Source organism: Acidovorax sp. 94, from assembly GCF_003634645.1.
GTDB classification, from domain to species: Bacteria; Pseudomonadota; Gammaproteobacteria; order Burkholderiales; family Burkholderiaceae_C; genus Acidovorax; species Acidovorax facilis.
On record NZ_RBJA01000001.1, the window covers coordinates 731,185 to 839,678 of the forward strand.

Below are 108,494 nucleotides of genomic sequence, written 5' to 3' on the forward strand. Positions count from 1 at the left end.
TACCCGCGCCCAGGCCGACGCAGACAGCGTGCTGGTGGGCGGTGGCGCCAGTGTGTCGGACATGAAGAGCGTGCGCCGTTTCAGCGAAGTCTGGTCCAAGATTGCTGCGGAACAACAGGTGGCCCAGGCCTTCACGCGTGGGCCGGAAAACGCGGGGCCGTTGAATGCGCACCGCCTCATGCTGCGCTCCCTGGCCTTGATGCGGTCCCTGTCGCCGGACTACCTGCGGCATTTTTTATCGCAGATGGACAGCCTGCTGTGGCTAGAGCAGGCCGCTGCAAAGCCAGCCAGGGCACCCCTCAAGCCAGGTCGTGTGGCTCGCTCCTCCAAGCACTGAGTGCGCAGGCTGCGACTGGGGAAGCCGGGTGCGCAGTTTTCAGACGCCGTGGTCGTCGGGCTGCACGGTGCGGATCGCTGTTTCCTCCAGCGCCTGGTCCATCAGCACAGTGACTTCTGCCGCCGGCACCATGGGCCGGAAAGCACTCACGTGGGAGCGCCCGATGTTGCCCAACGGCAGCCGTGCCAGCAGGTGCCCCAGGGGCACCAGGGCCAGCCGCAGCAGCTGGCCGGTGGCCTCGCGCGCATCTCCCAGTGCGAGGGCGTAGCGCAGCATGGCGGTGTGTGACCGCCAGTGCAGGGGCAATGAGGACTGCCCCAGCACGTGGGCGGCCTCCAGCCAACGCCAGCGCTGGGCGGGGGGCGCGTCAGGCTGGCGTGCAAAGCTGGCCAGCAGGTGGTTGAACGCGGCGCGCCTGTGTAGCGCGGTGGGGGCGGAGCCCCCGGCGACATGCTGCGCGGCCAGTTGGCGCCAGCGCCTTTGGCGGTGCCGGTAAAACACCTGGGCAAACAGGGCGCTCAGCGGTGTCATCAGCCAGGGCAGGTGGCGCGCAACCACCTCGATGTCATCGGTGTACAGCGTGCGGCCATCGGGCAGGGGCTGCAGGGTGATGCGGTGGTCCCAGCGGCGCATGAGCACGCCTTCTCCGTTGTCGCGCAGCGTGGGCCAGCCGCCCCTTTGTGCAGCCGGCTCGATGGAGATGCGCACGGTTTGCGGGCCCATGGGCAAAACGCCCAGCAACCGCATGTGCAGCGCCAGCTCGCCGGGAGCCCAGTGCGTGGGCCATTCCGTGCCCCGTGCGGGGTGAAACTGGATGAGCGGCGCGGTGATGTGGCGGAACACAGCGGTGCTTTGCAGCTGCGCAGCCACCCATTCAGGCGGGGCGCTCAACGGAGTCGATAGGCGCACGCGCATGGATCAGTGCCCTTGCGGTTGTGGCTGTGCGGTGGTGCTGGCCAGCTCTTGCCGCGCGTGGCGTATCACGCTCCAGCCGCCGCTGATGGCCAGGCCTGCCATGATGGCCGCCACCGCCAGATCGGGCCAGGCGGTGCCGGTGCCCAACACGCCCAGGGCAGCGCCCATCACCGCCAGGTTGCCCAGCGCATCGTTGCGGGTGCACAGCCACACGCCGCGCATGTTGGCGTCGCCCTCCCGGTAGGCATAGAGCAGGGCGGCCACGCCCAGGTTGGCCGCCAGCGCCAGCAGGCCCACGCTGCCCATGGTGAAGGGCTCGGGCGGTGTGCCTTGCCACGCACCCCAGGCCACGCGCCCAATCACGAACACGCCAAACGCCAGCATGCTGGCCCCCTTGACCAGGGCGGCGCGGGCGCGCCAAGTGAGGGCCATGGCCAGCACCCACAGCGACAGGCCGTAGTTGGCGGCATCCCCCAGAAAATCGATGGCATCGGCCAGCAGCGATGCCGAACCCGACTGGGTACCCGCCCCCAGCTCCACCACAAACATGGCAGCGTTGACGACAAGCGCTATCCACAAGATGCGGCGGTAGCGCGGGTCGGCGGCGGCAGGGCCAGTGGCGCAATGGTCGTCGTGGCAGTGGGCAGACATGGGGGTTCTCCGTGCAGTTTTGAAAGCGATGGCATGATTGGAAACCTTGAAGTCACTTGAAGGTCAAGCCATGGATCAGAACGCTGTGCAGTTTCGCATTGGCGAGGCCGCCCTGCAGTCCGGGGTGGCTGCCGCCAACATCCGCTACTACGAGAAGGAGGGGCTGTTGCCCCCCGGCGTGCGGGGCGACAACAGCTACCGCCTGTACAGCGGCGCGGACGTGCACCAGCTGCGCTTCATCCGCCTTTGCCGGGCCATGGACATGTCTCTGCATGAAGTGCGCACCCTGTTGGCACTGGACTGGAGCCGCAAAGAAGACTGTGACGCTGCACGCGACACGCTGGATGACCATCTGCAGCATGTGCGTGCCCGCCTGGCAGAGCTGCAGACCCTGGAGGCCGACCTGCTCGCGCTGCGCAACCGCTGCGATGGGACGGATGCCCACTGTCACATCATCGAAGCCCTGCACGCGCGTGCGGATGCGCCGCCCGCTGTGCCGTTCGCCACCGCTGCGGCAAAGCGGCATGTGTAGCCCGGTCTGCCGTGGGCGCTTGCAAGCACCAGCTTCCACAAGGATGTGAGTAGCTGTTTCTTTTGTGTTTGAAAATGCTATAAAAATAATAGCTGTTTTCGCTTGTCTATCAAGCGCTAGATGCCAAAAACATCGAAAAATTTCTATGGCAGTCCACCGTCAACGCTCTCTGTGAGTGCCCCGCTATGATCCGACCATGATTTCGCGCTTGCCCGGCCTCTCCCTGCCCGAACGTGTGTGGAACACCGCGCGGCGCTGGGCGGTCGCCTGGTGGCGCATCTTGTATCTGGGAGCGGTGGTGCTGGTGCTGGTGTTGTCGCCGTCCAGCTATGGCAAGGGCACGCGCAGGGCGCTGGCACGCCACCTGTATCTCGACACCGCCCCGGTGCTGCTCGGCTTTACGGTGCTGGCTGCCCTGATCAGCCTGGTGCTCACGCGCATCGTGGTGGTCACGGCGCTCAGCTATGGCCTGTCGCGCTATGCGCTGGAGATGGTGATCCGCGTGCTGGTGCTGGAGCTGATCCCGCTCACGGCGGCGCTGTTCGTCGCCATGCGCTGCACCATCCCCAATGGCTCGCAGATCACGCGGCTGCGGCAAACCGGACGGTTCGACGCGCTGCGCGCCCACGGCTCGGACCCGGTGCGCATCGAGCTTCTGCCGCGCGTGATCGCTGGAGTGTTCGCCTGCATCACGCTCGCCGCGCTCAGCTGTGTGGTGGCCCTGGTGCTGGCGTACCTGGGGGTGTATGGTTTCAACTTGGCGGGGCTGCCCAGCTACACCCGCATGTTTGGCCAGGTGTTCACGCCCAGCGTGACGATGGTGTTCGCGCTCAAGACCGTGTTCTTCAGCCTGGCCGTAGCGCTGATCCCCATGGCGGCAGGCCTGTACGACACGGGCGACCGTACCCAGCCCGATTCGGAACTGGGCGGCCTGGCCCGCATGTTTGCCGTGCTGCTGATGATCGAGGTGGCCTCGCTCATGGGCAACTACTACTGACCGATGTCTGCTGACACCCGACTACACCATCCCTTTACGGCGACCCACCTTCCGGCACCATGAACGACGAGAACCACAACGCCCGCCAAACGCCGCCCCCAGGGCCAGCCCCGGCTTCTCCTGCCACCGACGTGGCGCCCGTGGAAACCCTGCGCCCGGTGGCTTACCTGGAGATCAAGGCGGCGGCGTTGCTGCTGTTCACGGTGGCCCTCATCGTCGGGTCGGGCCTGTACCTGCTGTATGCGCGTGGTGCGTTCGAGCCCACGCAGACCCTGGTGTTGACTGCCGACGACTCTGAAGGCGTGGTGGTGGGCATGGACATGACGTTCTCGGGTTTCCCCATTGGCCGCGTGCGCCGTATCGAACTGGCCGAAACCGGCAACGCCCGCATCATCGTGGACGTGCCCCGCAAGGACGCGCACTGGCTGCGTGAATCCAGCGTGTTCACCCTGGTGCGGGGCATTGTGGGTGGCACCAATATCCGCGCCTACACCGGCATGCTGAACGACAAGCTCCTGCCCGATGGTGCCGTGCGCCCCGTGCTGCGTGGCGACGCCACCGCCGAAATCCCGCAGCTCATGGCCTCGGCGCGCGAACTGCTGTCTAACCTCAATGCGCTCACGGCGCAGGACGCTGCCCTGGGCAGCAGCCTGACCAATGTGCAGGCGCTCACCGAACGCCTCAACGGCCCTGGCGGCATGCTCGGAGTGCTGATGGGCAATGAGACCGACGGGAAGAAAATTGTTGCCACGCTAGACCGCACCAATGCCCTGCTGGCGCGCCTGGATGGCATGGCGGCGCGGGCTGACAAACAGGTATTTGGTGCCGAAGGCAGCAAGGAAGCGCTGGTACCTGAGGTGCGCGCCACCGTGGCCCAGCTCAATGGCTTGTTGGCCGACACCCGCACCAGCCTGAAAAAGGTGGATGCGGTGCTGGTGGAGGCCCAGGCCATTGGCGCCAATGCCCGCGAAGCCACCACCGACCTGGGGGCCCTGCGCGCCGAGGTGGAAAGCAATCTGCGCAAGGTAGAAAGCCTGGTCAACGAAATCAACCGCAAATGGCCTTTTGCGCGGGATACGGAACTCAAGCTGCCATGAAGCCCTTTTCAGTTTCTGCATTCCCTTCGAAGCCCATGCACCTGGCCAGGCCACTGCGGGTGTCATTGCTGGGAGCTGTGGTCGTTGCGGCGGCCTTGTTGTCCGCATGCTCCAGCAAACCTCCCGTGCCCGACTGGCAGATGAACGCTCAAGGCTCAGCCCAGAAGGCCCTCGAAGCCTATCTGTCGGGCAACCCCCGCGTCGAGCAGCTCGAATGGGACCGCGCCCGGGCTGAAGTGGCCCGCACGGGGCGCCCAGACCTGCTGGCCCGTCTGGAACTGATGCGCTGCGCTGCGCAGGTCGCCAGCTTGGTACCTGGCCCCTGCGAGCGCTTTGAACCACTGCGCGCCGACGCCGCCGCGCCCGAGCGCGCTTATGCCGACTATCTGGGGGGGCGAGTACAGCCCCAGGACGTGGGCTTGCTGCCCGAAGCGCAGCGCAAGGTAGCTGCATTGGGCGATGCATCTGCATTGCCCGCTTTGGAAGACCCGCTGTCGCGTCTCGTGGCGGCTGGGGTGCTGTTTCAGTCGGGGCGCGCCAGCCCGGCGGTGATCGCTATCGCTGCTGACACAGCCTCTGCCCAGGGCTGGCGCAGACCGTTGATGGCCTGGCTCAATGTGCAGGTGCAACGCGCTGAAGCTGCGGGCGACCAACAAGCCACTGCTGCGCTGCGTCGGCGCATTGCCATCGTGGAGCAGGGTGCACCGCAGCGCTGAGGCGCGAACGGCTACCGCAGGCGTGCCTGCAATTGCGTTTCGATGTGTTCCCGCTCCAGCGCAAACTGCTGAGCGGTGATCTCATTGGCTTCGTATTTGCGGGCGGTGGATAAAAGCAGCACCGTGTTTTCCAGGCGCGTGTCTTGTTGCAACGAGGGCGGCAGGGCGGTCAGGCGGTCAAAACTCTGCTTGTAGAGTTCGCTCCAGCTCAGCGCCCCGGCCTGGGCTTGGGCGCGCGCACCGTCATGCCAGCGCGCGAATTCTTCGAGGGAGCCATCCCTCGGGCTGGTGCATCCCCCCATCGCCACCAGCAGCGCTGTCGCCGCCACAGGCCACGCGAAGAAGCGAGCAGAAAAAAGGCTTGCAGAGATTCGAAAACGTGTGGTCACGATCGTCCTCCATTCTGGATTGCCACCGAAAATCCCGGTGCGCAGCGCCAGATGGTACTCCGATGCTATGCTTTTTGCTACCCATGGCGAGTAGGCGTGCTAAACCACTCCACCTCATGCACAAGTTCACTCAAACAGACTGGAGGGAAAGATCTGGTCCAGCCCACTGGGCAAAAGCGGCATCGAATCCACCGACTGCACGGTCACATCGGGCGTCAACAACGATGCCGCCGCCAGTACCGCAAGCACAACCGTGCCGGCAAACGCAGCGAGGGCGCGGGTTCCGGGTGTCAAGGGGTGGCGCTTCATGGCGGATCCTTTGTCAAAAAGGTGGGAGTCCCAATGAGCTCCCGGGTCAGCCTCAATGGCTGGTGGAGAGGATTTCAGCAAAACGCGCGGTCAGCGTCTGTCAGACAAGTGCGACATCCGCAGATGCCCCCGGTTTGTTGCCTTTGGTTGCAAGTCATTCAGAAGCTTGGTTGTGCTCAGATGTTCCGTAGAGCGAGCATGCCATGACACTAGGAGTCCAGCGTGGTCCTTGTCCCACCGCGCTGCACCTGGCAGGAGTCCAAAGACGGAAGCCAATCGGCCGAAGCCGGCGCTGGCGCAGAGCGCATGGGCGCGAACTTGAATGGGTGACGGGGGTAGGTTGTTGCCAGCGCTGCCCGCCCCTGCGGCGAAATGGCAAGAACCTCTGCTTTTTGCTCCTTGGCACGCACATCAGTAACCTGCACCTCTACGAGCTGAGCAGCCGCCAGCACCCGAAGCTTGTCAACGTCGCAGGGCTTCTCGATCATCATGGGCAGCTTGCTCTGTGCAAGGACGAACAGTAGCTCCATGGGCATAGGTGCACTCCTTTTGGGTGGAGTCATTTATTGTGAATAGTGCGCCGCGGCGTGACAACCAATCACACGTTTTGCAACAAATCGGCGGGTTTGGTCCCACCGCTCCCGGCATTTCGCGAGGCGGGAAGGAGGCGCTGAAAGCGCTCCGTGTCACTTGAGAGGCCGAAACGAAAAAAGCGCCCCGAAGGACGCTTTTTGATTTTTGGCGGAGAGGGCGGGATTCGAACCCGCGGTGGGTATTAGCCCACACACGCTTTCCAGGCGTGCGACTTAAACCGCTCATCCACCTCTCCGAAGCCCTCGATTATAGCCATAGGAAAAGGGATATCTGGGCTGACGGTAGCCGTTGCCTCGAAAAAAGCTTTGCTTGCGCTCAGGCCGCTTTCTGTGAAGCTTGCACCATCTTCATCGCCGACCCGATCAGCGCAGACACCTCCGTCATGTTGCTCGGCACGATAAGTGTGGTGTTGGAGTCTGCTGCCACCTGGCTGTAGGCTTCCACGGCCTTCTCGGCCACCTTGAGCTGTACAGCCTGTTCGCCACCGGGTTGGCGGATGGCCGAGGCCACACGCTCGATTGCCTGGGCGTTGGCTTCGGCCACGGCCTTGATCGATTCTGCCTCGCCTTGGGCCTTGTTGATGACGGCCTGCTTTTCGCCCTCGGATCGGGCGATGAAGGCCTCGCGTTCGCCGGTGGCGATGTTGATCTGTTCCTGGCGGCGGCCTTCAGATGCGGCGATCAACGCGCGTTTTTCGCGTTCTGCAGTGATCTGGGCCTGCATGGCGTGCAGGATTTCCTTGGGTGGTGTCAGGTCCTTGATTTCATAGCGCAGCACTTTCACGCCCCAGTTGAGGGCAGCTTCGTCGATGGCCTGTACGACCTGGGCGTTGATGATGTCGCGCTCTTCAAAGGTTTTGTCCAGCTCCAGCTTGCCGATGACCGAGCGCAGCGAGGTCTGCGCCAGTTGCGTCACGGCCATGATGTAGTTGCTGGAGCCGTAGCTGGCGCGCATAGGGTCGGTCACCTGAAAGTACAGGATGCCGTCCACTTGAAGCTGGGTGTTGTCGCGCGTGATGCAAACCTGGCTGGGCACGTCGAGCGGGATTTCCTTGAGGCTGTGTTTGTAGGCGACCTTGTCGACAAAAGGTACCAGGAAGTTCAGTCCCGGTGTGAGCGTGCCCGCGTACTTGCCCAGGCGCTCCTTGACCCAGGCATTTTGCTGGGGCACGACCTTGACGGACCGCGCGATGAAAATGACGGCAATGATGAGAATGACGATGGCAATTTCCATGAGGAGCCTCTTTTTCGTTGTTGATTTGTGAAGGTGAGCGACAGCGGGATTTTTAGAGAGGGTCTACCAGCAGGCGATTGCCCACCAGTTCAGCAACCCGGTGCATGCCCGTGGAGGGGGTGACTCCGGGACGGTGGATGGCTGTCCAGGTGGCACCCCGGTACTTCACGGTGGTGGTGCCATCAGCGTTCCAGCCCTCGATGAGAATGGTTTCGCCCACGTCCATGTTCACACTGCGATCCGCACGGGCAGAGGGATCTCCGGGCCGTTTTTTCTTGAGGTAGTACCAGCCCACCACTGCGCCCCCGCCCACAACAGCCGCTGCCACGATCTGCGCGGTAGTTGGCAACCCCAGATGGGCCGCCAGGGCCGCTGCCACCAGGCCAATGGCCACCATGAGCAGATAGAACGTACCGGTGAGCAGCTCTGCAACGACCACAGCCCCCGCTGCGAGCCACCAGATGGTGGATTCCTCCATAGCCAACTCCTTGTTGTGGTTGTGTTTAGTGCACCACATTCTGGGACAAAAGGGTTGCAGTTCAAAGGCGCGTCAAGGTTATTCCTTACACTTCGCGCCTATTTCGTTTTTTGGCCGGGCAGGGCACGGTTGCACGGAGGCTGCGCATGAAGTTTCGCTTTCCCATCATCATCATCGATGAAGACTATCGTTCCGAGAACACCTCGGGCCTCGGTATCCGCGCGCTGGCGCAGGCTATCGAGTCCGAGGGGTTCGAGGTGGTTGGCGTCACCAGCTATGGTGACCTGTCGCAGTTTGCCCAGCAGCAAAGCCGCGCCAGCGCTTTCATTTTGTCCATCGACGATGAGGAATTTACGGTGGGTGAGGGCCTGGACCCCATCGTGCTGAGCCTGCGCAACTTCATCGGTGAAGTGCGGCGCAAGAACACCGAAGTGCCCATCTATGTGCACGGCGAGACCAAGACCAGCCGCCACCTGCCCAACGACATCCTGCGCGAGCTGCATGGCTTCATCCACATGTTCGAGGACACCCCCGAATTTGTGGCGCGCCACATCATCCGCGAGGCCAAGAGCTATCTCGAAAGCGTACAGCCTCCATTCTTCAAGGCACTGCTCGACTACGCTGAAGACGGCTCGTACAGCTGGCACTGCCCCGGCCACTCCGGCGGCGTGGCGTTCCTGAAGAGCCCTGTGGGCCAGATGTACCACCAGTTCTACGGCGAGAACATGCTGCGCGCCGACGTGTGCAATGCGGTGGAAGAGCTGGGCCAGCTGCTGGACCACAACGGTGCCATTGGTGAATCGGAGCGCAACGCCGCGCGTATCTTCAATGCCGACCACTGCTTCTTCGTGACCAACGGCACGTCCACATCGAACAAGATGGTGTGGCACCACACGGTGGCGCCGGGCGACGTGGTGGTGGTGGACCGCAACTGCCACAAGTCCATCCTGCACAGCATCATCATGACCGGGGCGATCCCCGTGTTCATGAAGCCCACGCGCAACCATTTCGGCATCATCGGCCCTATCCCGCAAAGCGAGTTCGAGCCAGCGGCCATTCAGGCCAAGATCAAGGCCAACCCGCTGCTCAAGGGCGTGGATGCGAAAAAGGTCAAGCCGCGCGTGCTCACGCTTACGCAGTCCACCTATGACGGCGTGCTCTACAACACCGAGACCATCAAGAGCATGCTCGACGGCTACGTGGACAACCTGCACTTTGACGAGGCCTGGCTGCCACACGCGGCCTTCCACCCGTTTTATGGCAGCTACCACGCCATGGGCAAGAAGCGCACGCGCCCCAAGCATTCCGTGACGTACGCGACGCAGTCCATCCACAAGCTGCTGGCCGGCATCAGCCAGGCTAGCCATGTGCTGGTGCAGGATTCGCAGACCACCAAGCTGGATCGCCACCTCTTCAACGAGGCCTACCTGATGCACACCAGCACCAGCCCGCAGTACAGCATCATCGCCAGCTGCGACGTGGCCGCCGCCATGATGGAGCCTCCTGGCGGTACGGCCCTGGTGGAGGAAAGCTTGCTCGAAGCGCTGGACTTTCGCCGTGCCATGCGCCAGGTGGAGCACGACTTTGGCAAGAACGACTGGTGGTTCAAGGTTTGGGGCCCTGAAAAGCTCGTGGACGAAGGCCTGGGCCGCGCCGAGGACTGGATCATCCGCAGCGATGGCAAGGGCAAGAAGAACGCCAGCAAGTGGCACGGCTTCGGCCAGCTGGCCGACGGCTTCAACATGCTGGACCCGATCAAGTCCACCATCGTCACACCGGGCCTGAACCTGGACGGCAAGTTCGACAAGACCGGCATTCCCGCCTCCATCGTTACCAAGTACCTGGCCGAGCACGGCGTGGTGGTCGAGAAGACCGGCCTGTACAGCTTCTTCATCATGTTCACCATCGGCATCACCAAGGGCCGCTGGAACACGCTGCTGACGGCGCTGCAGCAGTTCAAGGACGACTACGAGAAGAACCAGCCCATGTGGCGCATCCTTCCCGAGTTCTGCCAGCAGCACAAACGTTACGAGCGCATGGGCCTGAAGGACCTGTGCCAGCACGTGCATGAGATGTACGCCAAGTACGACATCGCGCGCCTGACGACCGAGATGTACCTGTCGGACCTGACGCCCGCCATGAAGCCCTCGGACGCCTACGCGCACATCGCCCACCGCCAGACCGAGCGCGTGGAGATCGACCACCTGGAAGGCCGCATCACCGTGGGCCTGGTCACGCCCTACCCACCGGGCATTCCGCTCTTGATTCCTGGCGAGGTATTCAACAAGAAGATCGTGGACTACCTTAAGTTCGCCCGCGAGTTTGCCAAGCTGTGCCCGGGCTTTGAGACCGACATCCACGGCCTGGTGGAAGTGGAAGACGAAAACGGCCAGGTGCGCTACTACGCCGACTGCGTGGCAGAGCAAGGCAAGACCGGCAAGAACCCCAAGCCGCTGGCGACCGCCCAGAACCTGGTGCAGGTGGGCGACGACGGCCCGTACGGACGCAACGTGTAAGCACGTCTTCGCGCTGGTGTGTGGGTGCACCAGCGTCTCGAAAATCGCTCCCCCGGCATGGCTGGCGGAGCGATTTTTTTGTGCATTTGAATCCGCTGTTGTGGTGCTGCCGTATTGACTGTCAGCCGCGTGGTTTTCATGCGGTGACGACTGTCTTCACACACCTCTCAGGAGATTCTCATGACCCTTCGATTCAACGCCCGCCTCGCCACCATCGCCTTCACCGCAGCCATGGCCGCTGCCGCAATGCCTGCCATGGCGCAGGTCATGGTGGGCGGTGCGCCCATGCTGGCCAGCAAGGACATCATCGACAACGCTGTGAACTCCAAGGACCACACCACGCTGGTGGCCGCTGTGAAGGCTGCGGGCCTGGTCGAAACGCTCAAGGGCCCCGGTCCCTTCACCGTGTTTGCGCCCACCAATGCGGCATTTGCCGCATTGCCCGCCGGCACGGTGGACACGCTGCTCAAGCCCGAGAGCAAGCCCACCCTGACCAAGGTGCTCACCTACCACGTGGTCGCGGGAAAGTACGACGCTGCTGCGTTGTCCAAGATGATTGCAGACGGCAAAGGCATGGCCAGCCTCAAGACGGTGGCGGGCGGTACGCTCACGGCCAAGGCCAGCGGCAATGCTGTCATGGTGACGGACGAAAAGGGCGGTACGGCGACGGTGACGATTGCCGACGTGTACCAGTCCAACGGAGTGATCCACGTGGTGGACAAGGTCCTGTTGCCTAACTGATTGAGCAACGGATGGGAGGGGCTGCCCGTCCGCTGTGCATGGCCGCCGCATCGCAGGGCCGGGATCGGCCAGGGGTTGCTGTGGCCCCGTCAGCGGACCGGCGGCATATCGTCCCGCACACGCACAAAACTCGCGAAGCGCGGCAGGCCCCCGTCATGGGTACCGCGAAACCGGTACGTCACCCAGCTGCCCACAGGTGGCGGGTCAGCCCGCTGCGCATCGCTGAAACCCGCCCCCAGCCGGAAACGCTGGCCCGAAGGCATTTCCACCAGCAGGGCTCCCATGCGACCGGCGTGGCGGCCCTTGCCAGGCAGGTGGGCGACCACGCGCGCTTCCGTGTCTTCGTGGGTCTTGACCTTGACCAGATCGTCGCTGCGGCCAGACTGGTAGAGCGAGCTGCCCCGGTGCAGCATCAGGCCTTCGCCGCCCGCCCGCACCGTGCGTTGCAACAGGGCCTGCAGGGCAGCATCGTTTTCGATGCGCTTTTGGGGCACCGCCTGGACCCAAGGCTGGTTGATCTGCATCACCAAGGCATTGAGCGACCGCAGCCGTTCGTCAAACATGCCGCCGTGCCGGGGCAGGTCAAACACCATGAAGCGCATCTGGCGCCAGGCCGCCTCATGAGGCTGCTGTTGGCGCGTGGTGGATTGGGCGTGCGCAAAGCGCCCGCGTCCGGCCCACAGCTCTCCGTCCATGGGAGTGGTGGGCCACCCGGCGGTGAACCAGGCGGGGGCCATCACCGTTTCGCCGCCCCGCGTGCGCAGCGTGTGGCCGTCCCAGTAGCCCCGCACACCGTCGTATTTTTCGCTGACCCAATAGTCGGCCAGCGGCATGCCGGGCCGGTACACATTGGCCAGCAACAGGGCAGGGGCGTCTGCTGCGTGCGTGGGCAGCGCAGTGAAACTCAGCCACGCCAGCCAGTGCCTGCGGAGCATTTGCTATTAAATGTATAGCTATCAGCGCTTTTTCAATAAGCGCTAGGCCCTGTTTTGATCTAAATTTTCGATGGCAATCAGACCTGGTCTGCGCTCAGGCCCGCCGTCTGGCTGAAGCCTCCGTCCACGTAGGTGATCTCGGCCGTCATGCCCGAGGCCAGGTCCGACAGCAGGAAGGCTGCCACATTGCCCACGTCTTCGATCGTCACGTTGCGGCGCAGGGGCGATGCATCGGCCACGCGGCTCAGCAGTTTGCCAAAGTCCTTGATGCCGCTGGCGGCCAAGGTCTTGATGGGGCCGGCGCTGATGCCGTTGGCGCGGATGCTGCGGCCGTCTTCGGTGCGGCCCACGGCCTCGGCCAGGTAGCGCACGCTGGCTTCCAGGCTGGCCTTGGCAAGGCCCATGGTGTTGTAGTTGGGGATGGAGCGCAGCGCGCCCAGGTAGCTCAGCGTCAGCAGCGACGACTTGTCGTTCAGGTAGGGAAGGGCGGCCTTGGCCATGGCGGGAAAGCTGTAGGCGCTGATGTCGTGGGCGATGCGGAAACCCTCGCGCGAAAGGCCTTCGAGGAAATTACCGGCAATCGCCTCACGGGGGGCGAAGCCGATGCTGTGCACAAAGCCGTCGAATTGGGGCCAGGTCTGCGACAGCTCGGCAAACATGCGCTCGATCTGCTCGTCGCTGCCCACGTCACAGTCAAAGATCAGCTTGGAGTCGAACTCGGCCGCAAAGTCGGTGATGCGGTCCTTGAAGCGCTCGCCCACGTAGCTGAACGCCAGTTCGGCGCCCTGTGCGTGGCAGGCCTTGGCAATGCCGTAGGCGATGGAGCGGTTGGACAAAACACCCGTGATGAGCAGCTTCTTGCCGGTCAGAAAACCCATGTTCAATCTCCTTTTGGAATGGCGAAATGTCGGCGGGCGGCCTGGCGCATGTGGGTATGCGCGATCTGCAGCGGGGCCCGGCGAACGTAGTGCAGAATTGTCGCATGCGGTTTTGGCTGACTTTTTTGCTGATGGGGTGTGCGGTTCCTGCATGGGCTGCACATGGGTATGCCCTGTGGGGCGAGCCGCGTTATCCCGCCGGGTTTGCGCATTTTGCGTATGTGAACCCAGATGCGCCGAAAGGCGGCGAGCTGCGGCTGGTCAGCAACCTGCGGGTTTCCACCTTCGACAAATACAACCCGTTCACCATCAAGGGCAACGCGCCAGCATATTTGTCGTCGCTGATGTTCGATTCGCTGCTCGCCGGTTCGATGGACGAAACCGCCACCGGTTATGGTCTGCTGGCCGAAGATGTGGAAGTTGCCCCCGATGGTTTGTCCGCCACCTTCCGCCTGCGGCCGGAGGCGCGTTTTCACAACGGCAAGCCCGTGCTGGCGCAGGATGTGAAGCACAGCTACGACACGCTGGTGGGCCCCTTCACATCCCCTGCCTACAAGACGCTGCTGATCGAGGTGGCGGGCGTGGATGTGATCAACGACCGCACCGTGCGTTACCGCTTCAAGCTGCCCAATCGCGAGCTGCCCCTCACCGTCGGCGGCCTGCCGGTGTTCAGCCGCGACTGGGGCGTCGAGAACGGCAAGGCCAAGCCGTTTGACCAGGTGGTGATGGATATTCCCATCGGCAGTGGCCCCTACAAAATCGGCCCGGTGCGTTTTGGCAAGGACATCACCTATGTGCGCGACCCGCAGTACTGGGCGCGCGACCTGAACGTGCGCAAGGGCACGGCCAATTTCGACAACATCCTTGTCAAGATCTACAAGGACAACACCGCGCGGCTGGAGGCCCTCAAGGCGGGCGAGTTTGACCTCATGCGGTTTTTCAGCGCGGGCGACTGGGCCCGACGTGTTACGGGCAAGAAGTTCGATACGGGTGAACTCGTCAAGGGCGAGTTTGTGCACAAGCTCCCCTCGGGTTTTCAGAGCTATGTGCTCAACACCCGCCGGCCTTTGCTGCAGGATGCGCGCGTGCGCGAGGCCCTGGGCCTGGCCATGGACTACGAGTGGATGAACCGCCAGATGTTCTATGGCGCTTACCAGCGGGTGAACGGCCTGTTTGGCAACACGGCGTGCGAAACCAAGGGTAGTCCCTCGCCCGAGGAGCTTGCGCTGATGGAGCCCTACCGCAAGGACATTCCGGCTGCCGCGTTTGGCCCGATGACGGTGCCCCCGCGCACGGATGGCGATTCCTCACTGCGGGCCAACCTGCGGCGGGCGCAGGCTTTGCTCAAGGAAGCGGGCTGGGAGGTGCGCGACGGTGCCCTGCGCAACGCCAAGGGCGAGGCCATGGTGCTCGAATACATGGACAGCAATGAAGGCGGCGTGCGCACCATCACCCCCTGGATGCGCAATCTCGAAAAGATTGGTGTCACCTTGCGATTTCGGTCAGTGGACTTTGCGCTGTACCAGCAGCGTCTGCAGAAGTTCGACTTCGACATTACCTCGATTGCCTACCAGGGCACCAACAACCCGGGCCAGGAGTTTGCCGACATGTTTGGCAGCCAGGCGGCCGACGTGGAGGATTCCGGCAACTTTGCGGGCGTCAAGAACCCTGCGGTGGACGCGATGATCAAGGCCATGACCTCTGCCAAGACCGAGGCGCAACTGCTTCCCGCCTGCCACGCCCTGGAGCGCATCATTGCGCACAGCCACTACCTCATTCCGCAGTGGACGGCGGGCACACACCGCATGGCCTACAACGCCTGGCGGCTGGCACGGCCGGCCACGGTGCCGCCTTACGCCAGCGGCGAAGGGTGGGTCATCGACACGTGGTGGGCGCGTATTCCTCCCCAGACCGCGCCAGACAAGAAATAGCCATAAGACCGCTCACCCATGTTTGCCTACATTCTCAAACGTGTCTTGCTCATGCTGCCCACGCTGCTGGGCGTGCTCTTGCTGACCTTTGTGGTGATCCAGTTCGTGCCGGGCGGCCCGGTGGAGCAGTACATGGCCGAGGCCAAGGCCGGTGTGGGCGGTGGCGGCGCCGAGGGGGGCGGCCTGAGCTACCGGGGCGCGCAGGGCGTTGACCCCAAACGGCTGGAGCAGATCAAGGCGCTGTACGGCTTTGACAAACCTGCCCATGAGCGCTTCCTGCAGATGCTGGGACAGTTCGCGAGGTTTGATCTGGGCAAGAGCTTTTTCCAGAACAAGGATGTGTGGCAACTGGTGAAGGAGAAACTGCCGGTTTCCATCAGCCTGGGCCTGTGGACATTTTTCATCAGCTACCTCGTCGCCGTGCCATTGGGCGTGGCCAAGGCGGTGCGCGCCGGGTCACGCTTTGATCTGGTAACCACGCTGCTCATTTTGGTGGGCTATGCCATTCCCGGCTTTGTGCTGGGCGTGGCGCTGCTGGTCATTTTTGGTGGGCAATTGCAATGGTTTCCATTGCGCGGGCTTACTTCAGCCAACTGGGATGAAATGACATGGGGCGCGCGCATCGTGGACTATCTGTGGCACATCACGCTGCCCGGCACGGCCATGGTGCTGGGCAGTTTTGCTGTGACGGCCATGCTGACCAAGAACGCGTTCCTCGAAGAAATCCGAAAGCAGTATGTGCTCACCGCCCGCGCCAAGGGCTTGAGCGAGCGGCAGGTGCTGTGGAAGCATGTGTTCCGCAATGCCCTTATTCCCATCGTCACTGGCTTCCCGGCTGCGTTCATCGGTGCTTTTTTTGCGGGCTCGCTGCTCATCGAAACCCTGTTCTCGCTGGATGGGCTGGGCTTGCTCAGCTATGAGAGTGTGATCCGTCGCGACTACCCGGTGGTGCTGGGCACTTTGTATCTGTTCACACTGATCGGGCTGGTGACCAAGCTGGTGAGCGACCTGTGCTACGTGTGGGTGGACCCGCGCGTCAAATTCGATTGACTGCGATTTTGAGGCGTGAAGATTTGAACATGCGAGACGATTGCATCAACCATTCACCACTGCAAGAGGACGTTCTGTGGAAGGTTTTTCCGTTGTGCGACTCCAGTCAGAAATTTCGCGCTAAATGCAAGAAGCTGGCCCCGCAGCTTGTGGCCTTGGATGAGCAGGTATTTGCTGCCGCCATTGCACGCTGGGTGGTTGTATTAAGTCAATTGAAGCACCCAGAGTTTGCCAAATTCGTCATGCAGGAAGGATTGTGTAGCAACGATCTGGAGTTTCTTAACCTGCGCTGCGCCGTTACTCTCAGGGGGCAGAAGTTTTATGACGCTGTTCGCAGCGGCCAATGGAATTTGGCAACGGAATGCCAACCGGATGTGAGTGTGTGGATTGGGTTGTCCGAGATGGTGCTTGGCGTCCTTTGGGCAGCGTCGTATCAGAGAACGGGCGATGTTTCGCTGTTTGATCGACTGCTCTCAGACGACGACTACCTGAGCTTGTTAGTCACTGACTTCTTCACTCCACCTGGTGGCCCGTTGATTGAGTTCGGGCCCGATGAATGGTTGCAACAACTAACAATTGGATGTACCCCTGAAAGAACTACCGCGCTGCTGCACAGGCTTGAGCAATCCATGCGCGATGTAGAGGGATTGCCGTTGCAAATGCCTTCCTGCTCAACACGTGCCCAACACGCAGTGGTTCCACAACTGGGCTGTGTGCGCCATGGTTCCATCATGATCGACCCCCACGGCGAGAAGCGTTGGGTTTATTCAGCAGCCATGCGCAGCACCGGAGAGGTTGAAATCATGACGTTCAGAAGACAGGGGCGTAGCAATGTTGTGCTCACCGCTGCTGGTAAATGGCAATTGGTGTCCGCATGACTGCATCAACTAATGGGCATCCAGACAGGAACGCCGGTTCCGTTTCGCTCTCCCCCTCCCGCCGCGCCTGGCTGCGCTTCAAGCGCAACCGCCTGGGGTATTGGAGCCTGCTTATCTTCTGCGCCCTGGTGCTGGTGAGCCTGTGTGCCGAGCTGGTCAGCAACGACAAGCCGCTCATCGTGCGCTATGAGGGGCAGACCTACTTTCCCATGCTCAAGGACTACTCCGAAAAGACCTTCGGGGGAGACTTCGAAACCCCCACCGATTACCTCGATCCCTTCATCAAGGAGCGCATCACCGCAGGCAGCAACTGGGCGCTGTACACCTTGAACCCCTACGGCCCCAACACGCTGAACTACTTTGCCAAATCGCCCAACCCGTCGGCCCCCACGGCCGACAACTGGCTGGGGACGGATGACCGGGGGCGTGACCTGCTGGCGCAGCTGCTGTACGGATTTCGTGTGAGTGTGCTGTTTGGTCTGGCACTCACCATCACCGGCGTACTGCTGGGCATGCTCACCGGGGCCATCCAGGGGTTCTTTGGCGGCAAGACCGACCTGGCGTTTCAGCGCTTCATCGAGATATGGGGCTCCATGCCCGAGCTGTATCTGCTCATCATCTTCAGCGCCGTGTTCGCGCCCAGCATTGCGCTGCTGCTCATCCTGCTGTCGCTGTTTGGCTGGATGGGCTTGTCCGACTATGTGCGCGCCGAGTTCCTGCGCAACCGCCAGCTTGACTATGTGAAGGCTGCCCGGGCTTTGGGGGTGAGCAACAGCCAGATCATCTGGCGCCACATCCTGCCCAACAGCCTGACGCCCGTGGTCACCTTTTTGCCCTTCCGCATGAGTGGCGCCATCCTGGCGCTGACCTCGCTCGACTTCCTGGGCCTGGGGGTGCCGCCCGGCACGCCGTCGCTCGGTGAACTGCTGAACCAAGGCAAGAACAGCATTGACGCGTGGTGGATTTCGCTGTCTACCTTTGCGGTGCTGGTCACCACCCTGTTGCTGCTGACCTTCATGGGCGATGCGCTGCGCGATGCCCTGGACCCCCGAAAGGCCGACCAGTGACCCCTACGGCCATGACCCCTTTGTTGCAGGTTCAGGACCTTCACGTTCGCTTTGGCCCCAAAGAAGTGGTGCGGGGCGTCAACTTCAGCATTGCCGCAGGCGAAAAGCTTGCGCTGGTAGGCGAGTCCGGTTCCGGCAAGACCATCACCGCCTTAAGCCTGCTGCGCCTGGCGGGCAATGCCGCTATCACCGGGCAGGCAACGCTGCAAGGGCGGGGCGACCTGCTGGCGCTGACCGAACGCGAGATGCGCGGCGTGCGTGGTGGCGACATCGCCATGGTGTTCCAGGAGCCCATGACCGCGCTCAACCCGCTGATGACCATCGGCCTGCAGATTGCCGAAATCCTGCAGCTCAAAAAAGGCCTGACCGGCGCCCAGTGCGCGCAGGCTGCCATCGAGCTGCTGGCCCAGACCGGCATCCCCGAGCCTGCACGCCGGGCCAACAGCTTCCCACACCAACTCTCAGGCGGCCAGCGCCAGCGCGCGATGATTGCCATGGCCCTGGCCAGCAGCCCGAAGCTGCTGCTGGCCGACGAGCCCACTACCGCGCTGGATGTGACCTTGCGCGGCCAGATCCTGGACTTGCTGAGTGATCTGCAGCGCCAGACGGGCATGGCCGTGCTGCTCATCACGCACGACCTGAACCTGGTGCGCCGCTTTGCCGACCGCGTGGCCGTGATGGAGCAGGGCGTGCTGGTAGAGCAGGGCCCCGTCGCCGAGGTGTTTGGTGCACCCCAGCACGCCTACACGCGCCGCCTGATTGCCAGCCAACCCCGCCGCGATGTGGTCGAGTCCGATCCGCCCGCAGGCACTGCCCCGGTGGTGAAAACGCAGGATCTGCGCGTGGTCTACCCCACGCCGCTGCCCGGCATCAAGGGCTGGTTCAAAAAGGGCGAGTTTGTGGCTGTGCAGGGCGCCACGCTGCAGTTGCTGCCGGGCCAAACACTGGGGGTGGTGGGCGAGTCCGGCTCGGGCAAGTCCACGCTGGCGCAGGCCATCCTGGGGCTGTTGCCTTACGCCGGCCAGTTGCAGGTCGGGGGTCAGGCGTGGCAGCAACCAGCCATGCGCAATACCCCCGCCAACCAGCAGCTGCGCCGCCGCGTGCAGGTGGTATTTCAAGACCCGTTTTCGTCGCTGTCCCCGCGCCTCACGGTCGAAGAGATCGTGGGCGAGGGCCTGAAGGTGCACGAGCCCACACTGACCGTGGCCCAGCGCCGCATGCGCGTCGAGGCCGCGCTGGAAGAGGTGGGACTGGCCGAAGCACAGTACCCCCGTCTGCTGGAGCGTTATCCGCATGAATTTTCAGGCGGCCAGCGCCAGCGCCTGGCCATCGCCCGGGCTCTCATCGTGCAGCCGCAGGTGCTGGTGCTGGACGAGCCCACCAGCGCCCTGGACGTGACCATCCAGCAGCAGGTGTTGGGCTTGCTCCAGCGGCTGCAAAAAGAAAAGGGCCTGAGCTACCTGCTCATCACCCATGACGTTGATGTGATCCGCGCCATGGCGCACGACGTGGTGGTGATGAAGGACGGCGCGGTGTTGGAAGGTGGCAGCGTGAACGACGTGCTGGATGCACCACAACACCCTTACACCCAGCGCCTGGTGGCGGCGGCCACCGTGCCGGGTATCGGCTGATATTTGAATAGAAATGGCATCAAGGGACCCTCTGCACGAATCACCGCGCCGCGTGCATCTGCGGGCTCGGGCGGTCTGCCGCGTTGCAAATACTCGCAATAGCTGCGGCTATCGCTGCGTTTTGCGCCTTGCAGCCCCTCCCGATCCGCAGCGCACACTTGCCGCTCGATTCGTGCAGAGGATCCCTGGCGCTTATTAGGTAAGCGTGAATGGCTATCAAAAATATAGCTATTTGCGCTTGCTGGTGTTGAAGCTTTTCAGGTCATCACGGCCCGCTTGGCGTGTTGCTCGCTGGCGGCAGGCATCCACAGAATCTTGCGCACATCCACACCCATCGTCTGTGCCCGCTCCATGAGGTGCTCGCGCACATGCCAGGGCAGGGTGGGCGCGCGTGACAAGATCCACAGGTAATCGGTGCTGGAGCCCACCACCATGGCCCACTGGTAGTTTTCATCGAGCGCCACCACGTTGTAGCCGCCATAGAACGGCCCGAAGAACGACACCTTCAGGGCCGCCCGCGTGGGCTCGTCCACAAAGCGCGCCGTGCCCTCGGCCTGCTTCCACGCCTTGCGCACGGGGTCGTAGCCTCGGTTGACCACCTTGATCGTGTCGTCGGCGTTGCGGCTGTAGGTGGCGCTGGTCTGGGTCAGGCCGCGCTCAAAGGCGTGGTCGATGCGTGCCACCTCGTGCCAGTGGCCTGCGTAGCGGTCTGCGTCAAACCCCGTAACGGGCTGAATGCCCTCGGGCGCGCGGGGCGTGGAGCAGGCCGTGAGCGCCAGCAACGCCATCATTGCGGCAGCGCCGATGACCAGCGGCCAGGGCGAATGGGCACGGGGTGGGGTGTGAATGCGCATGGGGCTTGCTCCTGCTGGGGTTGCTGCCGGGGCTGCCGTTGCACCTGACGTCACCTTATGGCACCTGACGGAATGTGCACTGCGCAGCGGCTGTTCGTGCGATCCACTGTAGGCACTGCGAGGGGGCCTGTGTGTAGGCGCGCGCTGGCAGCGGCTGTCGGCAGGATGTGCATCGGTGTGGTGGCGCTGCCGTCGTTCCGTACCTATCCAGGCCACCATTCTGGAGCGCTGTCGGAGATGGAGTTGATGGCATTTGCCGCGGCGCACTTCTCGCAATGCGTCCCCCTGAGTGGCCGCATTCAGACAAGAGTGTTGATGGCTTCCACTAGGCCAGGGGTACGACGGCCTTCCGGTACCGGCGCTGCTTTCGTGTTTGCATCCCTGCTTGCCTGGGTCTGCTGGTGCCGGGCGGCCTGTTCTTCCTGGCTCAGTCGTGTTATGGCGGCAATCTGTTGCTGCACCATCTGAGCCCGCAAACCAGAGTCCGGCATGCGGGGGGCGGCGATAGACGCTTTTGACACCGGGACTTATTTGGCGGCAGCCTTGGCAGCCTGCGCCTTCTGCGTCTTGGTGTAGACCTCCATCACCGTCGCGAAGTCGCGCTCGAAATTGATGGGCAAAAAGGTGTCATTGCCTGGCAGCAGCTGGCGCAGCTTGGGCGAAAAGCTGTAGCTGTACGAGCACTTCTTCACGCGGGCCTGCAGCTCGGGCGATACGTCCTTGCCCAGCGTCCAGGTCTCGGTCATGAAGGGCGGGCTCTCCCACAGCGTGCGGATGCTGGAGCCCTTCACATCGCCCTTGACCACCATGCGTTGGTACAAATCGCTGGCCACGGCTGCGGCGGGGTAGAAACCGTGCATCACGCCTGTGACCGAGCGCTCGTGGCCGTTGGAAAACACCACCTCGTAGTTCTGGTCCGGCACCAGCCCGATGGCCGGGAACAGCGCGCGCGGCGCCAGGTTGCCGGAGTTGGAGGTGGGTGTGGAGTGGGCAATCTTCTTGCCCACCAGGTCCTGCGGCTTGGTGAAAGGGCTGTCCACGCGCGAGATCAGGATCAGTGTGTAGGAATTGCGTTTGCCGCTGGCCTTGTTGCCGGGCACACCAAACGGGGCAGGCTGGCCAGCGCCCACCAATTGGGGCACCAGGCCGGGGTTGACCTGCGCCAGCTGTGCCTTGCCGCTGAGGAGGCTGTCGATCAGCTCCTTTTCGCCCAGCACATCGATGTTGGTGCTCTTCTCCAGCGATTCGCCTTGCAGATTCTGCAGATCAATGTTGCCGCAGCGCGCCAGGTGGTTGAAGTAGTCCCCCCACAGCAGCATGGTTTCGCTTTTGGCATAGGTCTTGGGCATGGCCACCACCAGTTTCTCGCGTGGGCTGCCTGCAAAGCTCGTGGCGGCCGGGGTGGCTGCGGTGGCGCGGGCAGGCGCGGCCCGGTCGGTCTGCGCAGCTACCGGGCCCAGCATCAGCGCGGTGCCAGACAGCAGTGCAAAAAAGCGGGTATCGAATCGCATCGTTGTTTTCCCTCCAATTGTGGTGAAAGCGCGCTCCGCGCGCGGGTCGGCCAGTATGCATGAACGTTTTGTGACAATCAGCGCCTTGGCGACCCGTGCCGGTGGACGTTTTGTCAACCTCGCACCGCCCCGGCATGGACAAGCCCGCAGGGGACATGCGCGGGCCTGGCCCACACAATTCCAATCCATCGCTATGCCTACCGCTGTGAACAGCGTTTCCCATGTCGCAAAACACCCTGACCTTGCAACTGTTTTTCGAAGATCCGATCAAGCTGAAGCTCGCACAGCTCACGTACCAATACCTGTGCTCAGACAACACGGAACAGGCCCAACGCTGGGCGGACAAGCTGGGGGCCGCCAACTTGGAGTCCCTGTGGGATGCGCAATGGTTCAATGCGTCGGCATCTGCCGCTTCCACGCACCTTCTGCTCCAGTTCGACACGGGTACGAGCGACCCACCACCGCTGCGCCAGCTCGAAGCCCTGTTTGACCAGGGCCTGCGGGCTGCAGTGCTGGAGATCTTCTACGACCAGGTGGGGGAAACCGAGCGCATGCACTTCGACCGGGGCCAGTGGGTGTCGCGCAAGGCATTCATGGACGCCAACCCGCAGTGGCGCGCAGTGGTAGAGCCTGCGCAGCATGGTGGCGAAGGCCAGGGCAACAGCGGCGAGGAGGGTGGTGAGGCCGATGACCCCTATGCCTGCTCCAAAGACCCGGCCAAGCCCCTTGCCGTGGCCAAGCTGCGCCAGCAGGAAGAAAAGCGCATGCGCGAGGCCCGGGAGGCGGCCGAGGCCTTCGTGGAAATGGCGCAAGCCATGGGCAAGAGCGGAAAATCGCCCATGCAGGGACTCATTGCCGTGCTGCTGCTGCGCGCCGGGCTCAAGGGGCTGGTGCATGCGGTGGCATTCACGGTGGTCACCGTGTTGCTGTTCAAAGGCTTTTGGCTGTGGATGGGCCTGGGGCTGGTTCTGGCCGTGGCGCTGCCGCTGTACTACATGGCAACCGAACACAAGGAGCTGCGCGGGGACGACGGAGACGATGACGCCGACCAGCCTGGCGACGATGGCCCCGCCACGGTGATGGCACCCCAGTAAAAGAATCTCCGGAGAACAACAACATGCTGACGCAAATCGAATGGTGGGGTGGGGTGATCTTTGTGCTGGGGGCGCTGACCTACCGCATGGTCATGGGGGCGCTGGAAAGGCCTGTGGGCGGCATTCCCTGGTACCGGCTCATGATGCACGTGTTCTTTCTGGCCCCGGCCGCGCTGCTGGCGGGCTATTTCTATCCGCTCACGCAGCCCGCGCTGCAATACGGCTACCTGGCGCTGCTGGCTATCTCGCTGCTGGTGGTGGCAGTGATGCTGGTGCAGGAGATGACCGGCGATTCGGGCGAGGGCCAAGAAGAGGGGCGCAGCAAGGAGCCCTTGAAGGAGGGCGCGACAGCCAAGGCCGACGATACCGACGAGTACGAAGAGCCCGGCTGGCTGATGTCGGTGGTCGGCGCCATGGTGCTGTACAGCCCGGTACTCACGGCCTGTGGCCTCGCCAGCTACAAGGCCTGGCCCATGGTGCAGCGCCTGGCGTAGTGCTCCGCACTGCGCAGTGGGATGGCGGTGGTCTGGCAAGGCTGACAATGCCTGCCCACCGTCCCCATGTTTTTCGCTGCCCTTGGTTTTGGCTCGGTGTACCAGCCTTCGTTAGTCCACAACTCCATGTCCCCTGATTCCTTTGCCGATCTTCTGTCGGTCTACATGCGCCGCATCCGCGCCAGCGCCTCCGGCGTGGCCACCGAGATCGGCCTGAGCCGTGAGGCGGTGAACAACTGGCGCAACGGCATCTCGGTGCCCAACCCGCGCTCGCGCGACAAGCTGGTGGCCTGCACCCGCTACCTGCGCCTGACCGAGAGCGAGGCCAACCGCCTGCTCAGCGCAGCTGGGTTTGCACCAGAATTTCCCCTGCAGGCCGAATCCACCGGCGCGCAGCCGTTTGCCGCGTTCCAGGACAAGGTGTTTGCGCAACTGGCCCAGGCGGTGCCATACCCCATCTCGCTGCTGCTGTCGCCCGCGCACTGGGGCCAGCCGCCGTTCCGGCACGAGCTGCTGCAGCGAGCCCGCGCGCAGTACGGCGAAGGCTCGGTGCTGCACATCCAGCCGCCCTACAGCGTGAGCACCGTGCCCGCCGAATACTTCGCCGCCATCGGCCGCCAATGTGGCCTGGGCGATGTGGCGTCGGACTACGAGTTTGAATCCGCGCTGGAGCGCCGCCTGCTGGCGGGTGAGCGCATCTTCTGCCTGGTCAGCCGCTTTGAGCAGGGAACGCCCGCACTGCGCGAAACCCTGGCGGGCATCTTGCGCAGCCTGAGCGAGATGCACAGCGGCCGCCTGCACCTGCTGCTGTGCGGCGGCGAGGCGCTGGCCGACCTCAAATACCGCAGTGGCGATCTCTCCCTGCTCAACATTGCGCAGGTCCACCACTGGCCCGACCCGTCGCTGGACGACCTCACGCAACTGGCCCGCCACCGCTGGCCCGAGCACACCTGGACCGAGCCCGTGGTGGCCGACTTGCAGGCGCTCAGCGGCGGCCATCCCGCGTTGTTTGAAGAAGGGTTGCAGTGGCTGGTAGACCAAGGGGTGGGTGATGGTCATGCATCGTCTGCTGCGTTGCGCACCCACCTGACCAGCAGCCCACGCCTGTGGCAAACCTTTTTGCCGCTGGCCCAGACACCCGCCACGCGCACGCGCTTGCAGCAGCTGCTGCAGGCCGACGATCTAGGCCGCGCGCGGCCCTATCTGCAGGACGACGAACTGCGCAGCCTGTTCTGGGGCAACCTCATCCACGTGCGCGGCACGGGCGATGCGGCGCGGCTGCACTGGCGCTGCGCCACCATCCGCGATGCAGGCTTGATGGTGCTGGACGCATGCTCGAACGCTTGAGCCCCTTTTTCTCCAGGGCCGTGGTGCGTGCCGTGGTCATTGCGGTGGTCACGCTGTTCGTGGCCAGTGCGCTGTTCACGCCCCAGCTCAATCCGGTTACGCGGGGCTCGTTCCTGGCGTCGGTCAATGTAGGCCCGGTGTGGGGCGAGCTGGTGCAGTGGCGCGTCGCCATGATCGAGGCGCGCAACGAGCTGGATGGCTGGCCCAAGGACATCCACCAATACGCGCCGCCCATTGCCAACCCGCAGCTGCGCGTAACGTCCCCGCGCCCCAACGTGCTGCAGGCCGACATCGCCCACAACCCCGAGCTGGGCAAACTGGCAGGCACGCAGGTGGTGGTGGAGCTGAAACCTGGCACCCACACCTGGACGTGCCGCCCCGGCAACCCGCCCATTCCACCCGGCTATCTGCCCATCAACTGCCTGGAAGGCAGCACCGACGACTTTGAGCCCGCCAAACCTCCCACCCATACCGCCGATGCAGATCCGTTTGCCTGGCTGCGCTCGCTCATCCTGTGGTGCGGCGTGATCTTTGCCGTGGGCGCCGTGGTGTGGGTGGTCCGCCACCCCATGATTGGCGCGGGCCAACTGCGCCCCGCGCGCCTGCGCCGCACCCCGCTGGCGCGGCTGCCTCAGATCGACCGGCTGCTGCGCTGGCTGCGGCGGCTGGAACCCACGCTGCTGGCTGCCGACATTCGTATGGTGGACTGGCGCCGCGCCGTGGCCTGCGCCCAGCCCACGGGCGGCGAGCGCGCCCCGGCATTGGCCCGCGCGCTGGCCGAGCGCGTGTCGGCCCGCTGCCAGCCCAGCACGGATTGGGCGCTGCCCGGCCAGGTGTTCGAGTGGCAGTTTCCGCCCGACCTGCCCGTGTCGCTGGACCGTTGTTTGGTGTTTGTGCCCACCCCCGGCATAGACGAAGCCACCGTGCTGCGCCAGCTGCGTGCCACGCAGATGGGCAGCGATGTGCTGCTCATTCTGAGCGAGCACAGCGTGGATACCCCCTGGCCGCTGCTGCGCGCCCATGCCGACGACCGCGCCAATCTGCATGTGATGGTGGACAGCGCCAGCCAGACCGAATGGCTGATCGGCGGCGACGCCCTGCAAGTGCTGCTGCGCCAACTGGCCGCGCAGCTGCGCATCACCCGCATCTCGCCCTACCAGACGCGCGGCGGTGTCACACGTGAAGGCGCCTTCTTTGGCCGCGCGCAACTGCTGGCCCGCGTCATCAACCGTGAGCCCGCCAACTACCTGGTGGTGGGTGGGCGCCAGCTCGGCAAAAGCAGTCTGCTCAAGGCCGTGCAGCGCCGCATGGCAGGCCACCCGCACACTGTGTGCCATTACGTCTCGCTGCGCGACCACCGCCTGGCGCCACGCATGGCGCTGCAGTTTGGCCTGCCCGCCGACACACCGCTCGAAGCCATCGTGGACCACCTGCAGGCGCAGTACCAGGGCAAGCGCCTGGTGCTGCTCATCGACGAGGCCGACCTGTTCTTCCGCGACGAATCGGCCAACGGCTACGTGCAGCTGTCCACCCTGCGCGCGCTCAGCGAAGAGGGCCGCTGCTGGTTCATGCTCGCGGGCTTCTGGGACCTGTACGCCACCGCCGTGCTCGACTACCAAAGCCCGCTGCGCAACTTTGGCGAGGTGCTGACCATCGGCGGCCTGGAGCGCGCCGCTTGCCGTGAACTGGCCACCGAACCACTGCGCAAGCTGCGCCTGGGCTTTGACAACGAAAAACTGGTGGATCGCCTCATCGACGCCAGCGGCCAGCGTGCCAACCTGGTGGCCATCCTGTGCCAGGAATGCCTGGAGGCGCTGTTGCCCGGCGAACGTGTCATCGAAGCCCGCCACCTCACCCAGGCCCTGGCCTCGCAAGCCGTGCAAGACGCCTTGGCCGGCTGGGGCCGCCTGAGCCACGACGAAGCCGCCTGCCGCCTCGACCGCATCGTGGTCTACCACACAGCCCAGGCCGGGCAGACCAGCCTGGTCACCCTGGCCCAACTGCTGCAAAGCCACGGCATCGCGGGCGACGCGCAGGCCCTGCGCCAGTCACTGGCACGCCTGCAGCTGGCCTACGTGCTGCGCAAACATGAGGCAGGCGAATACCGCTTTGCCATCCCGCTGCTGCAGGACCAGTTCGAGCCGACTGAGGTGGAGTTGCTGCTGCACCAGGAGCTGGCGGTGCTCGGTCGCGGGTGAGCATGAAGCCTAGGAAGCCTCTGCACGAATCACCGCGCCGTGTGCATCTGCGGATCGGGCGGTCTGCGTCGCAAGCAAATGTTCGCAATAGCTACGGCTATTGCTGCGCTTTGCGCCTGGCAGCCCATCCCTATGCGCAGCGCACCAGTGCCGCTCGATTCCTGCAGAGGCTCCTGGGGTAGTTTCCGCTGGCGGGTTGAACCCCAGCGGCAGCCCCTACACTGCGGCCATCTGATCCCCCCCAGGCCGCGAGGGCTTGGACTTCTACAGGAGGTTTGGACAATGCCCATCCAGCTCGATCACCTGATGGTGCCCGCCCGCGACAAGCTGGCCGCCGCCCGGCTGCTGGCCGAACTGCTCGGAGTGCCCTGGTCCAAAACCGGCGTGGGGCCGTTTTTCCCTGTGTTCGTGAACGATGGTTTCACCATCGACTTCGACGAATGGCCCGAGCCCATTCCGCGCATCCACTACTGCTTTCGCGTGAGCGATGCGGAGTTCAACGCCATCCTCGCGCGCATCCAGGCGGCGGGCATCCCGTACCGCAGCGCGGTGCACGGCCCCGTGGACAGCCAGGTGGACACAGCGCACGGTGGCCGCATCGTGTACTGGAACGAGCCCGATGGGCACCAGTGGGAGATGCTGACCGTGAGCTATGCGCGCGCAGCCGCCACCTAGGCGGCTGGATTTCAAGCAAATTTGGCCGCCAGCGCTTGTTGCATAAGCGCTGATAGCTATCAAATTTGTACTTTTGCCGCCTGTGAATCATGGCCGCTGCGCCATCACCTGCGCATACAGCGCCTGCGCCGCCACAGACAGGCTCTCGTCCCGCCGCCGTACCAGATAGATCTGTCGCGTCAGCCCCGGCAGCGACAACGGCCGCGTGACCAGCCCCGGCTGGTCAAAGTGGAACAGCGTGAGCGCGGGCACCACGCTGATGCCCAGCCCGGCGCGCACCATGCCCATCACGGTGGCGAGCTGCTCCACCTCCATCAGCGTGTGCATGGCCTGTGGGTGCAGGGCGGCCTCCAGGTACTGGCGCACGCTGCTGGTGCGCGCGAGGTGGATGAAGGGCCAGGCGGCCAGATCCTGCGCGGTGATGGCCTTGCGGCGGCGGGCCAGCGGGTGGTCGGCCGGGCACACCAGGTAGAAGTTGTCGCTGCAGAACGGCTCGGCCTGCAACGCGGGCGTGTCGGCGCGGATGGCGGCCAGCGCAAAGTCGGCATGGCCGCTGGCCACGCGGTCGATGCAGGGCTCGGACAGCACATCGGCAATGTCGATCTCGATGCCCGGGTGCGCCGCGCGGTACTGTGCCAGCACACCCGGCAGCCAGCCTGCCGCCAGTGACGGCAGCAGCGCCACGGCCACGCGCCCGCGCTGCAGCGTGGCGGCGTCGCGCACGGCCGAAAGCGCGCTGGTGATCTCGATGCGGATGCGGCGGGCCGACTCCAGAAAATTCTTCCCCTCGGGCGTCAGGTCCACATGCCGCGTGCTGCGGTCGAACAGGCGCAGGCCCAGGTCGTCCTCAAGCGCGCGGATAAGGGCGCTGAACGCGGGCTGCGACAAATGGCACAACGTGGCGGCGCGCGTGAAGCTGCGCTGCTCGGCCAACACAAGGAAGGCGTCGAGCTGGCGACTGGAAAGGTGGGCGGCGCTCATGCGGGGTGGGTGTGATTCATCTGTTTTTCAGATGGATTCATCGTAACAATCGATTTCACAGAAGGCCGCCATGTTCCTACATTCACGGACAGGAGACAACGGATTGATGCCGAACGACCAAAAAACCAACCTGCTGGTGGGCTGCGCCGCCGGCTTCTCGGGCGACCGCACCGACGCGGCCCTGCCCGTGGTGCAGGCGCTCATCGCCAGCGGCCAGCCTGCGGTGCTCATCTTCGAGACGCTGGCCGAGCGCACGCTGGCACTGGCCCAGCTGGCGCGCCGAGCCGACCCCGATGCAGGTTATGAACCCCTGCTGGTGGACCTGCTGCGCCCCGTGCTGGCGCTGTGCCTGGCGCACGGCGTGCGCATCGTCAGCAACTTTGGCGCGGCCAACCCGCACGGCGCGGCGCGGCGCATCGACGCGCTAGCGTCCGAGCTGGGCTTGGCCCGCCCGCGCATTGCCGTGCTGCAAGGCGACGACCTGAGCGGCCCCGAACACCGCGCGCTGCTGCAGGGCGCAATGGGCAGCGCCATGCCCACCGAGCCCGTCGTCAGCGCCAACGCCTACATCGGCGCGCAGGCCATTGCCGATGCGCTGCGCGCTGGCGCCGACATCGTGGTCTGCGGCCGCGTGGCCGATCCGTCGCTGGTGCTGGGCCCTGCGCTGGCGCACTACGGGTGGGCGCTGGACGACTGGGACCGGCTGGCCCGCGCCACCATGGCCGGGCATCTGCTGGAATGCGGTGCACAGGTGTCGGGCGGCTACTTTGCCGACCCCGGCTACAAGGATGTGGCGGGCCTGGCGCAACTGGGCTACCCCATTGCCGAGATCGACGCCGACGGCCACTGCACCATCACCAAGCCCCCGGGTACTGGTGGCTGCATCACCGAACGCACGGTGAAGGAACAGTTGCTGTACGAGCTGCACGACCCGGCGGCGTACCTCACGCCCGACGTGGTGGCCGACATCACCACCGCCCGCGTGACCACGGTGGGCGCTGACGCGGTGCGGCTGGAGGGCGTGCAGGGCCATGCACGGCCCGCCACGCTCAAGGTCAATGTGTGTTTTGAATCGGGCTGGTTTGCCGAGGGCGAAATCTCCTACGCCGGCCCTCGCGCCGAGGCTCGTGCCCGGCTGGCGGGCGAGGTGCTGCGCGAGCGCTTGCAGGGCCTGGGCCCGCTGCGCATCGACCTGATTGGCGTGACCAGCATCTTTGGCGACGACACCAGCCGCTGGCTGGATGCATCCGCCCACGGCAACGACGAAGCCGGCAATGCCCCCCGTGATGTGCGCCTGCGCGTGGCCCTGCAGCACCGCGACCACGCCAGCGCCCAGCGCCTGGTGCGCGAGGTGACCGCGCTGTACACCTGCGGCCCCGCAGGGGGCGGCGGCGTGCGCACGGCGATGCGACCGCGCCTTGGCACCGTGTCGTGCCTGGTGCCGCGCGAGGCCGTGTCCGTTTACTTCGAGATGGTGGATTGAGGACTCAAGCCATGACCACTACAAACCTTACCGTCATTGTTCCCTTGTATCGCCTGGCCCACAGCCGCACCGGCGACAAAGGCAACCGCTCCAACATCAGCGTCATCGCCTGGCACCCCGCGCTGTGGGATGTGCTGGTCGATCAAGTCACCGAGACCGCCGTGGCACAGCAGTTTGTGCAGCGCCGCCCGCGCCAGGTCACGCGCTACCTGCTGCCCCAGCTGCAGGCCATGAACCTCGTGCTGGACGACGTGCTCGACGGCGGCGTGAACGACTCGCTCAACCTCGATAGCCACGGCAAGGCGCTGAGCTACCTGCTGCTCGATATGCCTATCACCGTGCCCGCCGATCTGGGGCCGCACTTTGGCGGCCCCACGGCCTAGGCCTTCCATTTCGCTTTTCCATCCATACCAACACCAGGAGACAACATGACCCATTCATCCCCCCGCCGCGCTCTGCTCGCCACCGCCGCAGTGCTGGCACTCGGCGCATTGCACGCCCCCGCTGCGCTGGCCCAGGCGGCCGGCGCCTACCCCGCCAAGGCCATCACCTTTGTCGTGCCCTTCGCCGCAGGCAGCGCCACCGACCAACTGGCCCGCGCGCTGGGCCAGTCCATCACCAACGACACCAAGCAGCCCGTGGTCATCGACAACAAGGCGGGCGCCAGCGGCATGATCGCCGCGTCGGCCGTGGCCAAGTCGGCGGCCGATGGGTACAGCGTGCTCATCACCACCAACACCACACATGCCGCCAACGAGCACCTGTACAAAAAGCTCTCGTACGACCCAGTGAAGGACTTTGCCCCGGTCACCGGCCTGGGCAAGGGTGGCCAGGTGCTCGTGGTCAACGCCAGCGCGCCGTACAAGAACGTGGGCGAGCTGCTGGCCTTTGCCAAGAAGAACCCCGGCAAGCTCAGCTTCGGCAGCGGCAGCTCATCGAGCCGCATGGCGGGCGAGATGCTCAAGCAGCTGGCAAGCGTGGACATCCTGCATGTGCCTTACAAGAGCAACCCGCTGGCCATCACCGACCTGCTGGGCGGGCAGATCGATTTGATGATCACTGACACCTCCACAGGCGTGCCGCAGGTCAAGGCGGGCAAGCTGCGTGCGCTGGGCTACTCCACGCAAAAGCGCAGCACCCAGCTGCCCGACGTGCCCACGCTGGACGAAGCGGGCGTGAAGGGCTACGACATGGGCTACTGGTTTGCGGCCTATGTGCCAGCAGGCACGCCCGCGCCCGTGGTGGCGCGCCTCAACGAGCTGCTGACCGCCGCCACCAAGAGCGCAGCGGCCAAGAGCTTTTTCGAGAACGCGGGCTCCGAAGCCTGGACCACCACGCCCGATGAACTGGCCAAGTTCCAGGCCGGCGAAACCCAGAAGTGGGGCAAGGTGATCAAGGCAGCGGGGATTGAGGCGGAGTAAATAGAAGGCTTGGTAGCGGCGGGGGGTAACACGCGCTGCGCCGGGTCTTCACTCCCTCTCCCCTCGCGGGAGAGGGCGGGGGAGAGGGGGCTCTTCTTCCGAGCGCCGCGCCCCATGCTCCCCCTCTCCCCAACCCTCTCCCACCAGGGGAGAGGGAGTGTCAGCGCGCCTTCAAAGTGTTGCGAGAATCAAGCCAAATCGGCCTCTACCGCTTGATGGGTAAGCGCTAGAAGCTATCAAATTGATAGTTCTCTGGTAAGGTGGCTATCCTCTCACCACGGCACCCCCGCAAACCGCGCCACCAAAAAATCCAGCAGCGTCCGCACCGCAGGCGACAAGTGCCGGCGCGACGGGTACAGCGCATAGATCGTCATCACCGGTAAGTCCCACCCTGGCAGCACAGCCTGCAGCTCGCCACGGTGCAGGTAGGGGTTGACCAGATACGTCGGCTGCATCGCAATGCCACCGCCCGCCAGCGCGGCGCGCATCAGCGTGGTGGCCTCGTTGGCGCTGAAATGGCCGCTCACGCCCACACGCTCCACCACCTCGCCGCGCGTCAGCTGCCACACGCTTTTGCCAAAGTTGGCGTAGCTCAGGCACCGGTGCTGCGCCAGGTCGGCGGGTTGCTGCGGCACGCCGTGCGCGGTCAAGTAAGCGGGCGAGGCCACCAGCACCGAATCACACCGCACCAGTGGCCGGCCGATGAGCAGCGGGTCGGGCTCGGCGCTGATGCGGATGGCCAGGTCGATGCGCTTTTCCACCAGGTTCAACGAGCCTTCGCTCGCGTCCAGGTCAATCTTGAGCTGCGGGTGTTGCGCCAGAAAGTCCGCAATCGCCGCACCCATCTGCGCAAACGCAAACGACACGCTGCAGGTCAGCCGCAGCTGCCCGCGCAATGCGCCTTCGGTGGTGGTGGCGGTTTCTTCTTCCAGGTCTTGCGACAGCGCCAGCATCTGCTGGCAGCGGCGCAGCGCGTGTTCGCCCGCGTCGGTCAGCGTCACGCTGCGGGTGGTGCGCTGCAAGAGCCGCGCCTGCAGCCACTGCTCCATCTCGCCCACATAGCGCGTGACCATGGCACGCGACATATCGAGCTTGTCGGCCGTGGCGCTGAAGCTGCCGCTGGTGGCGACTTCGGCAAACACATGCATGGCTGTCAGGCGGTCCATAAGGGGCTATTTGATCGATTGGTGAAACAAATATGCGCGAATTATCGGGTTTATTGGATCGATTTGCGCAAATAAACTTCATTCCGTCATCTGCACCACCGCTCAACACACCGGAGAAACCACCATGTTCCGCACCACCCTCATCGCCACCACCCTCGCCGTTGCCTTCACCGGCGCCCAGGCCGCCCAGCCCCTGCAAGTCAAGGTCTACAACGCCGACGGCAACAGCTTCAACGTCAACTCCACGCTGGTCTATGGCGAGAAGGAAGCCATGGTCATCGACGCCGGCTTTACCCGTGCCGACGCGCTGCGCATTGCCGCCAACGTGCTCGACACGGGCAAAGAGCTGAAGACCATCTACGTGAGCCAGGCCGACCCCGACTACTACTTTGGCGTCGAGACGCTGAAAGAAATCTTCCCCAAGGCCGACGTGGTGACCACGCCCGCCGTGCTGGAGAAGATCAACGCCAAGCTGGCTGGCAAGCTCGCCTTCTGGGGCCCCAAGATGGGTGCCAATGCACCGCGCACGCCCGTGCTGCCCAAGGCGATTGCTGGCAACACGCTGAGCGTGGACGGCCAGACCGTGGAGATCCGTGGCACCACCGGCCTGCTGGCGCACCGCCCGTATGCGTGGATTCCATCCATCAAGGCCGTGGTGGGCACCATCGGCGTGTTTGGCACCAACACCCATGTGTGGACGGCCGACACACAAACGGTGGCCGAGCGCAGCGCCTGGGTGGCCCAGCTCGACGAAATGGCCGCCCTGCAGCCCACCGTGGTGGTGCCCGGCCACATGCCCGCCGGTGGCGCGCTGGATGCCGCCAACATCAGCTACACCAAGGGCTACCTGCAAGCGTTTGAGAAGAACGCCGCCGCCACCAAGACCAGCGCCGAACTCATCGACGCGATGAAGAAGGCCTACCCCGCAGCGCCCATGGGCCTGTCGCTGGACATCGGTGCCAAGGTCAACAAGGGCGAGATGAAGTGGTGAGATGACGTGCTGAAAGCTGTCAAAGCAAGTTGTTGAAAGAAAGGAACCAGATCGTGACCACGCACCCGCTCCAACAAGTCCTGCAGCACCTGCACGCCGGGCGCTGGAGCGCGGCGCACGATCTGGTGCAGCACGATGGCTCCATGCTCGCAGCCTGGCTGCACGGCATCCTGCACCTGCAGGAAGGTGATTTGGAGGATGCCGAAAACTGGTACGACCGCGCCGCCCGCCATTTCCGCAGCCGGGGCACGCTGGCCGAAGAGATTGCGGCGTTTGAAGCCGCACTGATTGCGTCCGAAACATCAGACCCTCAAGAAAGAACCTGACCCATGCCCAACGTCACCGTGACCTACTTGTTTGACCCCTTGTGCGGCTGGTGCTATGCCGCCGCGCCCGCGCTCAAGTTCCTGCAAGCGCAGAAGGGTGTCGAGGTGGTGCTGGCCCCCACCGGTCTGTTTGCAGGCGCAGGCGCACGGCCCATGGACGCGCAGTTTGCCGCCTATGCTTGGTCCAACGACCAGCGCATCCAGCAGCTCACAGGCCAGCCCTTCACGCAGGCCTACCGCGATCAAATTCTGGGTGCTGTGTCCGGTCGCTTTGATTCAGGCCCTGCCACCCTCGCGCTGACTGCCGTGGTGCAGACCGCGCCTGCGCATGAACTGGGAGCCTTGCACGCACTGCAGCACGCACGCTATGTGGAAGGCCGCGACACCGCAGAACCGGAGGTGCTGGCGGACCTGTTGCGGGCTTTGGGCCTGGCCGATGCCGCCGCATTGACGCTGGCACCCGACGCCGCACTGCACAGCGTGGTGGCCGAGCGCGTAGCCCGCGCCCAGGCCACGCTGCGTGCCGTGGGTGCCCGGGGCGTGCCGCAATTGGTGGTGAAGGGGCAGGGCGGTGCGCTGCGGTTGATCGGAGGCGATGCGCTGCTGGGGCCGCGCGAGAAACTGGTAGAGCACATCCTGGCGGCCTGAGGCCCTGAACCCAAGGAGGCAGCGCTCAGGCCTTGGGCAGGAGTTCGCCCCGTCGGCCCAAGGTCCGCACCATCTGCTCATACATCGCATCCACGGCCGGTGAGCGCAGCGACACCTTGCTGCGCAGCACCGCCACGTTCATCGAAGCCAGCGGCGGCAGGTCAAACTCCGCCGGCAGGTTCTGCAAGATTTGCAAATGGGCCGGGGCGCTGCACCGCGTGAGCACCGCCACCGCCAAACCGCTCTCCACAGCAGCCAGCTGGCCCGCCAGGCTGGAGCTGTGGTAAACGATGCGGTAGGCCCGCCGCCGCGTGCCTAGCGCGGCCAGGGTGGCCTGCCGCGCCATGCTGGCCGATTCATACACCGCAATCGGCAGCGGATCGCGCCGCCAGGCCTCGAACTGGGCAGCCCCCACCCACACCAGCGGCTCGTCGAACAAGAAGCGCCCGCGTTGCGGCTTGTCTTGCGAGACCAGCGCCAGGTCCAGCTCGCCCTTCACCACACGCGGGATCAGCGACGTGGACTGCTCGCACGTCAGCTCAATCTCCACCCCCTGGTAGCGGTGCGAAAAGCTGCGCAGCACTGGCGTGAGGTAAGCCGACGCATAGTCGTCGGGCACCCCCAGCCGCACCCGGCCCGCCAGCTTGGGGCCAAACAATGCGGCATGTGCCTCAGCCTGCAAATCGAGCACGCGGCGCGCATACGACAGCAGTTCGGCGCCCGCAGGCGTCACCTCCAGGTGGCGCGGTCCGCGCAGCAGCACCGGGCGGCCCAGCGCGGCCTCCAGCTTCTTGATCTGCATGCTCACGGCCGACTGTGAGCGGTGCACCAGCGGCGCCGCGCCCGAGAGCGAGCCTGCATCCACCACGGCCACAAAGGCACGCAGCCAGTCGATTTGAAAGTCTGGGTAGTTCATGGGGGCCTTTATCGGTCGGAGCAGTGACGACAGTGGTGGGGCTCTCGGTGGGTTGGTAAATTCGTTTATCGAATGGTAGCTGTTCGATTTATCCGTTTTACAGGATGCCTGTAAAGCGTGAGCATCGGCGGCATGAACCACTCCAAAGCCAGCACCGTCGCATCGCCATCCCTGGCCACCGCACCGCAGCCCGTCAATGCCAATGCCCTCACCCGCGAGCGCGACGGCCAGTGGCTGCTCATCGCCGGTGGCGTGCTGCTGGGCACCATCGGCGTGTTTGTGGAAGAGGCGGGCCAGCACCCGCTGGTCACGGTGTGGTTCCGCTGCGCATTCGGTGCACTGGCGCTGCTGGCCTGGTGCCTGGCCACGGGGCGGGGACAGCAACTTTTTCTGTACGGCCGTGCCCGCTGGGTGGCCTGCGCTACGGGCGTGCTCATGGTGCTCAACTGGGCGCTGTTCTTTGCAGCCATCCCACGCACATCGATTGCCGTGGCCACCGTGATCTTTCACATCCAGCCCATCTGGGTCATCGTGTTTGGCGCGCTGTTCTTGCGCGAGGCCGTGTCGCCCACGCAGTGGCTGGCCACACTGGCCGCGCTGGGCGGGCTGGTGCTGACCACGGGCTTGCTCGACGGCACCGCAGCCGCCGCAGCGGCCAGCAGCACCGGCGGCGGCAGCTATGTGGCTGGCGTGCTGATGTGCCTGGGCGGTTCGCTCTGCTATGCGGGCGTGACGCTGCTCGCCAACACGCAGAAAACCATCAGCCCCTTTGCCATGGCGCTGTGGCAGTGCCTGGTGGGCGCGGTGGCGCTGGCGTGGGCGCCCTTTGTGCTGGGCTGGCCGCAGCAGGGCGCCGCGTGGGGCTGGCTGCTGGGCCTGGGCGTGCTGCACACCGGCCTGGCGTATGTGGTGCTGTTTGCCGGCATGTCGCGCCTGGGGCTGGGGCGCATTGCGGTGCTGCAGTTTGTGTACCCGCTCACGGCGGTGCTGGTGGACTGGGTGGTGTATGGCCGCACGCTCAGCCCCATCCAACTGGGCGGCGTGGGGCTGATGGCTGTGGCGCTGTGGACGATTCGGCGGCCCCGTTCGATGGGGGTGGGTACTCCGGGCCCCACCACCGCAAGCCGCTGATCAGGCCCGCCCCCCGCTCAATGTGTGAAATGCGCCCATTGCTTGTGAAGAATTTCGCTGTAATTTCCTGTAATCGCCAAACCGCTTTGGTGGCGCCACCATGGGCTCACTTCATCAACACGTGATGAAGCCGAGGGCGCCGAAAATCGTCACAGAGTAGGCATGAAGGGGAACTTGGCAATGAAAAAATTCATGACTGCGGTCTGCGTGTTGCTGCTGTGCGGCACAGCCTTTGCGAGGCCGACCTATGTATTCCAGCCTCAGTGGAATCAACCCAACAACAACGATGTGAACAACGGCGCCACCGGGCAGCCCTACATCCAGACTCAGATTGAGGCGTTCCTCAACAATGCGAAGGACCGCCGTTCCAGCGCACCCCTGGCCAGCCAGATTCTGGACTCGTGTGGTGTGGTCGAGGTCGAAAAAGGCTGCCATCAGGCCACGGATCCGCACATCACTATTTGGGTGGATAACCGGGTCAAATCCAACCAGGTCAAAGCGTGCCAGAAGCTCAACCCAGGCACTGCCGTGCACGCGAACGGCTGTTGACGGCACCACAACTTACCCCCGCCGGGAACGTCGTGCTGGATGGGGGTAGATAGCGCAAATCCGTTCGGGCTGCGCCTGTCAATGGCCCACCAGGTGATTGGGCAGGCTCAGCGTGAACGGCCCGTTGTGCTCGCAGGCCGTAGAGGAACGCCTCCGCAGAAATTATGCCAAAAAAGCTATCCAGCGCTTGATGGATAAGCGCTTCAAGCTATCAAATCAGTAGTATTCTGGTGGTGTGCACTACGGCGATTCCGTCAGTTGCACCACCACCGACCGATGATCCGAACCCAAGTCCGGCCCGAGGTCAAAACGCACCTCCCGCCAGCCCGTTCAAGCGAGCACAGGGTCCGGCGGCAGCACCGACAACCTTTCCCACGCGCTGGGCCAGTTGGCCACCATGCCCTTGGCGCGGCGCAGGAGAGCATCCAAGGCTACCAAGACCAAAATCGACGCGGTATGGGGTGTGCCCGCTGCCTCTATGTGCGTGCAGGGTGCGCGCGCCGCCATCACACGCCGCCATCACATGCGGAACTGACGGCACTGGCCTACAGCTGCCCGCAAATCGGGCCGCCCATACTGCGTTGATGAAAACGCACCTCTGCTCCCACCGCTTCACCCAGGGGCCGCTGGCGTTGGCCCTGGCAGGGTCCATGGCTCTGGCCCTGGCCCAGCCGGCCACCCCTGGCCCCGGCCTGGGTCCGAACCCGCAATTGCCCGCACCGGAAAAGAGTGGCCTGGTGCCCACCTTCAACATCGCACCTGCACAGGGTTGGCCGCAGGGCACCCAGCCGCAGGCCCCTGCGGGGTTCAAGGTCACGGCGCTGGCGCGTGGGCTGGACCATCCCCGCTGGGTCTACACCCTGCCCAATGGCGACGTGCTGGTGGCGGAAAGCAACAAGCCACCGCCTGCAGAGGGCGCCAAAAACGTGCACTCCGACGGCCTGCGTGGCCTGGCCATGGGCCTGGTGATGAAACGCGCTGGTGCTGGCACGCCCAGCGCCAACCGCATCACGCTGCTGCGCGATACGGACGGTGACGGCGTGGCGGATGTGCGCACCGCCTTTATGCAAAACCTGCTCTCACCCTTTGGCATGGCGTTGGTGGGCACCCAGCTCTTCATTGCCACGGCCGACGGTGTGGTGAAGGTGCCTTACGAAACCGGGCAGACCTCGGTCAACACGGCACCCGTCAGGGTCACCGATCTGCCCGCCGGGGCCAACCACCACTGGACCAAGAACATCATCGCCAGCCCCGATGGCCGCAAGCTGTATGCCACCGTGGGCTCCAACAGCAATGTGGGTGACAACGGCATGGCGGCGGAAGAGGGCCGCGCCGCCATCTGGGAGGTGGACGTGGAGACTGGCAGCAAGCGGCTGTTTGCCACCGGCCTGCGCAACCCCAACGGCCTGGGCTGGGAGCCGCAGAGCAAGCTGCTCTGGACGGTGGTGAACGAACGCGACGAGTTGGGCAACGAGCTGGTGCCCGACTACCTCACCTCGGTGAAGGACGGCGCCTTTTACGGCTGGCCCTGGAGCTACTGGGGCCAGCATGTGGACACCCGTGTCAACCCGCCCAACCCCGACATGGTGGCCAAGGCCATCGCCCCCGACTTTGGCCTGGGCTCACACGTTGCGCCGCTGGGCCTGGCGTTCTCCGACGCCCGCATGCCCGGCGCCTACGCCAGCGGCGCGTTCATCGGCCAGCACGGCTCGTGGAACCGCAAGGAGCTGACGGGCTACAACGTGGTTTTCGTGCCCTTTGCCGACGGGCGCCCCTCGGGGCCTCCCCAGCCGTTTCTGATGGGCTTCTTGAGCAAGGACGGCGACGCCTATGGCCGCCCGGTGGGCGTGGCGCTGGACGGCAAGGGCGCGTTGCTGGTGGCCGACGACGTGGGCAACGTGGTCTGGCGCGTGGTGCGGTCCGAATGACGTCTGCGTAGGTGCTCGGCCCTTCGTTGCGGTGGTTCGCATGACCGTCACGGGGCCACAGCAGACTATCCTGCGGCTTGCGGGGCTTGGCCCCTGTGCCCGCCACGCGACGCTCCGTAAAGCCCCGTTCAGAAATTCCGCAACCAGGAATCGGCACCCATGTCTTTTGCAGCCACCCATTGGCCCCACGCCGCCCAAGTTAACAGGGTTGCCCGCATCCTGGCCAGTTGTGTGTGCGTGGTGGCGCACGCCCATGCCCATGCGCAAGATGTTCCGGCCGATCCCGCCCAGTCACTGCCCACCACGCCCCCCACACTTGAAGCCCAGCAGGTCACCGGCAGCGCGCAGGCGCAGCGCCAGTTTGACAGTGCCGCCAGCCACAGCAGCGTGGCCGTGGATGCCTTCACGGCCCCCACGCCATTGGTGAACCTGTCAGAGCTGCTGGCTGGGCAGGCTGGCGTGGTGGCCACAGACCGCGGCAACTACGCGCAGGATCTGCAGATCGCGGTGCGGGGCTTTGGCTCCCGCGCCACCTTTGGTGTGCGGGGTGTGCGGATTCTGGTGGATGGCATCCCCGCCACCATGCCCGACGGCCAGGGCCAGGCGGCCACCGCGCACCTGCCGTCGGCCAGCCAGGTCGAAGTGTTGCGCGGCCCGCTCGCGCAGCTGTATGGCAACGCGGCAGGGGGCGTGGTGCAGGTCACCGCCCGCGATCCCCGGCCCGGCGGTGGCGCCCAGGCGGGGGTGGCGCTGGGCTCGTTCGGCCAGCGGCTGGTGGACGCATCCATGGACTTTGGCGACCAGCGCCTGGGCGGGCTGGTGGGCGTGTCGCACTTCGAAACCGAGGGCTGGCGCGGCCACAGCGCCGCGCGGCGCACGCACCTCAACGCCAAGCTGCAGGCCCAGCCCGACAGCCGCACGCGCATCACGGCCCTGGTCAACCTGTACGACCAGCCCCAGGCGCAAGACCCACTGGGCCTCACGCGCGCGCAATTCGATGGCGACCCGCGCCAGGCCAGCGCCCTGGCCACCACCTTCAACACCCGCAAGTCGGTGGGCCAGAACCAGCTGGGCCTGGTGCTGGAGCGCCAGCTCAGTGACACCGACAGCGTGCGGCTGCGCGCCTATGGCGGTGGGCGCCAGCTCACGCAGTACCTGTCGTTCAGCGGTGCGGCGGCCAACAGCGCAGGCGGGGTGGTGGACCTGGACCGCAGCTACCACGGCGCGGCCGCCACCTGGACGCGGGCCGTGCGCCTGCCCTCGGGCCTGCCCCTGACCTGGACGGTGGGGGCAGAGGCGAATCGCCTGTCTGAACACCGCCAGGGGTTTGTGAACAACGCGGGCACCAGCGGTGCGCTGCGGCGCGACGAGCAAGACAGTGCCGCCAACACCGATGTGTATGCCCAGGTCGACGCCTGGCTCTCCCCGCGCTGGCGCGCCATCGCAGGGCTGCGCGCCAGCCAGGTGCGCGTGCAGGTGGATGACCGCTACATCACCCCCGCCAACCCCGACGACAGTGGCGCGCGCAACTGGCGCCACACCAGCCCCGCGTTGGGTCTGGTGTGGGCCGCCACCGACCAGCTCAACCTGTACGCCAACGCAGGCCAGGGCTTTGAAACCCCCACGCTGGCCGAGATGGCCTACAGCACCGGCAACACCGGCCCCAATTTCGGACTGGCTGCCGCCCGCAGCCGCCAGTGGGAGGTGGGCGCCAAGTGGCAAGGCACCCACCAGCAGCTGGAGCTGGCATGGTTCGACACCCGCAGCCAGGGCGAGATCGTGCCCGTGGCCACGGTCAACGGCCGCTCGGTGTTCCAGAACGTGGACAACGTGCGGCGCCGGGGGCTTGAAGTGGGTTGGCGTGCACAGTGGGGCACCTGGGCCCCGCGCGCCAGCTACACCTACCTGGATGCCCACTTTGGCAGCGCCTACGCCGGGGCAGGAGGCGCCAACGTCGCCGCAGGCAACCAGTTGCCGGGCACAGCGCGGCACGCTGCGCAACTTGCCATCGACTACGCGCCCACCACACGCTGGCAACTGGGTGCCACGGCGAACGTGTCGGGGCCGGTGTTTGCCAACGATGTCAACAGCGAGCGGGCCGCCGGTTTTGCCGTGCTGGGCCTGCACGCGGCCTACGGCTGGGGCGGCCAACAAGCAGGTCCAGGTGCAGGTGCAGGCACGGCGCGCTGGCAGCTCTGGGCCCGGCTCGACAACGTGTTCAACCGCCACCACGCGGCCACCCTCATCGTGAACGACGCCAATGGCCGCTACTTCGAGCCCGCCGCGGGCAGGCGCCTCATGGTGGGGCTGCGCGCGCAGTTCATGTAGTCGAGGTGGTCTGGCCCCGGGGCACTTCCATCGCCACGGAAGGGCCTGCGTGCAAGCACAGCTGCAACCACGGCCTACCGCTCCGCCATCGGCACAAACACCACGGTGCGTTCCGCGCACTCCACATCGCCGGGCGGTTGCCACAGGTCGCTGGCCAGCTCAAAGATGTGCGGCGGCACCACCATCGAAAACGTCTCTCCCTGTTCGGCATTGCGCCGCAACACGCGCTCGCGGCGCACGTCGCGCGGAGCATCGAGCACATACACCACCATGGTGTCGGCCCACGGCCCCATGCGGGCATAGAAGGCGTCGCGCTGGTGCTGCTGGATCAGGCCTACCTCCAGCACCACATCGCTGCCCGCGTTCAGCACGGCCTCGGCGGATTTCCAGATCTGCGTGAGGCAGCGCAGGGCGCGGGGCACGTACCAGGCCATCACGTCGGCCGTATCGGGCCGGTCTGGCGAAAACAGCGTGGCCATCCAGTCGTCCAGGTTCAGCGGCACGGCGCGGTGCTGCTGCACCAGGTGGCGCACAAAGGTGGACTTGCCCGCTCCCACCGGGCCGATGACCAGGTGGATGCGTGGGGCGGTGTGGGTTGAAGCGGTGTGCATGAGAAAAAGGCTCCAGAAATGCAAAAAGCCCTCTCTGCAAGCAGGGAGAGCTTTCCATAGGGCGGACGAAAAAAAACCCTCAACGGTGGTGGAGGGCTTTGCGGTCGCTCCGATCCCAAGGACCAGATGCGAGGTTGGCAGTGTAGGTGGCTGGCGCGGGCTGCGTCAACCCACGGGCCATGTGGGTGCGACGAATCCCAGCCTGCCCTCAGGGCGCTTTGGCTGGCGCGATGTGCCGCTGAAAGAACGCCAGCACCTGGGCATTGAAAGTCTGGTGAAAAGCCACCCGGTCAAACCCTGCTGCATCGCGGCAGATGCCGGGCACTGCCTCGGCCAGCGCTGGTGAGCAGGGCGCCAGAAAGGCGAAGTGCCCGGCGTTGGCCGCCAGCTGCCAGTCGGGCGCGCTGGGCAGACCCTGGCGCACCGTCTCCACGCTTTGCAGTGTGACGCCATCACCACCCAGGGCCGAGGCCCACAGCTGGATGGGGGTTCTGACGTGCCCCAAGCCCTTGGCATCGAAGACGCTCAACGGGTCGACGATGACTGCAGCCCGAATGCGCGGGTCCGGCGCAGGAGTGGCGGGGATTTCTTTGCGCCGGATCTCGCCGCACAAGGGCCGGGTGGATAGCGGCGAGCACAGGTCTTGCCGTGACGTCCAGTCCGGCACGGCGCCGATGGCCACCAGGCCCGTGTAGCCGCCGCGTGAAAAGCCAAAGAAACCGACCTTGCCCGCGTCCAGCTGCGCGCGCTGGGGCCAGGCGCCCAGCATGTAATCCGTGAGCCGCTTCATGTCCACCGGCCGCGTGGCAAAGGCCGACAGGTGGCCCTGGCGGCTCAGGTCCTGAAAGTTGTCGCCCGGGTGGCTGATGGCGGCTACCACATAGCCTGCATCGGCCAGCGTGGCCGCCGTGTCGTGGTGCCCCAGGGCCGATCCGCCCGCGCCATGCGACACCACCACCAGCGGCAGGCCCTGGCCAGCTACGGGGCAGTCCCGCGTGCCTTGCAGCACCAGCGGCGCCAGGTCAATGCGGCCCGGCGGTGCGCTGCAGGGCGACCACACGGCGCCGCGCAGCGCGGGCCCGTCCTTGTCTGCAGGCACCTCGATAAAGGCAAAGCCTGCAGCGTGGGCCAGGGTGGCGGCGCAGCACAGCGCTGCGGGCAAAAGGGAACGAAAGAGCCAGCGAAAACGGGTCATAGGGGTGTGGTGGGTCGGATGGGAATCAGCAGGTCGGTGCGCAGGTCTGCCTGCGCGGCGTTGCGGGGGGAGTTGAGGTAGTGCTCCAGCGTGGGGCGGTCGTCCGGCTCATAGCCGCTGGCCGGGAGCCAGCGTGTGTGGATGGCCGCCAGTGCCGCGTTGATGCGCGTATAGGGGCCGGTGAGCGTGTGGCGTGCGTACAGCCCTGCGGGGATGTCCAGCCGTTCCAGTCCGCCATCTGCCACTGAGAGAGGCTCTGGCAGCACCACGGCCGCGTAGTAGCGAAAGCTGCCGCCCTCCACGTCCTGCGGGTCTCCGCACGATGCGCCCAGCCGGTGGACAGCGCGCTGCCCGCACTGCAGGTACAGCCGCCGCTGCGTGTGGGGGATGGTGGATGGCGGCCCCTGGTGGCGCAACGCATGCAGGCGTTGCGCCGGGCGCTCAACGATCTGCACGGCCAGCGTTTGCTCGGCCTTTGCATGCGCGTTTGCGTGCGCGTTTGCGGCGCCTGAATCAAGGATGAGGCGGTGCATGTCCCGCTGGAACGCCCGTGGCGATTGCCCGGTGAACTGGCTGAACGCGCGGGTGAAGGCCTGCGGGCTGTCGTAGCCCACCTCCAGCGCCACCTGCGTGATGCTCTGCCCGCCTTGCTCCAGCATCCGCGTGGCCAAGGCCAGGCGCACGCGGCGCACCGTGGCGGCCACGGTTTCGCCCGCAATGCTGCTGTAGACGCGGTGGAAGTGAAATGGGGAAAAATGGGCAATGGCGGCCAGGTCCTCCAGCCGATGCGCTGCCAGCGGGTGCGCCACGATGTGGGCGACCACGCGGGCCACGCGGTCGCGGTAGTGCTGATCGGCGCTCTGGTCCAGGCTCATGGCCGCAGAGTTTGCCGCAGCTTGCGCGCCGGTACTTAGCCGATCTTGCTACTTTGTGGCCTGGTGCCGCGGCAGCGCTGCACTACTTGGAGCGGCTGACAAAAATCAGCGAAGCGGTTCTGGCTAGGCGCTGCGTCGCAGGCAGTACGAGCAGTACGACAAGACGCGGCAACAACGCCAGAAGAGTTTTGTTAGCTGCTCTTATTGCCCAAACACCATCGCCTGGTGTGCCCCCACGCCCGCTAGCACGCCTTCGGCCGAGGCCAACGTGGCGTTGTGGCGCATCAGCGTCAGGTCGCCTGCGGCATACACGCCGGGCACGGTGGTCATCTTGTTCGCATCGGTGCGGAGGTAAGGGCCCATGGGCCCATCGTCGAACGCGCAGCCCAGTTGTTCGGCCAGCGGGCTGGCAGGGCGCGTGGTGGCGGCCACATACAGCGCAGCCAGCGGCACCACGCGCGCGTCACCGCTGCCGGTGGCCTGCAGGCGCACGGCCTGCAGCGCCTGGCCCAGGCCCTCCAGCGCGGCGATGGGCGCGGGCTCGATGGTTATGCCTAGGGCCAGCAGCCGCTCGCGCTCGGCGCTCTCCAGCGTGGTGTCGCCATTCAGAAAGAGGGTGGTCGGGCCCCAGTCGGCAATCAGCTGCGCGTGCATGGCCGAGCCTGCCGAGTGGTACAGCACGCCCAGCCGCTGGCCTGCAAATTCATAGCCGTGGCAATACGGGCAGTGCAAAACCGATGCGCCCCAGCGCTCGCGCAGGCCTGCAATGTCCGGCAAACCGTCTTGCACGCCAAACGCCAGAACCAGCTTGTGGGCCTCCAGGGTTGCGCCATCGTCCAGCATCACTTCAAACCCGTTCTCGGGTGACCCCGCCCGTTGCTGCGCCGTGGCCGACACCACCGTGCCCTGCACAAAAACCACCGTGGGGTAGGCCGCCAGCTTGCGCCGCGCCTGCTCGATCATCGCCAGCGGCGGCTCGCCGTCTTGCCCGAAGAAGCCGTGCGACGCGGCCGCAAACCGGTTGCGCGGCTGGCCTGCATCCACCACACACACCCGCCGCCGGGCACGCGCCAGCTGCATTGCGGCCGACAGGCCGGCAAAGCTGCCGCCTATCACGATCACCTCATACGCCTGGGTTTTTGCCATTGCTGCCGTCGCCATGCTCCATCTCCTTGTGACCGTGGCACCCAGCCACCATGCGTTCATGAAACTCGGCCGACAGCTGCGCCAGCGTTACCTCGCCCAGCCGCGCCAGCAGCGCCTCTTCGGCCGCCTGGTAGGCGTCGGTCAGCGCGCGGTTCACCGCCTGCTCGACGATGCAGCCGGGGCTCTCCACGCGGTTGCCCACGGCCAACAGCGTGGGCGCGCCCAGCGCCTCGTAGATGTCGCGCAGCGTGATGTCGGTGAGCGGGCACGACAGCACCCACCCGCCGCCATGCCCCTTCGCCGAGGTGACAAAGCCCGCATACCGCAGCCCCGCCATCAGGCGGCGCACCACCACGGGGTTGGTCTGCATGGCCCGCGCCATGGCCTCAGATGTAGCAGGCCCCTCCATCTCTGCCATGTGCAGCAGCGCGTGGAGAACATTGGAAAGTCGGCTATCTCGTTTCATGCAACATTTAAAGTTGCGTGATGCTAGCATGCAACCAGAAACAGTGCTGGCGCACGAACAGGAAGCTACTGAATTGATAGCTGCTAGCGCTTGATGAATAAGCGCTAGAGGCCAATTTGGCTTAATTTCTGACAGACGTTGCCCGCCCTAACCATTCGGGTTGAGCTTGCCGAAACCCTGCGCTGACCTGGCAAACCCGTTGGACAAACTCATCGCAACAGCGCAGTACCCACCGCGCGCACCACACACCATGACCCATCCCACCGCGTCCCCCTTCACCGACCCCACTGCCGTCGCCCGCTACGCCGATGGCCCCCGCCGCAACGTGCCTGGCTACGACAGCCTGCTGCGCATGTCCCGTATCCTGCTGGCCGAGCGCGTGCCCGCCGATGGTCGCGTGCTGGTGGTGGGCGCAGGCGGCGGGCTGGAGCTGGAAGACATGGCGCGGGCGCACCCCGGCTGGAGCTTTGACGGCGTGGACCCGAGCCAGCCCATGCTGGACCTGGCCGCGCAGCGGTTGCAAAGCGCGGGCGTGCCCGGCGACCGCGTGGCGCTGCACCACGGCTATGTGCAGAGCGCACCGGCCGGGCCGTTCGATGGCGCTACGTGCCTGCTGACTTTTCACTTTGTGCCGCGCGAGCAGCGGGTGCCCATGCTGGCGGAGATCCGGCGGCGTTTGAAGCCCGGTGCACCGCTGGTGGTTGCGCATCTGAGCGTGGCGGATGGCGCAGGTGCTGGCGGCGAGGGCGGGGCAGGGGAGCGCGATCTGTGGCTGTCACGCTACGCCGCGTTTCAGGTGGCGTCCGGTGTGCCGCCGGAGCACGCGGCCAAGGCGCGGGACAAGGTGGCTGCAGAGCTGGCGGTGCTGACGCCGCAGGAAGACGAGGCGATCCTTCGCGAGGCCGGATTCAGCGATGTGCAGATGTTTTACATGGGCTTTGCATTCAGGGGCTGGGTGGCATCGGCCTGCTAGCAGGCAACGAAAGCGGGCCAGTTCATTGAACCCGCATGTCCGCAACTTGCTCCCTGTCAGGCTGTCTTGCGGCTGGGGGCGGCAGCCCCCGGCCAGCTAGCCGTAGGGCATAAAAGAACTTCAACGCACAGGCGCCAGCGCCCACCGGTCCTTCGACGCCTTCACCAGAAAATCAATCACCGCCTTCACCCTGGCCGCATTGCGCCGGCCCGGTGACGACACCGCGTACAGCGTGTGCACGGTGCGGGACGCAAAAGGTGCAAGCACCTCCACCAACCGGCCTTGCGCCACATCGGCCGCCGCGAGCGGGCAGGACAGCATGCCGATCCCCGCGCCGCCCACCAGCGCGTGGTGCACCAGGGCCGAACTGCTGGCGGCCAGGCGCGAGCGCACGGTCACCTCCAGCGGCTTGCCTTGTGCGTTGCGAAACGCCCAGGTCACTGCGGGCCCCTGCGCGGTGTGCGTCACGGTGTGGTGTTGCTGCAAGTCGCTAGGCTTGGCAGGCGTGCCGTGCTGTTCCAAGTATCCAGGGGCCGCGTACAGGCGCCGCTCGAACCGGCCCAGTTCGCGCGCCACCACCAGGTCGCTGTGGCCCACGGTGGTGCGCAGCGCCACGTCGATGCCCTCCGTCACCAGGTCGGCCACGCGGTCGTCGGCCAGCAGCTCCACCCGCAGCGCGGGGTAGCGCGCCTGCAGGTCCGCCAGGTGGGGCAGCACCAGCGCTTCGCAGATCTCCTGGCTGGAGGCCAGGCGCAAGGTGCCCGCCACGCGGCTGCGCTGGTCCGACAGCGAAGCCCCAATGTCCTCCAGCTGCGCCAGCAAGGCACGCGCTTCCTGCGCCAGCTCTGCGCCCTCGGGCGTGGCCGACAGGCCGTGTGTGGACCGGCGCAGCAAGCGCACGCCGTAGCCGGCCTCCAGCCGGTCCACACCACGCGCCACCACCGACACCGCCACATCCATCTCGCGCGCCGCTGCAGAAAACGAGCGCAGATCGAGCGACCGCACCAGCCACCGCAGGTCGGCCGGGTCGGGGAGGAAGGAGCGAGGTTCTTGTTTCATCGTGCGCGCCTTTGCGTGCGGAGCAAAAGCCATTATCCCCACGGGCGGTTTCCGTGGCGGGGCGCAATTTCTACAGTGAAGGCTCGTTCAACCCCATGAGTTTTTACAGGAGCCCTCCATGCCCATCCTCAACGTCAAAGTGTCTGCCCAACGCACACCCGAGCTGTCTGCCCGCATTGCAGAAACCCTGCTGGACCTGACCACCCGCGTGCTCGGCAAACGGCGCGACCTCACCGCCGTGGTCATCACCTTTGTGGACCCGGCCGACTGGTACGTCGCCGGCCGTTCGCTGGTCGACCTGAAACAGTCGAGCTTCTACTTCGACGTCAAGGTGGTGGACGAAACCAACACCAAGGCCGAGAAGGCGCGCTACATCGCCGAGGCGTTCGCAGCCTTTGAAGGCCTGCTGGGCGCGCTGCACCCCGAGAGCTACGTCTACGTGCAGGACGTTCGCGCCACCGCGTACGGCTTTGGCGGCCGCACGCAGGAATACCGTCACCAGCATCCCGAGCAATAAGCAAGCAATCAATCAAGCAGTCCATCAACCAATAGCTACCCAGGAGCACCGACATGACGATGACGACAACGAACAACCACCTTGCCGATGTGATCGTGACCCAGACGCTGGAGCGCGCGGGCCTGGCGGATTGGATTCCCGAAGGCGAAGGCAAGTGGTCTCTGCCCATTCAGTTCCTGCCCGACGATGCGGGTTGGGTGGAACTGATGCGCCTGTCGCCCGGCACGCGGCTGGGCCTGCACCGCCACACGGGCGAAGTGCACGCCCTGACGCTGGCAGGCGAGCGCCGCCTGAACGACGGCCGCGTGGTGCGGCCGGGCGACTACATCCACGAGCCCGCCGGCAATGTGGACTGGTGGGAGGCGACAGGTACCGAAGAGCTGCTGGTGCATGTGGTGGTGAAGGGTAGTGTGGAATACCTGGGGCCGCATCACGCGGTGCTGCAGCGGATCACGACGACGGACCGCCGGGCGGATTACCAACGTTGGTGCGAAGCGGTCGGTGTGGTGCCGCGCGATCTTCGCTAGGGAGCCCAGCCGGGCGGGGCATTCTGTACAGCGCAGGCTGAAGCGCGCCGCGATATTTAAGCGGCCGGAAGCGAGATAAAGGCTTAGGGCTGGCTCTTTCATGCGGCGAAAGGAAATTGCACAGTCTAAGCCTCTGCAGCGAGCGGCCGGGGCACAAACGCGGGCTCCCACGTAGCAAGCGCAGCGTCTTGGGGCTCCTGGGGCCGGGCGCCAGCGTCCAGGCTGGCAAGCACAAGCCCGAACAGTCGCAGGCCCATGGGGGCCAGGGTGTTGCGCCAAAGGATTTCGGGGGTGTCACCGGGCCTGATCCAGCACCATTCCTGCGCCGCTATCGGCCCCGTGTCGGCCCCATCGTCCAGCCAGTAGGCCGTCCCCCCTGTGATGTGGTCTCCCATGTGGACGGCCCACCGAACGGCGTCCCGCCCCCTGTGGCGTGGCAGCAGGCTGGGGTGATAGCCCAGCGCACCATACCGCGCCCTTGCGCGTGCCTCAGCCGTGACAAATACGTGGGCATGGGCGCACAGGATCAGGTCGATGCCAGGGGGCACCCACTCACCGGTCAGGCGCCGGGCCACTTGGCAGACCGGGATGCCCTCGGCCGTGGCCAGGGCCGCCAGGCGGTCATCGGTGCGGGGCGCACTGACGGCCACTACTTCGTCACCGCGCGCCAGGCACAGGCGCAGAACTTCGGCGGCAAGCCACTTTTGGCCCACGATCATCACGCGCATGGCTGTTCCCCAAGATAGCGGAAGCCCTGAACGGCGCGGAAGTGTCCGCCATAGCCCGCTCCCGTGGAAGTGGTGCCGTTGCGTTCGGCCGAACTCCGCATGCTGGCCAGACTGCGCGTCTTGCTTTGACCAGTCAAAACCGCCGAAACCTGCGTCCAACGGGCGGAGCGCCGCAACGCGCTGGCCAGACCCGGATGACTGGTGTGGAACAGCGTGAGCATTGGGCGGCTGTAGCGGTTCTCCCCCAAGCGCCAGCGTTCGCACACCGCGTCAAGAAACCGCAGGCCCACGCCCGCGCCTTGCCATTCGGGCATGACGACCAGGCGGCAGGCCCGCGCCTCGGTGCGGCTGCGGGTGCTCACGGCCACATGGGCCACGAGCTGGCCGTTCACCGTGGCCACGTAGTTAGTGGCGGCGATCATCTGCGGCAGCTTCAGGTAGTGATGCGGCTCAAAGGCTGGCCAATGCTCCCAGCCGCACTGCCACAGGTCGACGTCGATGCGCGGCCGTCGCCGAAGCCACCCCCGTTGAAACTGCCCCGTGGCCGTGTCAAACACCCAATCGGGCTGTACCCAGTCGAGGATGTCATAGTGGCAGCTCAGGAGCACCACTTGCCCGCTGGTGCGACGCCAGGCCTTGGCGAAGGCCCCGGCCCCGATGCGCGCGATCTGGCGGTCCACCACGCTGGAGAACTCATCCAGCACGGCCTGGCCGGGCGCCTCGGCGATCAACCTGGCCAGATTGGCCCGGAACTGTTCGCCGTTGGACAGTACGCCATACGGTCGCAGCCAGGTGGGAACACTGCCCAGGCCCACACTGGAGAGCGCGGCCGTCACATCATCGAAACCGCCGCCCGGTGTGATGGCGTCAATGATGGGCAGGCCCTCGGGCCAGGCGGGGGCGTAGACCGCGCCTTGGCCCCAAAGGGCTCGGCCCATGCTGGTCTTGCCGCTGCCACTGGGGCCGACGATGACGCCAATTTGCCAAGGCGCACTGTCCAGATCAAGGTCTGCCTCAATCTGGAAGTTTGCCCCGCTTTCCACGTTGAAAAGTGATTTGACGCGGGCGGCGCGGTAGCTGCTGAATTCGTCGCAGCGGTGGTGGACGGCGACCTTCATACGCACACCACCTTGGGCTTCATGCCCAGTTTGACCAGCCGGGCATAGATGCGCCGTTGCTGGTCCTCGTCCTTGCACGGCACGACCAGGCCGAACTGGGGCTTGTATTTGAAGCCGTTTTCACCTTGCCGACGCGCTGTCTGCGGTGGCTTTTCTGTTGGCATGTTTGCCATTGAGCGTCCCTTCGGGATTCGACGCTCGGTGGCGCTCTGGTTCGGGGCTCTTGGCCCTCAGGTGATTCAGCGCCCCGCAGCGGGGGCACTTGATGACGAGCTGGGCAAAGACGCCCTCGCCCAATTTCTTGCGGCACGCGCCGCACCTGATTTCTTCCATTTGCAAGCCTGTTTCTCTGTATGAAAACTCTGATAGGCTCGGCCGCACTCTGTACAGGGTGGCGGGCCTTGCCTGGCTTGCAGGTCATCTCTGCATGTTGGGGTCCTGGCCAGGTGTTAGCGCACTTGACCAGGTCGCCCGTCTTTTTTGTCCGCTACACCTCCCCCGAAGAGTCGGCGAGGGTCGGGGCCGGGCCTTCAATGGCGCCGTCACGCACAAACACCCGTGCCCCCACTGTTGTTTCCCCACGCACCTGCAGACGCCCTCCACCTGGCAGCGTGACGGTGGCTACGCCCGAGGTGATGGAGGTCACCGTCCCCACCAGCAAAAGCCTGGGCGGCAGCAGTCCCAGGAAGTCGAGGTACGCGTTACTCATGGGTTTCCACCCGGATGACCTGGCGCAGGGTCGGCCGATTCCAGTTCAGGCCAACCCCTCGGACGATGCCCATCACCTCTTCGTCGCCCTGGTAGCGGATGAACTTGCCCGGCATGATCACGCCCGTCTCCGGCCGCACCTGCATGCTCAGGGAGATCAGCGCCTGGCTCCCGGTGTCGCTCAGCACGGCCCGCGCGCGCTGGCGCTGGGCTTCCGCATGGGTGATGAGCGCATGGGTGACCTGTGGAGCCTCCTTGTCGCCCGCCGTCCCGGCCCGCTTCCAGGGGCCGAACACGCCCGCTGCAATGCCACCCAGGTGCACCTGGTTGTAGATGGGCTTGTCGACGTAGTCCGTGGAGACCACCTCGGCGGCCGTGCGCGGGATCACAAAATCCGGAGTGACGCTGCCCCAATCCCAGGGCGCGGACGGGTATCGCGGCAGGATGCGCAGCACTGCGTCGGTGTTGTGCGGCTGCACATACCCACCCGCAGCGGTGGCGATGTCGTTGACGGCGTTGATGTAGGTGCCCTGGAAGGTCCAGGCGCCACCTGGCACGAACCAATCCGTCAGGCCCCAATCCACATCCCAGCCCATGGGCACACCGTTGATCGTGAGCACCTCGGCCGCGAGCTGCTGAGCGGTTCGATTGGCGGCGTTCCCAAAGTTCATGACGGGCGCATAGGGCTCATCCAGGATCGCCGCCTTGCCCCGGCCTGAGACAGTGAAGCGCAGCTCGGGCAGAAACCTCTCGTCCTTGGCCCGGTTCTCCAGCAGTAGCCTGAACGCCACGCCATTGACCATCACGGCCAGCTCGGCCGGCCGCCCGGAGCTGTCGCGGCCGAGGTGGTTGCGGGCACTCTCATGCAGCGAAGCCTCCCAGTTCCACGTCCAGGAGCCTTCGTCCAGCGACATCGTGAATCCCAGGGCGTGCAAGACCGCGCCGGTATCTACCCGGTGCAGCGTGACAGTGTTGAAAGCCATGTAAACCCTCCTGCGTTGAACGACCACCGTGCCCGGTTGAGGCGGCGGTGTGTGTCGCTCACAAACAAAAACCAGCGGCATCCCAATGCCCGCCTCTTCCGTAAAGACCAGCCGCACGGGTAGCGAAGGCACATAACAAGGATCTGGCGCCGGTGGGGCTACTGGGCGCACCCAGCGGCCGGTCGGCGGACGCATTGCCTGCTGATACCGGACCCGCAGGTACATGCGGACAGGGTCGCCATCGGACTCCGCCTCGGTGAACCCGGCGCGGACCGGCACGCCCTGCTGATACCGGGACTGGAGCCAGGCCCTCGGGGCGCGTGAGGCCTGTTGATACCGAATGGCAACGGGCCAAGTGCGAACACGCTCGGCCTCCTGGTACTGGGCCCGAACCCTGGTGCTCAAGCGCTCAGCCTGCTGCCACGCCATTCGCAGCGGCCAGGTGTCCGAAGCGATGGCCTCCAGGTAGTTCACGGCCAGCCAGGCATGCACTGAGCTGTCCCCACTGGACCAAGCGACCGCCAGGCTGCGCACCACCGCCTCGGCCTCTTGCCAGCGCGCCCTGCAGCTCACGCGCAGCGGCACAGCGCTTTGCCAAGCTACGATCAATTCCGATGCCACCGGGTCACCCTCCGACCAGCCGCTGCTCAGCGAGGCCACGATGGGGCGCGGTGTGTTGCTCTCATAGTGGGCATTGACGGTGCCGCCCAGGCGGGTGATATGCGCCTGCAGGGTGACCGTGACATCGGGCGGCGGCGGGACGTCGTCGTCCACTTCCCCGAACACCAGGCGCAGCGGGAATCCGTCCGCCAGCGATGGCGCTGAGAAGATGAGGCGAATCGGCTCCATCGTCAGCTCAGGGCCGTGGTGCCCAGTTTGAGACGGCCGCCAGCCAAAAGGCGAGTTCCAGTCAACCCGGGAACCTTGAAAGGCCCCGTGCCCGCTTCGTCGGTGACCGCTCCGCTACCCAGCAGCTTGTTCTCATAGCTGTACCAGACAGCCGATACCGCAAAGCCGGTGGCCAAGATCAAATCACCCAGCGGGTCCGCTTGAGCCAGCACGAGCTGCTCGTCCACGATCTCACCACAGGGCGACGCCAGCACCAGCACGGCCAGCGTGACGTTGCTCGCGCTCAAGTAATGCAGGCGCGACGCGGCACCTCGCGCCAGCAAGCCTTCCAACATTGCCACGGCCCCATCCGGCGCCATCACCAGCTCGCTCATTCAACAAACTCCGGGTGGCCCTGCGGCTTAATGCGGTCGGCGATCACTGCCCGCATGCCAGTTTCTGGGTAGATGGCCGTCACCGTGTACGTGAAGTTCTCGTCGACAAACTCAAACGCGCCCACCCCAGTTGGGCTCCAAACCTGGCGGATCACCTTGCCGTCAATGTCGCGCTCGAGCCGGACCGTTGCGGCTTGCGGCAGGTAGGTCTTTGGGTCGGTACGCGGCAGCACTTCCCTCACCACCTCAAACGGTATGCGGCCTATGCCGGGGCAGATCAGCAAATCCTTGGTCTGCAGCGGCTTGTGAGGGTTGCTTGGCAAGGGGCGAAGAATGCCGGTCTTGGTGGCCGAGACGAAGCGCCCAAGGCCATAGCACTGGTGCTCGATGTACTCCGGGCTTGGGCCGGTGCCCGTGGTCACATCCCCGCCATGGAGTTGCAGCGCAGTGGGCCAGCGCGCAATCGTGGTCCTTGCCCCCACGACGATGCCATCCACGTTCTGTGGCGTGGGGAAGGTCCAGGTAAGGACTACCGACTCACCACCCGACGCCCAATAGCAGCCGGTGCCGGTGTTGTCGTCTTTCAGATTCGCCAGCGCCCCGCTTGGCGCGGCACTGGCCGTCAGTGTTGCGGCGGCGTCGACGCGGGTGGTGCCGTTGTAGAGATGGAACTCCGAAATCTCCAGGGTAGCTGGAGTGGCGGCAGTCAACGCCAGAGCGCGCCAATACTTGTGGGCGGCCATGGCTTATCTCCAGGGGCCGGTGATATCAATAAACACCGCTTTCAGACTTGAGTTTGCGTTCACCCCCGTTGAGCAGAACGTCGAGACAAACGACCGCCCATCCGGCATGTCCAGAATTGCGTGCGCATCGATGAGCCTTTCAGCACTGGGGCATGGCCCAAATTGCACACCAGGGAACGATGCTCGCGGGAACGATGTGACGGTGTCGTGGTACAGAACACGGCCCATGGGTATCGCCCCAGTGATGGGGTTGGGAAGATCGGGGAGGACGCCCAGGTTGAGGTCGCAGTTGGTTGCACCACGCACGGCGGTTCCGGCGCCTGACACCCCGCGTGGAACTGCAACCATATAGTCAGGAGACATGTAGTCCCACATGTAGGTGCCCCCCCCGTTAACCGCCCAGTTGGTGTCTACACCGCCAGCAATCACAGTTGCAAACGGGTCACCGCCCGGGCTCTCGGGAACCAGGTCACCGAAGACCAATGCCTGATGAGCCCGCGCGTTCCCGCTGTAGTAGTTGAAAGACGACTGCACACAGAGGTAGAACGTGCGGCCGTCCGATGCAAAAAGGTACGGCGCATTGCCGGTGCCTGCCGGGTCTTCATCCTTGCCCCAGTAATAGCCGCCGTTGAGCTGCGCGGCGCTCGGGAACAGGCCCGTGCCTGTGGAGATCGCCGTCATGTTTTCGTAGCCCACGGCGCGCGCATAGTTCGCTGTGGTGTCGTTGATGCGAAGGTACTGGCCGTGCGCGGCCGGGTGGGCCGACTTGTAGGCGGCGAGGTTCGTGCCAGAGAAAGGCTTGTTGAACCCGGCCGGTGCCATCTTGACCGTGATGGCGCCCGTGGCGGTGCCGTCCGCAGCCGCCGTTGCCCACTTGATGACGTTGGGCGCCACGGCTGTCACTTTCTGTTCACCGTTTAAAGCCGTGAGGGCGCCGGTCACGCCATCCACCAGCACCACGGCATGCTTTGCTGCCGCGTGGTCGGTCGGAAACGTCGCCGTGGCCACGCCACCCGCTACGACAACGCTGGAGGCGGTTTGCAGGCCCCAGCCATTGACCAGCAGGGCGTCCAGCAGGGCAATCAACGCACCGGCCGTGCGGGGCAGTGTGGGCGCGCCAGGCATGCTGCTGCGCGCCCATTTGACAGATGTATCTACAGGTGATGCCATGGTGTTGTGCCTTGATCAGGGACGCTGCGTGTCGCCGCGTGCGTGGACAGAAAACTCATAGTCAATGCCCGAGTCCGGGCCTTGTTGAATGACCCGCACGAAGGGCACTGATGCCAAAGCGCCTTCGGTGTTGGGCCGCAGCACGTTGCCTGCCACCCAGCCTGCCCCCCAGCCCGCTGCGGGGATCGTCAGGTATGGCACACCCGTGTTTGGGTTGATGGGCGAGCAATCGACGGCGATGCTCCCCGTGCCGATCTCGCCGAACTCCTCGCTGATGATCCGAAACGAGGTGCTGGATGTGAACCAAAAGGCCAGCCGCTGGGTCGATGCCCCGGCATTGGTGACCACAATAGGGAAGTCCCGGTCGTTGTAAGTGCCTGTGGCGGGCGGTCCCTCCGGTTCATCCTTCCAGGTCACCCCGTCCCAGGTGAACTGGTCAAACAGCAGCGAGACGCGGGCGTACATGTCGCCGATCAACAGCGCGCTGCTTATGTAGGTGCCCTCCACGGGGTAGTCATGGGTGAGCTGCTGCTGAAACCGGATGTGCCCGCTCACCTGGGCGTCGGCGACCACACCGGCGTCCTCGATGCGATGCTCCACGGTGACAGGCTGGCTGTATCCGGTCACATTGTTGAACTCGACCATGCCTGTCTCAAGGTCTGCCGTGAAGCCGGTATGAATCGCCACACCGTCATGCCCCAGCACGCGAACGCGAGACAGGCGGACCCGGCCACAGTCAATCACGGTGCCGTTGGAGACGACGGCCGGGGGCACCTTTTTGGTGTTGCCGATCACTGCGACGCGACCCGGAGCATGCACGGGCACCCGGCCGTCGCTTGGCAGGCGCACCGAGTTGATCCCCACGATGCCCGCGTCAAGAGGGATATAGGTGTACGCCACCGCGTTGTAGCGCAGCGTGCTTGCCTGCACCACATCCAGGTTCACCACACCCACACCCGGAATCTGCATGTGCGAAAGATCCACAGTGCCCAGCGCATTCGGCACGGGACTGCAGAACACCAGCTCGCAGACGCCGTATTCAAAATTGATGGTGCCCTTGACCCGCGCCCCGTCGATCTTCCCATTGACTCCGGCAGTGACGTTGATGGGCGTTCCATCGTCCATGGTCCCCACGATGGAGAAGCTGCCAGGCCGTATCGGCGCCGTGGTCGTCCTAAACAGCACCCGCATGTTCGCGGACAGGTCGCCATTGCCCGAGGACGGTGGTGCCTGGATAGCGCGCCAGTCGGTCACCACGTTGGCGGCGGCTGTGGCCCAGGTGTTGAGCTGCACCACACCCAGCGCAGCACTCACGGCACCCACTGGCACACCGGCGCCGGTCGCGGGGTTGATATCGGTGAGCAGTACGCCCGTATTGGCACCGACATAGCGCTGCCCGTTGAGTGCGAACGACACGCCCTGCAGGTTGAATCCCTCGGCCAGGTTCGACACGCGGGTCATGAAGCGGTCGATAGTGACGCTCATAGGCTCGGCAACCGGTGCCCCCACCGTGAACGTGAAAACTCCTGGCGGCTGCGGAGAATAGACACTCGCACCCACCCAGCCGACCGCATACCCTCCGCCCACGGCATACGGCCCGGAGTTCTCGTGGTTCTGCATCAGCTGCGCCCGTGCCCCGACCGAAGCCGCGAGCTGATTGGCATCGACGCCCGCCATGTTGACCGTCACTGCACCGGTGCTGTTGTTGATCGTGCCGCAAGCCTGGCCATCCTGCAGCACCAGGCCGCCAGCGCCGTTGTCGCGCACGCTCGCGCGGTAGTGGCGGGTCGGCTCTGACATGAGGAACATGTCGCCCGGCAGGCCAGACAGTGACGCCGTCACCGATATCCACAACGAGAAGTGCACACTGCCAGGCACGGTGTTGGGAGTGATCGCGCAGGAGATGGACGCGCTGCTGCCGGTCCACGTCACATCGGCCAGGGTGCTCGCCGCTGCCGAACTCTGATTGATGGACACCACGGCCCCCACCGGGGGCAGTACGTTGGGAGCCAACAGGATCAGGCCGCGCTGATAGTCCACCACGCCCGATGCATCGCCCGTCAGAAACCCATTGCCATCATCAGACGCGGTGTAGGTGGGGCCACTCGGGGTGTGCTTCCACGTCAGCGTCGTGAGGCCAGGAGACAGCACCCGGCTACCCGGTGCCTCCGACACCTGGCCGCTGGTGTTGATCGGCACATAGAGCTTTCCAGCCATGCGCAGCGCCGTATTGGGCACAGGGGGTGCAGCCGTTTCCTCGGCCCACTGCAGGATGATGGCGCTGCCGACATCGGGCAGAAAGCCCAGGGATGCCAGCAGCGTGCCCGTGGTCCGGTTGAGGTTACCCACGCCATAGGAAGAGTCCAGGCCGCGCAGCGCGCCCGATCCGTCCTCGCGCAGCATGTACCACCGGCCCGAGTGCATGTAATGCAGCACCAGGCTGCGCCGAGCGGGAGGTATCAGCGTCACCACGTAGTTCAGCGAGCGGTTCGCCATCGTGACGGGGGTGCCAATGGAGCGCTGCGCCGCTTGGGGCATCGCCGCTGGCGTCGCAGTGATGGTGTGCACCCCGCCACCCGAGCCGAACACGTCGACCGAAAGGCTGGCGATCCCGTTGTCGTAGTCGATGGCCCCCACCTCGGCGCCGGACTGCAGCAAGCGCCCGCCCTTGTCGGTGATCACTACACCATCGCGTTCAATCGTGACGCTGCCGGGCAGTTGGCTGCCACCGATGTAAAGCGACTGGGTGGTGGTCCAGATCGTCGTGATCGTCTGCACCACCGGCCCACCGGCTGCGACCAGGGCATAGGCCATCCCATTGGTCGAGGCATCGGCAATCGGGGTCTCCACCTGTGCGCTGGGCACTATGGGCTGGTGGATGGTGGTCGCGCGCACGGTGTATTCACCAATGCTTGCGGGCTCCGCCAGGGGCACGGTGCCATAGAAGCGGGCCGCGTCCGCCACCACCGCTTCGTTCAGCCCAGTGCGTGCACGCAGATCATCCACCGAAGGGTCGATGCGCTGTGCATCAAAGCCGGGAAAGTCGGCTTCAAGACGCTCACTGATGCCAAGGGCAACGATGTTGCGGACGAAGTCGCCCTGGCCGTCGGTGAAGACGCGCACCAGGTTCGACACCGAGGTGATCGCCACGAACTGTTCCACCTCGCCTGGCTGGCCGAATAGCTTTCGCAGGACAAGACGGTCGCCGATGTTTGGCAGCGGAACGCCTTCTCTCTGGCAGATTGAGATATTGGTTTGCCCCTGCAGCATGTCGCCGAAGAGGTAGGCGGGGTAGCTGGAGCCCCCCGCAAGGTAGCTCTCGATGCGCTTCTTGATGTCATCGCGCTTCGCAAAAAGGTCATCCACTTCCACCATCACGATGGACACGCGCGGATCGTTCGGCGGCTCCGCAATGATCACGTTCGTGCCAAGAAAGACGGCGGTGTCAGGCGTCGTGACGCCGAGCACCGTCTGGCGGATGTTCACCCGCCCGAGAGTGCGGTCCAGTTCGCTGATGCCGGGAAAGACGGCGTGCTTGGCCGCGTCAGGAATGACAACACCAGAGGGACCACCGGCCCCTTCGGGTGCGTCGCTCATGTTTCGGGATGCGAAGAATTTAACGTCGCCGGATGCGATGGGCATAGTCAGACTTTCAGGAAACGGAAGGTGGGGAGGTAGAGCAGCTCGCCGGTGATCTCGCCGTCGATCAGCTTCCAAATGGGGCGGGCCGTGAAGCCGCCCTGGGCGTGGTCAAAGATGACCTGGTGCGCGACACCTCGCAGCACCAAGACCAGCTCAATGTTTTTAAGAGCCGCCCACGCTTTGAGGCGGTCGCACTGCGCGCGCTCGGTCCAGGCCTGGCTGGACTCGCCATCAAGGGTGATGGGCTGGCCTGCCAGCTTCTCGGCCTGGTCAACCATCAGCGCGCCCTCGGTGCTGTAGCCCGTGGCTTGATCGATGGGGCTCCAGTCGTATTCATCGGTCCACTGAAGGCGATCACTGAGCGTCTCCGTGACGCCGTCGTAGGTGAGGGTGATGGTGCTCATGGGGTCTACCGGTTTGCCGTGCGTTTAGCTGCGGCCAGCCGCCTGAGCAGGTCCGTGCCCCTTTGCTGGCTCGCCGAGTCGGGGAACTCGAACTGGGCGCTGCCAAGGCCGGGAATCGTGACGTTGCTGATGAAGGTCGGGCCATCTGGGCTGACGCCGACACCGTTGCCGCCGCCCCCAGAGCCCGAACCGCTGCTGTCGCCCAGGCCCTGATAGCCTGGTGCGATTCCGGCGTTGTCGCTACTGCCACCTGGAGAGCGAACGCCCGAAGAGCGGGGTCCTCTGTCAGAGCCACTATCACTTGGGGAGCCAGACGGGCTGTCTGAGCTGGATTCGCCCTTTTCTTTGGCCTTGCGCTCTCGCTCGCGTTCCTTCTCCCGGGCCACACGCTTGGCCTCAATTTCGCGCTCTACACGCTCCAGTTCGGCTGCGATGTTTCTTTGCTCCAGAAGACTTTGAGCGGATCGAGGCCCCCCGTAGTTCTTCTGGTAGGCCTGCAACTGCAAGCGCAACTCCCATGCCTTGCGTGTTTCTGGGTCGTTTAGTGCTTCTTCTCCGTACCGCTGGACGATCTGTTGATTGATGTCCGTTTCGTTCACTGCGGCATACCGGATATCTCGGGATTTCTGCTGCCCTTCGGCAATATGGCGCTCGCGCTCAGCCATGCGCCGGAAGTTCGCGGCTGCCAAGTGCTGCCCGGCTGCCTCTGCCTCTTGCGCCTTTCTCTCGTACTCATCGCTCTGTGGGGTGCCAGGTGCCCCTTCACCCAAACCACCGCCACCGCTACCCCCGCCACCGCCACCGCTGGGAGTGTTTCGCAGCCGTTGCATGGAGCGGCCTGCACCGTCTGCCGCGCCCGCTTGCCGCCCCAGCGCCCTGGTGACATCGTCGATGCCCTTCACTGCGCTCCCAGCATCCCTACCCAGCTGGATGTGCACATCGGCCAGGTCTTTCATCTTCTTGGCCGTCACTTCCGCGATTTCGGCCTCCTTGACCTTGACCTCGGCAGACTTTTGAGCAGCATCCATCTCTAGCCGCTTGGCCCCGACCAGCTGACCGTTGGCTTCAAGCTCTGCGCGCTTCGCTGCCACGGTTGCGAGTGCCGACTGAGCCTCTGCGCGCTTGGCCTGGGCCGTGAGTTGCAGTAGCTGGATCTCCAGCTTGCGAATCTCATTTGCGGCGCGCATCGCCCCCACTTCATCGCCCTTGGCCCTTGCCACCTCAAAGATGGCCCGTTGCTGCGCGATGGCAAGCTGTACCCCGGCTTGCTCCAGGCTGAGGGCAGCTTGCTGTGCGTTGGCCTTGGACTGGATAGCCTTCACTTGGTCCGAGACGGCATCACGGTAGAGCAGCGCGGCGCGGCCCGCTTCGTTTTCTGCGTCTTTGAGCGCTGCGGTGGTTGCCAGGCCTGCCTCTTTCGCTGCCCTCACGCGCTCCAGGGCAGCCTGGGCCTTTTCATAGGCCTCCCGCAGTTCGTCCACCCGGCCACTGTTGTCCTGCACCGCCTCGGCCTCGGCGCGTGCCTGCACTGCCACCATGCGGCTGGCGCCTGCCTGGGCCACGGCCTTATCGGTTTCCTGCTGGCGCAGGGCGATCGCCTTTTCCAGCTCGGCCATTTGCTTGGACTTGGCCTCGTCTGCCAGCCCGCGCTGCGCGACTTCATCCTGCAGCGCTTTCAGCTCGGCCTGCATGGTGGCCAGCTCTTGCAGCTTGAGGGCTGCGAGCCGCTCCAGCTCGGCCGCACTGGCAGCAGCCGCTGCCGCCTGGGCCTGGCGCTGCTCGGTCTCGGTGCCAAAGGCGGCGGCCAGCGCCACGGCGGCTTTGCCCTCTGCATCTCGCGCGATCACGCTCTTTTCCTGGGCGGTGATTTGTTCAACGATGGACTCGCGCACGATGCGATAGCCGTTTTGCAGCTTCACGAAGTCGCTGGCACCGGCCAGGGCGGCGGCGCTCATCGCACCGGTCTTGTTGGCCAGCTCTTGCTGGGCCAGGGCGGTGATGATTGCCTGGTCGCCGCTGTTCTTCAGGGAGTTGCGCAGGGTTTCGTTGTGCTGCGCTGCTTTCAGAATCTTGTCGTTGGCTTCCTTCTCAATGTCCGCGAAAGCTTGTTTCAAGCCCGAAAAGTCCCAGTTCGCAATAGCCGCCAGGACTACCCCAATACTCTTTCCAGCCGCAACAAGGCTTACGTCCAAGCCCACGATGGCGCCTTGCGCAATCTCAGCTGCAACCTTGAGGGCAGACAAGCCGCCCGCATCCCCAATATTCGCCGCCATGTCGGTGACGGCGTTCTTGATATTGGTGATCTCCTGAGTCAGCGTCTGAGCGGCTGGAGCGCTTCCATACAGCTCATTCAGGCCCTTGGTCAGGGCCGGGAAGATATCGCTGGCTGCGATCTTGCCCTCTTCGACCAGCTTCATGAGCTCGGCGGTCGTGATGCCCATGCCCTTGGCAGCGGCGTTCAACGCACCCGGGAGCGCCTCTCCGAGCTGGCCGCGCAGCTCTTCACTCTGGACGGTGCCCTTGCTGGCCATCTGAGCCAGTGCCTGCAAAGCGTTGCTCGTCTCAGCACTGGATTTGCCCGCTTTCCCCATGGCCGTAGCCACGGCCTCGAACACTTGGCGGGTAGGCTCGCCCTCTACCGCAGTGCCCTTCGTAGCCGCCGAAAGGCTCAGGAACGCACGCCCCACCTCGTTGACGTCCGCACCAATGCGCGATGCCACGGTGCGAACAAACTCCAGCTCTTTACCTGCCTTGGTTGCATCGCCCGTCACAGCGGTCAACCCGCTGCGCAACTGCTCCATCTGGGCAGCTGCAGTGACCAGTTCGCGGAACGAAAAGGCGACGCCCAATGCGCCCGCCATCTGCCCCAGCAGGCCGGTGAGGTTCGTGACGCGCGCGCTGAGCTGGTCTGTAGCGCCCGCGCTGTTGCGTTTGGCGGTACCCAGTGCCCCGGCGCGTTGCGCGGCCTGGTCTGCTGCTGCCGCCTCTACCCGCAGGGCTTTGGCGTGGTTCTCTGCCGCCTGCAGCTCCTTGGCCTGGGCAGCAGTCAGCGGCCCAATGGCGGCCAATTCCTCACGGCGTGCGGCCGTGGCTTGCTGGATAGCGGTGGCCTCGGCCCGCTTGAGGCGGGCTACCAGGTTGAGCTGATCGGCTTCAATCTGGGCCAGCGCATTCTGGGCGCGGGTGGCTGCTGTCTCATCGCCCTTTGCCTGGGCGGAGCGCAGCCGGGCTTCCTGGTCGGCCTGGCTGGCTGCCAAGTGCTGGCGCTGCAGCTCGATCTCGGACTGTTCAACCTGCAGCCCGGCTTTGATGGCCTTTGTCTTGTCGTCTACCGCTTTGGTCAGGTCCGCAATTTCATCCCCGGCCCCGCTCGCAGCGGTGCCAAGCTTCTGTACGCTGGCACCAGCGGTGGTGGATGCGGCACCCAGGTCTGTCGTGGCGTCCTCTACGGTGCCCAGCGTCTTGCCGAATTTGTCCAGCCCTTCGTCCCTGACGCGGACTGTGTAGTCGAGCTGGTTTTCGTTAGACATGTGAAGGTACGGGATTTAGGAAGAAGAAGGGCCGCGCGCCGCCAGGTCGTGCGGCGGGCGGCCCGGGTGCGCCGTGGTGTGCGATCAGCCCATGCGAGTGCGGTAGTAGCGGCTGATGCCCGTGCCTGTCTTGGTCGGGTCCAGCAGCACCGTGCCTTCAACGTCCAGGGCGTTGAAGCCCTTGCCAATGAGCGTGAGGCTCTTGGTAACGCCCTGGCTGGCGCGGAAAATGTTGGTCACAGCCGGGTTGCCGCCATCTGCCTCATTCAAGCCGCCAAAGAGCAGATCAAGTTCCGGCGCCTTGGTGGTCAGAGCCTCAATTGCTGCGTAGGCGCCATAGCTGTAGCTGGCCCACAGCAGATCAGAGTTAGCAACTCCTACGGCCTCTGGCAGCAGCAAAACGCCCTCAGGCCGCACTTCAAAGTTGCCAGCCATCGCTACCGGTGTGGCGGCGCCAGCAGTCGCACCCTTCTTCAGAACAAAGGCGGTCGGGCTGATGTGGGTCAGCGGGAGCAAGCCGCCCAGAGTGGCGACATAAGGCTCGTCGGCCACATCACCGGCGTCGATGGACTCCACCGTGCCCAGAACAGCACGAGCGAGGTTGACGACATTCAGATCGGCGATCTTCGCCTTCATCTTCACTTCCTTGACGCGGCGCACCTCGGCGTGAGTGCCGCCGCCAAGCCGCGTCATGTCCTCTTGGGTCTGCACGTCCTCGGAGTGCTCCAGGCTCAGCTCAAGAACGTTGCCCACAGGCATATGAAGCGCCGTTGATCCGTAGGCGCGCGCGTAGAGTTGCCCCACAGTCATGCTGGGCTTGTAGATCTGCTTGATGACTTCGATGGCCATGGTGGCTCCTATAAAAAATGATTCAGCCTTGAAAAACCGACTCGACCAGGAAGGCGAGCGGCAGATACATAAACCCACCGCTGTGGCCAGCGCCGGGCGCAGGTGCCAGGCGCATCGGTCCCGCCACGTTTGGTGGGCGAAACCCCATCAGCGCCGCGCCAGCAAGGGCTGCCAGCTCCCCAGCTTCTGACCGCGCGGCTTCACCGCTCTTGATCGTGCGCACGTTCTTGACTGCCGACACAACAAGCCAGGTGTGATCCAAACGCGCCGACTTGCCGTCAAAACGCGACTCCAGCACCCGAAAGCCATTCCAGATCACATGCACCGCAGGGGTTGGCTGCAGCTCTTCCTTGATGCCTGCCAAGTCGGATTTGGTCAGTACATGCACTGCTGGTTTGCGGTCGGCAAACGCATCCTTTAGCCGGGCCACGATGTGCGCCTCGGGCTCCATAAAGTTGTTGGGATGAGGTGCCAGCGGTGCGGCTACGGTGGCCATCAGTACCGCCCCCAGTCGAACGCGCTGCTCGGCGCGCGGGTGACCATGTGCCCAGCGGGTTGCGCCACCTCGGTGTCGGTGCCCCCGAGGCTCACAACTCCCTTGTTCAGGTCTGCCAGGTACTGGTCAGCCCAAGCCGCACCGCGTCGCAGCTCCTCGGGCACCGACGAGCCGTAAAGGCGCTTGAGCGCGATAGCAGCCACGGCGGCAGGCAAGCTGCTGCCCTGCACCATGTCCACAGGCAAAGGCATCTGCGCCCGGTAGCGCGGGAACAGGTACGTGTCGGCATGCTTGCTGGCACGCTCCAGGGCGTCTTGCAGCCGGGCCAGTGCTGTTGTGGCCACCGTCACATCGTCCGCTGGCCAAGCGCTGGTGTCGCCCCCGGCGGCAGCAACCGCCAGCAGTGCGCTGTCGAGCACGGCCTCAGGGGCGCCGCGCTGGGCCAGCTCGCGCCAGCCATCAGTGGCAGCGTTAGCCAGGTCGGTCAATGTGGCGTAGGCAGACACAACGGCACCAGTCAGCGCAGCACGCGGATGAAGTCGCCAGCAGCGGCCGCAGCGTCTCGGGCGCGGCCACTGGCTACACCTGCAGCGAGCGTGATGGCGCGGCCTGTGGCGTCGCTTTGCACCTGCGCTCCCACCGCCACTGCCGCACCTGCTTCCACCAACATTTCGCCATGGGTGGCCACGCTGGCCTGCTCGCCGATGTCGAAGTTGGACACAGGCACGCCGAGCGTTGCGTCAGCTGCGGCGGCGGTTGCGCCAGCAAAGTTAGCGAAGCGAAAGCGCGCCAGGGCGCTGGTGGCCAACACAGTGGTGGCCATCAAGATTTTTTCAGTCTTCATGGTTGCTTATTCCTCGGGAGTTGCGGGAATCAGCGTGACCAGGTTGCCAAGGCGATCAGCCTGGGCCTGGGTGAGCTGGACCTCGTAGCCGACACCGTAGAAGGTGCCGTTGTGCCGGATGGGCACCGAGCCCACGCCGTAGCTGTGCGTGGCCTTCGGATCTGGCCGAGCGGTAGGCGCTGCTGGCGCTACGAGCGCTTGCGCCGTAGATGCACCTTCTGCGGTCCCTGCTGTGTCAGCCGCGCCGGTCTGGTTTTTCGTCTCCAGGCCCGTCGCGGCGCCCGTCGAGGCCAGCGCATCAGTGGCAGCGGTAATGGTTGGCTTCTGCTCTTGTGCTGGCGCACCAGCCTTAGCATTGGTGGCGCCCTTCGATTGAGGTGTTGCCTTCGCCATGATCAAGCCGCTCCCGTCACCACGTAGCCAGCCTCGGCACCCAGCATGTAGGGGCGGAAGATGTCTGTGTTGCGGATGATTTCCAGCTTGCCGTCTTCGGAGCGGGTGTCCACCACCGGGTTGCCCTTCTTGCGAAGGGTGTAGCCAAAGCTGGGCTCGTAGGCCGACCGCACGGGGGCATCGCCAGCCACAGAGGGCGCGGCCGTGGGTACGTAGGCCAGCACCAGGTTGCCACCCCACAGATCGGTGACCACGCCCGCATCGGTGGTGTAGATGCCTTTACCCACGACGATGTTTTCGATCTCGAAGATCTCGCGCAGGTCCGCCAGTTGCACCAGGCGCGATCGCGTGTCGCTCAGAATGGCCTTGAGTGCCGGGTGGCGCTTCATGACGCGCCAGGCCGAGTACCCGATGACCATGGTGTTCGGCTCTTTCACGATCTTGTTGCGCACGGCGGCTTTGGCGTCGTCCACCACACCTTCCGGGTCGCTCAAAGGGTCGCTGAAGACATCGCTACCAGACAGCGCAACCTTATTGCCCACCGGATAGTTGGCAGGGTTTTGCGTCATGCCGGCCACCATGGCCTCATGGCGCAGACGAATGCCCTCCACCACACGATTGGTTGCGTGGGCCTGCAGCGGAAACGCGGACTCGGCGTCTTCGCGGTAGTCGATGGGGAATTCCAGATCGTGCTCTTCCAGGCTGATGTCGATGCTATCGACGTCATCTGGATTGATCCGGTTGGACTTGGCGCGCAGCGCACGCTCAGTGGCGTAGACCTTGAAGGCGTCTTTGCCGAAACGCGGAATCTTGCCGCCTTCCTTGTCCACGGTCACAAAAGGCAGCAGCTGGTCGCCCACAAAAGCGGCGTTGCTGTAGCCAATGGCCAGCGCGCTCAGGACCGGGTCCACCACGCGCAATTTGCTCAAACGTCCCATGAATGTTTCTCCTAGAGTTATGGGGTCGATTTACTTGGCGCGCATCACTGCGTGGGCCGCTGTGGCGTAGTCCACCTTGTGGTCCTTCGCATAGGCTCGGATGCGCTTGTCTTGTGCAACGCGCTCAGGGTCCGCGCCTTCGGCGAACTCCACCGGTGTTTCATCGGTGGCAGCGGCGCCTGCAGCGCGTTCGCGCGAAGCCTGTTCGCCAAACTCCACCTGCTTGGGCAGCGCCCGCACAAAGTCGCGGAACGACTCATGCAAGGGCTTCTTGGCATCGCCTTCGCCGAACTCGACGTCGGGTGTGGCCTGCAGTTGGGCGCCAATGGCGGCCACTTGGCCCGTCAGCGCGACCGGGATGCGGGCTTCGGCCGCCATTGACTCGGCGAACGCCACGTTGTCGGCCAGTACGGAAGCGTTCTTGCGTTCGGCGTCAGCGGCTTTGAGCGCGGCAATCTCACGATCCTTGTCTTCGTTTTCCTTGCGCAGACGCGCGGCTTCTTCTTCAGTCACTGCGGACTCCTTTGGTGGTTGAGGGGTTGCGGCTGGCGCAGCTGGGGCGCGTTCGGAAAACGCTGCCGGTGCGCCTGCAGCGCTGCGGGCTTCGTTGATGTTTTCAGCGGCGCCCAGCTCCAGTGCGCGCACGTCGTAGTTGGGAAGCGCCTTGTCGGCCTCTTCCAGGCCGAACTTGCTCACCATCCAGTCGCGCAAGTTGCGCCAGAGGTTGGCGGAGGTCATGGCGTCCCACTCGCCAAAGGCCACGCCTTCTTGGAAGCACACGCAGCCGTCGTCGCTCTCGGCAAACTCGGGATCGTCCAAGCCCTTCACGCCGGGTGGCTGCGCACCCAGAAAGCCGATGTGGCGCAGATACCAAACGCCGGGCACAGGGTTGTTGGCGTCTGTGGGGCGGTAGAACTTGGCCGACACGGTGCCGTAGCTGCCAGCGCGCACGCTCTCGGCAAACTCGGGGTCAACCTTGTCGGCAGCAGCAAAGAGGCCGCGTTCGGTAGCAGACAAGGCAACGGTCCAACCCTTGGCGGGGTGGTCAACCTTGGGGTGCCCCACCACCAGTGGAGCCTTGGATTTCTTGGGGTCGTAGGCCCGGGCAGTGGCCTGCAGGTCAGCCTGACTGAACTCAATGACTTCGCCCGCAGCAGTGGTCCACTGGCCGGGTTTGAAGATGTGCAGAGGCTTGGGAGCTGGGGCGGCGGCTTGAGGCATGGACCGCACTGTCGCGCGGCCTGCCCCTGGTGGCTAAATCAAGCGCTTGAACGTTTTCTGCGCCCGCGCCTCGCGCGCGTGAGGGGCTTGGGTTATTCCAGGATCAGGCGGCCCTGGCGGCGGCTGATGTCGTCTTGGTGCATGGCGTCCATGATCTGGCGCACGCGGGTCGGAGTGAGATGGTACTCACGGGCCAGCTCGTTGTAGTTGCGGCCATTGAAGCGCTCGTACATCTCACGGTCTCTGAGACTCGCACGGTACCGCAGGCCCTTGCCCAGGTAGAAGTTTCGCCCGCCTTCCTCCGCGCTGAGCCGCTCCGTCTGGCGCAGGGCGAGCGTGGCCAGCTTGTGCTGACGTTCGGGCGTGGGAGCAACTTCTTCATCCTCCACCAGCTGCACAAACAGCCACTCCGCCACCGTGCGCAGGTTCTCGGGGTAGCCCGCGTCGAGCTGCTGATGCAGTGGTGCGAGTTGCGCAGCGTCCAGCATCACGCCCCCCTGTGCTGCCACGCCTTGAGCGCTTCGATCAGCGTGTCGAGCTGGGCCGCATTGGCAAACGCCAGTGCACTCACATGCACCGTGCGGGCCACCCAGGCGTTGAGGGCGGCGGGGCTGGTGTCGTGGACAAGGCCGTCGCGGTGCAGCTGGTGCCACAGCGCCCACACCTTGCGCTCTCGGGGGCTTGCTTCGGCTTTGGCCTGAGCGAACGTGCGGCCGGTCGTGCGGCGGCGCAGCGGTTTTGCCACGCCCGAACGTTCGGCCAGGTTCTGCATGTGGTCGCGCACGGCCTGGCGCTCCTTGTCCGTCAGGTCCTTGCTGCTCGTCTTTTGGGTCAGGCTCTTGAGCAGCGCGCGGTAGTCGTCGTCCGAGAGCCGCAGCTTGGACTTGATAACGTGGATGGCTGCGATGTGGTTTGCCATGGCGATCAGCCCAAGAGCAGCGGGCTAAGCCACCAGTTCCAGAGCCCGAGCAAGCTGCAGGCAAGGAACACCCATTGCTGCACATGCAGCGGCCACTGGCGTTGCCAGGCGCTCACCGTGAGCCAGCCCACATTGCTGACCAGGAACGCGCCGAACCCCCAACCAGGGTACGCAGGCATTGCCAACAGCAAGGCGCCGAGCATCCCGAAGAACGCGGCCAGGGTAGAGAGATAGAAGGCGGGGATTTTCATGGTTGGGCTTGTGCAGGTTGTATTGCGGGTGCGGCGGCTGGTTGCATCTCTGCAAGCGGCACCAGGGGTATGCGTTCTGCGGGCAGCTCCAGCGTCTGCGCAATCAACCCCCCTTCAGTGGACCGCGCCACCGCCAGCATTTGCCCTGTGCGCGCTGCCAGGCGGGGCGCTGTGAAATCCTGCCCTGCGTGTCGCACTGTGCCGCCTGGGCGCACGCGGCGGATGAACCAGGACGACGCGACGATGCTGCGGCGGCCCTTGTAGCGGCTCCAGGCCTGCATGATCTTGCGCGGGTCGCTGGGCCAATAGCCATGGCGAAGCCGGTGCACTGTGCCGTGTGCCATGCCCAGGGCGCGCGTTGCGGCGCCCAGCGGGCTCTCACGCAAAAAATGCAGCAAATCGGGCGGAGCGCAATCCGGCCCATACAAGCGCTTGGAACCCTCAGCGCTAGCGCTGGTACCAACCGGCATGTTTGAGGGGCTGCAACCCGCTCCCAATCGATCCACAGAGGCAAGGCAATCCATCATTGCCCCCCCGTTTCGCCGCCAAGCGCTTCGGCCACGTCAGGGATCAGCTTCACCAGCTCGCCCGTGGCAATGGCCACATCAGCATCAAACCCACCGTCGTCGGCCTTCGTGCCTTCGAAAACGGTGTCGAGGAACTGCACCTTGCGCAACTGCAGCTCGCTGGTGAGCACAAACGACACGCGGTCATCCCAGGTCAGCGCCAGGCGTGTGGGCAGCTTGCCCGCGTCGATGTGTGCTTGCACCTCCTCAATGTCCAGCGGGTGGCGGGCATAGCGCACCACGGCCTTGGACTCGTCGGCACTCTTGAGCTCGCACTCGCGGTCCACCGTGAAGCCCACGGGCGGCTCTTGTTCCTTGAGCCAGTGGGCCATGGCTGCCTGGGGGCTGGTCTGGGTGTGGAGCAATGACACCGACAAACCGGGCAGCGCTTCGACCAGCAGGGTGACCACCTCATCCGCACGGCCCTGGCTGGAAGTGTCCAGCACCAGCAGGCGCGCGGCCGGGTCAATCCACACCCACATAGAGGCCTGCTTGGTCAGGGCCATGGGCAGCAGGTCCAAGCGGGTTTCATCCTTCAGCTCCTTGGTTTCCTTCTTGCCTGGCTTGCGGCCGGTTTCCTGCTCAATGCGTGCGGCCTTCTCCTTGACCTTGCGGGCCAGGGCGCTGCCTGGCAGCACCTTGGTTTCGGCCATGAACCGCAGCATCCATTGCCCGCCCACGGCCTCAGCCAGTGCGCCATGCGCCTCGCCACGAGGCGGAACCCAGCCCGCCGACTTCTCTTGTGTGGCGCCGCACTCGGCAAAGGGCGCCTTGGCAAGCGCTTGCTCGACCTGGTCAAGGGTTGCGGACCACTGCGGGGCGATGCGATAGATGATGAGGTTTGCGAACATGTCTTGCTCCAGGTGAAAAAGAACCGGTGTTGTCGGACACCGGAAACCGGGTATCGCCGCGCCAGCCCCTTGCGGGGAGGAGGTGCCGTGTTGATGGGTATGAGCATCAGCACGGTGGCACTCGATACCTGCGGCAGTTGCGGCCCGTGGAGAGGCCGTGGCACACACCGCTTGCCACACCGGCCTACGCGCCCCAAGGCGGCCGGCTGCGCGTGTGGATTTCAAGGGGTGCCAGCTCTGGCAGGCAAGTGCTGGCTGCAAATTGCCATGGCCGTCACCTTGAACCCGTAGCGCGTGCACTCCATGCCGGCGTTGTCATATGGCGGCATGCGGTCCACATACACCTGCTGGCTGTGCTGGCAGGTGCGACAGCCGGGGCGCTGCACTGCGTTCAGGAAGTTGACGGCCATCTTGCGTGATTGGATCGTGCCCATGCTCACACCTCGGCAGTTGCCTCGAATGGCGTCACGATGAAGTCTTCAACCCCGGTCACGATGCTGATGCCCGCGATGCCGCGCACGGCCTCGGGTTCATTCAGCATGGCCTCCTTGTTGGGCTCGTTCTTCACTCGCACAAAGCGGCCCAACCCCATGCGCAGCAGCGTGTCGAGCACGGTGTCAACACCACGGATGGAGACACTGGGCGGGCGCTGGCGCCAGCTCACCTCGCCGGTGACCAGGTTGGCGGTCTTGCCCAATTTGTCGGCCTCGCCGCAAAGCTCCACGCGGTGAGCTTCGCACCAGGCCTGCACACCGGCTTGCAAGGCTTCTATGCGCTGTGTCAGGTCGGCCAGCGCTGGCTGGTGCTTTTGGGTGATGGCGGCGATGGCATCGTTCATGGCGGCGCGCTCGCGCTCGAACTCGCGTTGCAGGTCGCCGATGGTGCGGATGGATTCGGCGCAGTCGTTCTTACTTTGCGGCACTGCGGCCATGGTTTTTGATTTGATGCGGGTTGCCATGGTGTTTTCCTGTTGAGGTGGATGGAGGATCGGTCAGCAGCGGTAGCCCACGCTGGGGCAAGCGCGGAAGTCCATGGCGCCAGCGCGCAGCGCTGGGCCGCGTGCGGGGACGTAGCTGCCGGACATCACGTTGACGCGGCGCGGCTGGGCCAAAGGCGCTTCGAGCGTGGCCTCCTGCGCGGCCAGTTCGGCGCGCTGGGCGTCGGTCAGTGCGCTGAAGCGGCGACCGTCGCCGTAGCCCTCGGTCACCAGCCGGCCTTCGGCGGCCAGATACGCGAGGCGCTTGCGCAGGGCCAGCAATGCGCTGGCGCTGGCCCGCTGGCCGGGGTACACATCTACAAACACCTCGGCCAGGCTGAGTGGGCGAGCGGCGTTGGCCAGGTGGCCCACGATGAAGTCGTTGAGTGCGCGGCGGGTGAGGATGTCGTTCATGGCGTGGTGCCTTTCTTTTTTGCGATTTGCTCGCGCATGGCGCGAACCAAAGGAGACGGCCCAGCGGGAGCCGGTGCGGCACGCGCTGGCCGGGGTTCGGGGTTGAGCGCAGGTGCCTGCACCAGATCGGCCACACTGGCCGGGCCGTTGACGGTGGCGGCGCGGGGTCCGGTGCGCAGCTCTTGCTCGCGCTGCTGCTCGGCTTGGCCTTCGAACCTGTCGGCCATGCCCGCCAGGATGGCGTACAGGTAGCCGTGGCCCTTCATGGGCAGCTCCAGGCGACCCGCGTCACGCTGGGCAAGCATCTGGTCGATGGCCTGCGCCCAGGCGCTCAGCGGGGCGGCCCAATCGCGGCCCTTCCAGGTGATGGCGCCGCGCTCGATGTCTGGCAGCATCGTTTTGATGATGCGCAGGGACTTATCTGTACCGAGCTTGTGCTTGGGGGGCTTGGCCAGCGCGGCGTATTGCGCCAGACGGTCCCCCAAGGGTGAGCAGCTGGCGGTCAGGCGCTCAAAGGTTTTGCGGCTTTCTTCGCTCTTGAACAGCACGGCCAGGTCGAACTCGGCACCGCAGACGGGGCAGGACAGGTCAGCGCTCACAGCGGCCAGCCTTTCGCCTGCAATACCCCAGCGGCAAAGCCGATCAGCCCCGCCACGGCCAGGCACGCGGCAATGTCCAGCACCAGGCGCTGCCAGCCAGCCAGGCGCTTGCGGCGGTGCGGGCCGCTTTCGATTGCGCCGGGTGCAAAGTAGTAGCCGCCGGGCGGCAGACTCTCGGTGTCGTGATGGCGGGTGCAGCCCAGGCCCTTGCGGCTGTTGCACACGCCCAGCTCGTGGCAGGTGCGGGGTACGCGGTTCATGCTGCGGCCCTCCGGATGAACATGGCGGCCACGCTGCGCGCCTCGGGGAAGTCGGCCAGGGTTTGCACGATGGCTTCTATGCCATCGGCAAAGATGCCGGTGTAGCGGCCCCTGGAGCCGTCTGCCATGGTGATTTTGATGCGGTAGATGGCCATGGTTGCCCCTTACGCAGCGCGGACGACGTCGCGATCAATGCGCGGCGCACCCAGCTCGGCGGCCGTGTTGAGCGCGGCCACCATCCAGTTGTTGACGTTGAGCGGGTACAGCAGGCTCACTGGGGCGTCTTGGCCGGGGCCTTTGACTGTGAGACGGCTGCGCAGCTCGTCAACGCCATCGGGCGTGATGAACTCGTCCAGCTTGCGGCCTGCGGCGCTGGCGCGCAGCTGCAGGTAGGTGGAGAGGTCTGCACCCAGCGGGCGCAGGCGGGCGATCTCGGTGCGCTGCATGACTTCCCGCACGTCAAAGCGGTTGAGCTTTTTCTCCAGCTCGGGGTGGCCCACCAGCAAGATGCCCAGCATGGGGCGGCGGCCCAGGCGCATTTTTTCGTGCAGGCGCTTGAGGTGATTGAGTGTGGGCACAGGCAGCGCGTGGGCTTCTTCAATGATCAGCAGGTGCGAGCGGCCCGATTGCACCGACTCTTCCAGCATGCGCTTGACCTGGCGCGAGCGCTTTTCGCTGGACTGCGCCACGCTGGCGTTGGCGTCCAGCGTGAGAACGATGGCTGCATGGATCTCGGCAGACTTGATGCTCTTGCCCTTGGTGTCAGTCTCTTCCATGCCCTCCACGCTGGGCTCAATGCACACCACGGGGCGGTGCTCGCGCACGATCTTTTCCTTCAGGTCATCCAGCATGGTGGTCTTGCCCGCTCCGCTCTCGCCAATGACGGCCACCATGCGCCCGCCAACTGCGGCCTGCCAGGCGGTTTCGTGCACAAAGCGGATTTCGCCGTTGATGAACATCTGCGCATCGCTGATCACCTCGCCGTCGAACGGGTTGGTGAACAGGGCGTATTGCTTGCGGGCGGCTTCGCTCAAGGTTTGCTTGGGTAGTAACATCGTTTCCTCCTCTGGGGTTTCGGTTGGTTTCGGGTCTTCGGGGGCGGCCTCGTCGGGGTGCAACCCGGCGGGGCCAACTTCTTTGAGGGCGGGTATGGGCACGCTCAAACGGGCCACATGGGAATGGATGCGCACCATCACGCGCCCCCCACCGCACGCAGGCCACCCGCAGCGGGTTTTGCGCTCATGGCCTGGCGGCGCGCGGCAACAAGCCCCTTCACCACGTCGTCAGGCACGCCCACGCTGCCATGGCGCTCGGTGAGCCAGGCATAGGTGCTGGGGTCGTAGGCGTCGCCCAGCTCCTGGCGCATGTATTTGCACGCGGCGGCCACCGACATGCGGGCGGCCTCCACGGTTGGCGCTGCGGCGGCGTGTTGCGTACCGGGGCGCTGCAGATAGGTGGGCAGGCTGGCAGCACCGGCCTTGATATCGGCAAAGGGGTCGAACTGGCCCACATAGGGCGCGGTGCCTGCCTTTTGCGCGGCCTGCACCTGGGTGGGGGTCGCCGGGCCTTGCGGGGTGGCAAAAGCCTGCGCGGCAATCCGGGCCCGGCGCTCGTCGGCGGGCGTGGCTGGCATGGCCTGGAATTCACTTTGACCAAGAACGGGGGCGCCGGCTTGATAGCCCATCCAGCCTTCTGCAACAGGCTCCACCTGGTGCCACACGATTTCGCCAGTAGCCGGGTCTGTTACGCCCACCCGCACAGCAGGCGCCGCCAGGGGGTTGACGCACACCAGCACCTTGCTGCGCGGACTGACACCGGGGACATAGCGCAGGTCGTATTCGCGGCTGCCCTGGCCCTTTTTGAGCGCGTAGCTCACCGTCATGTTGCCGCTGACCTGGCGCGGCTCTGCCAGGCTGGCAGGCAAGCTGCGCATGAGCTCCATGCTGGGCGCTATGCGCAGATGCTCGGTGGTGATGGTGCTCCAGGCCACATAGGGTTGCATGCCGTGGCGGCTGTGCTTTTTGGTGCCGTTGCGCTTGTGCATCCACAACTCGGCCATGGCGTTCAGCCGGGCAATGGTGATGGTTGCAGGGTCCAGAAACCGAAGGCGCGACTCAAAACCCCGCTCGGCGATGTTCTGCGACACCTCCACCTGTCCGGTGGCCCGGCTGTTGCGCGGCTTGTGCCATTCCTGCTTTATCCCCATAGCGCTGCAAAAGTTGCGGAATGCCGCGCTTTTGAAGCAGCCACCCTGGTCGGTGTAGAGCGTGAAGGGCACGCCGTGCAGCGGCATGGGGTTGCCTTGGGCGTCGTGGCGCTGGGTCATCATCCACATGAGGAAGTCCAGGGCGTTCTCGGTGGTCTCCCCCCCGGTGTAAAAGCGCACGGCAATGGCGTTGCTGGCATGCTCGGTGCCTACAAAACGCACCAGCAGCTGGTCCATCACGCGCACCAGGTTGCCCGGCTTGTTCTTGTAGTGCACCCCGTCTTCTTCGAGCAGCAGCAGCTCGCCCTGCGGCGTTTTGTAGAGCACGCACACCGAGGCGTCCATCTGGAACACAGCGTTGATGTGCTCCGTGCGCATGCGCACATGGGGCGTGGGGGCGGCGAGGCTATGTCCGTCCAGGCCGCGCTGGCGCAGTAGGCGTGCTACGTGGTTGCTGGAGAGCCGGGTAGCAATCTTGCCACCCTCATACAGCATGTCGATGGTGTCTTGCAGGGGGATCATCCACTTGCCTGCACGGCGGTCGTGCAAGATGGTCCCCGCGATGGTTTCAAGCTCAGCGTCGGTGATGGCTGACTGCCCCGCGTCTGAGCGGCGCTTGCGCGGCTTGGCCAGGCCCAGGCGCTTTTGCGCTTGGCTGATCAGCGTGGCCGTGCGCCCCACTGAAAGGCACAGGGCCTCGGCGGCACGCGCCACCACAGGGCCGCAGTCGCCATGCCCGGCCTCGGCGCACTCTTGCGCGGCGTTGGTGATGATTTGCATACGGATGTCGTCCATGGGGGTGCCTTGGTGGCAAAGGCCGTGACTTACTGCGCCCGCGTATTGGTGTGGGGATTTGCGGCGTTGCGCGCCTCAATAGCGGCAATGGCGTCTTCGCTAAGCCAAGATGGATTGATGCGCTCGTCCAAGTCCACCGAGATGCCAAACTCTTCGCACATGTCGGCCAGCTGCTGAGCGAGGAACTCAACCGCCTGGCGGGCGCGGGCCTGGATGGCATCGCGGGCACCGCTGCCAGACAAGGCGGCATCTGCAGCCTTGAACGTGCGGTGCATGGAGAGGAAGGCGCTGCTGGTGCCTTCGTCCAGCTCCTTGAGCAGGGCCTGCTCTTGGGCGGTGCGCGCCTCGCTGCCGGGCAGTGGCTTGAACTTGCCCGCCACCTGCTCTTCGAGCTTGCCAATCAGCTCGGCGCGGGTTTGCAGCACGCGGTCTTTGGCCTCCAGCGTAGCCTGGGCTTCTTCCACCTGGGCGGCAAGGGCTTCTTTTTCTTTGGCGTGCTTGGCAATGATCTCTTCGGCCAGCTCTACAAAGCCTTCCTTGTCGCCCGCCTTGGCCACTTCGATCAGGGCTTGCTTCTGGTCTTCGGGCAGCTTGCGGTATTGGCGGAGTTCGCGGTAGCCGATGCCCATGGCGGACATGGATTCGAGGGCTTGCTCGCCGAAAGACTTCAAGTTTGATATTTCTTCGTCAACCTGCTGACGTGACCGGCCCAACAGATCGCAATACTCGTCCCACGTACCCGACAAAAACCGCTGACCGTCAGCGCTTTTTTTACCCTTGAATGCCTTGTACAGCTTGTTTTCTCTCACAAATGCCAGCTTGGAAACGCTGACCGTCAGCGAAAACTTGGCAAAGGAGTCGGCCATTTGCGCCTGACCAAGGAGCTGATTCGCAAGGTCGCGCTCTTCGTTGTAGCCCACTTGCAACTGTGCCAAGCCATCCACGTCCGCCACCGCCTGCGCAGCGGCCTCTCCATTCAGCACGACAGCCACAGGCTGGGCTGCAGTCATAGCGGGGCGACCCGCCTTCTTGGGCATGCGGGCTTCAATTTGTTCGTCGGTGAGTTCTGCGCGTGTCATGTCTTGGGTTCCGTAGTTTTAAAGTGTTTGCGGCCTCTAGCGCCTACTACATAAGCGCTAGCAGCTATTTAATTGAGAGCATCAGGCGCACCCGCCACGCGACCGAACCGCTGTTGCGTGTCGCGCCACTGCTGGGCGCCAGCGTTCAGTGCGGTGGCGTAGCGCAGGCTGATCTGAATGACGTGCGGCGTCAGGCGCCAGCGGTCGCCCTTGGGCGTGAGCTCGGCCCAGCCTGCGGTGCGCAGGTTGTCCAGGTCCCTCGTCACGGTGCTGCCGTTCACGGCCAGGGCCTTGGCGATCTCGCCCGGTGTCAAGCCCTGCAGCTCGTGCCCGGCCATCAGGTCAATGAGCTGCAGCAAGCGTTGCTGCGCGGCGTTGGTGTAGTCGGTGGCGCGGGTCACAGGGCGCCCTCCGCCTTCAAGTCGTGCTTGGCCTGCTCGTAGCCGTACTGGAACCCCGCATTGCGGGCGTCGTCTTGCGCGGTGCCGCTGGGCCAGGGGCTGCGCTCAAAAGCCAGGCCGTGGGCCTTGCAGCACCCGGCGCGGGCGCCGTGCTTCCACTCCGCGCTGCGGGGGCAGCGCTGCACATTGGCCGCAAACCAGGCATCGGCGCAGGCCAGGGTGGGCGCTTCTTGTGGGCTGTTCATGCTCAAAACTCCAGTTCTGGCGTGGCGTACTGCGCCACGTTGTGGTGGTGGTAGGCCACCTGCTCCAGGTGCAGGCGCAGGGCGGCCAGGGTGGCTTCGGTGTCTGCCGCCTGCGGGGCGGCATAGAAAGCGGTGAGCAGCTGCAGGGCGGCAGCGCAGCTGCTGTTCATGTCCAGTAGTTCGGTGCCCTCGGCCTTGCGGCCGGTGGGCATGGGCACCACCAGGGCGCCGCTGCTGGCGGCCAGCCACTCGCTCACGTAGTGGCAGCCGCAGGCCAGCTCGTAGGCCGGAATCAGGATGGCGGGCATGCGGCCGGTGGCCAGCCACTTGTAGAGGCTGTCGTGCGTGGTGCCCATGCGGTCGGCAATGCGCTCCACACTGAGGTGGCGCTTGGCCTGCGCCCATTCCTTACACAGGCGCAGGGCGTGCACAAGGCTGTTGGCACGCTGGCGTTTCAAAGGGGCGCGGGTCATAAGAAGCCCCTCCGTGCGGCCGCTTCCGAACAAATGCCTGGCTGGAAACGCTGCAAATGGCTTTCGTGCTGGCAAAGTGAGGGCATCTCAACCAACCCGGCAGAGGCACCCATGGACCAAGCACAGCTCGACACACTCACCGGCCACATTGACGCCATTGGCCAGGCGCTACTGCGCGTGGTCTCGCACTTGGAGATGCGGGACCTCATTGACGGCCCCCGCATTGCTGCTGAGTGGCGGCGGGTACGGCCGGAGCATCTGGCAGCAGATGCAGAGCTGCAGGCGTCTCGCAAGGTGCTGTATCAGCTGGCTGACCTGCTGGACGAGGCGCGGCAGGCGCGGGCTGCGTACCAAGGCGACCGCCCAGGACAGGCGGGTTGATGGGGTAGCCGAAACTGTCTCGGCGATTTGTTACATTGGGTGTAGAACGCACCACTTTGGACCTCACGCAGCGGCAAGCTGACGGGCACCAACGGCGCGGGATATCTCGCCCTCTTTGAGGCCGAGCTGAACCGCAATGTTGTGGGCATCACCGCGCAGGCACTTGAGGCGCAGGTTTGCCTCGTTGTCAGCCAGGATGGCGATGACCATGTTTGGGCTGTACCCGTTCTGCTTGGCCCAGCCCGAGATGGACCAGCCCTTGCGGGCGAACTCATCACGGACCTGTGCGCGAGTTTTGAGCATGTCGGTTTGCGTCCTATTTGTTGTGCATCAGTTGGCGCTGCTGCATGTGTTCGTTTGTTGATGTGCAGATTATGGGAAAGATTTCTTTCCTATGCAATAGGTTTTGGGAAATATTTAATGCCCATTGGAAAAAGGCTTCGGGAGGAGCGCGAACGGCTCGGGTTGAGCCAGCCTGCCTTCGCTGCTGTAGCAGGCACGTCCAAGCAGACCCTGTTTTCATGGGAGACGGGGAAGACTGCGCCTGATGGTTTTCAACTGTCAGCACTCGCCACTGCGGGAGCTGACGTGCTTTACATCCTTACCGGCCAGCGCGCTGGTGGCGTCAAGCCCGCCCCCACCTTGACGGCGGACGAGGAGACGATGCTCAACTACTTCAGAGACGCATCCAAGGAGGTGCGCCGTGCTGCGCTGGGGGCGTTGCTCGGGGCCAGCGGCCAAGTGACGGCCCGTGCGAGCGGCAGTGGCCAGAACGTGGTGGGCGACAACGCAATCCAGATTGGCAGCGTGACGGGCAAGGCCCGTATCAAAAACAGATGAGGTGAAACTTGGGTGAGCTACCGAAGCAGCTCTTGGCGTGGATTGCCAAGCTGTTGCCAAAACAAAAAGTACAGGGGGACGGCGCGATTCAGGTGGGCAAGGTGGAGGGCGGAATGCAAGTCGTGCACCAGCATTTCTACCCGGCCAGAGCCACAGATCCGCCGATGAAACAAGCGCAGCCCGTTGGCACCATGGCTGCAGATCAGCACAAGCAGGCTGTGTCTCAGATACTGAAGGCGCGCGGCCAGCTCACAGACAGAGAACTCGCAGGGTTCAAGAGGTTCATGGAGCGGGAGTTCAAGACACAGCTGGTGAAGGCCATACCTCATTCGGACCTGCACCGGGTACAGTCCTACCTAGCAAAAACCATCCGGAACAGGGAGAAATCGCAGTGATGAAACCAGCTATTTTTCTATCTGCAGCGCTGATCGCAGCAGCCCCGGCATGGGCCATCAACAAGTGCACTGGGCCGGATGGCAAAGCAGTGTTTCAGGATGCGCCTTGCGCTGGAAAGGGAGAGGAGATTGTGGTGAGGCCGGCAAGCGGACACGCACCGGTTGCCCCAACTCCCACTGCTGCGGCACCTGCAGGCACGGCGGCGGTAGCGCCTGCCGGTGCTACAGCGGCAGCGCCTCAGAAGAAGGAAGGCGCATTTGGCGAGAGCTGGCAGCGCAGAACGTTCCTTGAGAACCGAGGCATTCCCGACGCCCGCGCTGCACTGCAGGCACACCGCAACGCTTGCGACTCCAAACAGCGCGAGCTCTCATCTCAAAAGAGCCGCGCGAACAACAATCTCGCAGGCGCCACCTGGTTGCAATCCATCTCAACAGAGATGCAGGCCGCAGCCAGCATTTGCGAAGCCAAATCACGGGAGCTTCAGGGGAACCTGGAAGGACTGGAAAAAGAGCTGCGCGACCTGCAAGCGAAGCAGTAGGCATGAAAAATTATTAGAAGTTCTTTGTCAATGCTGGGAGGGTGTTCATGCAAAAGTCATGTTTGAAGTGCGGCCAGATCAATACGGCCGCTACTGGTGCCGAGCTTGAGGCGTGTCCGTCATGTGGCGCGATCTATAGCCGCGTGGAGGAAGCCATGGCGGCAAAGGCGCGAAGTGCGGCGGCTTCCGCCCAGGCGCAGCCTATTGCCGTAGCTGCGCCAACCATGCCTGATTCACCCGCAAATGCAGCTCCGCAAAGGGTGAAAGGGTCTGACGAGAAGTTCTGCTCCGAATGTGCAGCAGTCATCAACTCAAAGGCCGAAATTTGCCCCAAGTGCGGGGTACGCCAAATGGCAGCGCCATCAGCGGGGCTGTTGGGACAGACAACAACGAGCGGCAAGAATAAGGTGGTTGCTGGATTGCTAGCGCTATTCCTTGGGGGAATTGGCGTGCATAAGTTCTATCTTGGCAAAGGCCTTCAGGGCATCCTCTACCTTGTTTTCTTCTGGACGTTCATTCCTGCAGTTATCGGCTTTGTCGAGGGGCTGAACTACCTTCTGATGTCAGAGAAGACGTTCTTTGAGCGATATGGCTCTTGACGACGCTTTGACCCAACTGGGTTTGAAATAGCTGCACGGCCGGTTGCCAAGCGGCTGTTTTTCAAGCGCTTTCTTTTCGTGTTTCGCGCGCGCGCGGCATCCTGCCGTGCATGGAAACAACCCGCATCGCAATAGCAGCCCTGGCCCTTTCGGCCACCGGGCTTGTCTATGTCGCCCAGCGCGAGGGATATAGCGAAAAAGCCTACCCTGACCCCGTGCATGGCACGAAGGTGCCAACGGCTGGCTTTGGCACAACCGGGCCGGACATCAAGATGGGCACGGCGCTGCCGCCCGTGCGCGCTCTGGTGCGCCTGCGGGCCGATGCCAGCGAAAAAGAGATCGCCCTCAAGCGGTGCATGGGCGATGTGGTGCTCTACCAGCGAGAGTGGGATGCCTTCGTGGGCCTCGGCTACAACACCGGCACGGCCCCGGTTTGCTTTAACAACGCGCGCACTGGGCCCAGTACCATCGTGCACCGCCTGCGTGCGGGGGACCACAAGGGCGCGTGCGAGGCCATCCTGCTCTACGACCGGGCAGGGCCAGTCAACAAGCCACAAGACCGCTGCAGCCACCCCGACAACCGCACCTGTCGCGGGGTGTGGGCTGACCGCCAGCACCTGCGCTCGATGTGCCTTGGCGAGGCCACGCCATGAGCGCGCGTCTGATAGCTGCGGGCGTGCTGCTCTGTGTGGCCATTGTGGGCATCAAGGCATGGGAGTCGCACCTGATTTCCAAGGGCGATGAGCGCGGCGCAGCCCGTGTGCAGGCCGCGTGGGATACCCAAGAGAACGCGCGCAACGCGGCCACCGCCCGTGACAACGTCATCAAGTTTCGCAATGCCGAGAGGACCGCCCATGAAGACGCCCAACGCGAGGCCACGCGCCGCGCTCGTGATGCTGTTGCCGTTGCTGCTGTGCGCAGCTTGCACACCGAGATTGCCCGCCTCAACAGCCGCCCCGATCCCTACCAGCCAGGAAGCGCCGGGCTTGCCGCCTGCGCTGGCGAAGCCCGTGCCGCCCGAGAGCTTTTCGGAGAAAGCATCGGCACGTATCAAGAGCTGGCAGCAACGGCTGACGGACTCCGAGACCAGGTGACTGGTTTGCAGGACTTCGCGCGCAACGTGTGCCACGCGGGCCAAGGGCCGGGCAAGGCCCGCCCCCCATCAACTGAGGCGCCAGACGCCCTGCAAACCCAATGATTTTTGAGCTAACCCTTGGCAACGTCATCACGGTGGCAGCGCTGTTTATTGCAGCGCTGTATGCCCTTGTGAAGGTAATCACCATTCAGCAAGACCGGCACCTATCCGACCGCTTTAAGACGCTGGACGTGACGATGAAGACCATAGCGGCTGCCCACAAAGAAAACGCGGGGGCAACGCTTGAGCTGGAACGTGAGTTTCGGAAACACCAGGCCGACGCTGCTCGGGAGTACGTGCGCCGTGATGACTTTATCCGCCACGTCGGAATCATCGAAACGCGCATTGACAACTTTGCGCTGCGCATGGAGCGCGCTCTGGATCAGATCAATAAGGGGGAAGCCAAGTGAGCTTTGATCTTGCAAAAATCCGGCGGGAAGATATGCGATGGCATTTGTTGTCGGTGATCAACCTGAGCCGCCCGGAAGGCATCTACAGCGAGGCGCTGCTGCGCGTTGTGCAGTCGGTGTACCCAGATGCCACGCACCGCGAAGTGCGCGTGAACCTGGACTACCTGGAGGCGCGCGAGCTGGTAGAGATCACCAAGGACCCAACAGACCGTTGGATGGTGGACCTGACGCGCACCGGCATCGAGTTTGCTGAGTACACGATTGATGCGCAGCCGGGCATCACGCGCCCGCGCATCACACAGGTGTAGCCATGGCCCCGCGTAGCAAGGTGCACACACTGCCCCGAGAGTTGAAGGAATGGCTGGATGCCGAGCTCGTGAAGCGCGGCTTTGGCGATTACGTGCAGTTGGCCGCAGACCTGAAGGCGCGCGGCGTGGAGGTGTCCAAGTCGTCGCTCCAGCGCTATGGCTCGCCGTTTGAGCGCAGCCTGGCCAAAGTCAAGATGGCTAGCGAACAGGCCCGCGCCCTAGTGGATGCCGCTCCAGACGATGAAGACAAGCTCGGTTCAGCCGTGGTGCGCGTGACGCAAGAAAAGATCTTGAATCTGCTCATGGATATCGACATCGACGCAGAAGACGTCGATATCAACAAGCTCTTCAAAAACGCGGCTGAGATCGGCAAGGCGTCGGTCGCGCAGAAGAAGTTCAGCCTGGCCGTGCGCAAGGAGATCGAAGAGGCCGCGCGCAAGAAGGCTCTGGAAGATGCGGCCAACCAGGCGAGCGAAACGGGCCGGCAGCACGGCCTGTCTGCCGCTGGCGTTGATGCGTTGCGCGTCGCCATCATGGGGCAGCTGTAATGGCAATGCAGCAGGCCCAGGTGGCGCAGGCTGCGCGCATCTTGATGCAGTACCAGGTGGACTGGATTGCTGACAAGTCGCAGGTCAAGATCATGGAGAAGTCGCGGCGCATTGGCATCAGCTATGCAGAAGCGGCCGACGATGTGCTGTACGCGGCCAGCGCCGAGGGCGCCAATGTCTACTACATCTCTTACAACAAGGAGATGACCGCAGGCTTCATCCAGGATTGCGCCACCTGGGCGCGCGCCTTCAACGCGGCGGCTGGCCAGATCGAAGAGTCGGTGATCGAAGAAGAGGACAAGCAGATCCTCACGTACACGATCAAGTTTGACAGCGGCCACATGATCCAGGCGTTTACCAGCAGCCCACGCAACCTGCGGTCCAAGGGGCGGCCAGGCGAGCGCCTGGTTGTCGATGAGGGCGCCTTCCTGGATGACATCAAGGAAGTGCTGAAAGCGGCCATGGCCATGACGATGTGGGGCGGCCAGATCCGCATCATCAGCACGCACGACGGCGACGACAACCCGTTCAATGAGCTGATCAACGATGTGCGTGCGGGCAAGTTCCCATACAGCCTGCACCGAGTGGATCTGGACGATGCGCTGCGCGACGGCCTCTACAAGAAGATTTGTGCTGTCACCGGGCAGGAGTGGTCGAGAGAGCGCGAGGTGGAATGGCGCCAGACCATGATCAACCGCTACAAACCTAATGAGGATGAGGAGCTTTTCTGCATCCCGTCCAAGGGTAGCGGCGCATGGCTGAGCCGAGCGCTGATTGAGGCGCGCATGAAGGAAGCGCCCGTGATTCGTTTCACAGGCAGCATCGATTTCAACAATGCACGGCCAGACCTGCGCAAGCGGGAAATGCAGGATTGGATTGATGAGCATCTGAAGCCTTTGCTGGCGTTGTTTTCGCACGAAGAGCGCCACGCTCTGGGCATGGACTTTGGCCGCAGCGGCGACTTATCGTGCATTGCACCCGCCGCTATCGAGAGCAACCTGCGGGTTCGCATCCCGTTCCTGGTCGAGCTCAAGAACGTTCCCTACAACGAGCAGCTGCAGGTGCTCTTCACGATCACGGAAGCACTGCCGAGATTGAGCGGCATCGTGATCGACAGCCGGGGCAATGGCAGCTACATCGGTGAGGCCGCGTTCGACAAATACGGGGCTATGGTTCTGCGCCTTATGCCCACCGAAGGCTGGTATCGCGACAACATGCCCCCTTACAAGGCGGCGTTTGAAGACGACACGATCGAAGTGCCCAAGCACGACGGCCTTCTTCAGTCCCACCGAGCAATCAAGCTGGTGCGTGGCGTTCCCCGCATGCCAGAGGGCAAGACCGCAGACGGTGGCCACGGCGACAACGCCATGGCTTGCGTCTATGCACATGCCGCTACGCGCATGAATTTTGGCCCGGTGCATGCCGCCAGCCGCCCCCGCCGCAGCGCGCTATCCCTAGAAGGCTACTGAGCATCATGTCCCGAGGTATCTACGTTTCCCCCACCGAGTTCGTTTCCTTTGCGGAAACGCGCAAGCGCAGCAGCCTTTCTGAAGAGATCGCCACGCGCGATCGCAGCATGGACATGGCGTTTGGGTTCATCCTTCCGAACCCCGACCCGATCTTGAAGCGCCAGGGCAAGGACATCAGCGTTTATCGCGATATGCGCAGCCGCGCGTCTATCGGTGGCCCCATTCGTCGACGCAAAGCCGCCGTCAAGGGGCTGGAATGGAGGGTGGAACGGGGCAAGGCCAGCGCCCGCGTCACGCGCCTGTGCACCGACGTGCTGGCGACCTATGACATGGACAGGTTGATCAATGAGATCACCGATGCGGTGCTGTTCGGCTACCAGCCCTTGGAGCTGATGTGGGGCAACTTCAACGGTGCAATGGCGCCCCTGGAGGTGATCGGTAAGCCGCAAGAGTGGTTCACTTTCGACAACAACGCCCAGTTGCGGTTTCGCAGCCGCCAGCAGCCCTTGCATGGTGAAGAGCTGGAGCCCCGCAAGTTCCTGCTTGCTCGGCAAGAGGCGAGCTATGCCAACCCCTACGGCTTCGCTGACCTGTCCATGTGCTTTTGGGCGGATACCTTCATGCGGGGTGGCCTCAAGTTCTGGGTGACCTTCACCGAGAAATACGGCACGCCCTGGCTGGTGGGAAAGCAGCCGCGCGGCACGCCGGGCCCGGAGGTAGACAAGCTGCTCGACAAGCTGGAGGCGATGATCCAGGACGCCGTGGCGGCCATCCCCGACGACTCCAGCATTGACATCCTGGAGGCGAGCGACAAAGGTGCGAGTGCGGATCTTTACGAGCGCCTGTTGATGTACTGCCGCTCGGAGATAAACATTGCTCTGCTGGGCCAGAACCAGAGCACAGAGGCCAGTGCGAACAAGGCCAGCGCAACGGCCGGGCTTGAGGTGACTGGCACCATTCGGGATGGCGACGCGAAGCTGTCCGCGGCCACGGTCAATCAGCTGCTGCGCTGGATCACGGACCTGTACGACGGCGAGCAGGCACCATCCCCGACCTTCGAGCTGTTTGAGGAAGAAGACGTCAATGTCAAGCAGGCCGAGCGGGACGAGATGCTGAAACGGGCGGGGTTGAACTTCCAGCCCCAATACTGGAAGCGCGTCTACAAGCTGCAAGATGGCGATATTGCGGAAACCGCTGAGGCGACCGCCAAGCCAACGCCTGCCGCGTTGCCCGTGCCCGCTGCGGAATTTGCCGAGGGCAGCCAAGTGCCAGCGATCAGCGCCAGCAAGGTTTCAGCGGGCGGGGCGGCTGTGATCAGCTCTTGGTTGCGTGATCTGCGCAGCCTGGTGGAAAGCTACTCGGACCCGCAGGAGCTGCAAAACGCGCTCTTGGAGGCCTATAGCGAGCTGCCTACGGCGGACCTTACCGAGCTGATGGCGGTGGCCTTCGAACTGGCCCACCTGCAAGGACGCGACCAGGCCGCACAGGAGGTGCCCCGTGGCTGATATCGGGGAGGCGGCTCGCTCCACGGTGGAAGGCGCTCGCCAGGAGTTCTTGGAACAGATCGAGTTTCTGCGCCGAAAGCTCAACCTGCCGAGTGAAACCTGGCGCGACATTCAGCGTGCTGCCCATGATCGCGCCTTTGTGGTGGCGGGCGCGACCAAGGCCGACCTGTTGCACGACTTGCGCAAAGCGGTGGACAAGGCCGTTCAGGGCGGCTCTATTGGGGAGTTTCGCAAGAACTTTGCGGAAATCGTGGCAAAGCACGGTTGGACGGGCTGGACTGGCGAAGGCACCAAGGCGGGTGAGGCCTGGCGCACGCGGGTGATCTATCAAACCAACCTGATGACTTCATACGCAGCCGGGCGCCGGGCCCAGCTGCTTGACCCTGACCTGGTCAAGCGCAGGCCGTTCTGGCGCTATGTGCACAACGACAGCGTGACGCACCCCCGGCCGCACCACAAGCGCTGGGGCGACATGCGGCTGACGCTGCGCCATGACGACCCGTTTTGGAACACGCACTTCCCCCCCAATGGCTGGGGTTGCAAATGCCGCGTTGTGGCTGTGGCCGCGCCGGGCGATGGCGACGCAACGACGCCGCCAGAGGGCTGGACGGAGACCGACCCGGCTACTGGCGCCCCAGTGGGCATTGACGAGGGCTGGGACTATGCGCCGGGCGCCCGAGCTGATGACGATCTGCGCACTTTCGTCCAGGAGAAGTTGATCGACTACCCCCCGGCGATCAGCAAGGCTCTGTCGGCCGACGTGAATCGCTACATCAATGCAGATGACAAGGTGCCCGACTTTGTGCGCGACGTGCTTGCCGACCGCCAGCGGCGTAATCCGCTCTGGCTGGGATTTGTGGAGCGCCCTGACTGGATTGCCGAGACCCTCGACTTGGACACAAAGGGCTACACCGTGCTGCTGCCAGCCGATGCCCCCCGCCACGTGCAGGCTTCGCACGGCTTTGACGGTGGTGGCCAGCGGCCCGCGCAGCCCGGAGACTTTGCTCTGCTGGAGTCAGTGCTGAATGACCCGGATTCGTTGCGCGCGGGCGAGAAGTCGCGGCAAGGCAACCCCACGCTGGTGGCTACCAAGGTCATTGGCGGGGAGACGTTTCGTGCGGTGTGGGAAGTGTTGTCGGGCAAGCGCAATCGCTCGCTGTCGCTGACCAGCTTGGTGATCAAGACCGCCAAATGAAAAAGCCTTGCACCCCTCAACCTAGAACGTCTGCTGACGGAACCGGGTTTAAACACCCGGGGGTTGATGCTGTGCAAGGCACGTTGATTTTAGCCAGGAGGCCAGCATGGCGCAATTGATCGAGTTGACCGACCGGAGCGCCCTGGACTATCTGCATGGGTTCGTGGCGCGGGCAAAGGATATGCGGCCGGTGTTGAAGCAGATCGGCGCCGATATGCAGGAATCGACGATTCAACGATTCTCGACCGCGACCGCGCCTGATGGGAGCGCCTGGGCTCCGAACAGTGCAGTGACACTGGCGAGGTACAGCGCCATGTTCGCCCGGAAGAAGGACGGAGGGCTGACCAAGGGCAGCGCGTCCAAGCTGGCAAATAAAAAACCCGGTACCGGTGAGACCCGCGCACTCGGCACCACCATCAATTACCAGATCCAGGGCGACGACGCTGTGGCCATCGGCAGCCCATTGATCTACGCGGGCACCTTCCATTACGGGGCGAAGTCGGGGGAGTTCGGATTTGGTTTCTACGCGACCCGTGAGGGGAGTTTTCCGCTGCCCTGGGGGGATGTTCCGGCGCGGCCGTTCTTGGGCGCGTCAGACGATGACAAGGCCAACATCGTTGACCTGGTGAATTCCTATTTGATGGAGGGCTGAAGCATGAATGGCTTCTTTCAGCTCTGCGCGGCCGTTTTGTTCCTGCTCTGGGAGCGGGGGCGGTTGCTGCGCGGCGCCTGGCGGCGCCGGGAGTGGCGCAACGTCGCGGTGCAGGGCTTCTGGTTCGTCTTGGCTCTGTTGGTAGCCCTGGCTGGGCCGGTTGCGGCGGGTATCATGGCCGCGATGGCTTGATGCCCGACCCCCAAACCGAAAAAGGCGCCAAAACGGCGCCGATTTTTCTTGTGCTGCGTGTTTTCGTGTTGGGAAAGAGATTTGCAGATTCACCAGCCCACATTGCCCCTGCTCTTCCCGTTTCTTCCCATTTATCGCGCCGCCCACTCTTTCTTTATCTCACTCCCGTTCAGCAGGCGTGCACATGTTCTGCAGAAATATGAGTGAAAACAGCCTCTGGCGCTTATTGGTAAAGCACTGATAGCTATTAAATACAGAGCGGACTTTCCAGCCCCACCGTCTCGTGCTGGTGGTGGACGCATGCTGTGGGCAGGAGCTGGAAGACATAGCGCTGGTGCCTCCCGGCTGGCGGTTTGACGGCGTGGATCCCAGCCAGCCCATGCTCGACCTGGCGGTGCAGCGGCTACAGAGCGCTGGCGTGCCCAGCGACCGCGTGGCGCTGCACCACGGCTATGTGCAGAGCGCACCGCCCGGGCCGTTTGATGGCGCGACGTGCCTGCTGGCTTTTCACTTTGTGCCGCGCGAGGAGCGTGCGGCCATGGCGGCGGAGATCCGGCGGCGGCTCAAGCCCGGGGCGCCGCTGGTGGTTGCGCATCTGAGCGTGGCGGATGGTGCAGGCCCAGGCGGTGAGGGCGGGGCAGGGGAGCGCGACCTGTGGTTGTCGCGTTATGCGGTGTTTCAGGTGGCGTCCGGCGTGCCGCCGGAGCATGCGACCAGGGCGCGGGACAAGGTGGCTGCAGAGCTGGCCGTTCTGACGCCGGAGGAGGATGAGGCTATTTTGCGAGAGGCGGGGTTCAACGATGTGCAGATGTTTTACATGGGGTTTGCGTTCAGGGGTTGGGTGGCTACTGCCGAGTGGACCAGATTTGTTAGTTAAACGCAGAGTAGAAAATACAGTTGGGAGTCAGCGCTATTTTTATTTGAATTTAAGGCAATGCGCACGAAGGAAAGATTATAAGAAAATATCCTGATCTGGGGCGCATTGCGCTCTGATAAATCCTATTTTGCCGATCTTCTAGTAATTGTTTTTTTTGTGGTTGCGTTTATTTTAGTTTTCGGAGTAGCCGGTTCTTTGTCTTTTGTTTTATTTTCATCTTTCTTTTTTGTGAGGTGAATTTCACGCTCCATTTGTGCCAAAAACGCGTTTCCTGCGGCAGAGACATAGCTTCTTCTATATCGAGTGCCAGGCACTTCTTCATTAATTACTAGGCCATGCACCTGAAGTTTTGGGCAAATGTTGTGATAAAAAAATGACTCGCTAGGGCTGGAGGTTGCTGCATTGGTCACGCCATTTATAAGGGCATCACGACCGCCATAAAAAAGTTGAAGTAAACTGATGGGTGTTTCGTTGCCTTTTGCAAGTGTGGCTGGTATTTTTATTTCTATTTCTTTGAGAATGTTTTTTAACTCGGTAAATTTCTCAATATTATTTTCTTGCTTCGCTGCGGCTGGACTTCGTGCCTCATTTTTGGCAACTTGCTCTTTCAGGGCCTTATTTTCCTCTGATAGTTTCTTGATTTCTTCAAACAATGGCAATGTGTCGACCACTTCGTCCGCAGAGACCCATCCTTTTAATTCCCTCTTGGAGGAGAAATCTGCCAAGCTCTCATGTACGCAAAGTTTTATGTCTTTGTAGTCATCAAAAAACGAAGACATATTGGTAAGGACTTTTTGTCTAAAAAGTGCTAACTCCTTAGGATTTTCTTTTTCTCCAAAAACAGTGCCTTTGGAGCGAATTTTTTGCTCGAGGGCTTGTTCGGTTATGACTACTGCAAATGCTGGTTTGCCCTGTTCGTGTGCGTAGTCATATTCAAGCTCGGTATAGCTAATGCCGGATGTTTTTTCAACGGAGCCATAACGTCCACCGAGAATAAGCATGTAGACGTCAGATTCGTCAATCCAATTCTTGATGATGGTCATTTGTGATTGATCTCCGGATGTAAATAATTCCATTCCGGCGGGGATGTGGCCTGCCTTTAATATGGCGCTAACAGCGGCTTGTCTTTCTTCTTGTAAATCGCTGTACGTGCTGGATATAAAAACCTGTAATTTTCTTTTCATGAAAAATCCCTTCTTAAGCTGGTTTTGTGAAATTGTTTTTGAATAACTTGAGAGCAAGGCCTACTGCTTGTGGATTGCCCGACAAGAAGCGTCACTTATGAGTGCGTTTCAGTGCTGTATGGCCTGCGTAGGATGATTTATACGCGAGCGCTCGATCTCGAACTAATTTTCGTTGAGCTTTGAGCTAATTTTGGCCAAAGTTAAGTCTTGCCCGGCCAAAGTAGACCGCATAGCATCCCTGTCAAGCACCCACCCCCATGAGGTGCTGCACAAAAACATGACAGGAGACAAGCCTTGCCATCCACCCGCTGGAGTCACTGCGGCACCGAAGACCTGGACGTCTTGCAGACCATCTTCTGGTCCGCAGGCGCGTCGCGCAATGCGCTCGCGCAGCGCCTGGCCTATTCCAAGAGCAAGGCCAACGCCATGGTCGCGGCGCTGCTCGATGAAGGCCTGCTCGACGAGGTGGGCCTGCAGGAATCCTCTGGCGGCCGGCGTGCCGAAACCCTCCGACTGAGCGAAACCCTGGGCGTGGTGATTGGGGCCGACCTGGGCGCGACCAGCATGCAGGTCGCAGTCATGCGGCCCGACATGACAGTGCTGGCGCGGCACCGCGAGCCGATTGATGTGCGCCAGGGGCCGGGCGTGATCCTGGCGCGGGTGCGGGGGCTGATGCGCGAGCTGTTGGCGCGCTGCGGGCTGGCCGCCCATCAGGTGATTGCCATTGGCATGGGCGTGCCGGGGCCGGTGGATTTTGAAAGCGGGCAGCTCGTCAACCCGCCGCTGATGCCCGACTGGGACGGTTTTTCCATCCGCGACTACCTGCGCGAGGCGTTTGCCGCGCCGGTGTTTGTGGACAACGACGTGAACCTGATGGCGCTGGGCGAGATGTACCGGCTGCAGCGCAATCTGCCCAACTTCTTGGTCATCAAGGTGGGCACGGGCATTGGCTGCGGCATCGTGTGCCACGGGCAGGTGTACCGGGGCGCCAATGGCTCGGCGGGCGATGTGGGCCACATCTGTGTGGACCAGCATGGCCCGCGCTGCCACTGCGGCAACCAGGGCTGTGTGGAGGCGATGGCCGCAGCGCCCGCCATGGCGCGCATGGCCACCGAGGCCGCGCAGCGCGGCGAAAGCGTCATGCTGGCGGAGCGGCTGCAAAGCACCGGCACGCTGACGATTGAAGACGTGGCCCAGGCCAGCCGCACGGGCGATGTGGCGGCCAACGCGATCATCCAGCGCGCGGGCAGCCTGGTGGGGCAGATGCTGGCGTCCATCGTCAACTTCTTCAACCCGTCGCATGTGTTCATTGCGGGGCGGGTGACGGACATGGGGCCGCTGTTCCTCGCGTCGGTGCGGCAGAGCGTGTACCACCGGTCGCTGGCGCTGTCGACGCGGCACTTGGAGATTCAATACGCCCCCCTGGCCGACGATGCCGGTGTGGTGGGCGCGGGCGTGCTGGCGATGCAGGAGAGCCTGTCGCGCGCGGGCTCGGTGACGGGTGTGGGCGCTGGAGCAGTCGTAGGAACAGGGGCAGCGCGATGAGCGTAGCCGTCGAGTTCCGCAACGTCACCAAAGAGTTTGGCCCGGTGCGCGTGCTGCACGGCGTGGGCTTTGCGCTGCAGCCGGGCCGCGTCTATGGCCTGCTGGGCGAGAACGGCGCGGGCAAGTCCACGCTGATGAAGATTCTGGCGGGGTACGAGAGCCCCACCACTGGCGAGGTGGTAGTGGACGGCGCGGTGCGCGCACCGGGCGGCGGCTCGCGCGCGGCCGAGGCGCAGGGCATTGTGCTGATCCACCAGGAGTTCAACCTGGCGGACGACCTGACGATTGCGCAGAACATCTTCTTGGGCCACGAGATCAAGCGCGGCCCCTTCCTCGACGACAAGGCGATGCGCGAGAAGACGCGCGAGGCGCTTGCCAAGGTAGGCCTGCCGCTGGACCCGGACACACGGGTGCGCAAGCTCATCGTAGCCGAAAAACAGCTGGTGGAGATTGCCCGCGCGCTGGCCCGCAATGCGCGCCTGCTCATCATGGACGAGCCTACCGCCACGCTGACCCCGGGCGAAACGGAGCGCCTGTTTGCGCTGATGGCCGGGCTCAAGGCCGCGGGCGTGACCATCATCTACATATCGCACAAGCTCGACGAGGTGGAGCGCACCACCGACGAGGTGGTGGTGATGCGCGACGGCCTGCTGGTGGCGCGCGAGGCCACGGCCAGCGTGACCCGGCGGCAGATGGCCAACCTGATGGTGGGCCGCGAGCTGGCGGATTTGTTCCCGCCCAAGTTGCCCGCGCCGCAGGATGGCGCACCGGCCATCAAGGTGCGCGGCCTCACGGTGCCGGGGTGGGCTGAGGGCGTGGACTTTGAGGTGCGGCGCGGCGAGATTCTGGGCTTTGCCGGGCTGGTGGGCGCTGGCCGTACCGAGCTGTTCGAGGGCCTGCTGGGCCTGCGCGCGCGCTCGGCCGGCACGGTGGAGCTGGCGGGCAAGCCGGTGAATTTGAAAAGCCCGCGCGATGCGGCGCGCCATGGCCTCACGTACCTGAGCGAAGACCGCAAGGGCAAGGGCCTGCATGTGCACTTTGGCCTGCGGCCCAACCTGACGCTGATGGCGCTGGAGCGCTATGCCAAGCCCTGGCTAGACCCGGCGGCCGAGCAGGCTGCGCTGCGCGATGCAGTGCAGGAGTTCGGCATCCGCACCGGGTCGCTCGATGTGCGCGCGTCGTCGCTGTCGGGCGGCAACCAGCAAAAGCTGGCGCTGGCCAAGGTGCTGCACCCCGGCCCCAGCGTGGTGGTGCTGGACGAGCCCACGCGCGGCGTGGACGTGGGCGCCAAGCGCGAGATTTATCACCTGGTGCAGCGCCTGGCAGAGCAGGGGCTGGCGGTGGTGGTGATTTCGTCCGAACTGATGGAGCTGATCGGCCTGTGCCACCGCGTGGCGGTGATGCGCGCCGGGCGGCTGCAGACCACGCTCCAAGAGCCAAATTTGACCGAAGAGGAGTTGATCGCACATGCCACAGGTACCCGCTGAAAACGCCACCACTGCAGCGGGCCGCCACGGCGGCGCCACGGCCTGGTGGGGCAAGCTGCACGGGCTGGGCCCGGTCATCGGGCTGGTGCTGCTGTGTTTTGCCGGCACGCTGCTCAACAGCAACTTCGCCACCTACGACAACGTGATGAACGTGCTCACGCGCACGGCCTTCATCGGCATCATCGCGGTGGGCATGTGCTTTGTGATCATCTCGGGCGGCATCGACCTGTCGGTGGGGTCGATGGCGGCGCTGATCGCAGGCTCGGTCATCTTGTTCATGAACGCAATGGCGCCCCTGCTGGGCTCGCCCATGGCCGCCGTGGCAGTGGGCATGCTGCTGGCGGTGGTGCTGGGCGCGGTGTTCGGGCTGGTGCATGGGCTGCTCATCACCAAGGGGCGCATCGAGCCCTTCATCGTGACGCTGGGCACGCTGGGCATCTTCCGTGCGTACCTCACGTACTTCTCCAACGGCGGGGCCATCACGTTGGAGAACGATCTGTCGGACATCTACAGCCCGGTGTACTACGCCAACCTGTTGGGCGTGCCCATCCCCGTGTGGATCTTCCTGCTGGTGGCTGTCATCGGCGGCGTGATCCTGAACCGCACGGCCTATGGCCGCTATGTGCAGGCCATCGGCTCCAACGAGCAGGTGGCGCAGTACGCGGCGGTGGATGTGCACAAGATCAAGATCCTCACGTACATGCTGCTCGGCGTGTGCGTGGGCATTGCCACGCTGCTGTATGTGCCGCGCCTGGGGTCCGCATCGCCCACCACAGGGCTGCTGTGGGAGCTGGAGGCGATCGCCGCCGTCATTGTGGGCGGCACGGTGTTGAAGGGCGGGGCGGGAAGCATCACCGGCACGGTGGTGGGCGCCATCTTGCTCTCGGTCATCAGCAACATCCTCAACCTCACCAGCATCATCAGCGTGTACCTGAATGCGGCGGTGCAGGGCTTCGTGATCATCGCGGTTGCCTTTATGCAGCGCGGAAAACGGTGATCAATTTTCGGGATTGGTTTTCTCGGTACGTCGTTTGACTTTCGTGTTCCCCAGCCGGCCAGCTTCCATGGCCATATTCCAAAGCAACAGGAGACAACGCATGAACAGCCAACTTTCTTCTTTCACCCGCCGCCTGGCCCTCTCGGCCGTGGGCGCCGCCGCCTTCGCATTGGCCGCCCCTGCCATGGCGCAGGCCAACAAGACGGTGGTGGGCGTCGCCATCCCCTCGGCCACGCACGGCTTCACCGGCGGCATCGTGTACTGGGCCAACCAGGCCAAGAAGGACCTGGAAAAGGCCCACCCCGGTCTGCAGGTCATCGTGAAGACGGCAGGCGGCGCGCCGGAGCAGGCCAACCAGCTGCAAGACCTGGTGACGGTGAACAAGATCAACGCCTTGGTCATCTTCCCCTTCGAATCGGCCGCGCTGACCAAGCCCGTGGCCCAGGTCAAGGCCAAGGGTGTGTACGTGACGGTGGTGGACCGCGGCCTGACCGACACCAGCGCGCAGGACGCGTACGTGGCCGGTGACAACACCGCGTTCGGAAAGATTCCGGCCGAGTACATCGCCAAGGCGCTGGGTGGCAAGGGCAACGTGGTGGCCATGCGCGGCATTGCGACCACGCTGGACAACGAGCGCATGGACGCGTTCAACAGCGTGCTGAAGAACCACCCCGGCATCAAGCTGCTGGACGCCAAGTACGCCAACTGGAACCGCGACGACGCCTTCAAGGTGATGCAGGACTACCTGACCCGCTTCCCGCAGATCGACGCCGTGTGGGCGGCCGACGACGACATGGCCGTGGGCGTGCTCAAGGCCATCGAGCAGGCCAAGCGCAAAGACATCAAGCTGGTGTTTGGCGGCGCGGGGGCCAAGGGCATGATCAAGACGCTGATGGACGGTAGCAACCCGCTCATCCAGGCCAACGTGTCGTACAGCCCCAAGTTCATCTACGACTCGATCAAGCTCACGGCCGAGGCGCGCATCAAGGGCGAGAAGCTGCCCGCCAACACCATCATTCCGTCGGTGCTGATCACCAAGGAAACGGCGAAGGATTTTTACTTCCCTGACTCGCCGTTTTGATGGCGTCAATGTGAGGCAAGTTGCCTGATCAGGAACATCCCTCAGATGAGGACATCAGCCCGTGCACCCGCAGCGGCGCTGGGGGTTGACCCCCTCTCCCCTCGCGGGAGAGGGTGGGGGAGAGGGGGGGGCTGCACCCGCGCCGCGCCCGTTTCACTCCCCCCTCTCCCCGGCCCTCTCCCACCAGGGGAGAGGGAGTGAGGGGCGATCTGAGATGTGTGAAAAATCAAGCCAAATTGGCCTCTAGCGCTTATCCAGTAAGCGCTAGCAGCTATTGAAAATATAGCTTATAGCCGCTTCGAACCTGCAACCCAACGTCCCTTGGAGCCACCATGCCAAGACCCGTCACCCTCTTCACCGGCCAGTGGGCCGACCTGCCTTTGGCGCAACTCGCGCCCCTGGCCAAAAGCATGGGCTACGACGGCCTGGAGCTGGCCTGCTGGGGCGACCATTTCAACGTGCAGGAGGCGCTGTCGTCGCCCCTGTACGTCAAGGACAAACACGCATTGCTGGCCCAGCACGGCCTGCAGTGTTTTGCCATCGGTAACCACCTGGTGGGCCAGGCCGTGTGCGATTTGATCGACGAGCGCCACCAGTCCATCCTGCCGCCCCATGTGTGGGGCGATGGCAAGCCCGAGGGTGTGCGCCAGCGCGCTGCTGCCGAGCTGGCAGACACAGCGCGCGCTGCTGCGAAGTTTGGCGTGAAGACCGTGACGGGCTTTACGGGTTCGTCCGTGTGGCATTCGATCTATGCCTTTCCGCCCACCACGCAGGCGTATTGGGACAAGGGTTTTGCCGATTTTGCGAAGCGCTTTGGCCCCATCCTCGATGTGTTCGAGCAGCACGACATCAACTTTGCGCTCGAAGTGCACCCCACCGAGATCGCGTTCGACATCGCATCGGCCGAGCGCGCGATTGCTGCCGTGGGCGGCCACAAGCGCTTCGGCTTCAACTACGACCCGAGCCACCTGGCCTACCAGGGCGTGGACTACGTGAAGTTCATCCGCCAGTTTGCCGACCGCATCTACAACGCCCACATGAAGGACGTGTGGTGGGGCAAGGGCGACGGCACAGTGGGCGTGTTCGGCGGGCACACCAGCTTTGGCGACGCGCGGCGGAACTGGGACTTTCGCAGCGTGGGGCGCGGGATGATCGACTTCGAATCCATCATCGTCGCGCTCAACGACATCGGCTACCAGGGCCCGCTCTCGGTGGAGTGGGAAGACAGCCGCATGGACCGCGTGCACGGCGCCACAGAGAGCGCGGTGTTCTGCAAGCGGCTCGACTTCAAGCCCGCCGTCGGTGCATTCGACGCCGTGTTTGCGCGCGACAAGCAGGCCTAGCCGCACCCCTGCAAAAAACCGATAACAACAACACACAGCGAGCAAAGGCGTTTCGTATGTCCAGTCCCCAAAAGCTCCGCTACGCCATGGTGGGCGGCGGTCATGGCGCCTTCATCGGCGCGGTGCACCGCAAGGCCATGGCGCTCGACGGCCAGTTTGAACTGGTGGCGGGCGCGCTCTCGTCCTCACCCGAGCGGGCGCGCGCATCCGGCGCCGAACTGGGCCTGGCGGACGACCGCAACCACGGCAGCTGGCAGGACCTGCTGGCCGACGAACTGCGCCGCCCGGCGCATGAGCGCATCGACCTGGTGAGCATCGTCACCCCCAACCATGTGCACCACCCGGTGGCGTTGGCGTTTGTGCAGGCGGGCTTCCACGTGGTGTGCGACAAGCCGCTGGTGCACACCCGCGCGCAGGCCGACGAGCTGGTGGCCGCCGTGAAGAAGGCGGGCACCGTGTTCGGCGTGACCTACAACTACACCGGCTACCCGATGGTGCGTGAGGCGCGCCACCTGGTGCACAGCGGTGTGCTGGGCCAGCTCCGCAAGATCACCGTCGAATACAACCAGGGCTGGCTGGCCACCGCAGTGGAAGAGGGCGGCGCCAACAAGCAGGCCGACTGGCGGCTGGACCCGGCGCGCAGCGGCAGCGCAGGCACCCTGGGCGACATCGGATCACACGCCGAAAATCTGGCCGCCACCGTCACCGGCCAGCACCCCGCCTGGGTGTGTGCGGACCTCACCACCTTTGGTGCCGGGCGGCAGCTGGACGACGACGCCCAGCTGCTGCTGCGCTACGACAGCGGCGCACGCGGCTTCATCGTGGCATCGCAGGTGGCAGCGGGGCTGGAGAACGACCTGCGCCTGCAGGTGTCCGGCACGTTGGGCACCATCACCTGGCGGCAGGAAGAGCCCAACCAGCTCGTCCACTCCCCCGTGGACGGCCCGCGCCGCATCCTCACGCGCGGCTCACCCTGGTTGTGCGAATCGGCGCGGCGCGCCGGGCGCATCCCTGCGGGGCACCCCGAGGCGTTCATCGAAGCCTTTGCCAACATCTACCTGGGTGTGGCGGCCGACATCCGCGCGCGTGCCGCTGGCCGCGCGGCCGACCCTTTGGCGGCCGACTATCCGCGCGTGGAAGATGGTGCCGAGGGGGTGCGCTTTATCGAAAAGGTGGTGGAGTCCGCTGCGAGCGAGCGTAAATGGACCGCATTGGCCGACTCGGTTGGCCCGAATGGTTGAATCAGATTGGCCCGCAGCGCTTTTCAGGAAAGCGCAGACAGCTATCTATTTGTGAGCGGTTGACGGGCCGTCTGCAGCCGTTGGTCAGTTGCCTGCCAGCTGAAACCGCTGGTCAAAGTTCATCTTGCCCAGCACACGCAGTGCCGCCGTGCGGGTGGCGTTGTCTACCTTGCTGATGTCCAGGCTGTAGCGCTTGGCGGTGGACACCACGTCCACGCTTTTGGGGCCCCACTGCACCGCGACCAGCAGGGCAGGGCGCTGGCCCGCTTCGGCACCCACCGACACACCGCGCTGCTCGGGCCGCAGCATGAATTCCAGCCGGGGGGTGCGTACCAGGGTGAGGCGGTGGGCGCCCTGTGGGCCCAGCGCGAATGAGACGACCCAGTCGTCTTCGTCTTCCACCGTCAGAAATGGGACATGCTGCGGAGCGGCCATGGTGAGGGTGCTGTGGGTTGACGGGCGGGCGGATGGGCCGCCGTGGTGCGCAGCCCGGGTGCGGGCGGCCGCCAGTATGCCGTTGCAAAAGCTGTGCCGAGGTCGGGAGAACCCGAGGTTGGGCGCATCCAACGCGCTGGTGGCGTTGTCAGGCTGGTGCAAGCTGGTGTGGGGCGGGCTGGCGTTGCGCTGGCTCAGGCTGTCTTGAACGGGCTGCGTTCGTGCAGTTCGCTCAGGTACTCAGCCACCCCGGCGCCTTCGCGCTGCAGGAACCGCTCCACCGCGTCGGCAAAAGCCGGGTGCGCCAGCCAGTGGGCGCTGGTGGCCTGCACGGGCAGCAGGGCGCGGGCCATCTTGTGCTCGCCCTGGGCGCCGCCCTCAAAGCGGATCACGCCGTGCTCGATGCACCACTGCAGTGGCTGGTAGTAGCAGGCTTCGAAGTGCAGGCAGTCCACGCGCTCCAGCGCGCCCCAATACCGGCCGTAGGCCACAATGTTTTGGTCTTTTTGGCTGCCAGCGCTGGATGGTAAAGCGCTGATGGCTATCAAACTGCTAGCAATTGGCTGGCCGTCGCGCTCGGCCACAAACAGCAGCCAGGCCTCGGGCATGTGGGCCGCCATGCGGGCGAAGAAGTCCCGCGTGAGGTAGGGCGGGTTGCCGTGTTCGAGGTAGGTGCGCTCGTAGCAGCGGTAGAAAAAATCCCAGTCGGCTGCGCTGATGTCCGCACCACGCGACCAACGGAAGCTGACCCCGGCATCCGCCACGCGGCGGCGCTCCTGGCGGATCTTCTTGCGTTTGTCATGGGAGAGGCTGGCAAGGAAGTGGTCGAAGTCTTTGAAGGGTTGGCCCGAGCCGCCGCCGGGCAAGGTGCTGTCGGGGGAGGGTGCATCAGACGCAGCGGGGAGCGTGGGGGCAACGTTCTCGCCGCCGCCGGGCCGCCCCAAGGCGGTGAGGGCCCCCTCGGGGGGCAGCGAACCACGCGCAGCGGGGAGCGTGGGGGCCACATTCTTCCAATGAAATTGCACGGTGTGCCGCAGCATCAGGTCTTGCTGCGCACTGGTCAGCACGTCGTCGTCGCTGGCAAACAGGATGTGCACGGACGACACGTTTTCGTCCTCGCACCACTGGCACACCGCCTGCACCAGCAGAGCGCGTGCAGCATCGTCACGGGCCAAAAGGCGGCTGCCCGGCACGGGGGTGAAGGGCACGGCGATCACGGCCTTGGGGTAGTAGGGCACGCCGTGCTGTTCGTAGGCGCTGGCCCAGGCCCAGTCGAACACGTACTCGCCGTAGGAGTGGTTCTTGAGGTACAGCGGGCAGGCGGCAATCAGGGTGTCGCCCTCCCACAGGGTCATGAAGCGCGGCGCCCAGCCGGTGCGTGGGGTGGCGCTGTCGCTGGTCTCCAGGGCGGCCAGGTACTCGTGGCGCATGAAGGGCGTGGGGTGGCTTTGCTGGGCCAGCAGGGTGTTCCAGGCCGCAGCATCCACGTCCAGCGCAGTGGCAAGTACGCGGGCGATAATGGCAGATTCAGCCATGCACGCCCCGGTTTTGTTTTGCAAGCTGCGGGCCCGTGTGGGCGGTGTTCAACCTGGCCGCAGGGGCCGATTCCAGTTCCATGACGCTCTCCATTTGCACTGCGCAGCTCAACTTTGTTGTGGGCGACATGCCCGGCAACGCCCAAAAGATCATTGCGGCGGCCCGCGAGGCGTATGCCCAGGGCGCCCGCTTGTTGCTGACGCCTGAGCTGGCGATTTGCGGCTATGCGGCCGAAGACCTGTTTCTGCGCCCCGCCTTCATTGCGGCCTGTGATGATGCCGTGAAAACCGTGGCCCGCGAGACTGCGGGGTTGAAAGGCCTGGCCATTGTGCTGGGCCACCCGCAGGCCGTGGCGCCCGACGCTCCGGCGTTCAGCGCTTGCTTCAATGCCGCCAGCGTGCTGCGCGATGGGCAGATCGAGCAGACCTATGCCAAGCGCGAACTGCCCAACTACCAGGTGTTTGACGAGCGCCGCTACTTTGTGGCGGGCGACAAGCCTTGCATCTTCGAGGTGGAAGGCGTGCGCGTGGGGGTGCTGGTGTGCGAAGACGCGTGGTTTGCCACCCCTGCACGCGATGCCGCAGCAGCGGGGGCACAAATGCTGGCGGTGATCAATGCATCGCCTTTCCACCTGGGCAAGAGCGCCGAGCGCGAAGCCACCATGCGCGAGCGTGTGGCCGAGACGGGTTTGCCGCTGGTGTACGCGCACCTGGTCGGCGGGCAGGATGAGGTGGTGTTTGAAGGCCGCTCGTTCGCGCTCAACGCCGATGGCTCGGTGGCCTGCAGGGGGCCGGGTTTTGAAGAAAAACTGGTGTTTGCGCAGGTCCATCAAGCGCAAAATGCTATAAAAATTGAAGCAGACGTAGCTCCAGAGAAAAGCCTGGAGGCTGACCTGTGGGATGCCCTGGTGCTGGGCGTGCGCGACTATGTGGGCAAGAACGGCTTCCCTGGCGCGCTGCTCGGGCTGTCGGGGGGCATCGATTCGGCCCTGGTGCTGGCGATTGCCGTGGATGCGCTGGGGGCCGACAAGGTGCGCACGGTGATGATGCCTTCGCCCTACACGGCCGACATCAGCTGGATCGACGCGCGCGACATGGCCGAGCGCCTGGGCGTGCGCTACGACGAGATCTCCATCAAGCCGCAGTTCGAGGCCTTCAAGGCCGCACTGGCCAGCGATTTTGCAGGGCTGCCCGAAGACACGACCGAAGAAAACCTGCAGGCGCGCATCCGGGGCACGCTGCTCATGGCGCTGTCCAACAAGTTCGGCTCCATCGTGCTCACCACGGGTAACAAGAGCGAGATGTCCACGGGCTACTGCACGCTGTACGGTGACATGGCAGGGGGCTTCGCAGTGATCAAGGACGTGGCCAAGACCCGCGTGTTCGACCTGGCCCGCTGGCGCAACGCCAACGACCCGTATGGCACGGGCGCCAGTCCGATCCCAGAGCGCATCATCACGCGCCCGCCCAGCGCCGAGCTGCGGCCCGACCAGAAAGACCAGGACAGCCTGCCGCCCTACGAAGTGCTGGACGCCATCGTGGCGCGCTACATGGAGAACGACGAGCCCATCGAGTCCATCATCGCCAGCGGCTTTGAACGTGCCGATGTGGAGCGTGTCACGCGCCTCATCAAGCTCAACGAGTACAAGCGCCGCCAGGCGCCGGTAGGGATTCGCGTCACGCGCCGCAGCTTTGGCAAGGACTGGCGTTACCCTATCACCAGCAAATTCAGGGCGTGACGCTTCGGCGCTGCGCTTTCAGCCCCCATTTTTTTACATCCTCCAGGAGACCCGCCATGAAAATGATCACCGCCGTCATCAAGCCCTTCAAGCTCGAAGAAGTCCGCGAAGCCCTGGCCGAGTGTGGCGTGACCGGTCTCACCGTGACCGAGGTGAAGGGTTTTGGCCGTCAAAAGGGCCACACCGAGCTGTACCGTGGCGCCGAGTACGTGGTGGACTTCCTGCCCAAGGTCAAGGTCGAGGTTGTCGTGAAAACCGAGGACGTGGACCGCTGCGTGGACGCCATCGTGAATGTGGCCCGCACCGGCAAGATTGGCGACGGCAAGATTTTTGTGACGGCCGTGGAGCGTGTGGTGCGTATCCGTACTGGGGATCTGGACGACGCGGCTGTGTAAGCTCCCCCTGAGTCGCTTCGCGCCTTCCCCCTGAGGGGGATGCCACCAGTGGCCTGGCAAAGCCAGTTCCACGGTGGCACTGGCCTTGCGCTGCGCCAGTTTTTGAAGGCCTTTAGATCACCGAGCGCAGCGGGACGGGCGCTTGGTCGGGGCCGGCGTCTTGCACCAGCGTGCGCAGCAGTGCCTCGGCATCGGTAGAGGCGTGCAGCAGGTCCATCTGCCATTCGCCCATGAAGCCGCTGGCCACGCTGGTCTGCAGAAAGCCCAGCAGGCCATCGTAGTAGCCGGCCACATTGAGCAGGCCCAGGGGCTTGTCGTGGTAGCCCAGCTGGCGCCAGGTCCACACTTCAAACAGTTCTTCAAAGGTGCCGATACCGCCGGGCAGGGCCAAAAAGGCATCGCTGCGCTCGGCCATCATGGCCTTGCGTTCGTGCATGGTCTGCACGATGTGCAGCTCGTCGCATTGGCGGTTGGCCAGCTCTTTATCGACCAGCGCCTGGGGAATCACGCCCACCACGCGCCCGCCCGCAAGCCGAGTGGCTTCGGCCACCGTACCCATGAGGCCGCTGCGGCCGCCGCCATACACCAGCTGGCCGCCGTGCTGGCCAATCCATTGGCCCACCGCTTTGGCAGCGTCGGCAAAGGCCGCGTTCTCGCCAGGTCGCGAGCCGCAATACACACACACGGAAAAAGTCGGTTCAGCCATGGAAAATCCTCTGAAAAACCGCTGCACCCCAGATGCCCGCGCACAGCAGCAAGGCCAGCAGCACGGCAGCGCTGCCCATGTCCTTGGCGCGTTTGGAAAGGTCGTGCCACTCGGGGCCGATGCGGTCGATGGCGGTTTCGATGCCGGTGTTGAGCAGCTCCACGATCATCACGATCACCACCGAGCCTGCCAGCAGCGCGGTTTCTACCCAGCTTTGCCCCAGCCAGAGAGACGCGGGCAGCAGCACCATGGCGGCAATGGCTTCCTGGCGGAATGCCTTTTCGTTCCAGCCTGCGCGAAGGCCTTCGATGGAGTAACCCGCAGCGTGCCAGATGCGGTTCAAGCCCGTGCGGGCCTTCTGGGGGTTGGCAGGCGCGGAGGACTCAGGTGGGGACAGGGGCATGGGGATATTGTGTCGCAGCCGCATGACAGCGGGCGTTGCAGCCCGCGCGCGGGTACTACTTTTTCGGAAGCTCGAAGTGCACCAGGCGCGTGCCTGCCAGGGCGTCGTGCCAGAACTGCCGCTCTGGATGAAAGCGGCTCAGGATGGCCCAGATGGCAACCCAGCCGAACAGCAGCACCAGCACTTCAACGGCCGAGACCCCCAACAGATAGGCTGCCAAGGGCGGCAGGAACCACACCCAGCTCAGCAGGTAGCGCAGCAGCGCACGCGCCTGGGTGATGGGTTGCCCGGCGGTGTCCACCACACGGATGAGCCAGGTCTTTTGAGCCAGGGTCTGGCCTTTGGCCCAGAACCAGGTGAAGTAAATGCCAAACACCACAAACAGAAAGGCCTGCAGGGCGTGCCGATTGTCCAGGGCGTGGCGGGTTTGGCTCAGGGTGCCGAACAGGTAGCCTGCAATGAAGACCACCCCGAACATGAGCATGCCCTCATACAGCCAGCAGGCCATGCGGCGCCACAAATTGGGCGTGGGGCCGAGGGCGGCGGAAGAGGTCTTTGCAGAGAGGGATGCCTGCGGTGCTGGGGCGGGAGGGGTGGCGGTCATTCCAGAGGGCGAAAGCAAGGCGGAGAGTGTCGGCCAGCGACGGGACTACTGAGGATACAGGCCCGAGTTGTCGGGAGTGACCATGGGCGCTGTTGTCGCAGGTGTTTCTGCGGAACCTGCGCCCAGAGGGGGGAGTGCTGCTGGTACTGCCACCGGAATCGAGACGGGGGCAGTCTCGACCACGTTGGAGGCCGGATTTTGCGTGGGCACGCCGGTCGCCGGGGGCGCCGTGGGGGTGACCGGTGCCGCCACACGGGGGGCGCTGTGGTCGAGCACGGGCGGAATCTTCGGTGCGTTGGGGCGGCTGGGGTTGGCCTGCGTGGCCGCAGGAACCTGGGCCAGCTTCTTGGGCGACACGGGGCGCAAGGCCGTGGCGGCGCCCTTGGGCTTGGGGGCGGCACGCGCAGCCAGCGCACGTTTTTCCTCGTCGGATAGCGCCTGGTAGGCCTCCCACTGGGCGCGTTTGTCGTCGCGGGCAAGCCGGTTGGTGACTGCATAGTTCAGCCGGGCCTGGTTGCGCTGCTGTGCGCTCAGGCTGGCCCAGTCTGTCATGCGGTCATGAAATTTGGCCTGTTCTTCTTCAGGAAGCGCCGAGAAATTGGCGGCCAGCGCAAGCCAGCGGCGCTTTTGCGCTTCGCTGATGAGTGCCCAGCGCTCTGCCAGTGGGTACAGCGCCAGTTTCTGGGGCGTGGTCAGGGTTTCCCAGCCCGGGCCGGTCTCGACCTGTGGCACTGCCATGGTGCCAGGCCGGGTGGACGTGCGGGCATTGTTGGGGCTGGCAACCGCAGCTTCAGCCCCCGCAGGCAGCAGGGTGCCGGGTGCCATGCGCATCTGTACCAGCACCTGGCCACCCACCGCTGCGAGCACGCCCAAGAGCGCCAAAGCCAGCACGAAGGCTGGCAGGGCAGGGGAAGCGTCGGGTGAACTTGGGTGCATGCAGTACGCGGTCGGGGGCGGGGCTCAGTTCGACGGGGCAGAGGTTTTGAGGAATTGTACGAAGCCAGGGTCAGCGTAGGCTGCTGGCGGCAAATCGTCGGTCAAAAGGGCTGCATCGACTTCGGCCAGGTCATTGGCGCTGCTTTCGTCCTGGGCAATGTTGATGACCACCAGCCCCACCACCAGTGCCATCAGCGGAACGGCAGACACCAGTGCATTCCACCAGCCGCCACCCTCGTTGCCGCCACGGCCCAGCGTGGCACTGCCACCCGCATGCACCACAACGGGTGCCGCCAGACGCACCGGCACGGTGTCTTTCTTGCGCTTGGCAAGGGCTTGCATGCGCGAGGCGCGCAGCCGTTCGGAAATGTCGTAAGGCAATTCGTCGGTGCCGCTGGACAAGCGCGCCGTGACGCGCAGTGCAAAGCGCTCTGCCGCAGCTTCTGCCTGTGTCGGTGGGGTCTGTACAGTGTTCATGGCTCGATTCCTTTGGCCTTCAGTGCCTTGCTGAGGGTTTGTATGGCACGAAAACAGTGCGTTTTGACGCTGCCTTCGGAGCAGCCCATGGCGGCTGCCGTTTCTGCTACATCCATTTCTTCCCAGTAACGCATCAGGAACGCTTCCCGTTGACGTGGGGGCAGCTCGGCAATCTCGGCTTCGATCCCGTGAAAGATCTGCGCCCGCCGGGTCAGATCCTCGGCGCTCTCAGCCCGTTCCCCATTTTCCGGGCCTGAATACGCTTCAAGCAGATCAAAATCCATGCCATCTTCGCCGGGACCTTCAAAGTCGCTCATGCTCGAAAACAGTGCATTGCGGGTTTTCTGGCGGCGAAACCAGTCTAGCGTGCAGTTGGAAAGTATGCGCTGGTAGAGCATGGGCAGCTCAGCCGCCGGCTTGTCACCATAGTGCTCTGCCAGCTTGAGCATGCTGTCCTGCACGATGTCGAGCGCCGCTTCCTCATTGCGAACGTGGTAGACCGAGCGCTTGAATGCGCGCTTTTCTACACTTTTGAGGAAGTCGGAGAGTTCTCGTTCGGTTGCCAAGACGGGTCAGCCCGGGAGGGGATCGGTGCCGGTGAGTTCACAAAAATGTGGCTATCCGGCACGTGGAGCCTTTGATTATCGCATCCGCCGGGGTTTTTTTCGGGGGATGGCAGTTTTACATGTGTTGCAGTGCGATAATCGCCACTGCAATTCAAAGGCAAACGGGTCACGGTCCGGCGCGGCAATCATCCCGCCCATGTCCTTGGCCTCAAGTTCCAAGCTGGCTTCACAAGAGCGCGTGCAAGGAGCACCCAAGGTTTTTCGTCAGAGAAATTCACAAAGGTTGATCGATCATGGAAATCTCCAAGGCTGAAATCTCTTCAGCGGCCGCTGCTTCGCAGGGCAACACTCCCTCCGCTTCCGCTGCTCAGGACCTCATGGGTTCCGAGATCCTCATCAAGTCGCTTCAGGCTGAGAACGTCCAGTACATCTGGGGCTATCCCGGCGGTGCAGTTCTCTACATCTACGACGCGCTCTACAAACAAGACACTATCCAGCACGTGCTGGTGCGCCATGAGCAGGCTGCCGTGCATGCTGCTGACGGCTACGCACGTGCCACGGGTGAAGTGGGCGTTGCACTGGTCACATCCGGTCCAGGTCTCACCAACGCAGTGACCGGTATCGCTACGGCGTACATGGACAGCATCCCGATGGTGATCATTTCCGGCCAGGTGCCCACGCCCGCTATCGGGCTGGATGCCTTCCAGGAGTGCGACACGGTCGGTATTACCCGCCCCATCGTCAAACACAATTTCCTCGTCAAGGACCCGCGCGATCTGGCCATGACGATGAAGAAGGCCTTCCACATTGCCCGCACCGGCCGTCCCGGCCCCGTGGTGGTGGATGTGCCCAAGGACGTGTCCTTCAAGAAGGTGCCGTACAGCGGCTATCCACAAAGCGTGGAAATGCGCTCGTACAACCCTGTGCGCAAGGGCCATGGTGGTCAGATTCGCAAGGCGCTGCAACTCCTGCTGGCGGCCAAGCGTCCCTACATCTACACCGGCGGTGGCGTGCTGCTGGGCAATGCCACCAATGAGTTGCGCACGCTGGTGGACATGCTGGGCTACCCGGTCACCAACACGCTGATGGGCCTGGGTGCATACCCCGCATCGGACCGCAAGTTCCTGGGCATGCTGGGCATGCACGGCACCATCGAGGCCAACAACGCCATGCAGAACTGCGACGTGCTGCTGGCTGTGGGCGCGCGTTTTGATGACCGCGTGATCGGCAACCCCAAGCACTTTGCGCAGAACGACCGCAAGATCATCCACGTTGATATTGACCCGTCGAGCATTTCCAAGCGCGTGAAGGTCGATATCCCGATCGTCGGCGACGTCAAGGACGTGCTCACCGAGCTGATCTCCATGATCCGCGAGAGCAGCACGCGCCCTGACTCGGGTGCTCTGGCCGCCTGGTGGGACACCATTGAAGGCTGGCGCAAGCGCGACTGCCTCAAGTACAGCATGGGCAGCCCAGACGTCATCAAGCCCCAGTACGTGGTCGAAACGCTGTGGAACATGACCAAGGACGCGGACACCTACATCACGTCCGACGTGGGCCAGCACCAGATGTGGGCCGCGCAGTACTACCGCTTTGACGAGCCACGCCGCTGGATCAACTCTGGCGGCCTGGGCACCATGGGCGTGGGCATCCCGTACGCCATGGGCATCAAGCTGGCAAAGCCGCAGTCCGAGGTGTTCTGTATCACTGGCGAAGGCTCGGTGCAGATGAACATCCAGGAGCTGTCCACCTGCCTGCAGTACAACACGCCGATCAAGATCTGCTCGCTGAACAACCGCTACCTGGGCATGGTGCGGCAGTGGCAAGAGATCGAATACTCCGGCCGCTACAGCCACAGCTACATGGACGCGCTGCCCAACTTCGTGAAGCTGGCAGAGGCGTACGGCCATGTGGGCATGTTGATCGAGAGCCCCAAGGACGTAGAGCCTGCTCTGCGTGAAGCCCGCAAGCTCAAGGACCGCACCGTGTTCATGGACTTCCGCACCGACCCCACCGAGAACGTGTTCCCGATGGTCCAGGCCGGCAAGGGCATTACCGAGATGCTGCTGGGGTCGGAAGATCTTTAAGCCAAATCGGCCTCCAGCGCTTGTTCATCAAGCGCTACCAGCTATCGAATAGATAGCATTCACTTTTTTGACGAATCTATTGCCTGCCAAGCCTGTGCATTACCGTGCACGGGGGAGGGCAGCGAAAAGAGGAATCTGCACCTATGAAACACATCATTGCCGTTCTGCTGGAAAACGAACCCGGTGCGCTGTCGCGCGTTGTAGGCCTGTTTTCTGCCCGTGGTTACAACATCGAATCGCTCACCGTGGCGCCCACTGAGGATCCATCGCTCTCGCGCATGACGATCCAGACCACGGGCTCCGACGATGTGATCGAACAGATCACCAAGCACCTGAACCGCCTCATTGAGGTCGTGAAGGTGGTGGATCTCACCGAAG

General features: G+C 64.2%; 122 protein-coding genes, 1 tRNA gene and 1 pseudogene (2 of these 124 only partly in view). 57 read left to right on the top strand and 67 right to left on the bottom strand.

All coding sequences use genetic code 11. The annotated features are described in order from the left end of the window. Window positions 1–337 carry the 3' portion of a DUF2894 domain-containing protein gene (locus tag C8C94_RS03405; protein ID WP_121419713.1) on the top strand. The gene continues 257 nt to the left of window position 1, outside the view, so the window shows 337 of its 594 coding nt (coding positions 258–594); its start codon lies off the left edge, out of view; the stop codon is at window positions 335–337. A gap of 39 nt (window positions 338–376) precedes the next feature. On the opposite strand, the gene C8C94_RS26015 is transcribed toward C8C94_RS03405, so the two are convergent. Both C8C94_RS26015 and C8C94_RS03415 read right to left on the bottom strand, forming a co-directional pair. Next, window positions 377–1,252, bottom strand: coding sequence for a DUF3703 domain-containing protein (locus C8C94_RS26015; RefSeq protein ID WP_370449720.1), 876 nt, complete (start codon window positions 1,250–1,252; stop codon window positions 377–379). 3 nt (window positions 1,253–1,255) lie between these two features. Continuing rightward, entirely contained in the window at window positions 1,256–1,903 is a 648-nt protein-coding gene (locus C8C94_RS03415) for a cation transporter (RefSeq protein WP_121419714.1), read from the bottom strand. 70 nt (window positions 1,904–1,973) lie between these two features. Here C8C94_RS03415 and C8C94_RS03420 point away from each other — a divergent pair, with 70 nt between their 5' ends. The 4 genes from C8C94_RS03420 (at window position 1,974) to C8C94_RS03435 (ending at window position 5,245) form a co-directional block, all read left to right on the top strand. Then, entirely contained in the window at window positions 1,974–2,435 is a 462-nt protein-coding gene (locus C8C94_RS03420; protein WP_121419715.1) for a Cd(II)/Pb(II)-responsive transcriptional regulator, read from the top strand. Window positions 2,436–2,631: 196 nt separating this feature from the next. Next, the gene (locus C8C94_RS03425) at window positions 2,632–3,432 is read left to right on the top strand and encodes an ABC transporter permease (RefSeq protein ID WP_055393443.1); all 801 of its coding nucleotides are present in this window, start codon (window positions 2,632–2,634) and stop codon (window positions 3,430–3,432) included. Between the two features lie 59 nt (window positions 3,433–3,491). Continuing rightward, the gene (locus C8C94_RS03430; protein ID WP_199731178.1) at window positions 3,492–4,529 is read left to right on the top strand and encodes an MlaD family protein; all 1,038 of its coding nucleotides are present in this window, start codon (window positions 3,492–3,494) and stop codon (window positions 4,527–4,529) included. A 35-nt stretch (window positions 4,530–4,564) separates the two neighbouring features. Beyond that, a complete protein-coding gene (locus C8C94_RS03435; protein WP_121419716.1) occupies window positions 4,565–5,245 on the top strand; it encodes a hypothetical protein in 681 nt (226 codons plus the stop codon). A gap of 11 nt (window positions 5,246–5,256) precedes the next feature. Here the strand turns inward: C8C94_RS03435 and C8C94_RS03440 are convergent, their stop codons facing one another. From C8C94_RS03440 to C8C94_RS03465, 6 genes are all read right to left on the bottom strand, one after another. Further along, the gene (locus C8C94_RS03440) at window positions 5,257–5,634 is read right to left on the bottom strand and encodes a hypothetical protein (protein WP_233573378.1); all 378 of its coding nucleotides are present in this window, start codon (window positions 5,632–5,634) and stop codon (window positions 5,257–5,259) included. A gap of 126 nt (window positions 5,635–5,760) precedes the next feature. Continuing rightward, complete coding sequence (locus tag C8C94_RS03445) at window positions 5,761–5,943, bottom strand: hypothetical protein (RefSeq protein ID WP_121419717.1); 183 nt, start codon at window positions 5,941–5,943, stop codon at window positions 5,761–5,763. Between the two features lie 209 nt (window positions 5,944–6,152). After that, window positions 6,153–6,473 carry a hypothetical protein gene (locus C8C94_RS03450; RefSeq protein WP_233573379.1) on the bottom strand — a complete coding sequence of 107 codons (321 nt, stop codon included), beginning with the start codon at window positions 6,471–6,473 and terminating at the stop codon, window positions 6,153–6,155. 209 nt (window positions 6,474–6,682) lie between these two features. Continuing rightward, window positions 6,683–6,772 (bottom strand) — tRNA-Ser (locus C8C94_RS03455). An 80-nt stretch (window positions 6,773–6,852) separates the two neighbouring features. Beyond that, entirely contained in the window at window positions 6,853–7,770 is a 918-nt protein-coding gene (locus C8C94_RS03460) for an SPFH domain-containing protein (protein WP_055401799.1), read from the bottom strand. Between the two features lie 52 nt (window positions 7,771–7,822). Then, window positions 7,823–8,248 (bottom strand): NfeD family protein, encoded by a 426-nt coding sequence (locus C8C94_RS03465; protein ID WP_199731180.1) that lies wholly within the window; start codon window positions 8,246–8,248, stop codon window positions 7,823–7,825. 146 nt (window positions 8,249–8,394) lie between these two features. On the opposite strand from C8C94_RS03465, the gene C8C94_RS03470 reads away from it, so the two are divergent. Then, complete coding sequence (locus C8C94_RS03470; protein ID WP_121419719.1) at window positions 8,395–10,764, top strand: arginine/lysine/ornithine decarboxylase; 2,370 nt, start codon at window positions 8,395–8,397, stop codon at window positions 10,762–10,764. Between the two features lie 180 nt (window positions 10,765–10,944). Next, complete coding sequence (locus C8C94_RS03475) at window positions 10,945–11,505, top strand: fasciclin domain-containing protein (RefSeq protein WP_121419720.1); 561 nt, start codon at window positions 10,945–10,947, stop codon at window positions 11,503–11,505. Window positions 11,506–11,594: 89 nt separating this feature from the next. Here C8C94_RS03475 and C8C94_RS03480 read toward each other — a convergent pair whose 3' ends face one another. Next, window positions 11,595–12,440 carry a DNA ligase gene (locus C8C94_RS03480; RefSeq protein ID WP_121419721.1) on the bottom strand — a complete coding sequence of 282 codons (846 nt, stop codon included), beginning with the start codon at window positions 12,438–12,440 and terminating at the stop codon, window positions 11,595–11,597. Between the two features lie 77 nt (window positions 12,441–12,517). After that, window positions 12,518–13,318, bottom strand: a complete 801-nt coding sequence (fabI, locus tag C8C94_RS03485) for an enoyl-ACP reductase FabI (RefSeq protein ID WP_055401808.1) — start codon at window positions 13,316–13,318, stop codon at window positions 12,518–12,520. 104 nt (window positions 13,319–13,422) lie between these two features. Here fabI and C8C94_RS03490 point away from each other — a divergent pair, with 104 nt between their 5' ends. From C8C94_RS03490 to C8C94_RS03510, 5 genes are read left to right on the top strand one after another with little or no spacing between them, the layout of a single operon-like run. Further along, window positions 13,423–15,249 carry an extracellular solute-binding protein gene (locus C8C94_RS03490; protein ID WP_121422674.1) on the top strand — a complete coding sequence of 609 codons (1,827 nt, stop codon included), beginning with the start codon at window positions 13,423–13,425 and terminating at the stop codon, window positions 15,247–15,249. Window positions 15,250–15,267: 18 nt separating this feature from the next. Next, window positions 15,268–16,299, top strand: a complete 1,032-nt coding sequence (locus C8C94_RS03495; protein ID WP_121419722.1) for a microcin C ABC transporter permease YejB — start codon at window positions 15,268–15,270, stop codon at window positions 16,297–16,299. A 23-nt stretch (window positions 16,300–16,322) separates the two neighbouring features. Further along, entirely contained in the window at window positions 16,323–17,177 is an 855-nt protein-coding gene (locus C8C94_RS03500; protein ID WP_147433221.1) for a hypothetical protein, read from the top strand. Next, window positions 17,174–18,244 carry an ABC transporter permease gene (locus tag C8C94_RS03505; RefSeq protein WP_121419724.1) on the top strand — a complete coding sequence of 357 codons (1,071 nt, stop codon included), beginning with the start codon at window positions 17,174–17,176 and terminating at the stop codon, window positions 18,242–18,244. The genes C8C94_RS03500 and C8C94_RS03505 overlap by 4 nt, the downstream gene beginning before the upstream one ends. A gap of 11 nt (window positions 18,245–18,255) precedes the next feature. Further along, window positions 18,256–19,875, top strand: coding sequence for an ABC transporter ATP-binding protein (locus C8C94_RS03510; RefSeq protein WP_121419725.1), 1,620 nt, complete (start codon window positions 18,256–18,258; stop codon window positions 19,873–19,875). Between the two features lie 257 nt (window positions 19,876–20,132). On the opposite strand, the gene C8C94_RS03515 is transcribed toward C8C94_RS03510, so the two are convergent. Together C8C94_RS03515 and C8C94_RS03520 are read right to left on the bottom strand one after the other, a co-directional pair. Next, window positions 20,133–20,729 (bottom strand): lipocalin family protein, encoded by a 597-nt coding sequence (locus tag C8C94_RS03515; RefSeq protein ID WP_121419726.1) that lies wholly within the window; start codon window positions 20,727–20,729, stop codon window positions 20,133–20,135. 527 nt (window positions 20,730–21,256) lie between these two features. After that, window positions 21,257–22,240 carry a PhnD/SsuA/transferrin family substrate-binding protein gene (locus C8C94_RS03520; protein WP_228894797.1) on the bottom strand — a complete coding sequence of 328 codons (984 nt, stop codon included), beginning with the start codon at window positions 22,238–22,240 and terminating at the stop codon, window positions 21,257–21,259. Window positions 22,241–22,461: 221 nt separating this feature from the next. Here C8C94_RS03520 and C8C94_RS03525 point away from each other — a divergent pair, with 221 nt between their 5' ends. From C8C94_RS03525 to C8C94_RS03545, 5 genes are all read left to right on the top strand, one after another. Next, window positions 22,462–23,334, top strand: a complete 873-nt coding sequence (locus C8C94_RS03525; protein ID WP_121419727.1) for a hypothetical protein — start codon at window positions 22,462–22,464, stop codon at window positions 23,332–23,334. A 23-nt stretch (window positions 23,335–23,357) separates the two neighbouring features. Next, on the top strand, window positions 23,358–23,828 hold the full coding sequence (locus C8C94_RS03530) for a hypothetical protein (protein WP_121419728.1): 471 nt from the start codon (window positions 23,358–23,360) through the stop codon (window positions 23,826–23,828). A gap of 126 nt (window positions 23,829–23,954) precedes the next feature. Continuing rightward, on the top strand, window positions 23,955–25,175 hold the full coding sequence (locus tag C8C94_RS03535) for a hypothetical protein (protein ID WP_199731182.1): 1,221 nt from the start codon (window positions 23,955–23,957) through the stop codon (window positions 25,173–25,175). After that, window positions 25,160–27,373, top strand: coding sequence for an ATP-binding protein (locus tag C8C94_RS03540; RefSeq protein ID WP_121419730.1), 2,214 nt, complete (start codon window positions 25,160–25,162; stop codon window positions 27,371–27,373). Before C8C94_RS03535 ends, C8C94_RS03540 begins: the two co-directional genes overlap by 16 nt. Window positions 27,374–27,655: 282 nt before the next feature. Then, entirely contained in the window at window positions 27,656–28,048 is a 393-nt protein-coding gene (locus tag C8C94_RS03545) for a VOC family protein (RefSeq protein WP_121419731.1), read from the top strand. Between the two features lie 87 nt (window positions 28,049–28,135). On the opposite strand, the gene C8C94_RS03550 is transcribed toward C8C94_RS03545, so the two are convergent. Further along, on the bottom strand, window positions 28,136–29,029 hold the full coding sequence (locus tag C8C94_RS03550; protein ID WP_121419732.1) for a LysR family transcriptional regulator: 894 nt from the start codon (window positions 29,027–29,029) through the stop codon (window positions 28,136–28,138). A gap of 106 nt (window positions 29,030–29,135) precedes the next feature. Between C8C94_RS03550 and C8C94_RS03555 the strand changes: the two genes are divergently transcribed. From C8C94_RS03555 to C8C94_RS03565, 3 genes are read left to right on the top strand one after another with little or no spacing between them, the layout of a single operon-like run. Continuing rightward, complete coding sequence (locus C8C94_RS03555; RefSeq protein ID WP_121419733.1) at window positions 29,136–30,512, top strand: acyclic terpene utilization AtuA family protein; 1,377 nt, start codon at window positions 29,136–29,138, stop codon at window positions 30,510–30,512. Between the two features lie 11 nt (window positions 30,513–30,523). Further along, a complete protein-coding gene (locus tag C8C94_RS03560; protein WP_121419734.1) occupies window positions 30,524–30,895 on the top strand; it encodes a hypothetical protein in 372 nt (123 codons plus the stop codon). A 45-nt stretch (window positions 30,896–30,940) separates the two neighbouring features. Beyond that, window positions 30,941–31,933, top strand: coding sequence for a tripartite tricarboxylate transporter substrate binding protein (locus tag C8C94_RS03565; protein WP_121419735.1), 993 nt, complete (start codon window positions 30,941–30,943; stop codon window positions 31,931–31,933). A 272-nt stretch (window positions 31,934–32,205) separates the two neighbouring features. On the opposite strand, the gene C8C94_RS03570 is transcribed toward C8C94_RS03565, so the two are convergent. Beyond that, window positions 32,206–33,099, bottom strand: a complete 894-nt coding sequence (locus C8C94_RS03570) for a LysR family transcriptional regulator (protein WP_121419736.1) — start codon at window positions 33,097–33,099, stop codon at window positions 32,206–32,208. A gap of 124 nt (window positions 33,100–33,223) precedes the next feature. Between C8C94_RS03570 and C8C94_RS03575 the strand changes: the two genes are divergently transcribed. The 3 genes from C8C94_RS03575 to C8C94_RS03585 are packed head-to-tail and all read left to right on the top strand — an operon-like array spanning window position 33,224 to window position 35,064. After that, the gene (locus tag C8C94_RS03575; protein ID WP_121419737.1) at window positions 33,224–34,090 is read left to right on the top strand and encodes an MBL fold metallo-hydrolase; all 867 of its coding nucleotides are present in this window, start codon (window positions 33,224–33,226) and stop codon (window positions 34,088–34,090) included. A gap of 53 nt (window positions 34,091–34,143) precedes the next feature. After that, window positions 34,144–34,416, top strand: a complete 273-nt coding sequence (locus C8C94_RS03580; RefSeq protein WP_233573380.1) for a hypothetical protein — start codon at window positions 34,144–34,146, stop codon at window positions 34,414–34,416. 3 nt (window positions 34,417–34,419) lie between these two features. Next, entirely contained in the window at window positions 34,420–35,064 is a 645-nt protein-coding gene (locus C8C94_RS03585; RefSeq protein WP_121419738.1) for a DsbA family protein, read from the top strand. A 25-nt stretch (window positions 35,065–35,089) separates the two neighbouring features. Here the strand turns inward: C8C94_RS03585 and C8C94_RS03590 are convergent, their stop codons facing one another. Continuing rightward, entirely contained in the window at window positions 35,090–35,980 is an 891-nt protein-coding gene (locus C8C94_RS03590) for a LysR family transcriptional regulator (protein ID WP_082437627.1), read from the bottom strand. Window positions 35,981–36,112: 132 nt separating this feature from the next. Between C8C94_RS03590 and C8C94_RS03595 the strand changes: the two genes are divergently transcribed. From C8C94_RS03595 to C8C94_RS03610, 4 genes are all read left to right on the top strand, one after another. Continuing rightward, the gene (locus C8C94_RS03595) at window positions 36,113–37,111 is read left to right on the top strand and encodes a DMT family transporter (protein WP_121419739.1); all 999 of its coding nucleotides are present in this window, start codon (window positions 36,113–36,115) and stop codon (window positions 37,109–37,111) included. A gap of 180 nt (window positions 37,112–37,291) precedes the next feature. Beyond that, window positions 37,292–37,660 carry a hypothetical protein gene (locus C8C94_RS03600; protein ID WP_121419740.1) on the top strand — a complete coding sequence of 123 codons (369 nt, stop codon included), beginning with the start codon at window positions 37,292–37,294 and terminating at the stop codon, window positions 37,658–37,660. A gap of 584 nt (window positions 37,661–38,244) precedes the next feature. Next, entirely contained in the window at window positions 38,245–39,588 is a 1,344-nt protein-coding gene (locus C8C94_RS03605) for a sorbosone dehydrogenase family protein (protein ID WP_121419741.1), read from the top strand. A gap of 159 nt (window positions 39,589–39,747) precedes the next feature. After that, on the top strand, window positions 39,748–41,916 hold the full coding sequence (locus C8C94_RS03610; protein WP_121419742.1) for a TonB-dependent receptor: 2,169 nt from the start codon (window positions 39,748–39,750) through the stop codon (window positions 41,914–41,916). A 74-nt stretch (window positions 41,917–41,990) separates the two neighbouring features. Here the strand turns inward: C8C94_RS03610 and C8C94_RS03615 are convergent, their stop codons facing one another. The 5 genes from C8C94_RS03615 to C8C94_RS03635 form a co-directional block, all read right to left on the bottom strand. Next, window positions 41,991–42,527, bottom strand: a complete 537-nt coding sequence (locus C8C94_RS03615; RefSeq protein WP_121419743.1) for an ATP-binding protein — start codon at window positions 42,525–42,527, stop codon at window positions 41,991–41,993. A gap of 208 nt (window positions 42,528–42,735) precedes the next feature. After that, the gene (locus C8C94_RS03620; RefSeq protein WP_121419744.1) at window positions 42,736–43,722 is read right to left on the bottom strand and encodes a dienelactone hydrolase; all 987 of its coding nucleotides are present in this window, start codon (window positions 43,720–43,722) and stop codon (window positions 42,736–42,738) included. Continuing rightward, window positions 43,719–44,597 carry a GyrI-like domain-containing protein gene (locus C8C94_RS03625; RefSeq protein ID WP_121419745.1) on the bottom strand — a complete coding sequence of 293 codons (879 nt, stop codon included), beginning with the start codon at window positions 44,595–44,597 and terminating at the stop codon, window positions 43,719–43,721. Before C8C94_RS03625 ends, C8C94_RS03620 begins: the two co-directional genes overlap by 4 nt. Before the next feature lie 201 nt (window positions 44,598–44,798). Then, window positions 44,799–45,758, bottom strand: a complete 960-nt coding sequence (locus tag C8C94_RS03630; RefSeq protein ID WP_233573381.1) for an NAD(P)/FAD-dependent oxidoreductase — start codon at window positions 45,756–45,758, stop codon at window positions 44,799–44,801. Next, the gene (locus C8C94_RS03635; protein WP_121419747.1) at window positions 45,721–46,209 is read right to left on the bottom strand and encodes an Rrf2 family transcriptional regulator; all 489 of its coding nucleotides are present in this window, start codon (window positions 46,207–46,209) and stop codon (window positions 45,721–45,723) included. The genes C8C94_RS03630 and C8C94_RS03635 overlap by 38 nt, the downstream gene beginning before the upstream one ends. 250 nt (window positions 46,210–46,459) lie before the next feature. On the opposite strand from C8C94_RS03635, the gene C8C94_RS03640 reads away from it, so the two are divergent. Further along, window positions 46,460–47,182 (top strand): class I SAM-dependent methyltransferase, encoded by a 723-nt coding sequence (locus C8C94_RS03640; protein ID WP_121422677.1) that lies wholly within the window; start codon window positions 46,460–46,462, stop codon window positions 47,180–47,182. A gap of 120 nt (window positions 47,183–47,302) precedes the next feature. Here C8C94_RS03640 and C8C94_RS03645 read toward each other — a convergent pair whose 3' ends face one another. Further along, the gene (locus tag C8C94_RS03645) at window positions 47,303–48,241 is read right to left on the bottom strand and encodes a LysR family transcriptional regulator (protein ID WP_121422678.1); all 939 of its coding nucleotides are present in this window, start codon (window positions 48,239–48,241) and stop codon (window positions 47,303–47,305) included. 118 nt (window positions 48,242–48,359) lie between these two features. Between C8C94_RS03645 and C8C94_RS03650 the strand changes: the two genes are divergently transcribed. Continuing rightward, window positions 48,360–48,758 carry a 4-oxalocrotonate tautomerase family protein gene (locus C8C94_RS03650; protein ID WP_121419748.1) on the top strand — a complete coding sequence of 133 codons (399 nt, stop codon included), beginning with the start codon at window positions 48,360–48,362 and terminating at the stop codon, window positions 48,756–48,758. 53 nt (window positions 48,759–48,811) lie between these two features. Further along, a complete protein-coding gene (locus tag C8C94_RS03655; RefSeq protein WP_121419749.1) occupies window positions 48,812–49,285 on the top strand; it encodes a cupin domain-containing protein in 474 nt (157 codons plus the stop codon). 125 nt (window positions 49,286–49,410) lie between these two features. Here the strand turns inward: C8C94_RS03655 and C8C94_RS03660 are convergent, their stop codons facing one another. From C8C94_RS03660 to C8C94_RS03825, 36 genes are all read right to left on the bottom strand, one after another. Then, window positions 49,411–50,013 carry a formyltransferase family protein gene (locus tag C8C94_RS03660; RefSeq protein ID WP_121419750.1) on the bottom strand — a complete coding sequence of 201 codons (603 nt, stop codon included), beginning with the start codon at window positions 50,011–50,013 and terminating at the stop codon, window positions 49,411–49,413. Continuing rightward, window positions 50,004–51,131, bottom strand: coding sequence for a GNAT family N-acetyltransferase (locus tag C8C94_RS03665; protein WP_121419751.1), 1,128 nt, complete (start codon window positions 51,129–51,131; stop codon window positions 50,004–50,006). Before C8C94_RS03665 ends, C8C94_RS03660 begins: the two co-directional genes overlap by 10 nt. Continuing rightward, entirely contained in the window at window positions 51,128–51,304 is a 177-nt protein-coding gene (locus C8C94_RS25710) for a hypothetical protein (protein WP_199731483.1), read from the bottom strand. The genes C8C94_RS03665 and C8C94_RS25710 overlap by 4 nt, the downstream gene beginning before the upstream one ends. Beyond that, window positions 51,252–51,464 (bottom strand): Com family DNA-binding transcriptional regulator, encoded by a 213-nt coding sequence (locus tag C8C94_RS03670; protein ID WP_121419752.1) that lies wholly within the window; start codon window positions 51,462–51,464, stop codon window positions 51,252–51,254. Before C8C94_RS03670 ends, C8C94_RS25710 begins: the two co-directional genes overlap by 53 nt. A 154-nt stretch (window positions 51,465–51,618) precedes the next feature. After that, window positions 51,619–51,840 (bottom strand): hypothetical protein, encoded by a 222-nt coding sequence (locus tag C8C94_RS03675; RefSeq protein ID WP_121419753.1) that lies wholly within the window; start codon window positions 51,838–51,840, stop codon window positions 51,619–51,621. After that, window positions 51,833–53,671, bottom strand: a complete 1,839-nt coding sequence (locus tag C8C94_RS03680; protein WP_121419754.1) for a hypothetical protein — start codon at window positions 53,669–53,671, stop codon at window positions 51,833–51,835. Before C8C94_RS03680 ends, C8C94_RS03675 begins: the two co-directional genes overlap by 8 nt. Before the next feature lie 2 nt (window positions 53,672–53,673). Next, window positions 53,674–54,045 (bottom strand): hypothetical protein, encoded by a 372-nt coding sequence (locus C8C94_RS03685; RefSeq protein ID WP_055400976.1) that lies wholly within the window; start codon window positions 54,043–54,045, stop codon window positions 53,674–53,676. Further along, the gene (locus C8C94_RS03690; protein ID WP_121419755.1) at window positions 54,042–54,788 is read right to left on the bottom strand and encodes a hypothetical protein; all 747 of its coding nucleotides are present in this window, start codon (window positions 54,786–54,788) and stop codon (window positions 54,042–54,044) included. Before C8C94_RS03690 ends, C8C94_RS03685 begins: the two co-directional genes overlap by 4 nt. A gap of 3 nt (window positions 54,789–54,791) precedes the next feature. Beyond that, a complete protein-coding gene (locus C8C94_RS03695) occupies window positions 54,792–55,958 on the bottom strand; it encodes a hypothetical protein (RefSeq protein WP_147433222.1) in 1,167 nt (388 codons plus the stop codon). A 15-nt stretch (window positions 55,959–55,973) separates the two neighbouring features. Beyond that, a complete protein-coding gene (locus C8C94_RS03700; protein ID WP_121419757.1) occupies window positions 55,974–59,555 on the bottom strand; it encodes a hypothetical protein in 3,582 nt (1,193 codons plus the stop codon). A gap of 47 nt (window positions 59,556–59,602) precedes the next feature. Continuing rightward, the gene (locus tag C8C94_RS03705) at window positions 59,603–60,004 is read right to left on the bottom strand and encodes a hypothetical protein (RefSeq protein ID WP_121419758.1); all 402 of its coding nucleotides are present in this window, start codon (window positions 60,002–60,004) and stop codon (window positions 59,603–59,605) included. A 5-nt stretch (window positions 60,005–60,009) separates the two neighbouring features. Further along, window positions 60,010–63,534: a tape measure protein gene (locus C8C94_RS03710; RefSeq protein WP_121419759.1), complete on the bottom strand. Its 3,525-nt coding sequence runs from the start codon at window positions 63,532–63,534 to the stop codon at window positions 60,010–60,012. A gap of 84 nt (window positions 63,535–63,618) precedes the next feature. Then, window positions 63,619–64,383, bottom strand: a complete 765-nt coding sequence (locus C8C94_RS03715; RefSeq protein ID WP_121419760.1) for a hypothetical protein — start codon at window positions 64,381–64,383, stop codon at window positions 63,619–63,621. A 22-nt stretch (window positions 64,384–64,405) separates the two neighbouring features. Continuing rightward, entirely contained in the window at window positions 64,406–64,879 is a 474-nt protein-coding gene (locus tag C8C94_RS03720) for a hypothetical protein (protein WP_121419761.1), read from the bottom strand. Further along, the gene (locus tag C8C94_RS03725) at window positions 64,879–65,385 is read right to left on the bottom strand and encodes a phage protein Gp36 family protein (protein WP_158603796.1); all 507 of its coding nucleotides are present in this window, start codon (window positions 65,383–65,385) and stop codon (window positions 64,879–64,881) included. The genes C8C94_RS03720 and C8C94_RS03725 overlap by 1 nt, the downstream gene beginning before the upstream one ends. An 11-nt stretch (window positions 65,386–65,396) precedes the next feature. After that, complete coding sequence (locus C8C94_RS03730) at window positions 65,397–65,723, bottom strand: capsid cement protein (RefSeq protein WP_121419763.1); 327 nt, start codon at window positions 65,721–65,723, stop codon at window positions 65,397–65,399. A 6-nt stretch (window positions 65,724–65,729) separates the two neighbouring features. Continuing rightward, window positions 65,730–66,116 carry a hypothetical protein gene (locus tag C8C94_RS03735; RefSeq protein ID WP_121419764.1) on the bottom strand — a complete coding sequence of 129 codons (387 nt, stop codon included), beginning with the start codon at window positions 66,114–66,116 and terminating at the stop codon, window positions 65,730–65,732. Window positions 66,117–66,118: 2 nt separating this feature from the next. Continuing rightward, window positions 66,119–67,054 carry a hypothetical protein gene (locus C8C94_RS03740; RefSeq protein ID WP_121419765.1) on the bottom strand — a complete coding sequence of 312 codons (936 nt, stop codon included), beginning with the start codon at window positions 67,052–67,054 and terminating at the stop codon, window positions 66,119–66,121. A 30-nt stretch (window positions 67,055–67,084) separates the two neighbouring features. Beyond that, entirely contained in the window at window positions 67,085–68,275 is a 1,191-nt protein-coding gene (locus C8C94_RS03745; RefSeq protein WP_121419766.1) for a peptidase, read from the bottom strand. Between the two features lie 92 nt (window positions 68,276–68,367). Beyond that, window positions 68,368–68,784, bottom strand: a complete 417-nt coding sequence (locus C8C94_RS03750) for a Mor transcription activator family protein (protein ID WP_147433223.1) — start codon at window positions 68,782–68,784, stop codon at window positions 68,368–68,370. Then, window positions 68,763–69,194 (bottom strand): regulatory protein GemA, encoded by a 432-nt coding sequence (locus C8C94_RS03755; RefSeq protein WP_121419768.1) that lies wholly within the window; start codon window positions 69,192–69,194, stop codon window positions 68,763–68,765. Before C8C94_RS03755 ends, C8C94_RS03750 begins: the two co-directional genes overlap by 22 nt. 5 nt (window positions 69,195–69,199) lie before the next feature. Next, entirely contained in the window at window positions 69,200–69,445 is a 246-nt protein-coding gene (locus C8C94_RS03760) for a hypothetical protein (RefSeq protein WP_121419769.1), read from the bottom strand. Then, a complete protein-coding gene (locus tag C8C94_RS03765) occupies window positions 69,442–69,789 on the bottom strand; it encodes a hypothetical protein (protein WP_147433224.1) in 348 nt (115 codons plus the stop codon). The genes C8C94_RS03760 and C8C94_RS03765 overlap by 4 nt, the downstream gene beginning before the upstream one ends. Before the next feature lie 179 nt (window positions 69,790–69,968). Then, window positions 69,969–70,862, bottom strand: coding sequence for a recombination-associated protein RdgC (locus C8C94_RS03770; RefSeq protein ID WP_121419771.1), 894 nt, complete (start codon window positions 70,860–70,862; stop codon window positions 69,969–69,971). Between the two features lie 221 nt (window positions 70,863–71,083). Continuing rightward, window positions 71,084–71,296: a hypothetical protein gene (locus C8C94_RS03775; RefSeq protein WP_121419772.1), complete on the bottom strand. Its 213-nt coding sequence runs from the start codon at window positions 71,294–71,296 to the stop codon at window positions 71,084–71,086. Between the two features lie 2 nt (window positions 71,297–71,298). Further along, window positions 71,299–71,820: a host-nuclease inhibitor Gam family protein gene (locus tag C8C94_RS03780; RefSeq protein ID WP_121419773.1), complete on the bottom strand. Its 522-nt coding sequence runs from the start codon at window positions 71,818–71,820 to the stop codon at window positions 71,299–71,301. Window positions 71,821–71,853: 33 nt separating this feature from the next. Continuing rightward, entirely contained in the window at window positions 71,854–72,252 is a 399-nt protein-coding gene (locus C8C94_RS03785; protein WP_121419774.1) for a hypothetical protein, read from the bottom strand. Beyond that, the gene (locus C8C94_RS03790; protein WP_121419775.1) at window positions 72,249–72,851 is read right to left on the bottom strand and encodes a hypothetical protein; all 603 of its coding nucleotides are present in this window, start codon (window positions 72,849–72,851) and stop codon (window positions 72,249–72,251) included. Before C8C94_RS03790 ends, C8C94_RS03785 begins: the two co-directional genes overlap by 4 nt. Beyond that, window positions 72,848–73,111, bottom strand: a complete 264-nt coding sequence (locus C8C94_RS03795; RefSeq protein ID WP_121419776.1) for a hypothetical protein — start codon at window positions 73,109–73,111, stop codon at window positions 72,848–72,850. Before C8C94_RS03795 ends, C8C94_RS03790 begins: the two co-directional genes overlap by 4 nt. Further along, window positions 73,108–73,266, bottom strand: a complete 159-nt coding sequence (locus C8C94_RS25585) for a hypothetical protein (protein ID WP_158603797.1) — start codon at window positions 73,264–73,266, stop codon at window positions 73,108–73,110. Before C8C94_RS25585 ends, C8C94_RS03795 begins: the two co-directional genes overlap by 4 nt. Window positions 73,267–73,275: 9 nt before the next feature. Then, the gene (locus tag C8C94_RS03800) at window positions 73,276–74,166 is read right to left on the bottom strand and encodes an ExeA family protein (RefSeq protein WP_158603798.1); all 891 of its coding nucleotides are present in this window, start codon (window positions 74,164–74,166) and stop codon (window positions 73,276–73,278) included. 137 nt (window positions 74,167–74,303) lie between these two features. After that, complete coding sequence (locus tag C8C94_RS03805) at window positions 74,304–76,112, bottom strand: DDE-type integrase/transposase/recombinase (RefSeq protein WP_121419778.1); 1,809 nt, start codon at window positions 76,110–76,112, stop codon at window positions 74,304–74,306. A 29-nt stretch (window positions 76,113–76,141) separates the two neighbouring features. Beyond that, window positions 76,142–77,191, bottom strand: coding sequence for a hypothetical protein (locus tag C8C94_RS03810; protein WP_199731184.1), 1,050 nt, complete (start codon window positions 77,189–77,191; stop codon window positions 76,142–76,144). Between the two features lie 68 nt (window positions 77,192–77,259). Then, window positions 77,260–77,592, bottom strand: a complete 333-nt coding sequence (locus C8C94_RS03815; RefSeq protein WP_121419779.1) for an HTH domain-containing protein — start codon at window positions 77,590–77,592, stop codon at window positions 77,260–77,262. Further along, window positions 77,589–77,837 (bottom strand): hypothetical protein, encoded by a 249-nt coding sequence (locus C8C94_RS03820; protein ID WP_121419780.1) that lies wholly within the window; start codon window positions 77,835–77,837, stop codon window positions 77,589–77,591. Before C8C94_RS03820 ends, C8C94_RS03815 begins: the two co-directional genes overlap by 4 nt. Before the next feature lie 2 nt (window positions 77,838–77,839). After that, window positions 77,840–78,310: a hypothetical protein gene (locus C8C94_RS03825; protein WP_121419781.1), complete on the bottom strand. Its 471-nt coding sequence runs from the start codon at window positions 78,308–78,310 to the stop codon at window positions 77,840–77,842. A 111-nt stretch (window positions 78,311–78,421) separates the two neighbouring features. On the opposite strand from C8C94_RS03825, the gene C8C94_RS03830 reads away from it, so the two are divergent. Then, window positions 78,422–78,691, top strand: a complete 270-nt coding sequence (locus C8C94_RS03830; RefSeq protein WP_147433225.1) for a hypothetical protein — start codon at window positions 78,422–78,424, stop codon at window positions 78,689–78,691. Between the two features lie 63 nt (window positions 78,692–78,754). Here the strand turns inward: C8C94_RS03830 and C8C94_RS03835 are convergent, their stop codons facing one another. Beyond that, the gene (locus C8C94_RS03835) at window positions 78,755–78,994 is read right to left on the bottom strand and encodes a DNA-binding protein (RefSeq protein WP_121419783.1); all 240 of its coding nucleotides are present in this window, start codon (window positions 78,992–78,994) and stop codon (window positions 78,755–78,757) included. 117 nt (window positions 78,995–79,111) lie between these two features. On the opposite strand from C8C94_RS03835, the pseudogene C8C94_RS25790 reads away from it, so the two are divergent. The 16 genes and pseudogenes from C8C94_RS25790 to C8C94_RS03905 form a co-directional block, all read left to right on the top strand. Continuing rightward, a pseudogene (locus tag C8C94_RS25790) lies at window positions 79,112–79,258 on the top strand (helix-turn-helix transcriptional regulator); the annotation flags it as partial. 21 nt (window positions 79,259–79,279) lie between these two features. Beyond that, entirely contained in the window at window positions 79,280–79,531 is a 252-nt protein-coding gene (locus tag C8C94_RS25795) for a hypothetical protein (RefSeq protein ID WP_233573615.1), read from the top strand. Window positions 79,532–79,563: 32 nt separating this feature from the next. Further along, window positions 79,564–79,926, top strand: coding sequence for a hypothetical protein (locus tag C8C94_RS03845; protein ID WP_147433226.1), 363 nt, complete (start codon window positions 79,564–79,566; stop codon window positions 79,924–79,926). Further along, a complete protein-coding gene (locus C8C94_RS25400; RefSeq protein WP_147433227.1) occupies window positions 79,926–80,465 on the top strand; it encodes a DUF4124 domain-containing protein in 540 nt (179 codons plus the stop codon). Before C8C94_RS03845 ends, C8C94_RS25400 begins: the two co-directional genes overlap by 1 nt. Window positions 80,466–80,512: 47 nt before the next feature. Next, on the top strand, window positions 80,513–81,064 hold the full coding sequence (locus C8C94_RS25800) for a TM2 domain-containing protein (RefSeq protein ID WP_233573382.1): 552 nt from the start codon (window positions 80,513–80,515) through the stop codon (window positions 81,062–81,064). A 110-nt stretch (window positions 81,065–81,174) separates the two neighbouring features. Further along, the gene (locus C8C94_RS03855; RefSeq protein ID WP_121419786.1) at window positions 81,175–81,717 is read left to right on the top strand and encodes a lysozyme; all 543 of its coding nucleotides are present in this window, start codon (window positions 81,175–81,177) and stop codon (window positions 81,715–81,717) included. Next, window positions 81,714–82,262, top strand: a complete 549-nt coding sequence (locus C8C94_RS03860; protein WP_121419787.1) for a hypothetical protein — start codon at window positions 81,714–81,716, stop codon at window positions 82,260–82,262. Before C8C94_RS03855 ends, C8C94_RS03860 begins: the two co-directional genes overlap by 4 nt. After that, the gene (locus C8C94_RS03865; RefSeq protein WP_121419788.1) at window positions 82,259–82,609 is read left to right on the top strand and encodes a hypothetical protein; all 351 of its coding nucleotides are present in this window, start codon (window positions 82,259–82,261) and stop codon (window positions 82,607–82,609) included. Before C8C94_RS03860 ends, C8C94_RS03865 begins: the two co-directional genes overlap by 4 nt. 32 nt (window positions 82,610–82,641) lie before the next feature. After that, on the top strand, window positions 82,642–82,917 hold the full coding sequence (locus tag C8C94_RS03870) for a hypothetical protein (RefSeq protein WP_233573383.1): 276 nt from the start codon (window positions 82,642–82,644) through the stop codon (window positions 82,915–82,917). A gap of 2 nt (window positions 82,918–82,919) precedes the next feature. Beyond that, window positions 82,920–83,465: a DUF3486 family protein gene (locus C8C94_RS03875; RefSeq protein ID WP_121419790.1), complete on the top strand. Its 546-nt coding sequence runs from the start codon at window positions 82,920–82,922 to the stop codon at window positions 83,463–83,465. Next, window positions 83,465–84,934 carry a terminase large subunit domain-containing protein gene (locus C8C94_RS03880; RefSeq protein WP_233573384.1) on the top strand — a complete coding sequence of 490 codons (1,470 nt, stop codon included), beginning with the start codon at window positions 83,465–83,467 and terminating at the stop codon, window positions 84,932–84,934. Before C8C94_RS03875 ends, C8C94_RS03880 begins: the two co-directional genes overlap by 1 nt. Window positions 84,935–84,939: 5 nt before the next feature. Next, the gene (locus C8C94_RS03885; RefSeq protein ID WP_121419791.1) at window positions 84,940–86,439 is read left to right on the top strand and encodes a DUF935 domain-containing protein; all 1,500 of its coding nucleotides are present in this window, start codon (window positions 84,940–84,942) and stop codon (window positions 86,437–86,439) included. Beyond that, entirely contained in the window at window positions 86,432–87,634 is a 1,203-nt protein-coding gene (locus tag C8C94_RS03890) for a phage minor head protein (RefSeq protein ID WP_121419792.1), read from the top strand. Before C8C94_RS03885 ends, C8C94_RS03890 begins: the two co-directional genes overlap by 8 nt. Window positions 87,635–87,740: 106 nt before the next feature. Continuing rightward, window positions 87,741–88,286 (top strand): phage virion morphogenesis protein, encoded by a 546-nt coding sequence (locus C8C94_RS03895; protein ID WP_121419793.1) that lies wholly within the window; start codon window positions 87,741–87,743, stop codon window positions 88,284–88,286. 3 nt (window positions 88,287–88,289) lie between these two features. Then, complete coding sequence (locus C8C94_RS03900) at window positions 88,290–88,478, top strand: hypothetical protein (protein WP_121419794.1); 189 nt, start codon at window positions 88,290–88,292, stop codon at window positions 88,476–88,478. A gap of 283 nt (window positions 88,479–88,761) precedes the next feature. After that, window positions 88,762–89,355: a class I SAM-dependent methyltransferase gene (locus C8C94_RS03905; protein WP_121419795.1), complete on the top strand. Its 594-nt coding sequence runs from the start codon at window positions 88,762–88,764 to the stop codon at window positions 89,353–89,355. A gap of 122 nt (window positions 89,356–89,477) precedes the next feature. Here the strand turns inward: C8C94_RS03905 and C8C94_RS03910 are convergent, their stop codons facing one another. After that, window positions 89,478–90,539 carry a DUF4062 domain-containing protein gene (locus tag C8C94_RS03910; RefSeq protein ID WP_121419796.1) on the bottom strand — a complete coding sequence of 354 codons (1,062 nt, stop codon included), beginning with the start codon at window positions 90,537–90,539 and terminating at the stop codon, window positions 89,478–89,480. Between the two features lie 294 nt (window positions 90,540–90,833). Between C8C94_RS03910 and C8C94_RS03915 the strand changes: the two genes are divergently transcribed. From C8C94_RS03915 to C8C94_RS03940, 6 genes are all read left to right on the top strand, one after another. Then, entirely contained in the window at window positions 90,834–92,084 is a 1,251-nt protein-coding gene (locus C8C94_RS03915; protein ID WP_370449727.1) for an ROK family transcriptional regulator, read from the top strand. Next, window positions 92,081–93,571, top strand: coding sequence for a sugar ABC transporter ATP-binding protein (locus C8C94_RS03920; RefSeq protein WP_121419797.1), 1,491 nt, complete (start codon window positions 92,081–92,083; stop codon window positions 93,569–93,571). Before C8C94_RS03915 ends, C8C94_RS03920 begins: the two co-directional genes overlap by 4 nt. After that, window positions 93,552–94,568: an ABC transporter permease gene (locus C8C94_RS03925; protein WP_199731185.1), complete on the top strand. Its 1,017-nt coding sequence runs from the start codon at window positions 93,552–93,554 to the stop codon at window positions 94,566–94,568. Before C8C94_RS03920 ends, C8C94_RS03925 begins: the two co-directional genes overlap by 20 nt. A 100-nt stretch (window positions 94,569–94,668) precedes the next feature. Beyond that, entirely contained in the window at window positions 94,669–95,649 is a 981-nt protein-coding gene (locus tag C8C94_RS03930; RefSeq protein ID WP_121419798.1) for a substrate-binding domain-containing protein, read from the top strand. Window positions 95,650–95,981: 332 nt separating this feature from the next. Then, window positions 95,982–96,992: a sugar phosphate isomerase/epimerase gene (locus tag C8C94_RS03935; RefSeq protein WP_121419799.1), complete on the top strand. Its 1,011-nt coding sequence runs from the start codon at window positions 95,982–95,984 to the stop codon at window positions 96,990–96,992. A gap of 56 nt (window positions 96,993–97,048) precedes the next feature. Next, complete coding sequence (locus C8C94_RS03940) at window positions 97,049–98,233, top strand: Gfo/Idh/MocA family protein (RefSeq protein WP_121419800.1); 1,185 nt, start codon at window positions 97,049–97,051, stop codon at window positions 98,231–98,233. Between the two features lie 84 nt (window positions 98,234–98,317). Here the strand turns inward: C8C94_RS03940 and C8C94_RS03945 are convergent, their stop codons facing one another. Both C8C94_RS03945 and C8C94_RS03950 read right to left on the bottom strand, forming a co-directional pair. After that, the gene (locus C8C94_RS03945) at window positions 98,318–98,830 is read right to left on the bottom strand and encodes a hypothetical protein (RefSeq protein ID WP_228894848.1); all 513 of its coding nucleotides are present in this window, start codon (window positions 98,828–98,830) and stop codon (window positions 98,318–98,320) included. Window positions 98,831–98,862: 32 nt separating this feature from the next. Then, window positions 98,863–100,203 carry a GNAT family N-acetyltransferase gene (locus C8C94_RS03950; RefSeq protein WP_121419801.1) on the bottom strand — a complete coding sequence of 447 codons (1,341 nt, stop codon included), beginning with the start codon at window positions 100,201–100,203 and terminating at the stop codon, window positions 98,863–98,865. 80 nt (window positions 100,204–100,283) lie between these two features. On the opposite strand from C8C94_RS03950, the gene C8C94_RS03955 reads away from it, so the two are divergent. Next, window positions 100,284–101,942, top strand: coding sequence for an NAD+ synthase (locus C8C94_RS03955; RefSeq protein WP_121422683.1), 1,659 nt, complete (start codon window positions 100,284–100,286; stop codon window positions 101,940–101,942). A 56-nt stretch (window positions 101,943–101,998) separates the two neighbouring features. Further along, window positions 101,999–102,337, top strand: coding sequence for a P-II family nitrogen regulator (locus C8C94_RS03960; protein ID WP_007857855.1), 339 nt, complete (start codon window positions 101,999–102,001; stop codon window positions 102,335–102,337). A gap of 112 nt (window positions 102,338–102,449) precedes the next feature. Here C8C94_RS03960 and C8C94_RS03965 read toward each other — a convergent pair whose 3' ends face one another. Genes C8C94_RS03965 through C8C94_RS03990 form a run of 6 tightly spaced genes read right to left on the bottom strand, consistent with a single transcriptional unit; the run spans window position 102,450 to window position 106,029 of the window. Next, on the bottom strand, window positions 102,450–103,043 hold the full coding sequence (locus tag C8C94_RS03965; protein WP_121419802.1) for a TIGR00730 family Rossman fold protein: 594 nt from the start codon (window positions 103,041–103,043) through the stop codon (window positions 102,450–102,452). Continuing rightward, window positions 103,036–103,446: a diacylglycerol kinase gene (locus C8C94_RS03970; RefSeq protein ID WP_055393766.1), complete on the bottom strand. Its 411-nt coding sequence runs from the start codon at window positions 103,444–103,446 to the stop codon at window positions 103,036–103,038. The genes C8C94_RS03965 and C8C94_RS03970 overlap by 8 nt, the downstream gene beginning before the upstream one ends. A gap of 55 nt (window positions 103,447–103,501) precedes the next feature. Further along, window positions 103,502–104,050, bottom strand: coding sequence for an RDD family protein (locus tag C8C94_RS03975; RefSeq protein WP_121419803.1), 549 nt, complete (start codon window positions 104,048–104,050; stop codon window positions 103,502–103,504). 45 nt (window positions 104,051–104,095) lie between these two features. Continuing rightward, the gene (locus C8C94_RS03980) at window positions 104,096–104,986 is read right to left on the bottom strand and encodes a DUF3106 domain-containing protein (RefSeq protein WP_121419804.1); all 891 of its coding nucleotides are present in this window, start codon (window positions 104,984–104,986) and stop codon (window positions 104,096–104,098) included. 24 nt (window positions 104,987–105,010) lie between these two features. Further along, window positions 105,011–105,463, bottom strand: a complete 453-nt coding sequence (locus C8C94_RS03985) for a DUF3619 family protein (protein ID WP_121419805.1) — start codon at window positions 105,461–105,463, stop codon at window positions 105,011–105,013. Then, the gene (locus C8C94_RS03990; RefSeq protein WP_121419806.1) at window positions 105,460–106,029 is read right to left on the bottom strand and encodes an RNA polymerase sigma factor; all 570 of its coding nucleotides are present in this window, start codon (window positions 106,027–106,029) and stop codon (window positions 105,460–105,462) included. The genes C8C94_RS03985 and C8C94_RS03990 overlap by 4 nt, the downstream gene beginning before the upstream one ends. A gap of 293 nt (window positions 106,030–106,322) precedes the next feature. Between C8C94_RS03990 and C8C94_RS03995 the strand changes: the two genes are divergently transcribed. Beyond that, the gene (locus C8C94_RS03995) at window positions 106,323–108,116 is read left to right on the top strand and encodes an acetolactate synthase 3 catalytic subunit (RefSeq protein ID WP_121419807.1); all 1,794 of its coding nucleotides are present in this window, start codon (window positions 106,323–106,325) and stop codon (window positions 108,114–108,116) included. 143 nt (window positions 108,117–108,259) lie between these two features. Continuing rightward, a protein-coding gene (gene ilvN / locus C8C94_RS04000) for an acetolactate synthase small subunit (RefSeq protein ID WP_007857867.1) crosses the window boundary here: on the top strand, window positions 108,260–108,494 show its 5' end (the start). It continues 257 nt past the right edge of the window; 235 of the gene's 492 nt are visible here — the first part of the coding sequence; the start codon lies at window positions 108,260–108,262; its stop codon lies off the right edge, out of view.

Coding starts and splice junctions, on each gene's coding strand:
- C8C94_RS26015 (WP_370449720.1), bottom strand. CDS start 1,252: ATGCGCGTGCGCCTATCGACTCCGTTGAGCGCCCCGCCTGAATGGGTG.
- C8C94_RS03415 (WP_121419714.1), bottom strand. CDS start 1,903: ATGTCTGCCCACTGCCACGACGACCATTGCGCCACTGGCCCTGCCGCC.
- C8C94_RS03420 (WP_121419715.1), top strand. CDS start 1,974: ATGGATCAGAACGCTGTGCAGTTTCGCATTGGCGAGGCCGCCCTGCAG.
- C8C94_RS03425 (WP_055393443.1), top strand. CDS start 2,632: ATGATTTCGCGCTTGCCCGGCCTCTCCCTGCCCGAACGTGTGTGGAAC.
- C8C94_RS03430 (WP_199731178.1), top strand. CDS start 3,492: ATGAACGACGAGAACCACAACGCCCGCCAAACGCCGCCCCCAGGGCCA.
- C8C94_RS03435 (WP_121419716.1), top strand. CDS start 4,565: ATGCACCTGGCCAGGCCACTGCGGGTGTCATTGCTGGGAGCTGTGGTC.
- C8C94_RS03445 (WP_121419717.1), bottom strand. CDS start 5,943: ATGAAGCGCCACCCCTTGACACCCGGAACCCGCGCCCTCGCTGCGTTT.
- C8C94_RS03450 (WP_233573379.1), bottom strand. CDS start 6,473: ATGGAGCTACTGTTCGTCCTTGCACAGAGCAAGCTGCCCATGATGATC.
- C8C94_RS03460 (WP_055401799.1), bottom strand. CDS start 7,770: ATGGAAATTGCCATCGTCATTCTCATCATTGCCGTCATTTTCATCGCG.
- C8C94_RS03465 (WP_199731180.1), bottom strand. CDS start 8,248: ATGGAGGAATCCACCATCTGGTGGCTCGCAGCGGGGGCTGTGGTCGTT.
- C8C94_RS03470 (WP_121419719.1), top strand. CDS start 8,395: ATGAAGTTTCGCTTTCCCATCATCATCATCGATGAAGACTATCGTTCC.
- C8C94_RS03475 (WP_121419720.1), top strand. CDS start 10,945: ATGACCCTTCGATTCAACGCCCGCCTCGCCACCATCGCCTTCACCGCA.
- C8C94_RS03480 (WP_121419721.1), bottom strand. CDS start 12,440: ATGCTCCGCAGGCACTGGCTGGCGTGGCTGAGTTTCACTGCGCTGCCC.
- fabI (WP_055401808.1), bottom strand. CDS start 13,318: ATGGGTTTTCTGACCGGCAAGAAGCTGCTCATCACGGGTGTTTTGTCC.
- C8C94_RS03490 (WP_121422674.1), top strand. CDS start 13,423: ATGCGGTTTTGGCTGACTTTTTTGCTGATGGGGTGTGCGGTTCCTGCA.
- C8C94_RS03495 (WP_121419722.1), top strand. CDS start 15,268: ATGTTTGCCTACATTCTCAAACGTGTCTTGCTCATGCTGCCCACGCTG.
- C8C94_RS03505 (WP_121419724.1), top strand. CDS start 17,174: ATGACTGCATCAACTAATGGGCATCCAGACAGGAACGCCGGTTCCGTT.
- C8C94_RS03510 (WP_121419725.1), top strand. CDS start 18,256: ATGACCCCTTTGTTGCAGGTTCAGGACCTTCACGTTCGCTTTGGCCCC.
- C8C94_RS03515 (WP_121419726.1), bottom strand. CDS start 20,729: ATGCGCATTCACACCCCACCCCGTGCCCATTCGCCCTGGCCGCTGGTC.
- C8C94_RS03520 (WP_228894797.1), bottom strand. CDS start 22,240: ATGCGATTCGATACCCGCTTTTTTGCACTGCTGTCTGGCACCGCGCTG.
- C8C94_RS03525 (WP_121419727.1), top strand. CDS start 22,462: ATGTCGCAAAACACCCTGACCTTGCAACTGTTTTTCGAAGATCCGATC.
- C8C94_RS03530 (WP_121419728.1), top strand. CDS start 23,358: ATGCTGACGCAAATCGAATGGTGGGGTGGGGTGATCTTTGTGCTGGGG.
- C8C94_RS03535 (WP_199731182.1), top strand. CDS start 23,955: ATGTCCCCTGATTCCTTTGCCGATCTTCTGTCGGTCTACATGCGCCGC.
- C8C94_RS03540 (WP_121419730.1), top strand. CDS start 25,160: ATGCTCGAACGCTTGAGCCCCTTTTTCTCCAGGGCCGTGGTGCGTGCC.
- C8C94_RS03545 (WP_121419731.1), top strand. CDS start 27,656: ATGCCCATCCAGCTCGATCACCTGATGGTGCCCGCCCGCGACAAGCTG.
- C8C94_RS03550 (WP_121419732.1), bottom strand. CDS start 29,029: ATGAGCGCCGCCCACCTTTCCAGTCGCCAGCTCGACGCCTTCCTTGTG.
- C8C94_RS03555 (WP_121419733.1), top strand. CDS start 29,136: ATGCCGAACGACCAAAAAACCAACCTGCTGGTGGGCTGCGCCGCCGGC.
- C8C94_RS03560 (WP_121419734.1), top strand. CDS start 30,524: ATGACCACTACAAACCTTACCGTCATTGTTCCCTTGTATCGCCTGGCC.
- C8C94_RS03565 (WP_121419735.1), top strand. CDS start 30,941: ATGACCCATTCATCCCCCCGCCGCGCTCTGCTCGCCACCGCCGCAGTG.
- C8C94_RS03570 (WP_121419736.1), bottom strand. CDS start 33,099: ATGGACCGCCTGACAGCCATGCATGTGTTTGCCGAAGTCGCCACCAGC.
- C8C94_RS03575 (WP_121419737.1), top strand. CDS start 33,224: ATGTTCCGCACCACCCTCATCGCCACCACCCTCGCCGTTGCCTTCACC.
- C8C94_RS03585 (WP_121419738.1), top strand. CDS start 34,420: ATGCCCAACGTCACCGTGACCTACTTGTTTGACCCCTTGTGCGGCTGG.
- C8C94_RS03590 (WP_082437627.1), bottom strand. CDS start 35,980: ATGAACTACCCAGACTTTCAAATCGACTGGCTGCGTGCCTTTGTGGCC.
- C8C94_RS03595 (WP_121419739.1), top strand. CDS start 36,113: ATGAACCACTCCAAAGCCAGCACCGTCGCATCGCCATCCCTGGCCACC.
- C8C94_RS03600 (WP_121419740.1), top strand. CDS start 37,292: ATGAAAAAATTCATGACTGCGGTCTGCGTGTTGCTGCTGTGCGGCACA.
- C8C94_RS03605 (WP_121419741.1), top strand. CDS start 38,245: ATGAAAACGCACCTCTGCTCCCACCGCTTCACCCAGGGGCCGCTGGCG.
- C8C94_RS03610 (WP_121419742.1), top strand. CDS start 39,748: ATGTCTTTTGCAGCCACCCATTGGCCCCACGCCGCCCAAGTTAACAGG.
- C8C94_RS03615 (WP_121419743.1), bottom strand. CDS start 42,527: ATGCACACCGCTTCAACCCACACCGCCCCACGCATCCACCTGGTCATC.
- C8C94_RS03620 (WP_121419744.1), bottom strand. CDS start 43,722: ATGACCCGTTTTCGCTGGCTCTTTCGTTCCCTTTTGCCCGCAGCGCTG.
- C8C94_RS03625 (WP_121419745.1), bottom strand. CDS start 44,597: ATGAGCCTGGACCAGAGCGCCGATCAGCACTACCGCGACCGCGTGGCC.
- C8C94_RS03630 (WP_233573381.1), bottom strand. CDS start 45,758: ATGGCGACGGCAGCAATGGCAAAAACCCAGGCGTATGAGGTGATCGTG.
- C8C94_RS03635 (WP_121419747.1), bottom strand. CDS start 46,209: ATGAAACGAGATAGCCGACTTTCCAATGTTCTCCACGCGCTGCTGCAC.
- C8C94_RS03640 (WP_121422677.1), top strand. CDS start 46,460: ATGACCCATCCCACCGCGTCCCCCTTCACCGACCCCACTGCCGTCGCC.
- C8C94_RS03645 (WP_121422678.1), bottom strand. CDS start 48,241: ATGAAACAAGAACCTCGCTCCTTCCTCCCCGACCCGGCCGACCTGCGG.
- C8C94_RS03650 (WP_121419748.1), top strand. CDS start 48,360: ATGCCCATCCTCAACGTCAAAGTGTCTGCCCAACGCACACCCGAGCTG.
- C8C94_RS03655 (WP_121419749.1), top strand. CDS start 48,812: ATGACGATGACGACAACGAACAACCACCTTGCCGATGTGATCGTGACC.
- C8C94_RS03660 (WP_121419750.1), bottom strand. CDS start 50,013: ATGCGCGTGATGATCGTGGGCCAAAAGTGGCTTGCCGCCGAAGTTCTG.
- C8C94_RS03665 (WP_121419751.1), bottom strand. CDS start 51,131: ATGAAGGTCGCCGTCCACCACCGCTGCGACGAATTCAGCAGCTACCGC.
- C8C94_RS25710 (WP_199731483.1), bottom strand. CDS start 51,304: ATGGCAAACATGCCAACAGAAAAGCCACCGCAGACAGCGCGTCGGCAA.
- C8C94_RS03670 (WP_121419752.1), bottom strand. CDS start 51,464: ATGGAAGAAATCAGGTGCGGCGCGTGCCGCAAGAAATTGGGCGAGGGC.
- C8C94_RS03675 (WP_121419753.1), bottom strand. CDS start 51,840: ATGAGTAACGCGTACCTCGACTTCCTGGGACTGCTGCCGCCCAGGCTT.
- C8C94_RS03680 (WP_121419754.1), bottom strand. CDS start 53,671: ATGGAGCCGATTCGCCTCATCTTCTCAGCGCCATCGCTGGCGGACGGA.
- C8C94_RS03685 (WP_055400976.1), bottom strand. CDS start 54,045: ATGAGCGAGCTGGTGATGGCGCCGGATGGGGCCGTGGCAATGTTGGAA.
- C8C94_RS03690 (WP_121419755.1), bottom strand. CDS start 54,788: ATGGCCGCCCACAAGTATTGGCGCGCTCTGGCGTTGACTGCCGCCACT.
- C8C94_RS03695 (WP_147433222.1), bottom strand. CDS start 55,958: ATGGCATCACCTGTAGATACATCTGTCAAATGGGCGCGCAGCAGCATG.
- C8C94_RS03700 (WP_121419757.1), bottom strand. CDS start 59,555: ATGAGCGACGCACCCGAAGGGGCCGGTGGTCCCTCTGGTGTTGTCATT.
- C8C94_RS03705 (WP_121419758.1), bottom strand. CDS start 60,004: ATGAGCACCATCACCCTCACCTACGACGGCGTCACGGAGACGCTCAGT.
- C8C94_RS03710 (WP_121419759.1), bottom strand. CDS start 63,534: ATGTCTAACGAAAACCAGCTCGACTACACAGTCCGCGTCAGGGACGAA.
- C8C94_RS03715 (WP_121419760.1), bottom strand. CDS start 64,383: ATGGCCATCGAAGTCATCAAGCAGATCTACAAGCCCAGCATGACTGTG.
- C8C94_RS03720 (WP_121419761.1), bottom strand. CDS start 64,879: ATGGCCACCGTAGCCGCACCGCTGGCACCTCATCCCAACAACTTTATG.
- C8C94_RS03730 (WP_121419763.1), bottom strand. CDS start 65,723: ATGAAGACTGAAAAAATCTTGATGGCCACCACTGTGTTGGCCACCAGC.
- C8C94_RS03735 (WP_121419764.1), bottom strand. CDS start 66,116: ATGGCGAAGGCAACACCTCAATCGAAGGGCGCCACCAATGCTAAGGCT.
- C8C94_RS03740 (WP_121419765.1), bottom strand. CDS start 67,054: ATGGGACGTTTGAGCAAATTGCGCGTGGTGGACCCGGTCCTGAGCGCG.
- C8C94_RS03745 (WP_121419766.1), bottom strand. CDS start 68,275: ATGCCTCAAGCCGCCGCCCCAGCTCCCAAGCCTCTGCACATCTTCAAA.
- C8C94_RS03755 (WP_121419768.1), bottom strand. CDS start 69,194: ATGGCAAACCACATCGCAGCCATCCACGTTATCAAGTCCAAGCTGCGG.
- C8C94_RS03760 (WP_121419769.1), bottom strand. CDS start 69,445: ATGAAAATCCCCGCCTTCTATCTCTCTACCCTGGCCGCGTTCTTCGGG.
- C8C94_RS03765 (WP_147433224.1), bottom strand. CDS start 69,789: ATGGCACACGGCACAGTGCACCGGCTTCGCCATGGCTATTGGCCCAGC.
- C8C94_RS03770 (WP_121419771.1), bottom strand. CDS start 70,862: ATGTTCGCAAACCTCATCATCTATCGCATCGCCCCGCAGTGGTCCGCA.
- C8C94_RS03775 (WP_121419772.1), bottom strand. CDS start 71,296: ATGGGCACGATCCAATCACGCAAGATGGCCGTCAACTTCCTGAACGCA.
- C8C94_RS03780 (WP_121419773.1), bottom strand. CDS start 71,820: ATGGCAACCCGCATCAAATCAAAAACCATGGCCGCAGTGCCGCAAAGT.
- C8C94_RS03785 (WP_121419774.1), bottom strand. CDS start 72,252: ATGAACGACATCCTCACCCGCCGCGCACTCAACGACTTCATCGTGGGC.
- C8C94_RS03795 (WP_121419776.1), bottom strand. CDS start 73,111: ATGAACCGCGTACCCCGCACCTGCCACGAGCTGGGCGTGTGCAACAGC.
- C8C94_RS25585 (WP_158603797.1), bottom strand. CDS start 73,266: ATGGCCATCTACCGCATCAAAATCACCATGGCAGACGGCTCCAGGGGC.
- C8C94_RS03800 (WP_158603798.1), bottom strand. CDS start 74,166: ATGTTACTACCCAAGCAAACCTTGAGCGAAGCCGCCCGCAAGCAATAC.
- C8C94_RS03805 (WP_121419778.1), bottom strand. CDS start 76,112: ATGGACGACATCCGTATGCAAATCATCACCAACGCCGCGCAAGAGTGC.
- C8C94_RS03810 (WP_199731184.1), bottom strand. CDS start 77,191: ATGACACGCGCAGAACTCACCGACGAACAAATTGAAGCCCGCATGCCC.
- C8C94_RS03820 (WP_121419780.1), bottom strand. CDS start 77,837: ATGAACAGCCCACAAGAAGCGCCCACCCTGGCCTGCGCCGATGCCTGG.
- C8C94_RS03825 (WP_121419781.1), bottom strand. CDS start 78,310: ATGACCCGCGCCCCTTTGAAACGCCAGCGTGCCAACAGCCTTGTGCAC.
- C8C94_RS03830 (WP_147433225.1), top strand. CDS start 78,422: ATGGACCAAGCACAGCTCGACACACTCACCGGCCACATTGACGCCATT.
- C8C94_RS03835 (WP_121419783.1), bottom strand. CDS start 78,994: ATGCTCAAAACTCGCGCACAGGTCCGTGATGAGTTCGCCCGCAAGGGC.
- C8C94_RS25400 (WP_147433227.1), top strand. CDS start 79,926: ATGAAACCAGCTATTTTTCTATCTGCAGCGCTGATCGCAGCAGCCCCG.
- C8C94_RS25800 (WP_233573382.1), top strand. CDS start 80,513: ATGCAAAAGTCATGTTTGAAGTGCGGCCAGATCAATACGGCCGCTACT.
- C8C94_RS03855 (WP_121419786.1), top strand. CDS start 81,175: ATGGAAACAACCCGCATCGCAATAGCAGCCCTGGCCCTTTCGGCCACC.
- C8C94_RS03860 (WP_121419787.1), top strand. CDS start 81,714: ATGAGCGCGCGTCTGATAGCTGCGGGCGTGCTGCTCTGTGTGGCCATT.
- C8C94_RS03865 (WP_121419788.1), top strand. CDS start 82,259: ATGATTTTTGAGCTAACCCTTGGCAACGTCATCACGGTGGCAGCGCTG.
- C8C94_RS03870 (WP_233573383.1), top strand. CDS start 82,642: ATGCGATGGCATTTGTTGTCGGTGATCAACCTGAGCCGCCCGGAAGGC.
- C8C94_RS03875 (WP_121419790.1), top strand. CDS start 82,920: ATGGCCCCGCGTAGCAAGGTGCACACACTGCCCCGAGAGTTGAAGGAA.
- C8C94_RS03880 (WP_233573384.1), top strand. CDS start 83,465: ATGGCAATGCAGCAGGCCCAGGTGGCGCAGGCTGCGCGCATCTTGATG.
- C8C94_RS03885 (WP_121419791.1), top strand. CDS start 84,940: ATGTCCCGAGGTATCTACGTTTCCCCCACCGAGTTCGTTTCCTTTGCG.
- C8C94_RS03895 (WP_121419793.1), top strand. CDS start 87,741: ATGGCGCAATTGATCGAGTTGACCGACCGGAGCGCCCTGGACTATCTG.
- C8C94_RS03900 (WP_121419794.1), top strand. CDS start 88,290: ATGAATGGCTTCTTTCAGCTCTGCGCGGCCGTTTTGTTCCTGCTCTGG.
- C8C94_RS03910 (WP_121419796.1), bottom strand. CDS start 90,539: ATGAAAAGAAAATTACAGGTTTTTATATCCAGCACGTACAGCGATTTA.
- C8C94_RS03920 (WP_121419797.1), top strand. CDS start 92,081: ATGAGCGTAGCCGTCGAGTTCCGCAACGTCACCAAAGAGTTTGGCCCG.
- C8C94_RS03925 (WP_199731185.1), top strand. CDS start 93,552: ATGCCACAGGTACCCGCTGAAAACGCCACCACTGCAGCGGGCCGCCAC.
- C8C94_RS03930 (WP_121419798.1), top strand. CDS start 94,669: ATGAACAGCCAACTTTCTTCTTTCACCCGCCGCCTGGCCCTCTCGGCC.
- C8C94_RS03935 (WP_121419799.1), top strand. CDS start 95,982: ATGCCAAGACCCGTCACCCTCTTCACCGGCCAGTGGGCCGACCTGCCT.
- C8C94_RS03940 (WP_121419800.1), top strand. CDS start 97,049: ATGTCCAGTCCCCAAAAGCTCCGCTACGCCATGGTGGGCGGCGGTCAT.
- C8C94_RS03950 (WP_121419801.1), bottom strand. CDS start 100,203: ATGGCTGAATCTGCCATTATCGCCCGCGTACTTGCCACTGCGCTGGAC.
- C8C94_RS03955 (WP_121422683.1), top strand. CDS start 100,284: ATGACGCTCTCCATTTGCACTGCGCAGCTCAACTTTGTTGTGGGCGAC.
- C8C94_RS03960 (WP_007857855.1), top strand. CDS start 101,999: ATGAAAATGATCACCGCCGTCATCAAGCCCTTCAAGCTCGAAGAAGTC.
- C8C94_RS03965 (WP_121419802.1), bottom strand. CDS start 103,043: ATGGCTGAACCGACTTTTTCCGTGTGTGTGTATTGCGGCTCGCGACCT.
- C8C94_RS03970 (WP_055393766.1), bottom strand. CDS start 103,446: ATGCCCCTGTCCCCACCTGAGTCCTCCGCGCCTGCCAACCCCCAGAAG.
- C8C94_RS03975 (WP_121419803.1), bottom strand. CDS start 104,050: ATGACCGCCACCCCTCCCGCCCCAGCACCGCAGGCATCCCTCTCTGCA.
- C8C94_RS03980 (WP_121419804.1), bottom strand. CDS start 104,986: ATGCACCCAAGTTCACCCGACGCTTCCCCTGCCCTGCCAGCCTTCGTG.
- C8C94_RS03985 (WP_121419805.1), bottom strand. CDS start 105,463: ATGAACACTGTACAGACCCCACCGACACAGGCAGAAGCTGCGGCAGAG.
- C8C94_RS03995 (WP_121419807.1), top strand. CDS start 106,323: ATGGAAATCTCCAAGGCTGAAATCTCTTCAGCGGCCGCTGCTTCGCAG.